The sequence below is a fragment of the Sodalis sp. C49 genome (genome assembly GCF_046352915.1).
Taxonomy (GTDB): domain Bacteria; phylum Pseudomonadota; class Gammaproteobacteria; order Enterobacterales; family Enterobacteriaceae; genus Acerihabitans.
In genome coordinates this window covers 5,011,221-5,124,200 of the sequence record NZ_CP163303.1, presented here as the reverse complement: position 1 = coordinate 5,124,200, position 112,980 = coordinate 5,011,221, and the positions used below count along the sequence as shown (strand labels likewise).

The following is a 112,980-nucleotide window of genomic DNA, read 5'->3' as shown; positions in this document are numbered from 1 at the left end:
CCGGGAAGGCTATGTCCGGGACGCTTTCCCGCTGCAGTTGCCGACCGTCCTGGGCATCGAACTCGCCGGCGTCGTCGAAGCGGCAGGCCCGGGCGTCACCCGGTTGCGCAAAGGCGATCGCGTCATGGGACCGCTCGGCGGGCTGGGCGCCTACGCCGACCTGGTGGCGGTGAGCGAAGCCAATCTCAGCCCGGTGCCGGACTCGCTGAGCTTCGTCGAAGCGGCGTCGCTTCCCGTCGCGTCGGTGGCGGCGTGGCAAAGCCTGAACTTCGCCGGCCCCATCGGTTCCGGGCAGCGCATCCTGATCCAGGGCGCGGCCGGGGGTCTGGGCGGCTTCGCGGTGCAATACGCACATCAAGCCGGCGCCGTGGTGTACGCCACCGCCTTGGGCAGCCACGCCGACTATGTCCGCGGCCTGGGCGCGAACCAGGTTATTGCCTACGATAAAGAGCAGTTCGAAGCCACGGCAAGCGATATCGACCTGGTGCTCGACTACATCGGAGGCGAGGTGCTGAACCGCTCGTGGTCCGTCCTCGCCGAAGATGGCGTCATCGTCAGCACCGCATCGCCGGCCATACTGGCGAGCACCCCGGCAGGGCGCCGCGGCCTTTGGTTCATGAACACGCCGGATGCCGCACGGCTGCAAGCGATCGCCGAAGATGTGGCGCGTGGACGCTTGCAGTCCAGGATTGGCGCCGTCGTGTCCTTCGGCGAACTGCCCGCGGCTATCGAGCGTAATCGGACGCAGCCACAGGTGGGCAAGACCGTGGTGGATTTCTCCCTGTGAATCCACTGCGCCACATTGAAATAAACCAACCAACCTAAACCATGGAGACATCATCATGACCATTCTCGTTACCGGCGCTACCGGCACTGTCGGCCGCCAAGTCGTCGAACAGCTCGTGAAGCGCGGCGCCGATGTCCGCGCGTTCGTGCGCGATCCCGCAAAAGCCAACTTCCCGGCCGGCGTCGGCATCGTCCAGGGCGACCTGCTCGACGTCGACGCGCTGCGCGCCGCGTTATCAGGCGTCTCGACGCTATTCCTGCTCAACGCCGTCGTTGCCGACGAATTCACGCAGGCGCTGATCGCGCTCAACCTCGCCCGCGACGCAGGCATCGAGCGGATCGTCTACCTTTCGGTGATCCACAGCGACCGCTACGCGAACGTGCCGCACTTTGCGGGCAAGTTCGCCGTCGAGCGGATGATCGAGCAGCTTGGCCTGACCGCGACCATCCTGCGCCCCGCCTACTTCATCAACAACGACGTCACCATCAAGGACGTGGTGACTAGCCACGGTATCTACCCGATGCCGATCGGCAGCAAGGGGCTCGCCATGATCGACGCGCGCGACGTCGGCGAGATCGCGGCCATCGAACTCTTGCGCCGCGAGAAGTCCGCCGCGGCGCTCCCGCTTGAGCGGATCAACCTGGTCGGCCCCGAGACGCTGACCGGCCCTGACGTCGCCGCCATCTGGACCGACGTCCTCGGGCGTCCGATCGCCTTCCCCGGCAACGACACCGCGGGGTTTGAGCACAGCCTGCGGCAATTCATGCCGGGCTGGATGGCCTACGACATGCGCCTGATGGGAGAGCGTTTCCTCACCGAAGGCATGCTCCCGGATGCCGGCGACGTCGAACGCCTCACCACGCTGTTGGGACGCCCGCTGCGCTCTTATCGCGCCTTTGCATCCGAGATCGCCGCCGCAGTTTGACAGCGCGCAATCCACCTGGCGCTTGGACGGGAAACGCATCGCCAGGTTGTGCAGCTTGCGCCGCACGCCTGGCAATGCGCCCGCATGAGGAAACCCAATGAATCCGGAACCGGGTTTCTCGTTCCCACCTCTTGGTTTAAAAAATAGAAAAATAGCTCACTAAAAGTGAGCCTTTTTAAGAAATAATAAACCAAAAACAGATAATTAAGGGGAACGCCCTGCGCTGATAGCGCGCTTGGCATCAAGCAGCTTTTCACAGGTTAAAGCAAGGAGTTAGTTGGCGATAGTTCCCGAGTCATCCCGGATGAGTCCCGCCGCGCCGCCGCGCCAGACAGAAACATGTCCACGGCGGCGTGGGTTATCTCAGTGACTCTGGCAGGGCTCAACGGCTCCGCATAGCGCTGAAATGTCCGCGCGGTGATCTCGGCGGTGACCAGCCCTAAAAACTGTGCCGCCAGCAGACGGGGGTCACCGGCGCGTAATTCTCCCCGCGCCGTCGCGTCGGTCATTATAACGGCCAATTTTTCCAGGCTCTCCCGCGGACCTGATTCATAAAACAGTGTCCCGATATCCGAATGCCCTGCCGCGCCGACCACCATGCGATATACCGACATCGCCTTATTATCACTGGTCAATACCGACAGCATCCGTTCGCCAAACCCCAGCAACTTTTGCGCCAGGGTCTGCGCCTGCTGCGCGAAAGTGGTTAACTCTTCGGCCGCTTCGGTCAAGTGCTGGGTGGCGTAGGCACGAACCACGGCGCTAAACAGCCCCTCTTTAGACGAAAAATAACTGTATAGGGTGGCCTTGGAGCCGCCTAGCCGCTTGGCCAGTTCATTCATCGATGCGCGTTCATAGCCCATCTCCTGAAACAGCCCGGCGGCAGTCTCTAAAATCGCGTCGCGGCGGGCCTGGGTACGCACTTTCATGGGGGCTCCTGCAATATAAATAAACTCAAGTGTACATTTTCTTGACAGAGAAATTATATTAATGCAAAACTGAACTGTACAGTATTGTTTTTGAGTAACAATTCTGTTCTGCAGCAATTAAGCCTGGCGCAGCAGTCTGTTACCTCCATAGCGTTTACCGGTCGCCCCAAACGGAATACCGCAGGTTGCGAGTATCAGCGTTTTTTTTATCACAATAGGGTTTTCACATGCACACGACTTTCAAGACCTTTCGACCCGCGGCTCTGATACTGGGTATCGCCTTGGCCGGATGCGCCGGCACGCCGCCCGCCCATTATAGCGGCATTGATTCATCGTCCCAGCTGCGGCCCAATACCGACGATCAGGCGTATCGCATCCCCTATCGCTATTCTGAGCCGGTTGACTGGAAGAAGTACACCAGCATTATTATCGACCCCGTGGTGATCTATCAGGGCGCCGACCAGCAGTTTGGCGATATGGCGCAGGATGACCGCAAGGCGCTGGCCACCTATATGCATAACCAATTCAGTGAAAAATTGCGTCCCCGCTTTCGCGAGGCCGCCACTCCGTCCCCAGACACACTGAGAGTCAAACTGACCCTGACCGGTGCGGAGACCACCATGCCGGTTATCGGCACGTTCACCAAATTCGATTTAGCGGGCGGCCCCTATAACATCGTGCAGTCCATTCGCGGCAAGGAGGGCCTGCTTAACGGCTCCGTAAGCTACGCCGTGGAAATCCGCGATGGCGCCACCAACCGCCTGCTGAACGCATATATCGCCAAGCAATATCCGAACGCCCTTAACGTGGGTGCCAGCATCGGCGCGCTGAGCGCCGCCGAGGTCGGGATTGACAAGGGCGCCGATGAACTGGCCGAGATGCTGAAATAGGCCAGGCCACACATGGCATCGGGCTTGCCCTGCGCGGCTGGCCCGCTGGCGGTGCTATCGCCGGATCGCCGGCCACCTCCGGTTACCTGAGGATGGCGGGTTCTTTCTTATCTAAAGTCGGTAAGCTTATGAAGACGTTTTCACACCTGATCGTGTGTCCCTACTGTGACAGCGTTTACCGGCGCCGGCGGCTGGCGGCCGGCGAGCAGGCGCGCTGCACCCGGTGCGCGGCCGTTCTGTACCGGAATCAACCGGTCAACGTTGATCGCTGGCTGGCCCTGACGTTTACCGCCGGCATCGCCGGGGTTATCGCCAACCTCTACCCTGTGCTGACCGTCAGTTTCCATGGGGTACAGAACGCGGCGACCCTGTGGCAGGCGGCCATGGCGCTGTCCCATGGCCCCACCTTACCCCTGGCGCTCGGGATCCTGATCGTGCTGATAGTGGCGCCGCTACTGCAGATTATCGCGTTCGGGTGGATCCTGTTGTTTATCCGCCGCGGGCAGCGCGCCCCCGGTTTCATTATCTGCATGAAGCTGCTGCTGCGGCTGCGGCCCTGGAGCATGGTCGAGGTCGGTATGCTGGGGCTGGTGATCGCCGGCATTAAGCTGGCCGGTTTCCTGGAGGTCGCACCGGGGCCGGGTTGCTGGGCCCTGGCGGTATTGATGCTGCTGCTGATTGGCATCAGCCAGCAGAATATCAACCTGCTGTGGACCTGCCCGGGCCGCGATCGCTCCCTTCAGGCGCAGGGCCATGACTAACCCCGTGCGCGCCGGGCAAATCAAGGTGGTGGGCTGCCCCCTGTGCGGGCTGGTATGCCAGCCGGCCATCACGGCGGGCCACGTGGCCCGCTGTCCGCGCTGCCACACCCGCCTGCATGCCCGGCATCCCGCCGGCATTTCACGCGCCTGGGCGCTGCTTATCGCCGCGCTGCTGTGCTATGTGCCCGCCAGCCTGCTACCGGTGATGTACAGCAGCCTGTTCGGTAATGGCAGCGAAAACACGATCATGGCCGGGGTGATCGCCTTCTGGCACGCGGGTTCCTATGGGATTGCGCTGTTGATTTTTATTGCCAGCGTAGTGATCCCCTGCGGCAAATTCCTGGCCCTCGGCCTGCTGCTGATCACCGCCCAGCGCCGCAGCGCCTGGGCCATGGCCGAGCGGACCACGCTCTACCGGCTGACGGAGCTTATCGGCTATTGGTCAATGCTGGATGTCATGGTGGTGGCCACGGTGTCGGCGCTGGTTAAATTTCAGTTGCTCAGTGATGTGGAGCCGCGCGTCGGCATCCTGTTTTTCGGCCTGGTGGTAATGTTCACGATATTGTCCGCCAGGCAATACGATCCACGCCTTATCTGGGATGGTGAAAAGAAATGACCCCCTTGCAACATCCGCCCGCCGTCCCCGGCGAACCGGCGCTCGGCCACCGGCGCCGCATGCCGTCGCCGATTTGGCTGATTCCCCTGATCGCCCTGCTCACCGGCGGCGCCATGCTGATAGAGACCGGCTTGTCTTCTGGCCCGGAGATCGCCATCGCTTTTCAGAGCGCGGCCGGACTTGAGGCGGGCAAAACGGCGGTTAAATATAAAGACGTCACGGTAGGCATCGTTAAATCGATTACCCTCAGCGAGGACAGCAGCCGCGTTCAGGTGACCGTGCTGCTCAACAAGAGCGCGGCCAATCTGGCGCGGGCCGATACCCGTTTTTGGGTCGTGCGCCCGCGCATCGGCATTGGGGGGGTGACCGGGATTGATACGCTGCTCTCCGGCGCGTTTATTGGCGTCGATAAAGGTGAATCCACTGAATGGAGCAGTACCTTTACCGGGCTGGAAGTTCCCCCTGCAATCATCAATGGGATGCCGGGCAGCCGTTTTGTGGTGCTCACCGACGACCTGGGCTCGCTGGATATCGGTTCACCCGTATACTACCGGCGCATTCAGGTCGGTCGGCTGGCCTCATACCAGTTAAATCATGACGGTCAAAGCGTCGGCCTGCAGGTATTTATCGATGCGCCGTACGATCGTTTCGTCAAACCGGACACTCGCTTCTGGAACGTCAGCGGCCTGGACCTGTCGGTCGGTGCCGATGGGTTTCGCATGCGCACGCAGTCGATCGTGGCGATGATGGCAGGCGGTATTGCTTTTGCCACTCCGACGCCAGATGCGACTAAACCGTCTCCGGCGCGGGTCAGGGAGTATTGGTTGTCCAGGGATCAGGACACTGCCATGGCTCCGCCGGATGGACCCGCGATTACGTTTAAACTGCGCTTTGAACGCTCACTACATGGGTTAACCGTCGGCGCACCGGTGGAGTTTTCCAGCGTCAAGGTGGGCCGGGTGGTTTCCGTTGAGCTGGATTATAACCAAACCGGCTATCGGTTTCCGTCCCTGGTAAGGATCGAGGTGTATCCCAGCCGGCTGGGGAACGTGCTGAACAAGCTGCCCAAAACCAACAAAGAATTTACCCAAGCCACGGCGGAGTTTGCCCGAGGACTGGTGGCGCAAGGGTTGCGGGCGCAGGCGGTCAGCAGCAGTCTACTGAGCGGACAGCTCTATATTTCGCTGGATTTTGTGCCGAACGCAGCAAAAGTCCCCTTTGATCTGTACGCCCGTCCACTCGTGTTGCCCACCTACAACGGCGGGTTCAACCAGTTGCAAGAGCAGGTCGCCAGTATAGTGAATAAAATCGATCACATGCCGCTGGAATCGATTGGTTATAACCTGAATGCCACGCTGGACAGCGCCAACCAAACGCTGCGCCAGGTCAATGGGCAGACCCTGCCCGATGTCCAACGATTGCTCAGGCAACTGCAGCAAACCGCGGGCACCGCGCAGGATCTGCTGTCTGAAGACTCCCCGCTGGTGATTACCCTGGGCCAGAGTCTGCAGGAACTGCTGCGTACCCTACGCGCGCTTCACTCGTTTACCGACCAGATCGATCGCCATCCGGAGTCCTTGTTGCAAGGCCGTCCTGCGGATCCGCGCCGCCCGAAAACCGGCAGCAAACACGCTTCAACCCAGGATGCATCGCGATGATCGCTACCGCAAAAGTTAGCTTGGTGATACTGATGGTGTCACTGACCGCCTGTTCCTCACCCGCGGTGCGTTACCACACCCTGGCGGCGCCAGCGTCGGAGGCGTTGTCCTATGGGCTGCCGGCGCCGTTTTTAATTAATGTACTGCCGGTCGGCGTTCCGCCACAGCTCGATCAGTCACAACTGGTGGTCCGCCAGGGCGCCAGTGACGCCATGGTGCTGGATAACGACCGCTGGTTAAGCTCGTTTGGTGATGAAATCCGTAGCGCGCTCTCCGCCGATCTCAGCACCCGCCTGGCCACCCGGGATGTGTCCGGGCTGGCCAACCGCACCGACGCCCTGCCGATACTTACCATCCACCTCCAAGTGCGCCGGTTCGACGTGTGGCCCGGACAGTTTGTTAAATTTGCCGCCGATTGGCGCCTGAGCCGGCTCAGCGGCGATCGGCGCATCGGGCTTACCTGCCACAGCCAATTCACTGAGCTTGCACTGGGCGAAGATGCGACTATGCTAGCGTCGCAACGCCAGGTGATAACGCGGCTGGCGGCGCAGATTGCCACCCAGGCCAGGAACTGGGTTCGTGACAATCGCGACGTTTGCGCCGCGCCATAACCCACGCCTGCGGGCCGCCGCGCAATGCGGCGCCCTGGGGTTATCTGATGATTAAACTGCATAGAGGCAGGAACCCACACTATGAAAAAAATACTATTGCCAGTTTACATCGCGCTGGCTTTTTTACTCAACGGCTGCCTGATGGTGGGCGGACACGACCGGCACCCGGACCGGCGCTATGACGATCGCTACAACCACCACCAAGGCCGGTTAAGCGACCGGGATCGTGAGCATATCCAGGGGCGTGATCGCGATCGCGACAATAGCCCGCGTTATAGATAAAACTTATCCGGCTACCATGGTCAACATTACATCCATATACACTGGTAATGACCAGATTATCTTGGTCAGCGTAGCGATGCGGGCGCCCTGACCGGGGTGATACCTGCACGACCAGCGGTTGGGAATCAGGGCGATCGGTGAAGGGAAGCCGGTGCCGCGGAGGCCCCGCCCAATCGATTGACCATTGCAACTCAATGACGGGGCTAACCTTATGGAAATGTACGTTTTTTATACCAACGACACAGCATTAAACGTTTACGAAAGTAAGCTGCTACACCACGCCGAGATAGCAAAAATCACCGCCGACGGGTTTTATAAACTGGACCAGGAAGTTGAAGCATCAACACAAATTGAGGCGATAAAAAAGTTGGCCGCGCGACGCAGGGAAGACGCGGAATCCCTGGGCGCATTCACCAAAAATATGTTATTTTCCTCGGTGATCGGATCATTAATCTGATAAAGCAATTGTCACGTTAGCCCCCTCCCGCCTATCCTTTGGTGCGTGCTGTGCCAGTGACATGCGGCTATTATTATAGTAGCCGCATTGCGGTTTTCCTCCCGCGGCTAACCCGACAATCAAAGTGTTCCGCCACGCCGCCGGACTGCGTTGCCGGCAGGCGTTGGTTACAGATGCGTGCCCAAGGAAATACAGCCGGATAACATCAACACTAATGGCGTACAGCTTAGCCAAATGATTCTTTTCATATTCACCCCCCGAGATCGCGATGCTCAATAAACTCGCGCCCGTCCATAGATTAAAATAACGAAACACAGCCGGTTAGGACGAATATCGACAGCATGCATAAAGGTAAAATCAGTCGGTTCATAAAGACTCCAAATGGGTAAACAACTGGGATTATTTAAGGTACGGCTGTAGGTCACGGCTTTTACTGCAAGGCGTTGAGCGGAAACCCTACTAAACCGTACCGTACTGTTTAGTTTTGCATGATCTTTATTTGCCTGTCAATAGAACGATGCGCTATTTTTAATCCACCGCTGCCTGTTTGCTCGTAAGCGTAAGCGATGAGATGATCTTCCCCCTTCTTCACGACAGCATCCATTTCCGCCATGATGGATAAACTTTAATCAGAAGAAAAAGTAAGAGGGATACCCTGTTTGAAATGAAAATTACCGGCATCGATCTGGCTAAAACGACCTTTTATCTCTTCAGTACCCATGCTTATGGAAAACCGGCTGGCAAGATAAAACTTCCGCGTAGCCGTTTACGCTCAGCAACCGCCTATGACTGTTGCTATGGAAGCTTGTGGAGCATCACATCACTGGGCAAGAGAGATACAAAAGCTCGGCCATAAAGCGATCTTGATTCCGGCCCAATATGGCAGGGCTTATCAGCGGCGCCAGAAAAATGTGTCTTGCCGTGTCGCAAAAATCCTAAAATCAGCGACCCAAATGTGGCTTCAACGCACGCCCACCCCATTCAAAAACAGGCTCACCAGATGCGCGATCCGTGCTTGCGGAGAGCTGTCTTTCTCGACAGCGAGTGAGATTGCCGTTGCGATGCACACCAAGTCGTCGAAAGTGACATCAGGCCGAATAGCTCCGCCTCTCTGCGCCAGGTCCAAAAGACGGACCCCTTCCCCACTGGTTGCCAGGCATCCCGGCGTTCCAACCTGGAGAACCGTTCCGAGCAAGGCCGCGAGGCCGCGATAGACCGTAGTGTATTGAACCAGCTCTTCGAGATAGGCCCGCAAGCCGCCCAGTGGGGCAAGCTCTGCGTTTCTGGCACGGCTGGTTTCTGCTAATGCCAGGAAACGAGCGCTGTAGGCCGCCGCCAATAGATCTTCGCGTGTCGGAAAGCGCCGATATAGCGTGCCGATTCCTACGCCCGCTCGTTTCGCAACGTCCTCTAATGAGGCGCTCGCGCCTTTCTCAAGAAACACTTCCTCGGCGGCGGCAAGAATACGCTCCCTGTTTCGCTGCGCATCGGCTCTCAATGTGGGTTCATCGGTCAAAGGAATAGTCTCGCTGCTACTTGTTAAGTGGAGGATACCTCCATATAATAAATGGAGCAATCCTCCACTTGATACGAAAGCGAGCTCACGACATGACGAAACGATTTGAAAATAAGGTTGTGGTGGTTACGGGCGGCACGGACGGCATCGGTTTGACCACGGCGGCGTCCTTCGCGGAACAGGGCGCTCATGTGTACATCACTGGCCGCCGCCAAGAGCGCCTAAATGAGGTTCTGAAGGAAATCGGGCACGGTGCCATTGGGGTGCAAGGCGATGTCAGCAATCTTGCCGACCTTGATCGTCTGTACGCACAGATCCAGCGAGAGAAAGGTCGCGTGGATGTGGTCTTCGCCAATGCTGGCGTATCGGAATCCGCACCCATCGGTGGCATTGAGGAAGACCATTTCGATCGCGTGTTCGGCATCAATGTGAAGGGCACGGTCTTCACGGTGCAAAAAGCCCTGCCGCTGATGTCTGCTGGCGGCGCGGTTGTGCTGGCTGGATCAGGAGCAGGCAGCAAGGGCTTTGCAAATCTATCTGTCTACAGCGCGACGAAGGCGGCGATCCGCTCGCTCGCCCGCACCTGGACGACCGACCTGAAAAATCAGGGCATTCGGGTGAATGTCGTTTCGCCGGGCATGGTACTGACCCCGGCAATGCAGACCTATCTGCAAAACAACGCCGGCGCTGAAGAATGGATGCAGCAAACCATCCCGTTCGGCAGGCTCGCCACGACTGAAGAAATCGCCAAAGCCGTGCTATTTCTGGCGTCGGACGAAAGCAGCTTCATCGGTGGTGAGGAACTGTTCGTTGATGGTGGCTTCGTGGCCGTCTGATATGCGGTGCGACCCTTCAGTTTTGCGGCCTGTGGTAAGGCCGTCTAGCCGACTGGCGACGACAGGTTAATTCGCTCTTCGGGGCGACAATAAGGCCACTGGGTCTACCGCGCATTTTCGCCAGTCCGAGGGGGGTGAAAAGAAAGATTCCCTTTTTATCTTTGTCATTTGTCGCCTAAGTCCAACGTTTTGCGACAACACCTCGCCGTCGGTTTTTCCTGGCGCTCAGACGTTGCAAAAGTCAGTCGCAAATTCCCTATAATATGCGGCAATATTTGCAACACAATGGGGGCGCCATGAGAGACAAACACAGCCCCTGTACGCTCGACCTGGAAAGCGGCCACCTGCGGATCGGTTACGCCAGGGTATTGACCGATGATCGGGGCTTGAGGGATCAGCGCGACGAATTGCATACGGCAGGCAGAAATGCAAACCTGAGCTTAGAAGGCTAAGCACCTTCAGACTTTCTAAAAAATGCCTCCAGTTCGGAGAAACCAATAGCCTTCTTTGAATAACCGAAAGTACCTTCAGCGCATATCTCGCGGGCTGCCTGAACAAAAGAACCGTATGCCAGTCTGGCCATTGATGCGCCAACGCTGATACGTTTCACTCCCGCTTCGGCCAGTTGCACAACACTGAACGTCTCACCCGGCAATCCCATAACAACGTTAACTGGCCTTGTCACTGATTCACAAACGGTCTTGATCATTGAAAGATCGTGAAGGCCGGGAGCATAAAGTACATCAGCTCCCGCCTTTTCAAAAGCTTGTAATCTCAGGATCGTATCATCCAAATCAGGACGTCCCCACATAAAATTCTCGGCGCGAGCCGTGATCACAAAATCATGATCCAGCGCTTCTCGTGCTTTTACTGCGGCTTCAATACGATCGACTGCGAGGCTTAAATCATAGACCGGGGCATCGGGCAGACCGGTATGATCTTCGAGGGAGCAACCTGCCAGACCAATATTGACCGCAATTTTTATGGTTTCCGCGGCACTGTCCGGATCATCACCAATTCCTTTTTCAAGATCCGCTGATACTGGCAGAGACGTTGATTTAACAATGGCCTGACAATGATCAATAGTCTGCTTCCACGAAACCCGCCCTTCAGGTACACCTAAGGAGAATGCAAGACCGGCGCTGGTCGTAGCAAGTGCCTTGAATCCCATACTTTCAAGTATTCTGGCCGTCCCAATGTCCCAGGGATTAGGAATAATAAAAGTATCCGGCATTTCATGAAGGAGCCGAAAAGCCTTGCTCTTATCTCCCATAAATGCCCCTTTGAGTGGTATTAATTTGTTTTAAATGGCTGGAAATCATTCGGAGCCATCCGTTGATTATCAAACTAAATACACAGCTGTTTTCGCCGTGGAGAGTTTCATCACCCTATATCAAAAAACTCATTCGAGGCAACCGACCTTATGCTGGAGTTCTATTCCATATAAAGCCAGATGGATCCCCATGGCCCACAAAAAAAATCGCCAATAAATCCTATGATTTCACTGGCGATTTGAGACGTTAGCGGAACTCAGTGGATGCTAAAAACTTATTCCCACTCAATCGTCGCCGGCGGTTTCCCCGATATATCGTAAACCACCCTTGAAATCCCATCGACTTCATTGATGATTCTGTTAGACACCCGGCCCAGGAACTCATAGGGCAAATGCGCCCAGTGAGCGGTCATAAAGTCGACGGTTTCCACCGCGCGCAGCGAGACCACCCAGTCGTATTTGCGGCCGTCGCCCATGACGCCCACCGAGCGTACCGGCAGGAATACGGTAAATGCCTGGCTGACCTTATGGTAGAGCTCGGCCCGGTGCAGTTCCTCGATAAAAATCGCGTCGGCGCGGCGCAGCAGGTCGCAATATTCTTTCTTCACTTCGCCCAGCACGCGCACGCCAAGACCCGGTCCCGGGAAGGGATGACGATAAAGCATATCGTAGGGCAGGCCCAGCTCCAGGCCGATTTTGCGCACTTCATCCTTGAACAGTTCTTTCAGCGGCTCCACCAGGCCCAGTTTCATCTCTTTCGGCAGGCCGCCGACGTTGTGATGGGACTTGATGACATGGGCCTTGCCGGTGGCGGAGGCGGCGGATTCGATCACATCCGGGTAGATGGTGCCCTGCGCCAGCCATTTGACCAGGGATTGTTTGCTGGCTTCCTGATCGAAAACCTCGACAAATACCCGGCCGATGATTTTGCGTTTGGCCTCCGGCTCGTCCACGCCGGCCAGCGCACTGAGAAAACGCTCTTCGGCGGCGACATGGACGATATTCAGGCCGTATTTCTGGCCGAACATTTCCAGCACCTGGTCGGCTTCGTGCAGGCGCAGCAGGCCGTTATCGACAAACACGCAGGTTAAACGCTTGCCGATGGCGCGGTGCAGCAGCATGGCGGTGACCGAGGAGTCCACCCCGCCCGACAGACCGAGGATCACGTGATCCTCGCCTATCTGCGCGCGCAGCCGGCTGACCGCGTCCTCGATGATCTTATCCGGCGTCCACAGGGCCTCGCACTGGCAGATATCAAGGACAAAGCGTTGCAGAATGCGCTGTCCCTGGCGGGTATGGGTCACTTCCGGGTGGAATTGCACGCCGTAAAAACGCCGTTCTTCGTCGGCCATAATGGCGAACCGGCAGCTTTCGGTGCTGGCGACGGTAACAAAACCCGCCGGAATGCCGGTGACCTTATCGCCGTGGCTCATCCACACATCAAGCAGCGGCCGGGTGTTGACGCTTAAGGAATCCTGGATATCGCGCACCAGCTGGCTGTCGGCCACCACCTCGACCTGGGCGTAGCCGAACTCACGCTGGCTGGAGCCTTCCACCCGGCCGCCCAGCTGCATGGCCATGGTCTGCATGCCGTAGCAAACGCCCAAGACCGGCACGCCGGCCCGGTACACATAGTCCGGGGCGATGGGGCTGTTCAGTTCGGTGGTGCTTTCCGGGCCGCCGGAAAGGATGATGCCGCTGGGGGCGAAGGCGCGGATCTGCGCCTCCGTCACGTCCCAGGCCCAGAGTTCGCAATAGACGCCGAGCTCACGGACGCGGCGGGCGATCAGCTGCGTATATTGCGAGCCGAAGTCCAGGATCAGGATGCGGTGTTGATGAATATTGTCTGTCATAGAAGGCATATTCCAGGAGCGGATAGCAAATAAAATACGTCCCGGCCGCGGCCGGGAAGAATAACAGCTGGGAGGGCCGTTACTCGGCCATCCGAAGCGTAATTAACTGCGGGCCGCCGACGCGGGTCAACGCCGCGCCGTGCGCAGCGCTTAGCCCATGCGGTAATTCGGGGATTCTTTGGTGATGGCGACGTCATGGACGTGGCTTTCCTGAATACCCGCGCCGCTGATACGCACAAATTCAGCCTTGGTGCGCAGCTCGTCGATAGTAGCACAGCCGGTCAGGCCCATACAGGAGCGCAGCCCGCCCATTTGCTGGTGGACGATTTCCTTCAGGCGGCCTTTATACGCCACCCGGCCTTCGATACCTTCCGGCACCAGCTTGTCGGCGGCGTTGTCGGTCTGGAAATAGCGATCGGAGGAGCCCTTGGACATGGCGCCGAGCGACCCCATACCGCGGTAGGATTTAAACGAACGGCCCTGGTAGAGCTCGATTTCACCGGGGGATTCCTCGGTGCCGGCCAGGAGCGACCCGACCATGACGCAGGAGGCGCCGGCGGCGATGGCCTTGGCGATATCGCCTGAGAAGCGGATACCGCCGTCGGCGATAACCGGGATGCCGGTGCCTTCCAGCGCTTCCACCGCATCGGAAATGGCTGTGATTTGCGGCACGCCCACGCCGGTGACGATACGGGTGGTGCAGATGGAGCCGGGACCGATGCCCACTTTAACCGCGCTGACGCCGGCCTCGACCAGCGCGATGGCGCCGGCGCCGGTGGCGATATTGCCGCCGATAATCTGCAGGTCGGGATATTTGGCGCGGGTGGCGCGGATACGTTCCAATACGCCCTCGGAATGGCCGTGGGAGGAATCGATCAGCAGTACGTCGACGCCGGCGGCGACCAGCGCGTCGATACGCTCTTCGTTACCGGCGCCGGCGCCTACCGCCGCGCCTACCCGCAGGCGGCCGTGCTCGTCCTTGCAGGCGTTGGGCTTGCGCTCCGCTTTCTGGAAATCCTTGACCGTAATCATGCCGAGCAGATGGAAATGCGCATCCACCACCAGCGCTTTTTCCACGCGCTTTTCATGCATTTTCTGCAGCACGACTTCGCGTGCCTCGCCTTCTTTTACCGTGACCAGGCGCTCTTTCGGCGTCATGACCGCGGTAACCGGCTGGGACAGGTCGGTAACAAAACGCACGTCGCGGCCGGTGATAATGCCCACCAACTCGTTGTCGTCGGTGACGACCGGGTAGCCGGCAAAACCGTTACGGGCGGTCAGTTCCTTTACCTGGGATAAGGTGGTGGCGGGGGTGACGGTCTTGGGATCGGTGACCACGCCGCTTTCGTGTTTTTTCACCCGGCTGACTTCTTCGGCCTGGCGTTCGATGGACATATTTTTATGGATAAAACCAATGCCGCCTTCCTGGGCCAGGGCGATAGCCAGGGGCGCTTCAGTCACGGTATCCATGGCGGCGGAGAGCAGCGGAATATTCAGGCGTATTTTTTTAGTCAGTTGCGTGCCGAGTTCGGCCGTGTTGGGTAACACCGTGGAATGTGCAGGTAACAGGAGGAGATCGTCGAACGTTAGAGCTTCTTTTGCGATACGTAACATAGCAATATCTCACCAGGATGAATGTATAAAATATTGCCGTGGCATTATACAGAACGTAACCGGTTGCCTCCAGAACTTTTTAAAAAAAATGCTTGATCTGCGCTGAGCGATAAGTAATATCAATCGATTAACCCTTATTTATAGAAGTTGATCTGGCTCACATGTCTTCACCGCCCACCGCCTTGATTTTTACCGTCTCCCGTCTTAACCAGACGGTGCGCGAACTGCTGGAAGGCGAAATGGGCCAGGTCTGGCTGACCGGCGAAATCTCCAACTTCTCGCAGCCCGCCTCCGGCCACTGGTATTTTACGCTGAAGGACGATCGCGCCCAGGTGCGTTGCGCGATGTTTCGCAACAGCAACCGGCGGGTAACCTTCCTGCCGCGCAACGGCCAGCAGGTGCTGGTGCGGGCGGCGCTGACGCTGTACGAACCGCGCGGCGAATACCAGTTGGTAACCGAAAGCATGCAGCCCGCCGGCGACGGCCTGCTGCAACAGCAATTCGAGCAGCTTAAGCAGCGCCTGTCCGCCGAAGGTCTTTTTGACAGCATCCATAAGCAGCCTTTGCCCAGCCCGGCCCGCCGGGTCGGCGTGATCACCTCCGCCAGCGGCGCGGCGCTGCATGATATCCTCAATATTCTGCGGCGCCGGGATCCCTCGTTGCCGGTGGTGATTTATCCCACCCAGGTGCAGGGCCAGGACGCGCCGGCGCAGATCGTGCGCGCCATCGAGGCCGCCAACCGGCGCGGCGAGTGCGACGTGCTGATCGTGGGCCGCGGCGGCGGTTCGCTTGAAGATCTCTGGGGCTTTAACGATGAGCGGGTGGCGCGGGCGATTTTTGCCAGCCGCCTGCCGGTGGTGAGCGCGGTCGGCCATGAAACCGATGTCACCATCGCCGATTTTGTCGCCGACCTGCGCGCCCCTACCCCTTCGGCGGCGGCGGAGCTGGTCAGCCGCAACCAGCTGGAGCTGGCGCGGCAATTACAATCCCAGCAGCAGCGCCTGGAAATGGCGATGGACTATTTTATGGCGCAGCGCCAGCAGGTCCTGACCCGGATGCAGCACCGCCTGCAGCAACAGCATCCGCACCTGCGCCTGGCGCGCCAGCAAACGGCGCTGATAAAACTGCGCCGCCGGCTGGACGACAGCCTGCAGGGGCAGCTGCGCCAGGCGCGCTTACGCCATGAGCGTTTGCTCCAGCGCCTGGGCCAGCGGGCGCCGCTGCCGCGCATTAATCACGCGCAGCAGCGCTTACAGTCTTTAGGCTACCGGCTACGGCAGGCGATCGGCGGCCGCTTGAACCAGCAGGGACAAATACAGGCGCTGCGCTACCGGCTGGCGCAGGGCATCACCCGGCAGTTAAGCGGGGAGCAGCGGACCTTCGGCATGCTGTGCTCCCAGCTGGAAGCGGTCAGTCCGCTGAAAACGCTGGCGCGCGGGTTCAGCGTTACCACCGATACCAAGGGGGCGCTGGTCAAACGGGCCCGGCAGGTGAAGGCGGGGGATATCCTGTCAACACGTCTGGAAGACGGGCGGGTGGAAAGCCAGGTGCTGAGCGTCACGCCCGCCGCGGCGAAACCCACGCGGCGCGCCAAAGACGCCGGATAACGCCCGGGGCCGGCGCCGGACGCCTGATTAATTCTGATTACCGCGCGCAGAGGCCAGGCGGGCAAAAGCGTTATAGCCCGCGCCAATCACCAGCAATGCGCAGGTGCCGAAAAACACCGGCCGCATACCAAAATGCCCGCCGATAACCCCGCCCAGCAGCGGTCCCGCCACCTGGCCGACATATTGCGCCGAGGTGGAATAACCCAGCATCCTGCCGGCAATCTTGTCCGGCACGTTATGGCGGATAACGCTGGCGATACAGGGCAGCAGCCCGCCCAGCGCCACGCCCATAAAAAAGCGCAATACCACCAGTTGCCAGCCGCGGGTGACCATCGCCTGCGGGATCAGCAATAACCCCGCGACCAGCAGGCAGCCGATTATCACCGTCCACGGCCCGTTGCGATCGGCCAGCCTGCCGAGCCAGGACGCGGAGACAATGCTGCCCAGCGCCGCGCTGGCCATCACCAGTCCGGCGACAAACGTGACCTGCGTGGACGCCACCAGTTGCGCCACGTACAGGGTGATAATCGGCTCGATGGACATATTGGCCACCATCAGCAGCGCGCCGGTAATCAGCATCGCCAGCACCGGCCGGGTAAACCCGGCGGCCTCCTCCGGCACGCTCTCTTTTTTGCGCCTGATGGTGGCGCCCGGTTCTTCCCGCAACAAAAACGTCGTCGCCAGGAAGGAGATAAAAATCGTCGCGCCGGCCACCATAAACGTGGCGCGGATGCCGATAAGCGGCGGCAGGGTGCCGCCTATCAGCGGACCGATGAAATTACCGGCCATGATGCCGGAAGACAGGACGCCCAGCGCCCAGCCGGTGCGCGCTTTGGGGGTTTGAGTCGCCACCAGGATCATGGACCCCGACGCATAGCCCCCCAGCAGACCGGCCAGCAGGCGCAGCGCCACCAGTTGCCAGACGCTGTGCGCCATGCCCAGCAGCGTCATGGCGACCGCCATGCCGAGGCTGGCGCGGATCAGCATCAGCTTGCGGCCATAGCGATCGCCCAGGCGTCCCCACAGCGGCGCGGTCAGCGCCGCGCTGAAAAAGGTGGCGCCATAGGCCAGGCCCGACCAGAGGCTGATGGCGGCGTGGGTCGTTGCGCCCAGCTGTTCTACATACAGGGGCAGGAACGGCAGCAGCAGGGTCATGGCGATAATGGTGGTGAACGAACCAAAGACGCAGACAAACAAATTTTGTTGCCAGTAGCGGCTGCCGTCAGCCGAATCCGTCGGGGTGCTTGTCATATCCTTCCTGAGATCTGTGATGGCCATGGATTGGCGGAAATAATTAACCGCGCGTCGCCGTAGTGCTCCCGAGTAGCAAAAATAATATCAATCCAGCCGCCATGAAAACAACTTCTGCGCTACGGAAAAAAAGGGTGAAATGACGAGCTGCTAATTATTCCCGTAATAAAGAGGATCCGGCTGCCTAATGGGTCAACCATCGCAGATTACACTTAAAATGCCTTTTTTGTCCTGATAAAAAGAGAGTAAGCATTTGTTAATGAATGGTAAAAATTAATCAGCACCTTTGGACAAACAGCTGTTTATCAACCATTTACAACCTATAAGCTTTATGTATCTTAACCAGGTGATAACATCACTTTTTAGTTTACTTAGCCGTTGACGGCTAATAGAATCAAAAACGCTAAGCAGACAGTATTGGGCTCAAAGCAACCTCAATAATATTGCCCTGCGGTATACTTAATTTTCTTAAATAGAGACACTGCGCATGAAAGAGCATTTCATCGCACCCCTTTGCATGAATTTGTTGGCATCGTCCCAACGGCAAACGGCTGCGAATAACGCCCCGGTGGATGTTGTCCTGATCGGCGGTGGAGTCATGAGCGCTACGCTTGGAACCTACCTTAAGGAACTTGAGCCAGACTGGACCATCAATATGTATGAGCGTCTGGATAAGACCGCGGAAGAGAGCTCCAATGGCTGGAATAACGCCGGCACCGGCCATGCGGCGTACTGCGAGTTAAATTACACCCCGGAAATGGCCGACGGCTCGATTGATATCACCAAAGCGGTGGCGGTCAACGAGGCGTATGAAATTTCCCGCCAATTCTGGGCCTATCTGGTAAAAAATAATATTCTCGGCGCCCCCAAATCCTTTATTAATAACGTTCCCCATATGAGTTTTGTCTGGGGGGAGGAAAACGTTAATTTCCTGCGCAAGCGTTATGCCGCGTTGCAGGGCAGCACGTTATTCCAGGGCATGGAATATACCGAGGACAGCCACGTCATCAGGCAGTGGGCGCCGATGATCATGGCGGGCCGCGACACGTTCCAAAAGGTGGCGGCCACGCGCATGGCCATGGGCACCGACGTCAACTTCGGCGAACTGACGCGGCAGATGCTCGCCGCGCTGGAACGGCGGCCGAACGTTAACCTGCACCTGCGCCACGACGTGCTGGATATCAGCCGCAACGACGACAGTACCTGGACGGTAAAAGTCGCCGACCTGAACAACAACGGCCGGCAAAGCTCGGTGCGCGCACGCCATATTTTTATCGGCGCCGGCGGCGCGTCGCTGACGCTGCTGCAGAAATCCGGCATTCCCGAAGCCCGGGGTTATGCCGGCTTTCCGGTGGGCGGCAAGTTCCTGGTGACCACCCGGCCCGAGGTGGTTAACGGCCATCTGGCGAAAGTTTACGGCAAGGCGTCGGTCGGCGCGCCGCCGATGTCGGTGCCGCATATCGATACCCGCATGCTGGACGGCGAACGCACCCTGCTGTTCGGCCCCTACGCCACGTTCAGCAGTAAATTCCTTAAACGCGGCTCCTGGTTTGATTTGTTCGGCTCGCTGACGTGGCAGAACCTGATGCCGATGATCCGTGTCGGCCTGGATAATTTCGGCCTGCTGGGATACCTGGTGAGTCAATCGTTTATGTCGGATAAAAAACGGCTGGCGGCGCTGAAGGAATATTATCCCGAGGCCAGGCTGGAGGATTGGGAACTGACCGACGCGGGCCAGCGGGTGCAAATCATTAAAAAAGACGCCAGGAAAGGCGGCATCCTGCAGTTCGGCACCGAGGTGGTCAGCTCGGCGGACGGCAGTCTGTCGGCGCTGCTTGGCGCGTCGCCCGGCGCCTCGACCGCCGCGCCGATTATGCTGCAACTGCTTGAGAGCATGTTCAAAGAGCAGGCGGCCTCCCCCGCCTGGCGCGCCAAGCTCCAGGAAATCATCCCCTCCTACGGCCGCCCGCTCGACGGCAGCGTTGAAATGACCAATAAGATACGCGCCTATACCAGCGGGATCCTGCAGCTGGCCTGCGTCGAGGCTACCCAGGGCAGCGCCGCCGGGTCCGCCGGCCTGTGGGATACCTTGCCCAAAGCCATCTAGCGCGCACAGCGGCCGGCTATGCGCCGGCCGCCCGCCGCGGCAAGCAAGCGCCCGGCGGTCATCGCGTTTTTTTCCCCCGCCAAGCCGCCTTGCCCCGGCGGCCGGGTGCACGGACCCTGAACGCCCCTGTCCGCCGTTTGGCGATGGCGTATACATTGGCATTTAACTGAAATACTATGTGAACAAAGTACATGCTTTCCCTGCCGGCCATGGCATCACCGCCAAAGACGCCCGGGCAATCATCACCCTAAAGAAGGTATGCCATGCCGCTATCCCCGACACAAGAAAACAGCCCGGCATCGTCGTTATCCTCGCTGGCGGCGGTGCTGGCGCGCGGGGATTGGCAAAATCCCGGCGCGACCCATTACCGCAGGCTGCCCGCCCATCCGCCCTTCCATAGCTGGCGCGACGAGGAGCTGGCGCGTCGGGACACCGAAAGCGAACAACGCCGTTCCCTGGACGGCGAATGGCGTTTCAGCTATTTCCCACGCCCCCAGGCGGTACCGGAAAGCTGGCTGGAGGACGATCTGCCCGGCGCGCAGGCCATGGCCGTGCCGTCAAACTGGCAAACCGCCGGTTATGACCGGCCCATTTATACCAATGTCAAATACCCTATCCCGGTCAATCCGCCCTATGTGCCGCAGGATAATCCCACCGGCTGCTATTCGCGGGATATTCTGCTGCCCGACGGCTGGGCCGGCCAGGGGCGGACGCGGATTATTTTCAACGGCGTTAATTCGGCGTTTTATTTGTGGTGCAACGGACACTGGGTGGGGTATTCGCAGGATAGCCGCCTGCCGGCGGAATTTGACCTGAGCGATTATGTGCATCAGGGCCGCAACCGGCTTTGTGTTTTAGTGTTGCGCTGGAGCGACGGCAGCTATCTGGAAGATCAGGATATGTGGCGCATGAGCGGCATTTTCCGCCCGGTGTCCCTGCTGCATAAGCCGCCGGTCGGTTTTACGGATATCCGTATCCACACCCGGCTGGATGCGCTGTTGCATGACGCCGTGCTGGACGTGGACATCGTGATTACCCCTCAGGCCGCCGGCGCCGCCTCGGACTATAGCGTCGAGGTCGCCCTCTGGCGGGGTGACCTGCGCGTGGCCGCTCAATGTTCTGCGCTCGGCAGCGCGATAATCGACGAGCGCGGCCGCTATCCGGAGCGGGTTACCCTGGCGCTGCCGGTGGCCGCGCCGCGCCTGTGGAGCGCCGAAACGCCGGATTTATACCGGGCGGTGGTGGCGCTGCGCGACGGCCGGGGCGCGCTGGTGGAAGCGGAGGCTTATGACGTAGGTTTTCGCCGGGTGGAGGTGCGCGACGGCCTGTTGCGCCTTAACGGCCAGCCGCTGCTGATCCGCGGCGTTAACCGTCACGAGCATCACCCGGCCCATGGCCAGGTCATGGACGAGGAAACGATGCGCCGGGATATCCTATTGCTGAAACAGAATAATTTCAACGCGGTGCGCTGTTCGCATTACCCCAACCATCCGCTGTGGTATCGGTTATGCGATCGGTATGGCCTGTATGTGGTGGATGAAGCCAATATCGAAACGCACGGCATGGAACCCATGAGCCGGCTGGCCGACGACCCGGCCTGGTTTGCGGCATTCAGCGAACGGGTTACGCGCATGGTGCAATGCAACGGCAATCATGCCAGCATCATCATCTGGTCGATGGGTAACGAGTCCGGCCACGGCGCCACCCATGACGCCTTGTATCAATGGGTGAAAGCCCATGATCCCAGCCGGCCGGTGCAGTATGAAGGGGGCGGCGCCGATACCCGCGCCACCGATATCCTCTGCCCGATGTATGCGCGCGTCGATGAAGATCAGCCGTTCCCGGCGGTGCCGAAATGGTCGATAAAAAAATGGATCGGCCTGCCCGATGAACAGCGTCCGCTGATTTTATGCGAGTATGCCCACGCCATGGGCAACAGCCTGGGCGGTTTTGCCGCGTATTGGCGCGCCTTCCGCCAGCATCCGCGCCTGCAGGGCGGCTTTATCTGGGACTGGGCGGATCAGGCGCTCGAGCGCCAGGACGGCGAAGGCCGGATGTTCTGGGCCTACGGCGGCGATTTCGGCGATACCCCAAACGATCGCCAGTTCTGCCTTAACGGCCTGGTGTTTCCCGACCGCACCCCTCATCCGGCCCTGGTGGAGGCAAAGCACCAGCAGCAGTTTTTCCAGTTCCGCCTGCTGGACACCCGGCCGCTGAAAATAGACGTCGCCAGCGAATATCTGTTTCGCGCCAGCGATAACGAGCTGCTGCGCTGGAGCATTGAATGCGACGGCGATCCGCTGTTAAGCGGCGCGACGCCGCTGCGGCTGGCGCCGGGACATCACGCCGCGCTGACGTTATGCGACCTACCGCCGCAGGCGGAAAAGGCGGGCGAATGGTATCTGCGCGTCAGCGTCGAGCAGCCTGCCGCCACCCCCTGGTCCCCCGCCGGACATCAGGCGGCCTGGGCGCAGTGGAAACTGGCCCGCGGATTTATGGCGCCCATCGTCCCCGGCCCCTCCCGCCCGACGGACGAAACGCCCAGTCTGACTGAGAATGCCGGCGAGTTTATCGTCCGCCATCACGATCAGCGCTGGGTGGTGGATAAACAGCGCGGCCAGTTAACCCAGTGGTATCGCGGCGACGCGCCGGGTCTGCTCAGTCCCTTGACCGATCAGTTTATCCGCGCGCCGCTGGATAACGATATCGGCATCAGCGAAGCGGACTGCGTCGACCCCAACGCCTGGGTGGAGCGCTGGCGCGCCGCCGGCCTGTATGACCTTGAGCACCGCTGCCTGCGGCTTCGCGCCGATCAATTGGCGGATCGGGTTGTGTTCGAGGCGGTACACGGCTATTTCCACCAGGATCGCCTGCTGCTGCAAAGCCACTGGCACACGACCATCGACCATACCGGCCAGATGGAAAACCGGGTCCGGGTGGTGGTGTCGCCGTCCCTGCCGCCCCTGGCGCGCGTCGGCGCGGCATGCCAGCTCGCCCCCGGCGCGCAGGAGGTGTCCTGGCTGGGGCTGGGGCCGCACGAAAACTATCCCGATCGCCTCGCCTCGGCGCAATTCTCCCGCTGGCGCCTGCCGCTGGATAAGATGTATACGCCTTATATTTTCCCGGTGGAAAACGGCCTGCGCTGTTTTACCCGTGAAGTGGCCTTCGGCGACTGGCGGATTGACGGCAATTTCCATTTTTCCCTTAGCCCCTACGGCACCGGGCAGCTCACCCGCGCCACCCACTGGCATTTGCTGCGACCGGAACCGGGCCTGTGGCTGCATCTGGACGCCCGCCATATGGGCGTGGGCGGCGATGACTCCTGGAGCCCGAGCGTGCATCAGGATTATCTGCTCTGTGAGCGGGAATATGATTACAGGTTGCGTTGGCGCCGGGTATCCCTTGACAGCGCGGCCATTTTATCGCCAACACCGGTATCAACCTCGACCATACCGGACCGGGGAGGTGCCCATGACTGATGATACCAGGATAGTTATCCGTCCCATGACGCTTGCAGATAAAGAGGAATGGAAACTCCTCTGGCGCCGTTATTTAAGTTTTTACTCCACCATCCGCGACGATGCGCTGTATGAGCATACCTTCGCGCGCCTGCTCGACCCGGCCTGCCCCGGCATGTTTGCCTATGTGGCGCTGTTGCAGGGGCATCTTATCGGCCTGGTCAATTGTATCGTGCACGATCACGGCTGGTATCATGAAAAAGTCGTGTACCTGCAGGACCTGTATGTGGAGGAATCGGCGCGCGGCAAAGGCGCGGGCCGGCAGCTGATCGAACGGGTTTACGCCCATGCGGACAGCCACGGCATGGCCAATGTGTACTGGACGACGCGCACCACGAACCATTCCGCCATGAAACTGTATGACAAGGTGGCCCATAAGACCGATTTTATCAAATACCAACGCTAGCCCCGCGGCGGGTGAGCCCGGTCTCTGGCGCGCCGCCCGCCACCGGCAACGACCTGCCGGCAGCCAAGGCTTAGCGATCCGCTTTGGTCGCGATGATAAAAACCCCTATACTTTAATAAAATGCTAATTATTGATAGGGGGTAAAATGGAAAACCTATACCGGCGGCACCTGAGCGTTATTCCACCCTATATACTGCGGCGCATTATCGAAAAAGGCAGCGAACACCAGCGCCAGTATGCCCGGCATACCCTGAACCATGTCTATAGCCTGATGGGACAGAACCCGGTGGCGGCCCGTTACCAGCCGACGGCGCAAGCCGGCACGGTGGAACGCGCCATTTATGACGCGCATAACACCACTAACCTGCCCGGCAAGGCGGTGCGGCGGGAAGGCCAGGCGGCGGGGAACGACGTTGCGGTCAATGAAGCCTACGATTACCTGGGCGTCACCTACGATTTTTATTGGCAGGTGTTCCAGCGCAACTCGCTGGACGCCAAAGGGTTGCCGCTGACCGGCACCGTGCATTACGGTACCGATTACCAAAATGCCTTCTGGAACGGTGAACAAATGATATTTGGCGATGGCGACGGTGAAATATTTAACCGATTTACCATCGCTATCGACGTGGTGGCCCATGAATTAACCCACGGCGTCACGGAATCCGAGGCGAATTTAATCTACTTTGAACAGGCGGGCGCGCTTAACGAGTCGCTGTCGGACGTCTTCGGTTCGCTGGTGAAACAATATCACCTGGGACAAACCGCCAAACAGGCCGACTGGATCATTGGCGCCGGTTTGCTGGCCGCCACCATCAAGGGCAAAGGGCTGCGCTCGATGGCCAAGCCCGGCAGCGCCTACGACGACCCGGTGCTCGGCAAGGATCCCCAGCCCGCCGACATGGCCGGTTTTGTGCACACCCGCGAGGACAATGGCGGCGTGCATCTCAACTCCGGCATTCCCAACCGGGCGTTTTACCTGGCGGCCATAGCCCTGGGCGGCCATGCCTGGGAAAAAGCGGGTGCTATCTGGTACGCCACGCTGTGCGATAGCCAGTTAAAACAAAACGCCGACTTCGCCGCTTTCGCCAGGCTGACTGTTAAACACGCCGGCGAGCGCTTTGCCGCTAAAGAGGCCAAGGCGGTGGAGCAGGCCTGGCACGAGGTGGGCGTATTGTCTTAAGGCCCGGGCCGTTCGCACCGGCAAGGGCCGGCATGCGGCCCGGAGTGGGTGTTGCGTTGGCATAATGCCGGGAGAGCCTGATGGACCTGTTATCTTTATTAAACGAGCATGCGGTAATTGAACTGTCGCGCGAGGGGGGCTTTGCCTATATTCCCAAGCTTGCCGCCCAGCAGCGTTTTGCCCTGTGCGACCTGTCGTCGGCGCAGCGGGAGCAATTGTGCCATCTGGTCAGCCGCGTGGCGCTGCTGGCCCAGCACAGCGGGCAGAACCGCGCGCCCGGCAGCGGCGATCAGCGGTTTTACCGCATCCTGATCGTCGGCCAACCGCCGGGAGAGGCGCAGCCGGCACAGGCCGAAATCGTGGTGCCGGAGAGCAGCGCGCCGCCGGAATTGGAAATTTTATGGCAAAAGGGGACGTTTTAAAGCGCGGCGTAATGCCAGTCCACCCTTTTCCTGGAAATCAGGCCGTCGCCGCGCGGACAGAAATAATCCACCGCGCCGCAGGCCTTAAGCACGTCCAAGGGCTGCCCGCAGTCGGGACAGATAGCCTGCGCCTGAAAGCGGCGACGGCAATGCTCGCAAACCTGGTCTTCGCCGTCGGCCTGCATCGGACCGGCGCATACCGGACACCGTGGCGTCATGATCGCCTCCCCCTTGCCCACGTGTAGCCGCACCCGGCCGCAATTCACCCGCTTAGCGCGGACCCGGTGGGCATCGCGTGCTTATTTACTTTTTTTAATGTGACTAATCAAACGCTTGCGTTTACGCATCTGGTTCGGCGTCAGCTTGTTATGCTTGCCGGCGAACGGGTTTTCCCCTTCATTGAACTGGATGCGGATCGGCGTGCCCATGATTTCCAGCGAGCGGCGGAAATAATTCATCAGGTAGCGTTTATAGGAGTCCGGCAGGTTTTTGACCTGGGTGCCGTGGATCACCACAATCGGCGGATTATAACCGCCGGCATGGGCATATTTCGGTTTTACCCGGCGCCCGCGCACCAACGGCGGCTGATGCTCTTCCACCGCCATTTGCATGATTTTGGTCAGCATCGCGGTGCTGATGCGCTTGGTGGAGCAACGATAGGCTTCATTCACCGATTCGAACAGGTTGCCCACGCCGCTGCCGTGCAGGGCGGAAATAAAGTGCACCCGGGCAAAGTCGATAAAGCCCAGACGCATATCCAGGGTTTCCTTGACCTCGTCCTTGATCTCCTGCGTCAGGCCGTCCCATTTGTTCACCGCGATCACCAGCGATCGCCCGCTGTTAAGGATAAAGCCCAGCAGCGACAGGTCCTGATCCGAAATCCCCTCGCGGGCATCGATAATCAGCAGCACCACGTTGGCGTCTTCGATGGCCTGCAGGGTCTTGATCACCGAGAATTTCTCCACCGTCTCGGTAATCTTGCCGCGCTTGCGCACCCCGGCGGTATCGATAAGGATATATTCCCGCTCGTCGCGCACCATGGGGATATAGATACTGTCGCGGGTTGTGCCCGGCATATCGTAGACCACAACGCGATCCTCGCCCAGGATACGGTTGGTCAGGGTGGATTTGCCGACATTGGGACGCCCGACGATGGCCAGCTTGATCGGCAGGGACTGCGGATCGAACGCTTCTTCCTCGTCCTGCGGGATTTCGTAATCGTCCTCGTCTTCTTCGGTCCAGGGTTCCATGCCGGGATACTCGATAGGCTCCTCGACCGCGCCGCCATCGCCTACCAGCGGTAGCAAGACTTCTTCCATCAGGGCATTAACGCCGCGGCCATGGGAGGCGGCAATGGCGAAGACTTCACCCAGCCCGAGGGAATAAAAATCGCCCACCGCGCTCTCGGCATCAATGCCGTCGGTTTTGTTGGCTACCACCACCGTGGTTTTCTGCCTGCTGCGCAGGTGTTTGGCAATGCCCTGATCCGCCGCCATCAGTCCGGCGCGGCCGTCGACCAGGAACAGCACGATATCCGCTTCCTCGATCGCCACCAGCGACTGCCCGGCCATACGGGTTTCGACACCATCCTCGGTGCCGTCGATACCGCCGGTGTCAACGACGATATACTCATGGCCTTCCCATTCTGCACGACCATACTTGCGGTCACGCGTCAGCCCCGGAAAATCCGCCACCAACGCATCGCGGGTATGCGTTAACCGATTAAACAGGGTGGATTTTCCTACATTCGGGCGCCCGACCAGCGCGACGACAGGTATCATTGTTACAACCTCATCAGGTAATTTTTCTGTTTCAGCACTTAATCAGGCTGATTATATAAGACAAAACGGCTCCTGAACATGTCAGGAGCCGTTAATGACCCGCGCGCCCAGACGTCAGCGGCGGATAAGCACAGGCATTAGCGGGTAAAGGCGTACACCTCGCCGCCGTTGGCCTGCAACAGCAGCTTGCCGCCGGCAACCACCGGATTGCTTTGCAAGCCGGAGCTGTCCACCTTAACCTGCGCGACAAAACGTCCGTCGTCGGTATTGATCCAGTGCATATAGCCCTCCGAGTCGCCAACGACGATATACCCGTCGAACAGCACCGGCGACGTCAGGTTGCGGTGCAGCAGCTCGCTTTGGCGCCACAGGGTAACGCCGCCCTGGGTATCCAGCGCAATCAGGCGATCGTCCTGATCGACCAGGTAAATGCGGCCGCCTTCGACGATAAGATCGTTGACCGAACCGATTTCACGGCGCCAGATAATTTGCCCGGAACGCAGATCCAGCGCCGCCAGGTTGCCGTTATAGGCCAACGCGTAGACCACGTTATTGACCACCACCGGCGTCATGTTGACATCACCGAGACGCGCGATTTCCGTCGCGCCGCTCGGCTGGGAAATACGCTGCTGCCAGATCAGCTGGCCCTGGGTCATCATCACCGCGCTGACCCGGCCGTTATCGCCGCCGACGATGGCCGCGCCAAACGCCGGCGTCGGCGCCGATTCGCCGCGCAGGGTCAGCGGCGGCATATCGAGGTTAACCGTCCACTTCACGGCGCCGTCGGTTTCGTTAAGACCCTGCAGCATGCCGTTGCTGGTATGGACCAGCACCAGGCCGTCGCTGACCACCGGCGTCGACAAGGCTTCGCCCGCCACCTTGGCCTGCCAGGCGATGGTGCCGTCCTCGGCGTTCAGCGCATAGACCTGGGCCTTTTCGCTGCCGACGAAAACATGCCCGTTGGCCACGGCCAGGCCGCCGGATAACAGCGCGGGAAGATTACGCGACAGGAAGCCGGTCTTTTCCGACAGGTCCACCGACCAGATTTCCTTGCCGGTATCAATATCCATCGCGGTTACGGTACCGCGGCGGTCCGCGGCGAACACGCGGTTATCCTGCCAGGCGGGACGCAGGTTGGAGTAAAACTCGCCGGTACCATTACCGACCGAGCGGCTCCATACCTGGGTAGGCTGAAACTGATTGTCCACTTTCGGCAGCGGGGACATGGTCACCACATCTTCTTCACCGCTAAACCAGGAACAGCCGCTGAGCAAGGCAACGGAAATCAGACCTACGAAAAATGTTTTACGCAATTGCATGGGGTCCCTCTTAGCTGGACAGGTTATTCAGTTTCATGCGCAACAAGGCTTGTAATGCCTGAGGCGGGTTCGCTTTAAGCGCTTTATCGTACGCTTCACGCGCCGCTTGATTATTGCCTTTGATGACCTGCGCGTCGCCACGGGCATCTTCCACTAATGCCGACCAGCCGGCATGCGTTTCTTTTTCCAGGGTCTTCAGCGCGCCGTCGACGTTTTTCGCCTCGATCTGGACACGCGCCAGACGAATGTTTATCAGCGCCTGCAGGTTTTCTTCATTGGTCTGGGTCAGCGCTTTTTGCAGCTGCTTTTCGGCGGCGGCGAAATTACCGTTATCCACATAAAAACGCGCCAGATCCATGGAGGTCAGGGCGCCATAATTATTGTTGTTGGCGTCGGCGAATTTCTGCGCTGCGTCGACGGCGGGCGGGGCGGCGTCGTGGGTCAGCGCCGTGTTCACCTGCTGCCATGACGCAGACGACGCCATCATGGCGTCATTTTGATGGTTATGCCAATAACGCCAGCCCACCAACGCGGCGATACCGATGACCACGCCGATAACCAGCGCTTTACCGTTATCCGCAAAGAACCGACTGAGCGCTTCGCGCTGTTCGTTTTCCGAGCTGTAGACTTCCACGTGGTCCTTCTCCTTAACCTAATATCGATGCCAGGCGCGCCGCGACATCGCTTTGCGCCAGCGTTTCCTGGTCGCCCGTGGCCAAATTCTTCATCACCACCTGTTGGGCGGCGACTTCGTCCTCACCGAGCACCAGGGCCAGGCGCGCGCCCCATTTGTCGGCCCGGCCGAACTGCTTCTTAAAATTACCGCCGCCGTAATTGGTCATTAACCGCAGGTCGGGCAAGGCGTCGCGGATTTGCTCCGCCAGCGCCATTGCCGCGCCCTGGGTCTCATTGCCGGAGGAAATGAGGTAGACATCCACCACCGCCCTGGGCTTGAACTGCGGGTTCGCTTCCCGCACCAGCAGCACCAGGCGCTCCAGCCCCATGGCAAACCCTACCGCCGGCGTGGCGCGCCCGCCCAGTTGCTCGACCAGCCCGTCGTAACGGCCGCCGGCGCAGACGGTGCCCTGCGCGCCAAGGCTGGTGGTGACCCATTCAAAAACGGTACGGTTATAATAATCCAGGCCGCGCACTAAACGCGGATTAACCGTATATGGGATACCGGCCCGCGCTAAAAGTTCACACAGGCCGTCAAAGTGTTCGCGCGACTCGTCGTCAAGGTAGTCGGTCAAGACCGGCGCATCGTTCAGCAAGGCCTGGATGCCGGCATTTTTGGAGTCAAGTACGCGCAGCGGATTGGTATGCATGCGCCGGCGGCAATCATCGTCCAGCGCCTCCTCATGCTGCTCGAGGAAAGCCACCAGCGCCTCGCGATACCGCGCGCGCGCGTCCAGCGAGCCGATGGAATTCAGTTCCAGCGCCACATGTCCGTCGATGCCCAGCGCCCGCCACCAGCGCGCGGTCAGCAAAATCAGCTCCGCATCGACATCCGGCCCCGCCAGGCCGAACACCTCGACGCCCAGCTGATGGAACTGGCGATAGCGGCCTTTTTGCGGGCGCTCATAGCGGAACATCGGGCCAATATACCACAACCGCTGTTCCTGGTTGTACAGCAAGCCGTGTTCAATCCCCGCGCGCACGCAGCCCGCCGTGCCTTCCGGGCGCAGCGTCAGGCTTTCGCCGTTGCGATCCTCGAAGGTGTACATCTCTTTTTCCACGACATCGGTTACCTCGCCGATGGCGCGCTTGAACAAGGGCGTCTGCTCAACGATGGGCAGGCGAATTTCGCTATAACCGTAACCGGCCAGGACGTTCTTAAGCGTGCCTTCAATGCGCTGCCAGACAGCCGTATCTTCCGGCAAATAGTCGTTCATGCCGCGAATGGCCTGGATGTTCTTTGCCATGTCGATTCTCTTCGGGTTTTGAGTTACTTATCAATCAAATTAACGGTAATGCGATTGCTTTCATCAAGCATTGCCGCCTTAGCGCGAATTTTAGCCTCGAGCTGATCTATCATCTGCTCGTTATCAAAACGATCCCGCTGGCGCACGCCGTCTTCATAGAAACCGCTTTTATTATGGCCGCCGGTAACGCCGATGGTCGAGACCAGGGCTTCGCCCGGACCGTTAACCACGCAGCCGATAATCGAGATGTCCATCGGCGTGACAATGTCCTCGAGGCGCTGTTCGAGGGCGTTGACGGTGCCGATGACATCAAACTCCTGCCGCGAGCAGGTCGGGCAGGCGATAAAATTGATGCCGCGCGCGCGGATGCGCAGGGACTTGAGGATATCGAATCCCACCTTCACTTCCTCAACCGGGTCGGCCGCCAGCGAGATACGCAGGGTGTCGCCGATGCCCTCGCTCAGCAGCATCCCCAGGCCGATGGCGGATTTCACCGAGCCGCTGCGCATGCCGCCCGCTTCGGTAATGCCCAGATGCAGGGGCTGCCCGATGCGCGCGGCCAGCAAGCGGTAGGACTGCACCGCCAGGAAAACGTCGGACGCCTTGACGCTGACCTTAAACTGGTCAAAATTCAGTTTTTCCAGGATATCCACATGGCGCATGGCCGATTCCAGCAGGGCCTCGGGCGTGGGTTCGCCATACTTTTCCTGGATATCCCGTTCCAGCGAGCCGGCGTTGACGCCGATGCGGATCGGGATGTTTTTATCGCGGGCGCAGTCCACCACTGCGCGGATGCGCGCCTCGCTGCCGATATTGCCGGGGTTGATGCGCAGGCAATCGACGCCGTACTCCGCCACTTTCAGCGCGATGCGGTAATCAAAATGGATATCGGCCACCAGGGGAACATTGACCTGCTGCTTGATAAGCCGGAAAGCCTCCGCCGCATCCATGGTGGGTACGGAAACGCGCACGATATCGACGCCCACGCGCTCAAGCGCCTGGATTTGTTTCACCGTCGCCGCCACGTCGGTGGTGCGGGTATTGGTCATCGACTGCACGGCAATAGGCGCGCCGTCGCCGATGGGCACGTTGCCTACGTTAATCCGGGTCGATTTGCGGCGGTTAATGGGTGCTTTATTATGCATTATGTTCTCTCCATAATTGCCGAACAGAAGCTTAGTTAGCCGCTATTGTAAATCGGGCAACCTGGTTTGACCTGACATAACGGCTAAGATCAACCGGCTTGCCCTGGAACTCAATCTGTACCGCGGCCGGCGCGCCGATTTTCAATTTATAGGGGGCCTGACCCGCCAGGTTAAGCTTGCCGCCGCTGCGCTGGGTGCCGCTGAACAGCTTCTTGCCGCTGGCATCCGAGACTTCGAGCCAGCAATCCGCGGTAAAATTCATCACCAGTCCGCCGCCGGCGGTGGTGTCGGACGGTGCCGGCGCGGGCTGTGATTCAGCCGGGGTGGGCGTGGGGGCGGAGCTTGCCGCGCTGTTGGGGGCCGGCACGGCCGCGCCCTGGGGCGTGGCGGGCTGGGGCGTTGCTGGCTGCGCCGCGGCGGGCGACTGGGCTAGCGGCACCGAATGCGCTTCGCTCTCCGCAGGCTGGTCGGCGGGGGGTTGCCCCACCTCGTCGGTGGACGTATTGTCGCCGCCGTTCTGGGCGGCGGCGGTATTATCGCTATCCGCCCCCGTCGCGAGCCGGTTGGAGGACTGATCGGCCATATCGGTAATATCCTGCTGCTGCGCCTGGTGATTTTGCCACCACCACGCACCGGTCAGGCCGATGACCACGAATAAAATCAGCCAGGTGAACCCCATCAGCCAGCCGTCCCGCTTTTTGCGGGTTTTCCCGAGGGAAAAACTCTGCATCGGAGCAACCTTCGAGGCCCGGATCGGCGCCTGTTTCGCCATCATCGGCAGGAGTTCTTCCTCAGAGACATGGACCAATCGGGCATAGGAGCGGATGTAGCCGCGTAAAAAGGTCGAAGCCAGGTTGGGGTTGGCTTTATCCTCTTCTATTTCCCTGACGGTAGTGACCTTCAGGCACAGGCGTTCCGCCACGGCCTGCTGGCTCAAACCCATTTGTTCACGGGCCTGACGCAGGCGTCCGCCTGTCGTCGTCGGTACTGCTTGATCTTGGAGGGCTTCAGTATTCATTAGCTAGGAACTGCTGGTACTGTTTAGATTGTGGAAAACTTCGCGCAAGCCGTGCGCCATAACGTTGTACGTCATTCTGGCGTCCCGCTAACGCAGCGAAACGAATCTGTAACCATAAACTTTCAGCGCTTGCCGGAAGAATATGCTGATAAACATCCAATAATAGTTGTGCTTTGTCGCCTTTCCCTTCACTGAATTGCCGGTCTGCTTCCGCCAGCAAAGGCACGCCTTTCTCCGGATCGTATTTTAGCGCGCGGCTGAGCAACGTCCGCGCCTCTTCTTTTTGGCCGGCCTTATAAAAGCAATAACCGGCGTTTTCCAGGCTGTCGGCAACCAGACCATAATCCGCCGCTTGCGCCGCGGCGGCAAACTGTTGTTGCGCCGGTACATACTGCCCTAAACTACATAAAAACGCACCGTAATTATTCAGAACAGTGGCGTTTTGCGGCGCCAGTTTCAGCGCCAGCCGGTAACGGCTGTCAGCGGCGTCGTTTTCACCGACCCGCTGCTCATAAAGCGCCATGCCCAGCTGCGTACGGTAATCGTCCGGCGCCGCTTTAACCGCCTTGGCGAGATTTTGCCGCGCCGCGTCAAGGTTATTGGCGGCCAGGTACTCCATGCCCAGCTGCAAACGCGTTTGCGCGGACTGGGCGGAAACATCGGTCGGCGGTTTTTCGCCGGCGCATCCATTCAATAAGGCAATAACCACTACTGCTGCTATCCCACTTAACCGCGTCAGCGTCATGCTTGTTCCCTTTATCCTGTTCTGTGAGCGTCCATGCCGTTAATCAAGGCGCGCGGACTCAATCCCGATGCCGTTTCCCGGCGTCAAACCGCCTTGACGTCGATCGGCTGGCCCGCCATACGCTTGCGCAGCGTTCTTTTGGTGCGATCGATGACGTCGCCGGCCAGTTGGCCGCAGGCGGCGTCTATATCGTCGCCCCGGGTCTTACGCACGATCGTGGTAAAACCATATTCCATTAATACTTTTGAAAACCGATCGATGCGGCTGTTGGAACTACGGCCGTAGGGCGCCCCGGGGAAGGGATTCCAGGGGATCAGGTTGATCTTGCACGGCGTGTCTTTCAGGCATTCCGCCAGCTGGTGGGCATGTTCAGTGCCGTCGTTGATATGATCCAGCATGACGTATTCCACCGTGACCCGTCCCTGGTTGGCATTGGATTTATCCAGGTAACGCCGCACCGAGCCGAGGAACGTTTCGATATTGTACTTTTTATTAATCGGCACGATTTCATCACGGATGGCATCGGTGGGCGCGTGCAGGGAAATAGCCAGCGCCACGTCAATCATTTCACCGAGCTTATCCAACGCCGGCACCACGCCCGAGGTCGACAGCGTCACCCGGCGCTTGGACAGGCCGAAGCCAAAATCGTCCATCATGATTTCCATCGCCGGCACCACATTGTTGAGGTTCAGCAGCGGTTCGCCCATGCCCATCATCACCACGTTGGTGATCGGACGCTGGCCGGTGACGCCGACGGCGCCGATAATCCTGGCGGCGCGCCATACCTGGCCGATAATTTCCGATACGCGCAGGTTGCGGTTGAACCCCTGCTGGCCCGTGGAGCAGAAAGTGCATTGCAGCGCGCAGCCCACCTGCGACGACACGCACAGGGTGGCGCGATCGTCTTCCGGGATATAGACCGTTTCCACCTGCTGGTCGCCGACCTTGATGGCCCATTTGATGGTGCCGTCGGTGGAGCGCTGCTCGGTCGCCACTTCGGGCGCGCGGATTTCGGTCAGCTCTTTTAACCTGGCGCGCAGATGTTTGTTGATGTCGGTCATCTGGTCGAAATCATCGCAGCAATAGTGATACATCCACTTCATCACCTGATCGGCGCGAAAGGGTTTTTCACCCAGGCCGGCGAAGAATTCCCGCATCTGCTGGCGGTTCATGTCCAGCAGGTTCAGTTTTTGATGGGCGGACGCGCCAGCCGGTGGCGCCGATGCGGGCGCGTCGGACAAGGCGTCCGAGACTGCCGCGGTGATAAGTTGTTCTGACATAATGTAGAAATGCCTCGTTATTACACGTTATGGCGTGGAAAAGATAAAAAAAGCCCCGGAGAGAGTGCGGACTAACTCCTCGTCAACTCCTGATCCGGGGCGCATTGGAAATAGATTTTAGCGCAGAGCCGCGCGGCTTAAAAGCATAAGCCCGGCTTTTTTATCGATAATGCGCGACGCTTAGCGTGTGCGCGGGCAGATTTCGTCATCACTGAAGAAATAAGCAATTTCCCGTGCGGCGGATTCCGCCGAGTCGGAACCATGCACCGCGTTTTCGGTAAAGCTGTCTGCGTAGTCGGCGCGCAGGGTGCCGGCCAGGGCGTTGGCCGGGTTGGTGGCGCCCATGATGTCGCGGTGGCGGTGCACGGCGTTTTCACTTTCCAGTACCTGGACCATAACCGGTCCGGAGATCATAAAACCCACCAGTCCATCAAAGAAGGGTTTGCCCTGGTGCTCGGCGTAAAAACCTTCAGCCTGTTCGCGGGTAAGGTGCAACATTTTTGCTGCAACCAGAGTAAAACCGGCGCTTTCATAACGGTTAAAAATCGCGCCAATGGCATTCTTTGCCACCGCATTGGGTTTTAAGATGGATAAAGTACGTTCTATCGACATTATGACCTCTATGTTACACAGCAATGGAAGACCGGGTTAATCAGTTGTTATGCCGGCCTGTTTAAGTGGCGCAGATTATAGGGATCGGACAGCCGCTTGCCTACCAGAAATGCAACATTCCATTAAAAAAAATGCAGCTTATTCCCTACTTTTCAAGGGGCTATTCTATTTTCCATAAATAAAAAATAAATTCTAGCGTAATTTTCATCCAACCGGCGAGATTGTCCCGCCGGGACGCCGCCGGGGGCTAAGTGCTTGAGGCCGACGCAATTTATGCGCAGGACGTTAACATTATCATCGGGACGAAAACGCGTCCTATCCGTCATTTTCCGCGTTTAGGCCGTGCAAAGCCGGTTTCGGCGCCGGCGTGCGGATAACGGCGGCGGCCAGCGCCGTCTTCCTCTTGTCCGGCGCGGAAAAATCGCTGACAATGCCGGTTATCTTACCGCTGCGCGGCGGGCGCCTCTGCGCCCGCCGGGCCGTTACCGGAGAGCCCGCATGAATTCATCCCTGTTTGTTGCCCCAGACTGGCTGGCCGAGCGCCTGGACGATCCCGAGGTAAGGGTTATCGATGCCCGTATGCTGCCGCCAGGCTACCAGGGGCCGCGCGACCTTTATCAGGAGTATCTCGACGGACATTTGCCGGGGGCGGTTTTTTTTGATGTGGAAGCCCTCTCGGACAACGCCAGCCCCCTGCCCCATATGCTGCCGCGCCCGGAGGATTTTGCCCGCGATATGGCGCAGTTGGGCATCAGCGATGACCAGCACCTGGTGATTTACGACGACGGCTCGCTGTTTTCCGCGCCCAGGGTATGGTGGATGCTGCGTATTGCCGGCGTCGGACAGGTGTCGTTGCTGGCGGGCGGACTGGCGGGGTGGCGGCAGGCCGGCCTGCCGCTGGCGCAGGGTCCGGTGCCCGCGGCGCCGGGCGTCTTTACGGGCCGGTTTGCCGCGGATAAAGTCCGGGATATCGCCCAGATGCGGCGCCTCATCGCCGGACGGTCGGCGCAGATTGTCGATGCCCGCCCCGCCGCCCGCTTCAGCGGACAGGCGCCTGAACCGCGTCCCGGCCTGCGCATGGGCCATATCCCCGGCAGCGTCAATGTGCCCTGGAGCACGCTGGTGGCGGACGGGCGGTTAAAATCCGCTGACGCGCTGCGGGCGCTGTTCGCCGATGCGGGGGTGGATTTGCGCCGGCCGCTGGTGGCCAGCTGCGGGTCCGGTGTTACCGCCGCGGTGGTGGTGCTGGCGCTGACGGCCCTGGGGGTGGAGGATGTGGCGCTGTACGACGGGTCCTGGAGCGAATGGGGCGGTCGGGACGATGTCCCCGTCGCCGGCTGAGTTGGCGTGACGTCCGAAACGGGCATGGCGGGCAGGGAGAATAACGCGTAGCGCGCCGGCAGTGTTTTGCCGTCACAGGCGGCGTCCCCGGCGCGGGGACGCGATGTCAATGTTTGCCGCTGTCGCGCACGGTACGCAGCCAACTGCCCCATTTGCGCTCGTAAAACGGCGTAATATGATGGATAAAGTAGTGGCTGATGCCCGGTTCATCCTGTCCGACCAGGCAGATATCCACCGGCTCCTCGTCCGGCGCGGTATCGGTGGCAACCCGTCCCACCGCCTGGATGGTCGCTTCCTCATCGCCCTCGCACTCCAGCCCAATCAGCCAGTGCGGCTTCTCCTGCGGGGAGTCCTGCACCTGGACGACAAACGCCCGGCGCACCTGCTTGATATCCGCGAATAGCCGGGTGAGCGAGTCGATCATCTGCGCGGGTTTTTCCGCCGGATCGCTTAGCGTAATACGCATTTCACCCTCCAGGATCTCCCGCTCGGTCAAGGCGTCGCCTTCATTCATCATCAGGGCGGTAATTTCATCCGGCCCGAAGGCTTTGCCGTACGGCAGCTTCGGGTTCAGGAACAGCTCCGCACCGGCGGTCATGGCAAATAGGGTGCGGGCGGGCAGCGCCAGGAACGGCTGGGTCTGGCTCACGGCCTGTTGCAGCGCGTCAAGTGAGGTAAAAAAAGGAATGGCGGTGGTGCCGTCCGGTTTTTCCCAGTGCTGCAAATTGACCGGCTGTTCCCCGTCGTGGCGGGCGGCGCCGGCAATCCAGCCGTCCCCCGCGTCGCCGAGGACATACACCGTGGATTCCAGCAACAGGCTGAAAAAGGCCGGACGATGGGCCGGCTCGTTGGCCGCCAGCGCCAGCGCCTGTTCCAGCGCATTATCGAGGGATGCTTTCATGACGTATTTCCTGCAATCACGTCCCGGCCGCCGGCAGGGTCACCGCACGGCGGCCAGGGAAAACCAAGGCGACAGCATAACCGGCCTCAGGGCCGCCGGTGTGCCGCCAAATGCCCTATTATTCCGCCGCCTGGGCCAGCAACAGGTTGGCCAGGGTGCGGACGCCCAGTCCGGTGGCGCCGGCCGACCACTGGTCCACGGCGCTCTTGCGATAGGTCGCGGAACAGTCGATATGCAGCCAGCCCTGACGGTAGTTTTCGACAAAGTGCGACAGGAACGCCGCGGCGGTGCTGGCGCCGGCGCTATGCGCCGCGCCCGCCACGTTGCTCAGGTCGGCGAAATTGGACGGCAGCTGCGCGCGATGGAACTCCGCCAGCGGCAGGCGCCAGAACGGTTCGTTTTCCGCCGCCGCGCTCTCCAGCAACGATTGGGCCAGGACATCGTCGAAGCTGAACAAGGCGTGGAAATCATTGCCCAGCGCGGTCTTGGCGGCGCCGGTCAGCGTGGCGCAGTCGATGATAATGCGCGGTTTTTTCGCCGACGCGTCGATCAGACCGTCCGCCAGCACCAGCCGCCCCTCGGCGTCGGTATTCATCACCTCGACGCTCTTACCGTTACGATAGCGGATGATATCGCCTAACTTGAAGGCGTTGCCGCTGACCATATTATCGGCGCAGCACAGATAAAGACGCACGCGCTGTTTCAGGCCGCGGGCGATGGCCAGCGCCAGCGCGCCGGTCACCGTGGCCGCCCCGCCCATATCGGACTTCATCGAATCCATAAAGCTGCTGCCTTTCAGGCTATAGCCGCCGGTATCGAAGGTAATGCCTTTCCCCACCATGCAGGCCAGCACCGGCGCGTCGGGATTGCCGCCCGGGTTATAGTCCAGCGACAGCAGCACCGGCTGGCGATCGGAACCGCGGCCGACGGTATGCAAGCCCATATAGTTTTTGTCGCGCAAATCCTCGGCCTTGGTGATCTTATAGCTGATGTCGTCGCAGGCGACGGAGCACATGATATCCACCGCGCGCTGCGCCAGTTGTTCCGGCCCCAGCTCTTCCGCCGGGGTATTAATGGTGTGGCGTACCCAGTCGATGATCTTCAGCCGGTTATCCAGCTCCAGCCTGGCCGCGGCGTCAAGCTCGGGCCAGGATACCTCGCGCAGTCCCTTCGGCCCGCGATAGCCTTGCCAAAAGGACCAGCAGCCCTCGAGGTCCCAGAGTTCGCCGTCGAGGCGCACATGCCTGACGCCCTGCCCGTCGATTTTGCGCGCCGCGCGCTGGATCGCCGCCAGACGGTTTTCGCCCGTCAGGTGGATGGTCATGCCGCGATCGTTCACGCTCAGCAGCGCTTTTTCGCCCCAGCGGGCGTCGGCGGGGGTGGTTGCCAGCATCACCGGCATCGCTTCGGTTGTCATAACCAGGCTCCTAGAGTTTTTATGTTTAATCCCATGCCGTGCGTATCCCGCGCGGTGACGGTTAATCGTGATTTGACAGGATATTACCTGAAAGGGCGGACGTTATCACCGGCCAGGATGACCAGCCGGGATGACAAGGAGATGACAGGAGCCGCTTAGCGGCGGACCCAGTCGGCGCCGCTGCGCTGCGCGCCCTGTTTGTACATGCCCCACTGCGGCGAAAGCTCACGCAGGCGGCCGATGGCCTGATGCACCACCTGGATGGCGTAGTCGATCTCTTCCGCGGTGGTATAACGCCCGAGTGAAAAACGAATGGAGCTGTGGGCCAGCTCGTCTTCCACGCCCAGGGCGCGTAGCACGTAGGACGGCTCCAGGCTGGCGGACGTGCAGGCGGACCCGGACGACACCGCCAGATCCTTTAACGCCATGATAAGCGATTCGCCATCCACGTAGTTAAAACCGACGTTAAGAATATTTGGCGCGCCCTGCGCCAGGTCGCCATTGAGATAGATTTCCTCGATATCCTTCAGCCCTTGCCACAGGTGGTCGCGCAGAGCCCGCAGGCGAGGCGTTTCGGTAGCCATTTCTTCTTTGGCGATGCGGTAGGCCTCGCCCATGCCGACAATCTGGTGCACCGGCAACGTGCCGGAACGCATGCCGCGCTCATGGCCGCCGCCATGCATCTGGGCGTCAATGCGTACCCGCGGCTTACGGCAAACATACAGCGCGCCGATGCCTTTCGGCCCATAAATTTTATGGCCGGAAAAAGACATCAGATCAACGTGCAGTTGGCTGAGATCGATAGGCAGCTTGCCGACGCTCTGGGTGGCGTCCACATGCAGCAGTATGCCGCGGCTGCGGCACAGCTCGCCGAGCGCGGCGATATCCTGTATCACGCCGATTTCGTTGTTGACGTGCATGATGGACACCAGGATGGTGTCGGCGCGCATGGCGTCCTGCACCTGTTGCAGCAGAATAATACCGTTGCGCTGCGGCGCCAGGTAAGTGACCTCGAAACCCTCGCGCTCAAGCTCGGCGCAGGTATCAAGCACGGCTTTGTGTTCGGTTTGACTGGTGATGATATGGCGGCCTTTCCCTTGGTGAAAGGTGGCCGCGCCTTTGATCGCCAGGTTATCGGATTCTGTCGCGCCGGAGGTAAACACGATTTCGCGCGGGTCGGCGCCCACCAGCTCGGCTATCTGGTTGCGCGCAATGTCCACCGCTTCTTCGGCCTGCCAGCCAAAACGGTGCGAGCGGGAAGCGGGATTGCCGAAAGTACCGTCCATGGTGAGATACTGCATCATTTTTTCAGCCACACGCGGATCGGCTGGCGTGGTGGCGGAATAATCCAGGTAGATCGGTAGTTTCATTGCTCATATGCCCCTGAAACACTGCGTATATCGCAGCCGTCGTATTTCTGCTTATGCGCGCAGATTAACGTTAATGGTTTCCTGTATACGTCCGTTGGCGGTAGCGGTGCGGCGGATATCGTTGTTTTGCCGATCGGCCACGTCCAGGACTTCTTCGTTGTTGACCAGTTCGGCCAGAGAGATATTATTGAGGAAATCACTGATGCGCACGCTGAGATCGCGCCACAGGGTGTGGGTCAGGCAGCGTTCGCCGTTTTGACAGGCTTCTTTTCCCTGGCAACGGGTGGCGTCGACGGATTCATCGACCGCGGTGATAATGGCGCCGACGGCAATCTGATCCGCCGCCTTGCCCAACAGATAACCGCCGCCCGGTCCGCGCACGCTGGCCACCAGCTCATGCTTGCGCAAGCGGGAAAACAGCTGTTCGAGATAAGAGAGGGAAATGCCCTGGCGTTCGGAAATTTCAGCGAGGGGAACTGGCCCCTCGTTGGAATGCAGCGCAACGTCGAGCATGGCGGTAACCGCATAACGGCCTTTGGATGTCAGTCTCATAATGGTGGTCCCGGTGGGTGAAATATCGTAAAAGTCTGCCATTCCTGACTAATTTAGTCAACTATTTAACCAACCGTTTTACTCAAGTATTCCCGTCCGATATCACAGTGTCCCGTCATGAGACCTATGCTGTTGCTCGATGGAGGTCAGGATGCCGCGCAGTATATGCAGCTCCTGGCTTTCCGGCCGGGCGCGGGCAAACAGGCGGCGCAGCTTGTTCATCACCTGCCCCGGATGCGCCTTGCGGATAAAACCGGTCTGGTCCAGCACCTGCTCCAGATGCTGGTAAAACCGTTCCAGCTCATCCACCAGCGGGTAAGGCGACGGTTCGTGGTTTTCCGGCACGCCGGCCTGCTGGCGCTCGAGAAAGGCAATGCGCACCTCATAGGCCAGGATCTGCACCGCCATCGCCAGGTTTAAGGAACTGTACTCCGGATTGGCCGGGATCTGCACATGAAAATGGCATTTTTGCAGTTCGTCGTTGGTCAGGCCGACGCGTTCGCGGCCAAACAGCAGCGCCACGGGCGCATGCTCGCCTTCCTGCACGCATTTCACGCCGCATTCGCGCGGCTCCAGCATCGGCCAGGGCAAGGTGCGCGAGCGGGCGCTGGTGCCGACTACCAGGCTGCAGCCGGCCAGGGCCTCGTCCAGGGTATCGACGAGGGTGGCGTTGCCGATGATGTCGCTGGCGCCGGCCGACAGGGCAATGGCCTGCGAATCGGGTTTCGTCAGCGGATTGACCAGATACAGGTTGCTTAATCCCATGGTTTTCATGGCCCGGGCGGCGGAACCGATATTGCCGGTGTGGGAAGTTTCAACCAGGACGACGCGGATATTGTGCAGCATAGACTTTCAAGGCAAAGGAATTATGGTCAATAGTTTATCACAGCCGTAGGCATATTGCTGGCGCTCTGCTATAATCTGCGCCGTTTTAGTTCTTTAACATCTTAGTGGACGATATCCATGCATCCGATGCTCAACATCGCCATTCGCGCTGCGCGAAAGGCGGGTAATTTAATTGCCAAACATTATGAAACCCCCGATGCCGTCGAAGCCAGCCAGAAAGGCGATAATGACTTCGTGACCAACGTCGATCGCGAGGCGGAACGTTTAATCATCGAAGTTATCCGCAAATCTTATCCCCAGCACACCATCATCAGTGAAGAATGCGGCGAACTGGCAGGCGAAGACCCCGATGTACAATGGATTATCGACCCACTGGATGGCACCACCAATTTCATCAAGCACCTCCCGCATTTCGCCGTGTCCATCGCCGTGCGCATTAAAGGCCGCACCGAAGTGGCCGTGGTCTACGATCCCATGCGCAACGAACTGTTCACCTCCACCCGCGGCCAGGGCACCCAGCTGAACGGCTATCGCCTGCGTGGCAGCACCTCCCGCGATTTGGAAGGGGCGATCATCGCCACCGGTTTCCCGTTTAAGCTAAAACAGCACTCCGCCACCTATATGAACCTTGTCGGCAAGCTGTTCAAGCAATGCGCCGATTTCCGTCGCAGCGGTTCCGCCGCGCTGGATCTGGCCTATGTGGCGGCCGGCCGGGTAGACGGTTTTTTTGAAATCGGCCTGAAACCCTGGGACTACGCCGGCGGCGAGCTGCTGGTGCGTGAAGCCGGCGGCCTGGTCACCGATTTTGTCGGCGGCCATAACCATCTGGTCTCCGGTAACCTGGTGGCGGGCAACCCGCGCGTGGTCAAGGCCATGCTGGGCGCGATGCGCGAAGAACTGAGCGATGCGTTAAGGCATTAAGCGCCATCAGCTTCACTGGCTGAAAGGCCGGATGCCGATCGTTGGCGCATAGTGCGCGCCGGCGAAGAGTACCGCGCCGGCAACGATCAGCGCCATGCCGCCGGCGAGGGATAATGCCGCCCAGGCGGCAGCGCGCGCAGCGCCGCCTGCGTGCCTGCGAGTCAGGTGTTCGGCATAACGGCGCCCGAAAAATACCAGCAGCGATACCAGCAACAACGTCAGCGACGTCCCCGCCGCCATCACCAGCGCCGACAGCACACCCCACAGATACACCCCCAGCACCTTGGCAAACAGCAGCACCATTACCGCCCCGGAACAGGGACGCACGCCCATGGCCAGCACCACCGCCAGCCGGGTACGCCAGCCCTCCGCAGAGACCAGCTCCTCATCGCCGGGCAGATGGCGGTGGCAGCAGCCGCCATGATGGTGATGATCGCCCGGCCCGCCGCCCCCGGAGGGCAAATAAGTCAGCCGGGGATAATACGCCAGCGGCAGGGCCCGCCCGCGGGTAGCGTAGCGCCGGCTCAGCGTCCGCCATAGCCGCAGGCCCGCCCGGCGGCACAGCATTACGCCCGCAAGGATCATCAGCAGATAACCGGCCCGCTCCAGCCACGCTTCGCTCAGATGCAGAACCCCGGAGGAGAGCCGCAGCGCCACCAGCACCAGCGTCACCAGCGCAATCGCCATGGCGCCCTGCAGCAGCGAGGCCGCAAGCGTCATCGTCAGGCTGAGTTTTAAGCGCGCGGGATGGGTGGAAAGATACGTGGTGATAACCACCTTGCCATGTCCCGGGCCGACCGCGTGCAGTATGCCGTAGGTTAGGCTGAACAGCAGCAGGGCGCCGCCGTATCGCCCGGGATCACGCTGCACCTGCTGCATCAGCTGGGCCAGCTGCTGATGCAACTGACGCTGCCACTCGATGCTTAGCGTCATGATGTTGGCCCAGTGCAACGATATCCAGCCCAGCGCGCCCAGCAACGCCAGCAAAAACAACCAGAACGGCCACAGACCGAACCAGGGATTGGGCTCCGGCGCTTGGCCGGTTCGCATCCTTAATGACATTGCAGCGTCACCCGCTGGGCAAACTGTTTGCCCAGCGCCATATCGACGTCCGGCGCCGCCGCTTTATCCAGCGACAGCGCATAGCGCTGCAGCGCCGCGTTGGGGGCGGGGGTCATCAGGTCGATGGCGCACCGCGCGGCCAAGTCCGGCGGCAGGCTGACGGCCTGTTTATCCGCATAGGTCATATCGACAAAATAGGTAGGATCAAAGGTGGAAAACACGATGGGCGCCCCTTTCAGCTCCGGCGGATGCGCCAGCGGCAGCACAAATACCAGCCGCGCCTTGAGTCCATTGCGCTCCAGATGATATTCCGTGGGCAGATTTTCAAATTTCACCGCCTTGCCGTCCCGGTACACTTCCGTGAAATAGTGCTGGCCCAGCACATTGGCCATAATCTGCGCCGCCAGCTTTTTCCAGATCACCGAATCCGGTTTGGCGTCGCCGGCGTCATAAAATACATCGGCTGAGGTGATCTCATCCATGGTCCAGGTCATCTTCAGCCCGGTAAGCCGCTCGTCTTGCGCCAGGATGTCTGTTTTCATATCGATAAAACTATGTGGATGAGCATATACCGGCCGGCAAAAACCACCGGCGACGGCCAGAAACAATCCGAGGGGCAACCGCCGGCATGGCGTATTACCCCTGTCTTTACCCATGTTGCCACATAACATTTTGCCGTCCTGTTATTCCCCGGGAAGATGCTAGCGGAAATCCGGAACGCGCCGCAAGACATTTTCGGTCAACTTTGCATAACCGGCGGAACGATTAGGAAGGCTAAAGTGTGACCGGGCTTAAAGCCCGCAAACAAAATAGGCTGTAATCTCACTTAGGGAAATTGTTTCGCTATTATTAGCTGTATTCCTTAACGTAAGGGCATCACATCTATGAGCCTGAACACCCCAGAGGTGCCAGCGCTTTCAGGTCCACAACGCCGTAGCCATTTGCTTTTGATGCTTTTTGCGCCCGTGCCGTCATTGTCATTGGCCGCCCTGGCCCGTTATAACGGCGAGGATTTGCCCACGACACGGCGCGATCTGGCTCATATAGAGAGCGAGATCCGACGCATATACCATCTTCAGCTGATTGCGCATCATGACGGCAGCTACCGGATCGAAGGCACAATCCTGAACCAGCGCCTATGCCTGATAGAAGGCATGCGCCGGGCCTTACGCCTGTGCGCGGACAAAGTAACCCGCTATTTCCTGCCGTTGCAGGAACAGCTCTGGTCCCAGGCTCCCGCCGCTTTTCAGGCAAGCGCGCTACAAATAGACGAACTGGTTGAGCGGTTCACGGTGCTTATCGATCGCCCCGCCGCCCCGTATGACCGGGCTTTTCTCGCGATTTATCTGCGCTATATCCTTTGTCAGTGCCCGTTGGCCGATCATCCTGAATTCAACCAGCATCAGCAGCAGTGGCTGCGGCAAAAAGCCGAGTATGCCGCCGTGACGGACATGTTCCGCCATTGGCCGGTCCCTCCCGCCGAACTATTGTGCCTGACGCTCCTGTCGCGGATGCTGAAAACCCCGCACCGCGCCCGTTCGCCTTCCGGCGAGGACCGGCAGTTACTGCACGAGGTGGAGGAACTGGTCAAACGCTTCGAGCAACTGGCCGGCATGAGTTTCAATGAGCCGGAAATGCTGGCCGGCCAGCTGTTTTCACATCTCAGCGCGGCCCTGGAGCGCTGTCATTTTCACGTGGGCATCGACAACAGCCTGCAAATGGAGGTGGAGGAGAAATACCCGCGGCTGCTGCGCACCGCCAAGACGGCGGTTATGCCGTTTGAGGCCGCCTATCGCATTCGTTTTTCGCGTGAAGAGATGGGATTGATTGCGGTCATTTTTGGCGCCTGGCTGATGCAGGACAATGATTTGCAGGAAAAACAGGTGGTGATCCTGACCAAAAGCGGCGGCGAGCAGGAGAAGTTGCTGGAGCTGCAGATCCGCGAGTTAACCCTGCTGCCCCTGAATATCAAATTCCAGGCCCTGGCGGAATTCCAGGCGCAAGGCGCGCCCAAAAACACCGTTCTGGTGGTGACCTCGTTCGCCATGCCGCTGCCGCTGTTTTCCCCGCCGTTGATGCTGGTGCGCCTGCCGCTGGCGCAAAGCCAGCAAGAGCGCATCCGCCAGCTTTTGGAAACCCCGGGCACGGCCGGCAACTGCTGAGACAGATTCACACCGAACGCAAAGCAGACGCGTTAAGAGGCGAATTGGGCGTGGTTTTCCGCACGACGGGGTAACCGTCTTGCAGGTCCAGGGGTCTGTCCGGTTATGCTCCCATTATTATTGTCAAATGGCTGGTGCGTACGCAGCACGCCCTAACAGAGATAGACGCACTTTTTCTACCGCATTTAAATGTAAAGCGGCCAGCCTTGGCGGGGATTTCGCCGGCGGCTTGCGAGGGTTTATGTCGCCTCGGCGAAGGTATCGCTTGCCATGGGTTAGCTTGCGGCAGGGCATATGTCGTCACGGGGGAGGTTTCGCTTGCCTGGCCTGGCGTTAGCTTGCGGCAAGGCTTATGCCGTCACGGGGGAGGTTTCACTTGCCGTGCGTGCGGTGGTTATATATAACGCCGGATGCCGGCATCAGGTCAACACCATCGCCTGAAAGCAATAAGGCGTTTTGGGGTTCTTAGTGCTATGTACTTACCGGGAAGAATATCGGTATTAATTTTGGGCTAATTTGGATAAGGCTCGCAGCCTGCTATCTGTTACTCACTGCCGCACATTTATGCCAGACGCCTGTCTACATGGTTGTATGGTTATATGACTATAATTGCCGGCGGCATGACTACTCGCTGTATGACTCCATGACGGCTGAATGCGTGAATGCTGGCTGCATTGCATTAGCGTATGACTGCTAATTGCTGACTGCATGTATGACTGACCTGTCGCAGTGCCTTTTACATTTACCAATGATTACCCGCTTCTCTGTCTAACTATACCTTTCCCTTACCTTCCACTGAGCCCACAGCGGCGCTGGTGTACTATAAATCACATCGCTGACCGCGACATAGGTCCCGGCATAAAGCGCGCTGACGACGGCAGTGCCCCCGGCATGAGCCGCCGGGAGCGGCGAAAGGCCCGTTGCGCCGGGAGCGCATAACGGGCCGGTGCATCACGGGGGCATGGGCGGCGGAAGGCATCGCGCAGCGACGCGCGACCTGCCGGGCGCGCGGAGGTCAAGGAGGCCGTCGCGCTACGGCCTCTTTGTCGCTTGCCGGCACCCGGCTCCATATAACCACCGCACGCACGGCAAGCGAAACCCACGCCGGGGCGACATAAGCCCTGGCACATGCTAACGCACGGCAAGCGAAATCCACGCGGGGCGACATAAGCCCTGGCACACGCTAATGCACGGCGAGCGAAACCCACGCCGCAGCGACATAACCGTGGCGACATTCACCTTAACGGGTAGCCAATATTGCATACCCTTCTTGCAAATGGCGCGTTAAAGGGAGAGCGTGCCAACACCGAACTCAAAGCAGACATTTTCAAGGGAGAGCGTGCCAATAGGGCCGAATCGGGCGTGGTTTTCACGCCCGCCCGGGCGCCCCATGGCACGATAGGCCCGCCAACACGATATTCAAACCAGACGTATCAACGTGAGCGCGGGCCTGGGGGGCTATCAGGCATAAACCGGATAGCGCGCGCAGATATCCAGCACTTTCTTTTTAGTGCGCTCGATAACCGCTTCGTCATGGATGCTGTCCAGAATATCGCAAATCCAGCCGGCCAGCTCGCGCACCTCCTGCTCGCCGAAACCGCGCCGGGTGACCGCCGGCGTGCCGATACGGATACCGGAGGTGACAAACGGACTCTTAGGATCGTTTGGCACGGCGTTCTTGTTCACGGTGATATTCGCCCTTCCGAGCGCGGCATCGGCTTCTTTACCGGTCAGGTTTTTGTCCACCAGGTCCAGCAGGAACAGATGGTTATCGGTACCGCCGGAAACAATGTTGTAGCCGCGTTCCAGGAACACCGCCACCATGGCCTTGGCGTTCCTGGCCACCTGCTGCTGGTAAATACGGAACGCCGGCTCCATCGCTTCTTTCAGCGCCACCGCCTTGCCGGCGATCACATGCATCAACGGCCCGCCCTGCCCGCCCGGGAAAACGGCGGAATTGAGCTTCTTATACAGTTCTTCGCTGCCGCCCTTGGCCAGGATCAGGCCGCCGCGCGGACCGGCCAGGGTTTTATGGGTCGTGGTGGTCACCACATGCGCGTGAGGCACCGGGTTCGGATAGACATCGGCGGCGACCAGGCCGGCCACATGGGCCATGTCGACAAACAGGTAAGCGCCCACTTTATCGGCGATTTCACGCATCTTAGCCCAATCGACAATACCGGAATAGGCGGAAAAACCGCCGATAATCATCTTCGGCTTATGCGTTTCGGCCAATTGCGCCAGCTCCGCGTAATCGATATGGCCGCTCTCATCAATGCCGTAAGGAATGATGTTATACAGTTTGCCGGAAAAGTTAACCGGCGAACCATGGGTCAGGTGACCGCCGTGGGCCAGGTTCATGCCCAGCACCGTATCGCCGGGCTGCAACAGCGCGGTATAGACGGCAAAGTTGGCCTGCGACCCGGAATGCGGCTGCACGTTGGCATAATCGGCGCCGAACAGCTCCTTGGCGCGATCGATGGCCAGCTGCTCGACGATATCGACAAATTCGCAGCCGCCGTAATAACGCTTGCCCGGATAACCTTCGGCATATTTATTGGTCAACTGGGAGCCTTGAGCCTGCATGACGCGCGGACTGGTGTAGTTTTCCGAGGCAATCAGTTCAATGTGCTCTTCCTGGCGCACCACTTCCTGCTCCATTGCCTGCCATAATTCGGCATCATAATCTGCAATGTTCATATCACGCTTTAACATCCGCTTCTCCTGGCTCAGCTGGCATCGCTGTGGGGTGAAAAAAAAGATTGTAAGAATCCGTTGACGCTATGGCGATAGTGTAAACTTTTTTGCCCCTGCTCCGATAGGGCCCGCGCCGGTTTTTAAGCAAACGATTCCGTCGCCGCGCGCCCATAAGGGCGGGCACGCGCGGGTCGCAAGGGGATTGGGATTTTTTTTCATGCCGGCGGGGAATTTTTTCATGACCACGGGACTCCCCGCCCAGCGGTATATGCCGCGGGCGCGGGAATAACGGCGGGCGTCAGATCGCTTCTTCGTCCTGCTCGCCGGTGCGGATACGCACAACGCGCGCAACGTCGAAAACAAAGATTTTACCGTCGCCGATTTTACCGGTCTGGGCGGTATGCATGATGGTATCGACGCAGCTGTCGACGATATCATCGGCCACCACCAGCTCGATTTTTACCTTGGGCAAAAAATCCACCATATATTCCGCGCCGCGATAAAGCTCGGTATGGCCTTTCTGGCGCCCGAAGCCTTTCACCTCGGTGACGGTCATGCCGGTGATGCCGACTTCCGCCAACGCCTCGCGCACATCGTCCAGTTTGAACGGTTTGATAATTGCATCGATTTTTTTCATCGTAAAACCTTTTTCAGGCAGCCCGGCGACGCCGGCCGCGCAGCATGGGTAAAAAGAGAGCCAACTTAGGCTTTAAAGTCGTTAGCGTCCAGCTCGTGACGAGACAAAAGCTTATAAAATTCAGTGCGGTTACGTCCGGCCATACGCGCCGCCTGGGTAACGTTACCTTTGGTGATCTGCAATAATTTACGCAGATAATGTAATTCAAATTGCAATCTGGCCTCAACAAACGTCGGCAAGACGGTATTTTCCCCCTCCAGCGCCTGCTCCACCAGCGCTTCGCTGATGACCGGGGCCGACGTCAGGGCCACACACTGTTCTATCACGTTAACCAGCTGACGTACATTGCCAGGCCAACTGGCCGCCATCAACCGTTTCATGGCATCGGTGGAAAAGCTGCGTACAAACGGCTTATGGCGCAGCGCCGCCGCCCGCAGCAAATGATTGGCCAGCACCGGGATATCCTCGGCACGCTCATGCAGCGCCGGCAATTTCAGGCTGACCACATTCAGGCGGTAATACAAATCTTCGCGAAACCCGCCTGCGGCCATCACCTTGGGCAGATCGCGGTGGGTGGCGGAAATGATCCTGACGTCGATATCCACATCCCAATTGCTGCCCAGCGGGCGCACTTTGCGCTCCTGCAGGACGCGCAACAGCTTGACCTGCAAGGATAGCGGCATATCGCCAATCTCGTCCAGGAACAGCGTCCCGCCCGCGGCCGCCTGGAACAAACCCTCCCGGCTGCTCACCGCGCCGGTAAACGCCCCTTTGGCATGCCCGAACAGCTCCGACTCCAGCAACTGCTCCGGCAACGCGCCGCAGTTAATGGCGATAAAAGGATGTTTGGCGCGGGGGCTGGCGGCATGGATCGCCTGCGCCAGGATCTCCTTGCCGGTGCCGCTCTGGCCGTTAATCAGCACGCTGACATCCGACTGCGCCACCATTTTAGCCTGCTCCAGCAGCCGCAGCATGAGGGGACTGCGGGTGACGATTGACTCGCGCCAGCTGTCGTCGCCCGCCGGCATCGACAGTTGCAGGGCATGATCGATAGCCTGGTATAAGGCATCCCTGTCGACGGGTTTGGTCAGGAAACTGAACACGCCTTTTTGCGTGGCGGCTACCGCATCGGGTATGGAACCATGGGCGGTCAGGATGATCACCGGCATGCCGGGCTGATGGCGCTGGATCTCGCCGAACAGCGCCAGCCCGTCCATTTCGTCCATGCGCAGATCGCTTATCACCAGATCGATTTTTTCCCGCGCCAGCACGCGCAGGGCGTCCTGGCCGCTTTCGGCGGTGGTGACGGTAAATCCTTCGCTGGTCAGGCGCATGCCCAGCAGTTTCAGCAGGCTGGTATCATCGTCGACCAATAATAAATGGGCGGTTTGATGTTGGCTCATTATTTACCGGTTCCCTGTTGTGGTCCGGCGGCGCCACGGCCCGCGGCGGCGTCCGGCGCGTCGTTATCGTCGTTGTCGGGCATATCCGGCGACAGCTGCTTGCGGGAGGATAACCGCTGCTCGATTTCCGTCAGGTTCTGCAGTTTGCGGGTGGTCACGTCCAGCTTACGCTGCAGCTCCATCTGCTGGATGCGCAGCATGTCTATCTGGCTGGCGCTGGTTTCCTGCTGCCGCTGGCTGCGGCTGCGCTCCTCCGCCAGCATCAGGCGCAGCGCCTGTTGTTGGCGCCACATTTTAAACAGCGGATAGATCGTCGCGGGAAATTGGGAACGGAATTCCAACAGGTGCTGATAAGACTCGCGCCGTTCAATCACGCTGATGCCGGCTGAATTGAGCAAAATACTCTGCCTGAAGGCGTCATGCCAGGTCTCGCCCGACTGATGCCCGGCTTCGGCGCGCGCCTGGGTGGGCGTTATGCGTTCGGCGCACTGCATGGCGCGCAGCCAGTACCCGGGGTCGGCCAGGGTGGATTCTGCGTCGGTTTGCCAGAGTTCGTTGCATTCGGCGGCGAAACGGTTCGGCGGCGAGACCTGCTGCACCTGGGCCGTGGAAGAGCCGGCCACATCGCGGTGAGCGGGATAACCATGGCATCCCGCCAGCAGCACGGGCAGCAGGCATACCGGCCTGAACAGCCCGCGTATTGATGCCGGCGGCAAGGAAAAGCGAATCAGGCGATTAAAGCTTAGCGTCAACCTGCCCATCGCCGGTGCGGTACGTAACATCATTATTATTCATTCTCGGCGGTTAAGGGTAATTCTATCCGAAAGCAGACCCCGGCATACTCCACCGTCACCAGATTAAGCTCGCCGTTCATCCTGCGGATACAATCACGCGCGATGCTTAATCCCAGGCCGCTGCCTTTAACCGCGCCCTTGCGTTGAACGCGGCCCTGGTAAAACGGCTCGAAAATCATGGTTTGCTCCGCCGGCATGATCGGCTCTCCGCTGTTGGCGATGTCCAGGATAAGGCGACCGGACGAAGTGCGGCTGCGGATCCAAATGTTACCGGATTCCGGGCCATAGTGCACCGCATTGGAGTAGAGATTGTCCAGCACGCGCATTAACAGCACCGGCTGCGCCCTGACGCGTTCGCACTCCAGCGCCACCAGGGTATGGATGTCCTTGGCGCGGGCCGGCAGGCTATGGGCGGTAATAACCCGCTCGATCATGGCGCCGAGAGCGATATCTTCATAGTCCGCCGGACTGTCGGCCAGTTTGCGATTGTAGTCGAGCAGCTGTTCGATCAGTAGTTGCAAGTGACGGCTGCTGCTGTCCAGGATGGCCACCACGTCCTGCTGATCCGGCGTCAGCGGACCGGCCACCTCGTCCGCCAGCAGCGCCGTGCCCTCGCGCAGGCTGGCCAGGGGCGTTTTCAGTTCATGGGAGATATGGCGTAAAAACTCATGGCGCTGGGATTCCAGCCAGGACAATCGTTCGTTAAGCCATAAAATGCGCTGCGCCAGCGACTGGATTTCACGCGGGCCGGTAAAAGAGACCCAATCGTCCAGGGGCCGTCCCTGCCCAAGCCGGTTAATCATTTTTTCGACCCTTTTCACCGGACCGATAATCATGCGGGTAAAGAGGATCACCAGCACCAGGCTAAACATAAACAGCAGCAGCGCCTGCCAGCCGAAAAAACGGCCGCGCTCGGCGATGGCCCGCTGCAATTGCTGGCCGCGGGTAAAAATATCATTGCGCGTGGCCTGCACCATATCATTGTTGGCATGGGAAAAATCCCTCAGCAAGGCGGACGCCTGCGCATTCGGTCCGCTGTTTTCGCATTGAATGGCGGCGAGCTGGTCCAGTAGCTGGGTCAGCCGCTGATAATAGCGTTGATCGGGCAGCATGCCGGCGCGGACGTTGAGGATTTGGGTATATTGCCGTCGCTGGTTTTGGTAAAGGGTGACCAGGGTTTCATCGTCGAGCACGCAATACTGGCGATAGCTGCGCTCCATTTCCAGCGCCACGCTGCCCATGGACTCGATGCGCCGGGCGTCCGACAGCGTGGTACGGTTGATATCCGCCGCCTGCTCGCTAAGATTATCCAGGCTTTGCCAGGCCTGGTAAGCCAGTAACAGCAGGGGCAGCAGCACCAGCGTAAAGGCCAGGATCACCAGTTGCCGCAGAGATCGGGGAAAGGGACGCCACGTCTTCAAAAAAATCATCCTGTGATTGCCGACAAAGTCTTTGCCGATGCTATCCGGTTCGGTGGCTTGAAGAAAGCATAAAAAAAGCACTTGGCCCGCGGGCAAGTGCTTTTTTATCGGAATAGGGGGTGCCTCACTCAACGTGTCGTCCTGTGGGTGATAAAGCCGTAAGGCAATTATCGGTATGTTGGACGATAGGCACCGTTCTTTGGCGTCATTCGGTAGTTATGAAGCAAAAGCCGTTGGTTAAGCGTAAACGGCGCTGTCATATCGGGGTGAATGAGCAACTGGGCTATAGTATGCAGTATTCATGCCATAAATAAAATAATTTTATAATACGTTGAAAATAAATAACATTTTCTGGTACCGACCCCTATACCGCATTGTACTGCCCGGGCCGGCGCCGCCGTTTGTCTCCCGAAAGAGACATAAATCGCAGTAAAATAAAATATCATTAAAAAACAATTAATTAAGTGTCTCTAAAAAGAGACAGAATTATCTTAAGAAATGAATTAAAGCGACACTTTGCTTTCGGCTGCCCCACCGGCGGAGTACGTGAAAAAAAAGCGCCGGCAACGAGCCGACAGCCGCTGATTAGCCTCTGACGGGACGGCGCCACGGCACGCACAGGATGCCGCCGCGCGCGCCGTGAGCGCCACGGCCGGCTTAGCCCAGCTGTTTGCGCGCGTTGCGGAACATGCGCATCCAGGGACCGTCTTCGCCCCACTCGCCGGGATGCCAGGAATTGCTCACCGTCCTGAATACCCGCTCAGGATGCGGCATGGTCAGAGTGACCCGCCCGTTGGCGCTGGTCACGGCGGTGATGCCGTTCGGGGACCCGTTCGGATTGGCCGGATAGGTTTCGGTAACCTTGCCGGTGTTATCCACGAACCGCAACGCCACCAGGCCCGCATGTTCCAGCGCCGCCAGATGCGCGGCATCGCGCACCTCCACCAGCCCTTCGCCGTGGGATACGGCGATGGGCAGGCGGGAACCGACCATGCCCTGCAACAATAACGAGGGGCTTTGCGTCACCTCCACCAGGCTGAAGCGGGCTTCAAAGCGTTCCGACTTGTTGCGCACGAAGCGCGGCCACAGTTCGGCCCCCGGGATAAGCTCGCGCAGGTTGGACATCATCTGGCAACCGTTGCACACCCCCAGCGCCAGGGTTTGCGGGCGGTTGAAAAACGCCTCGAACTCGTCGCGCACGCGCGGATTGAATAGGATGGATTTGGCCCAGCCCTCCCCCGCGCCCAGCACATCGCCGTAGGAGAAGCCGCCGCAGGCCACCAGCGCCTGGAACTCCTGCAAATCACGGCGCCCGGACAGCAGGTCGCTCATATGCACGTCGATGGCGTCAAAGCCGGCGCGATGGAACGCCGCGCCCATCTCCACATGGGAATTCACCCCCTGCTCGCGCAGGATAGCCACCCGGGGCTTCGCCTGCCTGGCGATATAAGGCGCGGCGATATCCTCGGCCGGGTCAAAGCTCAGCGCGACATTCAGGCCCGGATCGCTATCATCCTGCTTGGCGGCGTGCTCCTCGTCGGCGCAGTCGGGGTTATCACGCAGACGCTGCATCTGCCAGGTGGTTTCCGCCCACCAGGTGCGCAGCAGGGTGCGGCTTTCGCTATAGACCGCGCGGTCGGCGCGGCGGATAACCACCCGGTCGCCCGCTTCGGCCCGGCCGAGATAACGCAGGCAATCCGCCAGGCCATGGTCGGCGAACAGTTGTTCGACGCGATCCCGATCGCCGGCGGCGATCTGGATCACCGCGCCAAGCTCTTCATTAAATAACGCCGCCAGCGTATCCTCGCCAAGGGCCGCGATATCGATATCCAGGCCGCAATGGCCGGCAAAGGCCATTTCCAATAGCGTCACCAGCAGGCCGCCGTCGGAACGGTCGTGGTACGCCAGCAGAACGCGGTCCGCCACCAGTTGCTGCAGCGCGCGATAAAAGCCGCCCAGCTGCGCCACGTCGCGCACGTCCGCCGTATCGTCGCCCAGCTGGCGATAGACCTGCGCCAGGGCGGTGGCGCCCAGCGCCTGATGCCCGGCGCCCAGATCGATAAGCAACAGGGCGTTATCCTGCCCGGCGCGCAGCTGCGGGGTTACCGTGCCGCGCACGTCTTCCACCCGGGCGAAGGCGGTAATCACCAGCGACATGGGCGACGTCATTTCACGCTGCTCAGCACCCTGCGGCCAGCGGGTTTTCATCGACATCGAATCCTTGCCCACCGGAATGGTCAGGCCCAGCGCCGGGCAAAGCTCCTCGCCCACCGCCCTGACCGCGTCATACAGGCCGGCATCCTCGCCGGGATGGCCGGCGGCGGCCATCCAGTTGGCGGAAAGCTTGATGCGTTTAATATCGCCAATCTGGGTCGCCGCCAGATTGGTAAGCGCTTCGCCCACCGCCAGCCGGGCCGAGGCGGCAAAATTCAGCAGCGCCACCGGCGCGCGTTCGCCAATGGCCATCGCTTCGCCGTAATAGCTGTCCAGGCTGGCGGTGGTAACCGCGCAGTCCGCCACCGGCACCTGCCACGGCCCGACCATTTGATCGCGCGCCACCATGCCGGTGACCGTGCGATCGCCGATGGCAATCAGGAAGGTTTTTTCCGCCACCACCGGCAGATGCAGCACCCGTTTTACCGCCTCGGCCATCTCGATGCCGCCGCGGTTAAGCGGCGTGCCCGCCACCGGCAGCCGGACAACGTCGCGCGTCATTTTCGGGGTTTTGCCGAGCAGCACGTCCAGCGGCAAATCGATGGGACGGTTGTTGAAATGGCTGTCGTCCAGGCTGAGATGCAGTTCTTCCGTCGCCTCACCAATCACCGCGAAGGGCGCGCGCTCGCGGCGGCAGATGGCCTCGAAGGCCGCCAGCTGTTCAGGCGCCACCGCCATCACATAACGTTCCTGCGATTCATTGCACCAGACTTCCAGCGGGCTCATGCCGGGCTCGTCGTTGGGAATATCCCGCAGTTGGAAACGCCCGCCGCGATTGCCGTCGCTGACCAGCTCCGGCATGGCGTTGGACAGCCCGCCGGCGCCGACGTCATGGATAAACAAAATAGGATTGTCGTCGCCCATCTGCCAGCAGCGGTCGATCACCTCCTGGCAGCGGCGCTCCATTTCCGGGTTGTCGCGCTGCACCGAGGCGAAGTCGAGATCGGCGTCCGACTGGCCGGACGCCATCGAGGACGCCGCGCCGCCGCCGAGACCGATATTCATCGCCGGGCCGCCCAGCACGATAAGCTTGGCGCCGGGGGTGATTTCCCCTTTCTGCACATGGCCGTCGCGAATATTGCCGAGGCCGCCCGCCAGCATAATGGGCTTATGGTAGCCGCGCAGCTCAATGCCGTTATGGCTGTTGACCCGCTCCTCATAAGTGCGGAAATACCCGGTCAGCGCGGGACGGCCGAACTCATTGTTAAACGCCGCGCCGCCCAGCGGACCGTCGGTCATGATATCCAGCGCGCTGACAATGCGATCCGGCTTGCCGAAATCCTCTTCCCACGGCTGGCCGAAACCGGGAATGCGCAGGTTGGAGACGGAAAAGCCCACCAGGCCGGCCTTGGGCTTGGACCCGCGGCCGGTGGCGCCCTCATCGCGTATCTCGCCGCCGGAGCCGGTGGCGGCGCCGGGCCAGGGTGAAATAGCCGTGGGATGATTATGGGTTTCCACCTTCATCAGGATATGCGCCGCTTCCTGGTGATAATCGTAACGGGCGCTGCCGGGTGCGGCGAAGAAACGTCCCACCGCCGGTCCCTCCATGACCGCGGCATTGTCCTTATAGGCGGACAGGACAAACTCCGGCGTCTGTTCAAAGGTGTTCTTGATCATTTTAAACAGCGACTTCGGCTGTTCCTGGCCGTCGATAATCCAGTCGGCGTTGAAGATTTTATGGCGACAATGCTCGGAGTTGGCCTGGGCGAACATATACAGCTCAACGTCGGTGGGATCGCGGCCCAGGCGGGTAAACGCCTCGAGCAGGTAGTCGATTTCATCCGGCGCCAGCGCCAGCCCCAGCGTCTGGTTGGCCTGCTCCAGGGCGTCGCGGCCGTCCGCGAGCATAGCCACGGTGCGCACCGGCGCGGGCTCGTGATGGGCAAACAGCGCCTGCGCCTGCTCCAGTTCGCCGAAGACGGTTTCCATCATCCGGTCATGCAGCAACGTCCCCAGTTGCCGCCACTGGTCACCGGTCATCGACGCGCCCTGGAAATAAAACGCCAGCCCGCGTTCCAGGCGCTTAACCTGCGCCAGGCCGCAGTTATGGGCGATATCGGTGGCCTTCGACGACCAGGGGGATAATGTGCCGGGACGCGGCGTAACCAGCAGCAGCCGGCCCTGGGGCGCATGTTCGGCGAGAGAGGGGCCATACTTCAGCAGCCGTTGGAGCCGGGCAAGCTCGTCGGCGGAAAGCGGCGCGCTCAGGTCGGCAAAGTGGACATATTCAGCATAGACATCGCTGACCGGAAGCCGGGCATCCTGGCAGCGGGACAATAGCTTGTTGATACGAAATGCCGACAGAGCGGGCGAACCACGCAGTATTTCCATAATAAAAGATCTCTCGTCTTTGAACCGGCGACCAAAGGTGCTCGGGTACGGCTTGCCATGGGGCGCATCTTTAGCGCAGCTTCAGGGGGGAAACGCGCGCCATTATAGAGAATCCCGGCGGCGGACGAAACCGTTTGCGCGGTTATTGTTGCGATTCTTCTTGTTAAAACGTCCCCGCGGCGGGAATGCAATAAATTTGCACCTTGGCGTTTTGTTAAGCAAAATGCTCCGACCCCAGGGAAAAAAAGATAATAACACCGCGATCACAGACCGCGATAAAATCGCCCCGGCGAGAGATAACTATTTGAAGCGTTTTAAATTAAATTATGTCGTGACCGGCGTTATCGCCGTCATGCTGACCTGGGCGTTGTGGTTAAACGTCCCCTGGCACAGCATGCAGGACGATAAACTCAGCCAGATAAAAGCCAGGGGAACGCTGCGCGTCAGCACCATCGACGCTCCGCTGAGCTTTTATACCGCCAACAACCAGCAAACCGGTTTCGATTACGAACTGGCGAAGCGTTTCGCCGATTATCTGGGGGTCAGGCTGGTCATCCGCCAGCGCCATACCCTCAATGAACTGTTCGACGATCTGGACAACGACGATGCCGATCTGCTCGCCGCCGGATTGCTCTACAATAACGACCGTCTGCAGCGTTTTACCACCGGCCCCGCCTATTATTACGTTTCCCAGCAACTGGTGTACCGCCTGGGCCAGCCGCGGCCGAAAAACCTCGGCGCCCTGCAGGGCCGGCTGGCCGTCTCCTCCGGGTCGGCGCATATCTCGCTGCTGCGCGGCCTGAAGGAAACAAAATATCCGCAATTGCAATGGGAGGTATCCTCCGATCTCAGCAGCAAGGCGCTGCTGGAGCAGGTGGCCGAAGGCAAGCTCGACTATACGCTGGTGGATTCGGCGACCGTCGGCCTGCTGCAACGGGTGCATCCGCAGCTGGCCGTGGCCTTCGACGTCAGCGACGAGGAGCCGGTCACCTGGTATCTGCCGCGGCGCAATAGCGACAACCTTTCCGCCGCCCTGCTGGATTTTTTCAGCGGCCAGGAAGCGGACGGCACCATGGCGCGGCTGGAGGAAAAATATCTCGGCCACGTGGGCAGTTTTGATTACGTGGACACCAAGACCTTTTTGACCTCCATCGACGCCACGCTGCCGACGCTGCAAGGGCTGTTCCAGCAATATGCCAAGGAAATCGACTGGAAACTGCTGGCGGCCATCTCCTATCAGGAATCCCATTGGAATCCCCAGGCCGTCTCCCCCACCGGCGTGCGCGGCCTGATGATGTTGACCCGCGCCACCGCCGATAGCCTGGGCATTACCGATCGGCTGGACATTGAACAAAGCATCCGGGGCGGGGCGCTGTATCTGGAACGCATGATGCAAAAAGTGCCCGATACCATTCCCGAGGATGAAAAAATCTGGTTTGCGCTGACCGCCTATAATATGGGTTATGCGCATATGCTGGACGCGCGCGCCCTGACGGCAAAGCAGCAGGGCAATCCCGACAGCTGGGTGGACGTCAAGCTGCGCCTGCCGATGCTCAGCCAGCCGCGCTACTATCAGCAAACCACTTACGGCTATGCGCGCGGCCAGCAAGCCTACAATTACGTGGAAAATATCCGGCGCTACGAAATGAGCCTGAACGGCTACCTGGAAGAGAAAGAGAAAAAGGCGGCGCAGCTGGCGGCGACCGAGGCTGAACCGCTGGCCCCGTCCCCGGCCGCGACGCCCGGCCCGGCGCCGGCGAAAATCCCGCCGCAGATCACCGGACTGTTCCCGCCCAATGCGACCGGCGCCGTGGCCGCGCCGCCCTGGATCCGGCCCGGCGGCGTTATTCCGTAATCGTCGGGTCCTGGGACTTCAGCGCCAGGCGGCGCGCTTTATGCGCCTCGCGGCGGGCACGGAAAAACGCGCTCAGCTGGGCGGAGCACGCCCCGGCCAGTACGCCCTCGGTAATAGCCACGCAATGATTAATGCCCGGCTGGCGCAGCACATCGCACAACGAACCCGCCGCGCCGGTTTTCTCATCCCTGGCGCCGAAGACCAGCCGGCCGACGCGCGCATGGATAATCGCGCCGGCGCACATTACGCAGGGTTCAAGCGTGACGTATAGCGTGGTATTCACCAACCGGTAGTTGCCAAGCACCGCCCCGCCCTGGCGCAGCGCCATGATTTCCGCATGGGCGGTGGGATCGTGACGCCCGATGGAACGATTCCAGCCTTCGCCGATGACCCGGCCGTCCAGCACCAGCACCGCGCCCACCGGCACCTCGCCCTCGCCTTCGGCCCGGCCGGCCAGGGAGAGGGCATGGCGCATCCAGCTTTCGTCGCCCTGTTCGCCGTGCATATCTGTTCTCCCGGATGATTCGCAGCCGGTGATTATACAGGGATAAAGGGATTTTTTAATCCAGTTGTTTTAACTCGCCCTCGCGGGTGACGCGCCAGCGATGTTCGCAAAAATAGAGCAGCGGGCTGTCGTGCTGGCTATCGCTATAGCCGCTGAACAGCTTAAGCGGCGTGCCCAGTTCGCGCTCGAGCTGGGCCACTTTTTCATGCCCCAGGCAGCGCAGGGTCAATACCCAGCCGCCGTGCCGGCGGGTCATCCTGCTGCCGATAAGCTTAACCCGCGGCAAAAACAGCGCGTCGGCGTACACTCCTTGCACCAAGGGTTCCGGCGAGCCGGTGATCAGCCACACCTGCGCATCCTGGCTGGCCAAATAGTCGTTCAGGCGCTGCAGCACGATGGGAAAGCCGGTGACCCGCTGGCGGAACCAGACGACAAAACGTTGCTGCAACTTGATAAGCCGGGCTTCGCTGTGGCCGAAGGTAATTGCCCATAACAACAGGCTCATCGGCCAACGCGCCGAGCGCCCCTTCACCAATAGCCCGATGCCGACGACCGGCAATACCGGCAGGACCAGGATGGCGTTCAGCGGCAGGTGGCGCAGCAGATAACGCAGAAAACAACCGAACATATCCTGTTGATGCAGCGTGCCGTCCAAATCGAAAAAAACTATGCGCGAGGCTGCTGTGCGACTCAAAACAACTCCTCCGGTTAAAATATCTTATGATCCCGGGCGTCCGTCCCCGTCGCCAGGGTAACGATCATGCCGGCCCACGGAAAACATGTCCGGCGCCGGAAGGGGAAAAATACGCGCATGCGCATACGGTTGTTATCAGTGTAGACAGTACTGGTGGATGTAGCCTATTTACCGCGCCCTGAAAACGGTGTTTTATTTCCCGGCATCAAGGGCATGGCGCAAATAGCCCCGGTGCTCCGACAGCAGGCGCGCCGCCTCGTCGGCGTCAGCGCCGGTGAGGATCATCAAAATCGCCGGTTTCACCGCATAGCCGGTCAACGCGAGGATTTCACCGGCCCGCGCCGTATCGCAGCCGGTCGCCTCGGCCACAATACGGCAGGCGCGATCCGCCAGTTTAATGTTGGTGGCCTTCACATCCACCATCAGATTTTGATAGACCTTACCGAGTTTCACCATGGCGCCGGTGGAAATCATATTCAGCACCAGCTTTTGCGCGGTGCCGGACTTCATCCGGGTGGAGCCGGTCAGCACCTCGGGGCCCACCACGGGCGAAATGGCGATACGCGCCTCACGGGCCAGCGGCGAACCGGGATTGCAGGAAATGGCCGCCGTGGGACACCCCAGCCCCGCAGCATAGCGCAAACCGCCGATCGCGTACGGGGTACGGCCCGATGCCGCCAGCCCGACCACCATATCCACGGCGCGCAGTCCGATGGCCTGCAAATCATCCCGGGCCAGGGTCAGGCTATCCTCGGCCCCCTCCACCGCTTTCAGCAAGGCGCCCGGCCCGCCGGCGATCAGCCCCACCACCATGCCTTCGGGCACGCCGAAGGTGGGCGGACATTCAGCCGCGTCCAGCACGCCCAGCCGGCCGCTGGTGCCGGCGCCCAGATAGATCAGGCGACCGCCGGCGGCAAGCGCCGCCGCCGCCAGATCCACCGCCCCGGCGATGGCGGGTAATTCGCGGCCGATGGCCTCCGGCACCAGGCGATCCTGTTGATTAAACAACGTCACCATCTGCAGGGTGGAGAGCATATCCAGGTTCATCGAGGCCGGATTACGGGTCTCCGATACCAACGCGCCCAGGGTTGCCACATCATTGTTCATCTCGTCACCATTGAATTTTTTATTCATTTAATTGAATCTATTATTGAATATTAAATTCCGGCAGGCGAGAAAATTCTGTACTCTGTCGTCTCCGGAGCGGAATGGCCATGGCAGGGTTCGACATGCATATTCACCCTGGGCGCTTTATTTATAATCCCTTGTTAATGGGCCGTTGTTTTATGAGTTTTTCGTTATGAGTCTTTTGTTATGAGCAGTGTGCTTCGTATTCGTCAGCTATATCGCTCGCTATCGCTCAACGACCGCAAGCTGGCCGATTATCTTTTAACGCAAACCGACCAGGCAAGGCATCTCAGCTCGCAAAAAGTCGCCGAACAGGCAGGCGTCAGCCAGTCAAGCGTGGTGAAGTTCGCGCAAAAGCTGGGTTACAAAGGCTTTACGGCGTTAAAACTGGCGCTCAGCGAAACCTTGGCCGGCGCCTATGAGCTGCCGTCCATCAGGGTGCATAACCATATCTTAAGCGACGATCCGCTGAAAGCGGTGGGCGAAAAGCTGCTGACGGAAAAAGTGGCCGCGCTGCGGGCGACGCTTGATATCAATAGCGAGGAAAAACTCCGCCAGGCGGCGGCCATGTTGCAGGAGGCCCGCCGGGTGATTATCGTCGGCATCGGCGCATCCGGCCTGGTGGCCAAGGATTTCTCCTATAAGCTGATGAAAATCGGCATGTCGGCGGTGGCGGAAACCGACATGCACGTACTGTTGGCCACCATCCAGGCGGTCAGCCCCCATGACCTGCTGCTGGCCATCTCCTTTAGCGGCGCGCGCCGCGAGATTAACCTGGCGGCGCAGGAGGCGCACCGGGTAGGGGCGCGGGTGATGGCAATCACTCACTTCTCGCCTAATGCGCTGCAACAGCACGCCGATATCGCCCTCTACACGGTGGCGGAAGAACAGGCGCAGCGCAGCGGCGCCATTTCCTCCACCATCGCTCAGCAATCGCTGACCGATCTGCTGTTTATGGCGCTGGTGCAGCGCGACCTGGAAAATGCGCCGCAGCGCATCCGCCATAGCGAAGAACTGCTCAAAAAATTAGTCTAATCCCCATCCTGACGAGAGATGCGCCGGCGCGGCCCCGGCCGCATCCCCAGCCGGTTTCAGCATTCAATGCGCCCGTGCCAAAGGCGTAGCCCCGTCGCGGTCAGCGCGGGTTCGGCTTGCCGTCAGGGGACGCCGGCAGGCGGGTTTTCTGATTAAAGATAAAAAACCGGGCGGTGGAATAGTTAAATACCATCCCGGTCAGGCTACCCGCCGCCACCCCCAAAATCGGGTACTGCTGTACCAAGGCATAACAGGACACCAGAAACCAATAGGTCAGGTAATTGACCGCCCCGCCGCTAAGCATACATATACCGTACCTGATGGCCTCGGACAGGGCCGAGCGACCACTGCGGCTTTGGCGAAAGGTAATCATTTTATTCAGGATCCACGTGGTCAGCACCGCGCAGACAAAAGACACCCCGCGTCCGGCATACAGGCCTAACGCATCCTTTAATAGATACAGCACTCCCGAGTCGACGATAAAACCGACACCACCAATCATACCGAAGAAGAACAGTTCTTTAATTTTTTGCATATTTTCCACTCAACGTGTGCTGCTGCCCATAAGGCATCAGGGCCGGCCATGTTGATTTTTTGTCTGGGCGCCGCGAAGCGCAGGAGCATTGCCGATACTGTATCTCAAATTCACGCCAGCGGCCTCCTTTCCTGAGCGTAAAACCGTTTTGCCAAAAGCCGCGTCAATAAATGATAACCACGTTTGGCCCGTGAGATAAAGCACCGCCGGAAGTGTGCAACCCCCGGGCGCCGCCGCCAGGCGGATAATGCTGATGTAAACGTCAAGCGCACCGCCAGAGGTCATAATAAGAAAGGGAGTTAATGCAAGGGGACATTGATAAAAATCGTCGCAATATTGATTATAAAAACGTCACTTTATCCTGATAAGCGTTATAGGACATTCATTTCACATCATTATTTTACTTATAAAATTTCATATGCATTTAAATTTCACTCACTTTTCATCCCCTCTTTATTGAATATCACTGGGCTCACATGCAAACTGACGCCGTTATATTTTTTAACAGAAAAGCATCAAAGTTTAAAAAATAAAATAACCATTTTGCGACCAGGAACCCTTTCCAGGGTTTCGGGTAGAACAAACATACCCAGGAATAAATAACAATGAATAAATCTATTTTTTTAATACCCTTGTCTTTTTTAATCCTTATGTCTTCAGGATGCAGCTATTTAAGCGGGACGCCGGGAGAACAGCCTTCCAACGTTTCACCAAAAATCGTCACGGCCGCCGGTCAAAAACAATTTTGGAACGATCCGGGATTATTCGGAGCCGTACCAAAGAACCAGCAGCAGGAAGGTGATAACGCCTGTGCCCGCGATGGCAACGGTAAAGCCATCGGCTACCACCCGCATCCGAAGAAATACGATGGCACCTATTTCCCAGGCGGCGGCTATTTATGCCGGATGATATAAAAAAGGCCGCCTGTGCGTGAAAACGGCAGGTATGCTATTAAAAATCTATTGTAGCGTTAAGCAAAGTACCTTGAAGCCATGGCCGGATAATGAGATACGGGGGGGTGCTCTTTTCGTCCTTGGGCCACAGGTACTTATTCAGCGCGGGGGCAAAAATGATTTTTAGCCGCCGCAACACCGGCTTCACCGCGCGCCTGCGTCAGGCGGTTTACCGCCGTGCCTGAACGCGGTTGCGGCTAAAAATCCCGTATTATTGGCCTTTAACGTACTTTGTGGTACTGTGCCCGTCATTAAAAATCCTTTGCTGCTTTGGTTTTTAATGTGATTTGAACTGTATTAATACACATGCTTTTCACAATGGCGTGCTGATAAGCAACCCGTCCTCTTGATGATTTATAATAAGATATTACCTAAGTTATTGATATGGCTTTATTCATTACCAAGAAGTGCATTAATTGCGATATGTGCGAGCCGGAATGCCCGAACCAGGCCATTACCATGGGCGCGCAGATATACGAGATCGACCCCAACCGCTGCACCGAGTGCGTCGGCCATTACGACACGCCCACCTGTCAGAAAGTGTGCCCGATCGATAATACCATCCTGCCGGATCCCGCGCGTAGCGAGAGCAGCGAACAGCTATGGGAAAAATTTGTCGTCATGTACCACGGCGATCGACTCTGACGGCCACGCGCCAGACGTTCTCTGCCAGACAGCTAAAGCGCCATCCCCTGCAACCCGTCATTGCCGCCCGCGCGTCGATAATCGCCCTGATGCCGGCCTGGGTTATCCCCTGCCGTGCCGGTTCCCTATCGCCCTGATTTCAGCCCTGGCCCTCGATAATCACCGTCGCGCAGGCGTAGCGCCGTTCGTCGGCAAGCGTAACGTGGACGCTGGTGACCCCGAGACTAATCGCCAGCGCGGCGGCCTGTAAATAGAGTTTCAGGCCGGGTTTACCCAGTACATCATTGACCACCTCAAATTGCGCAAACGCCAGCCCGTTGCGGATGCCGGTGCCGAAAGCCTTGGCCGCCGCCTCTTTTACCGCAAAACGTTTCGCCAGGAAGCGTATCGGCTGCCGATGGGCCTGGTACTGCGCCCACTCCGCGTCGCTGAGAATGCGGCGCGCGAAGCGGTCGCCGCTGCGCTCCACCACGGCTTCGATCCGCTCAATCTCAACGATATCGGTGCCGATGCCGAGGATAGCCATCAGGCGCGCGCCGCGAGCATCAGCCGTTTCATTTCCGCCACCGCGCCGGCCAGGCCGCTCATGACCGCGCGGCCGATAATGGCATGGCCGATATTAAGCTCATGCATCTGCGGCAGCGCCGCGATCGGCTGGACATTATGATAGGTCAGGCCATGGCCGGCATTGACTTTTAAGCCCAGGCCGGCGGCATAGACCGCGGCCTGCCGGATACGTTCGTATTCAACCTGGCGCGCGTGGTCATTCGCGGCGTCGGCATAGGCGCCGGTATGGATTTCAATATACGGAGCGCCAACGGCGGCGGCGGCGGCGATTTGTCCCTCGTCGGCGTCGATAAATAATGAAACCTGGATGCCGGCCGCCGCAAGGCGCGCCACGGCATCGGCCATTTTCGCCCGCTGTCCGGCCACGTCCAGCCCGCCTTCGGTGGTGACTTCCTGGCGTTTTTCCGGCACCAGGCAGCAGAAGTCGGGACGCGTGGCGCAGGCGATGGCGACCATCTCGTCCGTTACCGCCATTTCCAGGTTCATGCGGGTATGCAGCGTTTCACGCAACAGGCGCACGTCACGATCGGTGATATGGCGGCGATCTTCGCGCAAATGCACGGTGATGCCGTCGGCCCCGGCCTGCTCGGCGATAAACGCCGCCTGCACCGGATCGGGATAAGCCGTGCCGCGCGCGTTGCGCAGGGTGGCGATATGATCGATATTGACGCCTAACAACAGTGCTGACATACCATCCTCGGTTACTGTGACGCGTGGATCCAAAGATCTCAGTTTAACTGGAGGGGCCGCCGTTGGGCAACGTTTTCAGCGGGGGTTTCCGGGCCATGAACTGACGAAACAGCTCGGCGCTTTTCAGCGGCTTGCCGCCCAGGTAGGGTTTGAGGGCCATGCGGGTAAAGCGTTTGGCGGCGCGCAGGGTGGCGATATCGGCGAATTCACGCGCGGCCAGCGAGCGCAGCTCGCGGCCGGTAAAGCTGTAATGATCGATGATAACGCTGGCGATAAACCCTTTTTCCTCGCGGTAGCGATAGGTCATCTCATCGCTGACCGGTTCGCCGCTGCCGGCGCAGTGCAGGAAATCCACGCCGTAGCCGAGGTGCCCGAGCAGGGCCAGCTCAAAGCGCCGGAGCGCGGGTTCAGGCGAGCCGCTGGCGCCGGCCAGGGTTTGCAGGCAGTGCAGGTAATCAAAAAACAGCGAGGAATAATCGGTTTCGTGCGCCAGCACGCGGGAAAGCAGTTCGTTGGTGTAAAGGCCGCTGTAGAGCATCAGACCGGTAAGAGGCAGTCCCATGGAGACCGGTTCGGCGCTGCGCAGGGTTTTCACCTCGCCGCGTCCGCTCCAGCGGATCAGCAACGGCGTAAACGGCTGCAGCACGCCTTTAAGGGCGGAACGCCGGGAGCGCGCCCCTTTGGCCAGGATACGCACCCGTCCGTCGTTTTCGGTAAAAAAATCCAACAGCAGGCTGGTTTCGCTATAGTGGCGTCCATGCAGGACGAATGCGCGCTGCCAGCCTTCCATCGGCGGGTTCCTCAGACGTCGTCGCCGTAACCCAGGCTTTTCAAGGCGCGTTCATCATCGGCCCAGCCGGATTTAACCTTGACCCACAGTTCAAGATGCACCTTGTTCTCGAACATGGTTTCCATATCCTGACGGGCTTCGATACCGATGGTCTTGATCTTGGCGCCGCCGTTGCCGATAACCATTTTCTTCTGGCCTTCGCGCTCCACCAGAATCAGGCCGTGGATATCATAACCGCCGCGCTCGTTGGTGATAAAACGCTCAATCTCGACCGTCACCGAATACGGCAGCTCTTCGCCCAGGAAACGCATCAGCTTTTCGCGAATGATTTCCGAGGCCATAAACCGCTGCGAGCGGTCGGTGACATATTCTTCCGGGAACTGATGTTCGCCCTCGGGCATATGCTTACGCACTATGCCCGCGAGAGTATCGACATTCATCCCGGTTTCGGCGCAAATAGGCACCACATCAAGAAAATCCATCTGCTGGCTGAGGAACGTGATATGCGGCAGCAGCTTGCTTTTGTCGGTGACGTTGTCCACTTTATTGATGGCCAGCACCACCGGGCAGTTTACGCCGCGCAGCTTGTTGACCACCATTTCATCGTCCGGCGTCCAATGGGTGCCTTCCACGACAAAAATCACCAGTTCCACGTCGCCCATGGAGCTGCTGGCGGCGCGGTTCATTAACCGGTTAATGGCGCGTTTTTCTTCAATATGCAGCCCGGGGGTGTCGACGTAGACGGCCTGGTAAGGCCCCTCGGTATGAATGCCCATAATGCGGTGGCGCGTGGTTTGCGGCTTGCGCGAGGTAATGGAGATCTTCTGCCCCAGGAACTGGTTCAGCAGGGTGGACTTGCCCACGTTAGGCCGTCCGACAATCGCCACGAATCCACAATAGGTTTTATCTTCGTTCATTCAAGCTCCAGCTCTTTCAGCGCCTGCTCGGCGGCTGACTGTTCGGCTTTACGGCGGCTTGAGCCATTGCCCACGACGGGTTCCGGCAAGCCACTGACATGGCAGTGAATAGTAAATTCCTGGTCATGCGCCTCGCCACGCACCTGAACCACCAGATAAGTCGGTAACGGCAAATGGCGCCCCTGCAAATATTCCTGCAGCCGGGTCTTCGGATCCTTTTGTTTGTCGCCGGGGCTGATTTCGTCCAGGCGGCTTTGATACCAATTGAGGATCAGGCGTTCGATATTTTCAATATCGCTATCAAGAAAAATACCGCCAATAAGCGCTTCCACCGTATCGGCTAGAATGGATTCGCGGCGAAATCCGCCGCTTTTCAATTCGCCCGGCCCCAGGCGCAGGCACTCGCCGAGTTCAAACTCGCGCGCCATCTCGGCCAGGGTATTGCCACGCACCAGCGTAGCGCGCATCCGGCTCATATCGCCTTCGTCCACCCGCGGAAAACGCAGGTACAGCGCATTGGCGATAACAAAACTCAATATGGAATCCCCCAGGAATTCCAGCCGTTCGTTATGTTTGCTGCTGGCGCTTCGGTGTGTCAGGGCCTGTAACAAAAGCTCATGCTGTTGAAAAGTGTAGCCCAGTTTTTTCTGGAGCCTGTTTATTAAGATGGGATTCATGCGTTACCAATAACTCAACCATGCGTCAAATAACTACAGCAGACGGAACAGGCCTGTCGGGACAATACCGGATCAAAGCTGTTTCGTGTGCAGTGGCCCCCGAATCGGGGGCCAGTCTTTATTGCCAGAAGGGGGTATTCTACAACGGGAAGCATAATAATGCTTCGCTTAAAAAACGTATTTGATTAATGTATTGCACCAATCCGCCGTAAACGCACGCCGGTGGGCCATTGACCTTCTTGTTTTTCAAAACTCATCCAAATCGCGGTCGCTTTGCCAACCAGGTTTTTTTCCGGAACAAATCCCCAGAAACGGCTGTCGGCGCTGTCGTCGCGATTATCGCCCATCATAAAATACTGCCCGTCCGGTACCGACCATTCCGCCAGTTGCTGATTGCGCTGGTGGTAATACATTCCCACCTGATCCTGCTGGCCCGGCACCGTCAGGATATGGTGCGTCACGTTGCCCAGGGTCTCGGTGCGCTCCGCCAGGCGGATGCCGCCGTCCACCTGCTGATCGGGCGGGACCTGCAGGAAGCCGGTGGCGGACTCGCCGCTGCCGGTGGAATCAAAGGTCTGGACAAAATCGCTCGGCGCCATGTCGCTATAAGTCACCGCTAATGCGCTGGAACAGGACGAATTATTGGCGCAGCCCGGCTGTACCGTCACGCTTTTGTTCAGGGGATCGTAAATAATCCGATCGCCCGGTAAACCAATCACCCGTTTAATATAATCCAGCTTGGGATCGGGCGGATATTTAAATACCACGATGTCCCCGCGCTGCGGATGACCGGTCGGTATCAGCGTCGTCTGGGTAATGGGATTCTTGATGCCATAGGCAAATTTTTCCACCAGGATAAAATCCCCCACCAGCAGCGTCGGCATCATGGAACCGGAAGGAATTTGAAACGGCTCGTAAATAAATGATCGTACAATAAATACCACCAATAATACCGGGAATATGGAACCGCAGGTTTCAACCCAGCCCGGCTGTTTGGCCTTTTTCAGCAAGGCCTTGTTCTGCGCCGCGTCACCTTCCGCGGCCGTGCTTAACTGCGCCTGCCTGATGCGGCGCGCCGGTGCCAGTTTAAATCGATCCACGCACCAGATAATGCCGGTTATCAAGGTGGCTATTGCCAGGATCAGGGCAAACATATTTGCCATGCCAACTCCTTTGGGTTATTTACTGTCTTTGCCAACATGCAGGATCGCCAGGAACGCTTCCTGCGGGAGCTCGACGTTCCCCACCTGCTTCATGCGCTTCTTGCCTTCTTTCTGTTTTTGCAGCAATTTCTTTTTACGGCTGACATCGCCGCCGTAACATTTCGCCAGGACATTCTTACGTAATTGCTTAATGGTGGAACGGGCAATAATGTGATTGCCGATGGCGGCCTGAATGGCGATATCGAACTGTTGGCGCGGGATCAGCTCCTGCATCTTTTCCACGATATCGCGGCCGCGGCGCTGGGAATTGTCGCGGTGGGTGATCAGGGCCAGGGCATCCACCCGTTCGCCGTTGATCAGAATATCCACCCGCACCATGTCCGAGGTCTGGAACCGCTTAAAACCGTAGTCCAGCGAGGCGTAGCCGCGCGAAGTGGATTTCAGCCGGTCGAAGAAGTCCAGCACCACCTCCGACATGGGAATGTCATAGGTCAACGCCACCTGGTTGCCGTGATAGACCATATTGGTCTGCATACCGCGTTTCTCGATGCACAAGGTGATCACATTGCCCAGGAACTCCTGCGGCAACAGCATGTGGCATTCGGCGATAGGCTCGCGCAGCTCGAGGATATTATTCAGCGGCGGCAGCTTGGACGGGCTGTCGACGTAAATGGTCTGGTTATCGGTGGTCACGACTTCGTAGATTACCGTGGGCGCGGTGGTGATAAGCTCCAGGTCGTATTCGCGTTCCAGCCGTTCCTGGATGATCTCCATATGCAGCAAGCCGAGGAAGCCGCAGCGAAAACCAAAACCCAGGGCGGTGGAGCTTTCCGGCTCGTAGAATAACGAGGCATCGTTGAGGCTGAGTTTGCCCAGCGCGTCGCGGAACGCCTCATAGTCGTCGGAGCTGATGGTGAACATGCCCGCATACACCTGCGGTTTGACCTTTTTAAAGCCCGGCAGCGCCTTATCGGCGGGCTGGCGGGCCAGGGTCAGGGTATCGCCCACCGGCGCGCCCAGGATATCCTTGATGGCGCACACCAGCCAGCCCACCTCGCCGCACCTGAGAATATCGCGATCGATGCGTTTGGGGGTGAATATGCCCACCCGGTCGGCGTTATAAGTCAGGCCGGTGCTCATCACCTTGATTTTGTCGCCCTTGCGCAGGGTGCCGTTTTTCACCCGCACCAGCGACACCACGCCCAGATAGTTATCAAACCAGGAATCGATAATCAGCGCCTGCAGGGGCGCTTCCGCGTCGCCCTGCGGAGGCGGGATATCGCGCACCAGCCGCTCCAGCAGTTCGGGGATGCCCACGCCGGTCTTGGCCGAACAGCGCACCGCGTCGGTGGCGTCGATGCCGACGATATCCTCGATTTCCTGCGCCACCCGGTCGGGATCGGCGGCGGGTAAATCGATTTTGTTCAGAACCGGCACCACTTCCAGATTCATTTCCATGGCGGTATAGCAGTTGGCCAGGGTCTGCGCTTCCACGCCCTGCCCCGCGTCCACCACCAGCAGCGCGCCTTCGCAGGCGGCCAGGGAACGGGAAACCTCATAGGAAAAATCCACATGGCCCGGCGTGTCGATAAAATTAAGATGATAAATCTGGCCGTCGTTGGCTTTGTAGTCGAGCGTTACGCTCTGGGCCTTGATGGTAATGCCGCGTTCACGCTCCAGGTCCATGGAATCCAGGACCTGGGCTTCCATTTCACGTTCCGCCAGGCCGCCGCAGGTCTGGATCAGCCGGTCGGATAGGGTCGACTTACCATGGTCGATATGGGCAATAATGGAGAAATTACGAATGTTCTTCATTTATAAGGAATTTTCTCGGGTATTTTTGATAAAAAATAGGACAATGGGCACGGACGTGGGCACAAGTACAAACCACCCGTGAAAATATGGAGGCATCTTACACTGAAAGGACAAATCATTAAAGGTGGGCGCTGTTAGCATCGATGACAGCCCCCTTTCCGCATCGCCGAGCCATGCCCGCGATCCCTAGCGCTACTCAAGATTGCCATCGGCGAAGATCATCAGGCGCAATGACGTCGGCTTTAATCATGGTATGGAGTGGCATAAGTAGTAATGGGGGCCGCAAGGCCAGACGGCCTTAGTCCCTGGATGGGGTGTCACGGCGGAGATAAAACGAGGACGGCGGCAGCGCGACTTGCAAAATCACCGGCTGGTATTCGCGGTCGTTGCCGATGCGCCGGGCAAAAAACCGCGCCAGCATAAACCCGCCGACACCGCCCATAAGCCCGCCGCAGGCCGCGGCGAGGTCGGTATTAAACCAGCCTTGCATAATGGCCGCGCAGCCGATCAGGCCCACCAGCGGCAGCATATAGACCAGCAGCGCCGAACGGATCAGGCTGGCCTCGGTGATGCCGACTTCCACCCGCTGCCCCGGCACCAGCGGATGCTTGCTTTCCACCTTTAGCTGATGCGCTGAGTCAGCCCCCATTTTATTGAGGATGCTGGTGCCGCAACTGCTGCTGGCGTGGCAGCTGCCGCAGCCGGAACGCTGTTCGCAGCGCAGTTGCGCCACACCCTGCTGCCAGGAGATAACCGTCGCCCATTCTTTGATCATGGTTGCGCCTTAAATAAAACGCCGTCGGCAATGCGTTTGGCGGTAGCCGGAGGCAATTCGCCGACAACGGTAATGTCTTTATTGTCGCGGACCTCGGTGTGTATGGTGCGCCGGCCGGTGCGGATAAACCGCTCCGCGTCGCCCTGCTGCGCCTGCGAGACATTTACCGAGAAACTGAACAATCCGTCGGTAAACAGCCTGGTCTCGATAGGCACGTTAATGCCGGGCAATGTACGGCGGCTGCGCGAGACTTCACTCACGCCCGCCGGCAGCCAGTTGGTCGTCCAGTCAAACTCCGCTTTCTCCGAGGCGGGCATAGCCAGCAGCGGCGGCAGGTTGACCGTTTCCAGACCCTGCATCAGGGACTGCACCTGCGGATCCACGATAAACGAGATCACGCGAAACTGTTCAAGCGCCTCGCCGTCGCGATCGAGCAGATCGGCGCGCAGCGGCAATTTGGTGGCGGCGTCAATCCACAGCACATAACCAAATCGCGTGCCGTCCCGCGCCACAACCCGTACCACGTCGCACAGACGATCGGTAACCCGGGTGCGGCCGACAGGAATAAAATCGTAGAATTGGGCCAGGCGTTCAAAATCAGCGTAAACGATAGAAGGGAGAGAATCAACGATATGATCGCCGGCCAGCGTAAAAGGCTCCAGACCAGGCTCGAAAAAGCTGATCTCGTTATCACGCTGTAAGATTTCGCGGCGGGGACCGTCCATTTGCAGCAGCTGGGCCAGGCGATGTTTTTGATACACCGCGTGACGAAAGCGTAAGGAGTCGACACCCTGCTTGCTGACGCTGACAAAAGCAAACTCATAATTCAATGACTGGCTGGCCTGGCTCATCTGCTGCAACAACGCCCCGGGCGCCATGGCCGGCGTATCGGCGGCGGTCGCGCTGGAGGAAAAGAGCAGGCTGCCTGTCATTAAACACACAGCACACCAAAATGGCTTCATTACTGCGGTTGCATTCCTAAAGACTGGGTACCAGGCACCTGTACCGCGGCCTGCTGGGTTTCATGCTGGTCGAATTGCAGCTGCGTGGAGTGAACCCGACGCTGCAGTTCATAATCCTGCAATATGGCGTTGATACGCTTGCGCTGTTCCTGCACCTGCTGCTGGGAACCGTTATCAGCGGTGTTGGTCGCCGAAGGCACGCCCAGGCTGACCGGAGACGCCTGGCCCATCATCGGCAGCGTATTGAACACCGGCGCTTCCGGCTGGGTATCGTTGTTGACCGGCTGGTTATAGTGTTGCACGCCCACAATCACCGCCAGCGACACGCACGCGGCCAGGCCGATTTGCGTAATCTGCGCGGCCCAGGGACGGGCTTTATGCCAGAACGGCAGCTTGTGCCAGGTCTCGGGCTGCGGCTGCGATTCCTTGACCGCATCGGGCACCAGGCGGACCGGCTCACGGGCGATAGCCTGAGCGACGCGGTCGGCGATATCGAGATGTAGCGTCGCGCCGATGTCCCCGCGCAGGGTATCGCGAATCAGATGATACCGTTGCCAGCTTTGTTGTAACTTATCATCCCTGGATAATTCGTTGAGCAGTTCGTTATCGAACGACTCCCCATCCATAAGAGCGGAAAGCTTTTCGTTATGCATGCGTGGGTACCTTCTCCTGCCGCCATCGTTATCGCTGAATCAGCGGTTGAATTTTGTTGTCAATAGCTTCGCGCGCACGGAAGATTCGCGATCTTACCGTTCCCACCGGGCAATCCATGATGGACGCTATCTCTTCATAGCTCAGGCCATCCAGTTCCCGAAGCGTGATTGCCATACGCAAATCTTCGGGAAGCCCTTCGATAGTGCGAAACACTATCTGTCGCAACTCTTCAGACAACATTAAATTCTCAGGGTTCGATATTTCTTTCAACGCGCCGGCACTTTCATAATTTTCGGCGTCGTTGGCGTCCACATCGCTTGACGGTGGGCGCCGGCCCTGAGCAACCAGATAATTTTTAGCCGTGTTAACAGCGATACGATACAACCATGTATAAAAAGCGCTATCCCCCCGAAATGACTCGAGGGCGCGATAAGCTTTGATAAACGATTCCTGGGCCACATCCGGCACATCCCCCTGGGGAACATATCGGGATACCAGGCTCGCCACTTTGTGCTGGTAACGAACGACCAGTAAATTGAACGCTTTTTGGTCGCCTTTTTGTACCCGTTCAACCAGCACCTGATCCGTTAACTGCTCGCTCATCCGAGGTAAATTCTCCTCAAATTTATCTCCACGCGAAAAATAGTACCGCCAGCCTCTAAACCCATAACACGAGCAAGCTCCCGTTTGGAGTTTACGCTATACATAAAGTTCCGTCCCGCCTGTCTTTTTTGTTAAATGTAATCGGGGACGGATCTCGGCGCGCCAGCACGTTGGCCGGGAAGCAGTCAGACTATCATGAAATAAAGTTTTATAGTGTCAGAATCCTGAAATCACTCTGCCGAAGCGGCACGTTTACGCCCGGCACCCTATTGAAAGCGCAGGGTACCGTGAAATCCTCCGGATGTCAGTAAACATGCGTAAATACCCCCACGGGTAAAATATCAGCAATTAGCGGTTCAGCCCTAAATCATACAGTGCTAACATCGGAAAACTATTATTTCTGGCAGGGTAACCACCCCATTATGCAACCTTTAACTGAACATGTAACCGACGTGCTGGTCATTGGCAGCGGCGCCGCCGGTCTTTCACTGGCGCTGCGTCTCGCGGGACATTGTAAGGTCATGGTTTTAAGCAAGGGTCCGCTTAACGAAGGATCAACCTATTATGCCCAGGGCGGGATCGCGGCGGTGTTCGATGAAACCGATACTATCGCCTCCCACGTCGAGGATACGCTGATCGCCGGCGCCGGCCTGTGCGATCGCGAGGCGGTGGAATTCATCGCCGGCAACGCCCGTCATTGCGTACAGTGGCTGATAGACCAGGGCGTGTTGTTCGATACGGAATCCGGCACTGGCACCGGCGGCGTGGAAACGGAACACCATGCCGGCACGTCTCCCGATGAGCGCTATCACCTGACCCGCGAGGGCGGCCATAGCCACCGGCGCATCCTGCACGCCGCGGACGCCACCGGCAAAGAGGTGGAAACCACCCTGGTTTCCCAGGCGGCCAATCATCCCAATATCCATATTATGGAACGCTGCAACGCGGTGGATGTGATCAGTTCCAATAAAATCGGCCTGCCCGGCACCCGGCGCGTGGTCGGCGCCTATATCTGGAACCGCGAAAAGGAACGCGTGGAAACCTGCCGGGCCAAAGCCGTGGTGCTGGCTACCGGCGGCACCTCGAAGGTTTATCAGTACACCACCAATCCCGATATTTCGTCTGGCGACGGCATCGCCATGGCCTGGCGCGCCGGTTGCCGGGTGGCCAATCTGGAATTCAACCAATTCCACCCCACCTGCCTGTTCCATCCCCAGGCGCGTAATTTCCTGCTTACCGAGGCGCTGCGCGGCGAGGGCGCCTACCTGAAACGTCCGGACGGCTCGCGCTTTATGCCCGATTTCGACGAGCGCGCCGAGCTGGCGCCGCGCGATATCGTGGCCCGCGCCATCGACCATGAAATGAAGCGCCTGGGCGCCGACTGCATGTACCTGGATATCAGCCATAAGCCCGCGGACTTTATCCGCCAGCATTTCCCGATGATTTACCAAAAATTGCTGACGCTGGATATCGATCTGACCAAAGAGCCGATTCCCATCGTGCCGGCGGCACACTATACCTGCGGCGGCGTAATGGTGGATCAGCACGGGCGCACCGATCTCGACGGGCTCTACGCCATCGGCGAAGTGAGTTATACCGGCCTGCACGGCGCCAATCGCCTGGCGTCCAATTCCTTGCTGGAATGCCTGGTCTACGGCTGGTCGGCCTCGGAGGATATCCGCACGCGCCTGCCGGCCATCAAGCTGGCCAAACAGCTGCCGGCCTGGGATGAGAGCCGGGTGGACAACTCCGACGAGGAGGTGGTGCTACAGCATAACTGGCACGAGCTGCGGCTGTTTATGTGGGATTACGTGGGCATCGTGCGCACCACCAAACGCCTGGAGCGCGCCCTGCATCGCATTAACCTGCTGCAGCGGGAAATCGACGAGTACTATTCCAACTTTCGTATCTCGAATAACCTGCTGGAAGTGCGCAACCTGACCCAGGTGGCCGAGCTTATCGTCAAGAGCGCCATGCTGCGTAAAGAAAGCCGGGGCCTGCATTACACCCTGGATTATCCGGAAATGGCCGCCAACCCGCAGCCGACCATCCTGCATCCCTGATCCATGGCAAACCGGCGGCCCGGCCGCCGGTCCTACCCTGCCGGCCGGGATAAATAAAACCCGTCGGTCAGTGCGCGATAGGCGGCGGAATAAGCGCCGTCGCCAGCGCGCAGCGCCAATGTCGTATACGTCAGTTCTCCCGCCTGCGGCGAAAAGCCCAGCAGCACCCGATGACAGGGTTTTCCCGTGCGATCGGCCACGTCGGTGCGATAACGCAAATGCCAGCCCCCGCGCTGCGCCATGGCGATGACCTCTTCGCCGGTAGCGGTCGGCAATACCAGCGTCAACAGGCCGTCGCGGGCCACCAGCCGCCGCGCGGCATCCAGCAGGCGCCGGTGGGTCAGGGTCGCCGTGTAACGCGCCTTATCGCGCTCAGCGCTTCTGGTGGCCAAACCGACCGGGAAATAAGGCGGATTGCTGACGATCAGCCCATATTCCGCCCCGGGATCCTCTTTCCCGCCGCGTTGCGCGGCCCCCCCCGGCGTCGCCTGCGGCGCATAGTCCAGTATATCGCCGTTAAAAATGCGCAAGCGGGACGACCACGGGCTGGCGGCGAAATTTTCCCCCGCCTGTCCGGCGGCGGCGGGGTCCAGCTCGACGGCGTCAATGCGCACGTCAGGGGCCGCGCGCTGCGCCACCATCAGAGCGATCAGGCCGCAGCCGGCGCCGATATCCAGCACCCGCCGCGCCGTGCCCAGGGGCGTCCAGGCCCCCAGCAGCACGCCGTCGGTCCCCACTTTCATTGCGCAACGGTCGTGGGCGACAAAAAATTGCCTGAAGGTAAAACCGTCCCGGCGCAGCGGCATAGTCTGTTTTAACGATTCGATCATTATTAGGCTCTTTGGGACATATCGGGGTACTTTATGGCAAACCGGCCGCGGATGAAATCATCCGTTTGCGCGGAAACAGATGAAGATTATCCGCGATCCGTCTATAATCTGCGCCCCAACCAGAGGTAGACCATGACTGTAACCCAATTTTCCGAACTCGACCTGCATGAAAGCCTGATCGCCGCACTGCGCGATAAAGGTTACGAGCGCCCCACCGCCATTCAGTCCGAAGCGATCCCGCCGGCGATGGACGGGCGCGACGTATTGGGTTCGGCGCCTACCGGTACCGGCAAGACCGCCGCCTATCTGTTACCGGTATTGCAGCACCTGCTTGATTTCCCCCGCCGGAAATCCGGCCCGCCGCGGGTACTGATTATCACCCCTACCCGCGAGCTGGCCATGCAGGTGGCGGAACAGGCCAAGGAACTCGCCGCGCATACGCACCTGGACATCGCCACCATCACCGGCGGCGTGGCGTTTATGAATCATGCCATCGTGTTCAGCGACAACCAGGATATCGTGGTGGCCACCACCGGCCGGCTGCTGCAATATATCAAGGAAGAAAATTTTGACTGCCGCGCGGTGGAAACGCTGATCCTGGATGAAGCGGATCGCATGCTGGAAATGGGTTTTGCACAGGATGTGGAGCTGATCGCCGCCGAAACCCGCTGGCGCAAGCAGACCCTGTTGTTTTCCGCCACCCTGGAGGGCAACGCGGTCAAGGATTTCGCCGAGCGGCTGCTAAACGATCCGGTGGAAATCGACGCATCGCCCTCACGGCGCGAGCGTAAAAAGATCACCCAATGGTATTATCGCGCCGACGATATCAAACATAAAACCGCCCTGCTGGCCCATCTGCTCAAACTGCCGGACGTGACCAAGGCTATCGTTTTCGTACGCAAACGCGAGCGGGTGCATGAACTGGTCGGCTGGCTGCACGCGGCCGGCATCGCCACATGCTATCTGGAAGGCGAAATGGTGCAGGCCAAACGCAATGAAGCCATCAACCGCATGACCGACGGGCGGATGAACGTGCTGGTGGCGACGGACGTGGCGGCGCGCGGCCTGGATATCGACGATATCAGCCATGTCATCAACTTCGATTTGCCGACCACCGCCGACGTCTACCTGCACCGTATCGGCCGTACCGCCCGCGCCGGACGCAAAGGCTCGGCCATTTCTCTGGTGGAGGCGCACGATCATCTGCTGTTGGGTAAAATCAGCCGCTACCTGAACGAGCCGCTGAAAGCGCGGGTGGTGGATGAACTGCGTCCCGTCACCCGTGCGCCGACCGAAAAAACCACCGGTAAACCTTCGAAAAAAGTGCTGGCCAAACGCAAAGAGAAAAAAGAGCTGAGCCAGATGAAGGACAAGGTTAAGGTCAAGGTGCGTTTACGCGATAAGCGCAATATCGGCAAACGCCGGGCGCCAAAATCGGCCGCGGAGGATGCGGCGGCGGCCGTTACGCCAAAACCGCATGATGAATAAACCATCACGCGCCCTGAAAAGCCGCCCGCACGGGCGGCTTTTTTGTCGCCTTAGGGGTAAGTTTCAACGCCTTAAGCCATTTTTCGCCTAAATCAGCTAATTTCCGGCTGAAAGCTGCGCGCGCCACAAACAAGCGCGGCGTAAATGAATGAAAAAAACAATTTATTTCATTAGGTTAAAGATAGTTTTGCCATAAAATGGCATTGGTCAAAATAGGCGCAGGGGGTGAATATTCATATTTTGATCCAGACGGGAATTCAGCATTTCTAAACGCAACATATTGATTTTAATACAGGGTTTTTGCCGTGCGGAAATAGCGGAAATCAAAAAGGGAGCCTAGGCTCCCTTTTATACACCGCGACGCCGTTAAAGGGCGGCGGTAAAGGTACGGGTAATGACATCGCGCTGCTGTTCAGGCGTCAGCGAGTTAAAACGCACGGCATAGCCCGAGACACGGATGGTCAGCTGCGGATATTTGTCCGGGTTGGCTACGGCGTCTTCCAGGGTTTCACGGGTTAGCACGTTGACATTCAGATGCTGGCCGCCTTCCACGCGTACGGTTTCCTTGGCTTCTAGCGGAATTTGACGGTATTCGATATTGCCCAGTTCGCTTAAGGCAACGACCTGATCGTCGGCGTAGCCGGCAACGGCACACAGGCAACGGGCCTGTTCAATGCTGTTATCCAGCAGCCAGAAAGAGTTAACCAATGCTTTGTTGTCGGCCTTGGTGATTTGAGTTCCGATAATCATAGAATGTCTCCATGGTGTGGCTACAAAATCTGCCCGTCGTCGTCCGGTAGGCTACCGGCTGCTTGGGTATTTGGTAAAACCAATTTGTCTAACTGACTGTATACCAGCCAATCGGCATCGTTTCCTTGATTTAAATCAATTTATCCGTAGTAAAGAAACGCATCAAAAAGTCATGTTTTTGTTTTATATCAATTTTTGAGTTATTTATCACTTTCATTAATTTAACTTTTTTTTAAGCTTTATTTATTTTGTTGGCGTGCCTCTGGCGGCGGAAAAGATTCCGCCTGCGGACATAAGCCGGTAAGCTAACGCCAGTCGCCAATCCACATGGAGCGTACCATGACACAAAGTCCAACCTGGCGGGATGCGCTCGCCGAAGAGAAGACCAAGCCCTATTTCCAGCAAACGCTGAACTTCGTCGCCAGCGAGCGGGCGGCGGGCAAGATTATCTATCCCCCGCAAAAAGACGTATTCAACGCGTTCCGCTTCACCGAACTTGCCGCGGTAAAGGTGGTGATACTGGGGCAAGATCCCTACCACGGCCCCAACCAGGCGCACGGCCTGTCCTTTTCCGTCCGGCCGGGCGTGCCCGCCCCGCCCTCGCTGGTCAATATCTACAAAGAGCTGGCCAATGATATTCCGGGTTTTACCAAACCGGAGCACGGCTGCCTGCAAAGCTGGGCCGGGCAAGGCGTGATGCTGCTCAATACCGTGCTTACCGTCGAGGCGGGCAAGGCCCATTCCCACGCCAGCCTGGGCTGGGAAACCTTTACCGATAAAGTGATTGCCGTGCTGAACGAGCAGCGCGAGGGGATCGTCTTTATGCTGTGGGGATCGCACGCGCAAAAAAAAGGCACGATTATCGACCCGCAACGCCATCATATTCTGAAAGCGCCGCATCCGTCGCCGCTGTCGGCGCACCGGGGTTTCTTAGGCTGCGGGCATTTCTCCAGGGCCAACGCCCTGTTGGCACAGCAGGGAAAACCGGAGATTGACTGGCAACCGCGGTTGCCGTCGGAATAACTGGGGGAACAGGGAATGGGCCGGTTATCGGGCTCGACGACCGGCTCGCGGGCGCGGAAATCCTACGCCTTGGCTTTCGATACCGCCACCATGGCGGGACGCAGCAGGCGGCCGTTCAGGGTGTAGCCTTTTTGCATAATCATCATGACATGGTTTGGCTCGTGCTCATCGGATTCCAGCATGGTCATGGCCTGGTGCACCGCGGGATCGAACGGCACATGGGTCTGGTCGACCACGGCGATGCCGTACTTGCGCACCACGTCCAGCAGCGACTTCAGGGTCAGTTCGATGCCTTCGATAAGCGGGGTCAGCTCGCTATTGTTTTTATCGGCCATATCCAGGCCGCGTTCCAGATTGTCAATCACCGGCAGCAGTTCGCCGGCAAATTTTTCCAGGGCGAATTTATGGGCTTTTTCCACATCCAGCTCGGTGCGGCGACGAAGATTTTCCATTTCCGCCTTGGCGCGCAGCAGGCTGTCGCGCTCGCGCTGCTGCAATTCTTCCAGCTTGGCTTCCAGACTGGCGATACGCTCATCGCGCGGATCCACGACGTTCTCCGTCTCGGGCGCCGCGTCCATCCGCTGCCCGGCATCCATCTCATCCGTGGTAATATCTTGTGAGACTTGCTCGTCAGGTATCTTCTGTTCTTTACTACTCATCATGAGTTCTCCGCGTTTTAGCCTTTTAGTCTTGCTACTCCGCTTATTATGGGGATGAATAGCAGGTATTCAAGGGATGTCGCATAATGTAGTCAGCAAAACACGGCGAGGAAAAGCAAATACATGAACACCCCTTTCAAAAGCATCGGCATTGTCGGCCATCCGCGTCATCCCAACGCCCTGGCCACGCACGAGATGTTGTACCACTGGCTGATCGGGCAGGGACATGAGGTGATCATGGAGCAGCACATCGCCCGCGACCTTGATCTTTCCGGCGCGATTACCGGCAGCCTGGCGGATATCGGCCAGCGGGCCGATCTGGCGGTGGTGGTGGGCGGCGACGGCAATATGCTGGGCTCGGCGCGCATCCTGGCGCGGTACGATATTAAAGTCATCGGCATCAACCGCGGCAATCTGGGCTTTCTTACCGATCTCGATCCCGATTCCGCGCTGCAGCAGCTTACGGACGTGCTGGCGGGCAATTACCGCTGCGAACAGCGTTTTTTACTGGAGGCCCAGGTCTGCCGGGGCAATGAATGCGGACGGCTCAGCACCGCCATCAACGAAGTGGTGCTCCATCCTGGAAAGGTGGCGCATATGATTGAATTTGAAGTGTATATCGACGATAGCTTCGCCTTTTCGCAGCGTTCCGACGGCCTGATCATCGCCACGCCGACCGGTTCCACCGCCTATTCCCTCTCCGCCGGCGGCCCGATCCTGACCCCGCCCCTAGACGCCATCGTCCTGGTGCCGATGTTTCCGCATACCCTGTCCTCCCGGCCGCTGGTTATCAACGGCAGCAGCACCATCCGGCTGAAATTTTCCCAGGCCAGCAGCGAACTGGAGATCAGCTGCGACAGCCAGATCGCGCTGCCGATACAGGAGGGCGAGGAAATTTTTATCCGGCGCAGCGAATATCACCTGGATCTGGTCCATCCCCATGATTACAACTATTTCAATACGCTCAGCACCAAGCTCGGCTGGTCGAAAAAATTATTCTGAAAATCAGCATTCGTTTCTTTACTGTATATAAAACCAGTTTATACTGTGTTTAACCACAGCTGTGTTTTTATATACAGGAAACGTATCATGCTGGCTCAACTGACCATTGCTAACTTTGCGATCGTGCGCGAGTTGACGATTGATTTTCAATCGGGAATGAGCGTTATCACCGGCGAAACCGGGGCGGGCAAATCCATTGCCATCGATGCCCTCGGTTTGTGCCTCGGCAGCCGTTCCGACGCAGGCATGGTGCGCCCCGGCGCCCCCAGGGCGGATATCTGCGCGCGTTTCGCCCTCGGCGACGCCCCGCTGGCAGCGCGGTGGCTGGCGGACAATGAGCTGGATAACGGCAATGAATGCCTGCTGCGGCGCGTGGTCGGCCATGACGGGCGCTCGCGGGGGTTTATCAACGGCATGCCGGCGCCCTTATCGCAGTTGCGCGAGCTGGGCCATCACCTGATCCAGATCCACGGCCAGCATGCCCACCAGTTGCTGCTGCGTCCCGACTATCAAAAACAGCTGCTCGACGCCTATGCGGATGAACAAGCGCTGCGGCAATCCATGGCCGGCGCTTATCGGCAATGGCACCAGAGCTGCCTGGATCTGGCCGCGTTCCGCCAGCACGCCTCGGAGCGCGAGGCCAGGCGCGAATTATTGCAGTACCAGTTAAAGGAGCTGAACGATTTTATCCCGGCGGACGGCGAATTCGAGCAAATCGATCAGGAATACAAGCGGCTGGCCAACAGCGGCCAGTTGATCACCACCACCCGCCAGGCGCTTGAGATGCTCAGCGAGGGCGAGGACCAGACCCTGCTTGGCCAGCTGTACGCCGTCCAGCAGCGGGTAGGCGAACTGGTGGGCATGGACGGCGCGCTTTCCCCGGTAATGGATCTGCTGGAAGAAGCCTCAATCCAGCTAACCGAGGCCGCGGAGGAGCTGCGCCATTACGGCGATCGGCTCGACCTGGACCCGGCGCGGTTGTATGAGCTGGAACAGCGGCTGTCCCGCCAGATCTCCCTGGCGCGCAAGCATCATGTGAAACCGGAAGACCTGCCGCTGTTTTATCAGCAGTTGCTGCAAGAACAACAGTTGCTGGAGCAGCACGACACCGACGCCCAGGCGCTGGTCGAGACCGTGGCGCAGCACCACCTCCAGGCGGTGCAAACCGCGCGGCGGCTGCATGAAAAACGCGTGCATCATGCCACTGAACTTTCCGCCCTGATTACCCGCAGTATCCGCGAGCTGTCCCTGCCGCACGGCAGGTTGGAAATCACAACGCATTTCGATGCCGAACAGCTGAGCGCCGAAGGGGCGGATCGTATCGAATTCCTGGTCACCACCAACCCCGGCCAGCCCTTGCAGCCGTTGGCGAAAGTGGCCTCCGGCGGCGAATTATCGCGCATCGGCCTGGCGATACAGGTGATTACCGCCCGCAAGATGGATACCCCGGCGCTGATTTTTGATGAAGTGGATGTGGGCATTAGTGGCCCCACCGCCGCAATTGTGGGTAAAATGCTGCGTCGGCTGGGCGAATCCACCCAGGTGATGTGCGTAACCCACTTGCCCCAGGTTGCGGGCTCCGGTCACCATCACTTTTTTGTCAGCAAAAATACCGACGGTAACGAGACCGAAACCCAAATGATCGCCCTGGACAAAAAAGCCCGCCTGCAAGAGCTGGCGCGCCTGTTGGGCGGGAGCGAGGTCACCAAAAATACGCTGGCAAACGCTAAAGAACTGCTCGCAGCTTAGAAAAGGCTAACTTTTTTACGTTCCCGTGGTCATAGATGGGCCTTGTAGAGGTTCCCAATGTCGGCAAGGTCTATTATCATCGGCATCCTATGCCTAAAAGGAATGTGATTATTATGAGCTGTAAGACGTTGACCGCTGCTGCCGTCGTTCTCCTGATGTTAACCGCCGGTTGCTCCACGCTTGAAAGATTGGTCTATCGCCCGGACATTAACCAGGGAAACTATCTGACAGCAACTGACGTAGCTAAAATTCATACCGGCATGACCAAGCAGCAGGTGGCGTATATCCTGGGCACGCCAATGATGCAGGATCCGTTCGGCAGCAGTACCTGGTTTTATGTGTTCCGCCGCCAGCCCGGTCATCAGCCTGTCACGCAACAAACGCTTACCCTGACCTTTAACAACACCGGCACCCTGACCAATATCGATAACCGGCCGTCATTGGATACCCCGCGCGGGTAAATCAGCGGTAAAAAGCCGAACTGAAGCGAAGCGGCAACGCCTGGCGAAGTAACCCTGACGCAGGCGGCACAGCGGTAAAACGGGGGCAAGGCGAAGAACACGCTTGAGAGGGCAACGGGCCAGACGCCTGGGGTATATGACCTACCCTGCCGGCCCCCGGCGTCCCGCGCACTCGTCTACTTTTTCGTGCGTTCCGCGCGCTGGCGGCGCAACTCCTTGGGATCAATCAGCAGCGGGCGGTAAATTTCCACGCGATCGCCGTCATTGAGCCGATCGCTTAATTTGGCCGGGCGACTAAAGATACCGACCTTATTCTTGTCCAGATCGATATCGTGCCGTATTGCCAGAAGGCCCGAGGCCTGTATCGCCTGCTCAAGCGTACTGCCCGCAGCCAGCACCAACTGCCGCAGGTATTGCCGCTCAGGCAGCGCATACACCACTTCCACGCGGATATCCGCAGTCTCAGGCGGCACGGTAAACCTCTTTTGCCCGCTGGGTGAATGCCTGGACCATGTTATTCGCCATCTCTTTAAAAATTGGCCCGAACGCCAGCTCGATTAGCCGGTTCTTAAACTCAAAGCTCATTTCGAATTCGACCTTGCACGCTTCTGGACTCAGCGTGGTAAAACGCCAGTCCCCGGCAAACGAGCGGAATGGCCCTTCCACCAGGCGCATTACGATACTTTCGTTATCGGTGATGACATTACGTGTCCTGAATGTTTTGCTGATGCCCGCTTTGGAAACATCCATCTCGGCGGTCAGTTCGTTTCCTTCCTTGGCCAGCACGCGGCTACCGGTGCATCCGGGAATAAACTGCGGATAAGCGCGAATATCATTGACCAAGGCAAACATTTGCTCCGCGCTATAGGGCACTAACGCGGAACGACTGATATGAGGCATAAGGGTTCCTGTCTTGACGATCATTGCTTAATATTATCATTTATCTGTCTTGAGACAAAAAGTGTTGGCGCCCGTTTGTCTTAAAAAGCATCAATACCGCAAGGTAACGTAAGGAAAGCATTTTATTCCCGCCCATAAAACTGTATAATATTTAGTATCATGACAAAGAAAAAAGCTTACAAACCCGGTTCAGCCACCATTGCGCAAAACAAGCGCGCCCGACATGAATATTTCATCGAGGAAGAGTTCGAAGCCGGACTCGCGTTGCAGGGATGGGAAGTCAAATCGCTCCGTGCCGGCAAGGCCAACATCAGCGATAGCTATGTGCTGCTTAAAGATGGCGAAGCCTTCTTATTTGGCGCCACCTTCCAGCCGCTTATGGCCGCCTCGTCGCATGTGGTATGCGACCCTATGCGCACGCGTAAACTTCTGCTCAACAAGCGTGAGTTAAGCTCGCTGTTCGGCCGGGTGAACCGCGAGGGCTACACCGTGGTCGCCCTGTCGCTGTACTGGAAAAACGCCTGGACCAAGGTCAAGATTGGCGTCGCCAAGGGTAAAAAAGATTTCGATAAGCGTGAGGATGTCAAATCACGCGAATGGCAAGTCGATAAAGCACGCATTATGAAGAACGCCAACCGTTAAGATTTGCCGCGCTATTGAATTTTTGCTATAATGAAATTAACAACTTGGGGCTGATTCTGGATTCGACGGGATTTGTGAAACCCAAGGTGCATGCCGAGGTGAGGTAGGCCTCGTTAAACAGCCTCAAAAAAAATAATTGCAAACGACTCGCAATACGAACCCGCTGCTTTAGCAGCTTAATCAGTCTAAACCACTGATGGTTCCCTCTCTCCCTAGCCTCCGCTCTTAGGACGGGGATCAAGAGAGGTCAAACCCAAAAGAGCTCGCGTAGAGATCCTGCCTGGGGTCAAAGCGTCAAATCTAATCAGGCTAGTTTGTTAGTAGCGTGTCCATCCGCAGCTAACTGGCGAATGTAATGATTGGACTAAGCATGTAGTACCGAGGATGTAATAATTCCGGACGGGGGTTCAAATCCCCCCAGCTCCACCAATAAAACAAAGGGTTGCGCGCAAGCGCGACCCTTTCTCTTTTGGATTGGCGGCAAAATGGCGACAGGCTTGTAACGGATGTAAAGCAAACCAGCTGATAAGGCCACACCTTGGCATGCAGCCAATCTTGTTCCGGCAGAGATGCCCCTTACCATTGCCCGGTTGCCCCATAGAGGGACAATTTCTTGCCGTGTAATCACCCGCAAGAAACAATAAAACCCAAAGTTTTAGTTATTCCTATTCATGATTCACACCCGTTGTGTGACCCATGCCAGGGCTATTTTATTTCGTCGTTTTGTGGCTTTCTCATGAGCATCAAATATTTTTTGAACGGTTTAGCATCACCTTTCAGATAGGCCTCCCCGCCCACAAATATATCCATCACCCCTGATTACTTAACACTATGTTATATATTAATAAAAAATGAAAAGACTGAACAGTATTACGTCAATTTTTCCGCGTGGGACCCACGTAACACTGTTGCTACCCTTTTAACTTAGTGCTAAATTTAGTATCAAATATCATACTAAAAAGGACTCGTTATGTCGGTACAACCTATCCTTGCCAATGTGTCGGTGAGTATCAGCGATTTTAAAAAGTCACCCAATGGCGCCCTGAAAGAGGCCCACGGCCAACCGGTGGCGGTGTTGACCAACGGCCATATCTCCGGTTACTACATTTCACCGGAAACATGGGAAGCCATGGTGGATTATCAGGAAGATATCGAGCTTGGCAAGATCGCCCGTTCACGGATGAAAGGTAAGCGCGTTAAGGTCAAGCTGGATGAGCTATGAGTTGGAGTTTGAAGAGCATGCCCTTAAGGAGTTTAAAAAACTGGGCGCGCCGTTACGGGAGCAGTTCAAAAAGAAGTTAAAAGAGATTTTGGTCAATCCCCATATTCCCGCCAATCGGCTCAGCGCCATGCCTGATTGTTATAAAATCAAGCTCAGGTCTGCCGGGTATCGGTTGGTTTACCAGGCGATCGATGAACAGGTGATTGTGCTGGCGCTGGCCGTGGGCAAACGCGACCGCTCGGAAGTTTATAACGCCGCTAAAGCCCGCCTATAACCGGGTGGCATGTGCGGGAACAACGTTTCAAAATCTGACCACATAATCCCATCACTTTTCCGCATTGGTATACGTTTAGGTATATCTTAAAATCTGCATTTTAACTTAATCCATATATACCAATGCATTACGTTGAAAATGCAGATTCCCCCGGCGCTGAAGCCAGATTGAAAGAGATAACATATGAACGCTAAACGCCTGCCGCCAACCAAAACCCATGACGAAATGGTCACTGAGTGGATGGGGCAACCGGAATTCAAGGCTGAATACGAAAAACCGGATCGGGAATGCGCCCTACTTGATGAGCGGTTGGCCGCACGCAAAAAAGCCGGCCTCGCCCAAGCGCAAATCGCTGAGCGAATGTGAACCAAAACAACGGCTATTACACGGTTGGAACGCGGTTTAGCCTCCGGTACCCAATTGCCGCGTTTGCCCCGGAAGACGAAGACATGGCCGGACAACGAATCTTCCCGGAGGGCGGATACGACTTTGGCGGCGAGGCCCTGGAAGCCCTTTCTCATATCAGTGTGGCCGGCAACCAGCCAGATACTGTAAGTATCCCTGCCAAACGGACCATTCACCTTTAGAGAGCTTCCGGCATACTGATTATGTCCCGATAGGAGATCGCCATGCGTAAAGCCCGATTCACCGAACACCAGATCATCGCCGTTCTGAAGTCAGTCGAAGCCAGACGCAGCGTTAAAGATGTCTGCCGCGAAGCCGGTATCGCTGAAGCCAGCTACTACAATTGGAAAGCGAAGTTTGGCGGCATGGAAGCCTCTGATATCAAAAAGATGAAAGATCTTGAGGATGAAAACCGTAGCCTGAAACAGATGTTTGCCGATCTCAGTCTGGAAAACCGGGCGTTAAAAGATGTCATCGAAAAAATGTATGGTTCGCCCCCGTTTTGCAAGCATACGATGATAAAAGCTGTTTGCGTTAATGTATCCGGCCTCTCGCAAGTCAGCTGCTTTTGGCAGCAAGGCCATGATGGGATAAGCGCGTCGTTAGAGTGCTGGATCGGATAGTGGCAAATCGCGGATATCCGCTGAAACTGCGGATGGATAACGGTCCGGAACTGATATCGCTGGCGCAATGGGCGGAAGAACATGGCGTGATACTGGAATTTATCAGGCCGGGCAAGCGGACACAGAATGCGTTTATCGAACGGTCGAACCGGACGTACCGGACAGAAATACTGGATTTTTATCTGTTCAGGACACTGAATGAAGTACGGGAAATCACAGAGTGCTGACTGACTGAATATAACAGCGAGCGGCCTCATGAATCGCTGAATAACCTGACGCCGGAAGAGTACCGGCTGATGGCTGAAAATCCGGAAATCTCAAAAAGTGTGTGGGACTAAAACCGGTGTGCTTACAGTTTCAGCCCTATCTCAGAAATGAGCCGCAATCGCCTAACCACCTGACTGACCCTGATCCCGGATTAGTGACCCAAACCCCAGAAGAAATTTCAAGCCACAATATTGTCGAGGTAGGTGCGGGACTATGGTGGCTGATTGTTAGATTTAACAGATAGTCCAACAAGGAATGGCCACCCGGAGGCAGTATTGTTAAAAGTGGTTATTATACCCACTATCATATTGACTCATATTTTTTCTGTGGGTACTATACCCACAGAGGGACAAAATGGAGTCAGGATGGAAAGCGCTAAGTTAATCAAGCTATTGATAAATGATGGATGGATAGCAAGGAAACAAAAAGCAAGCAGTCATATCACGCTTGAAAAGGAGGGAGTAAGGGAAATCATCACCCTTCCCCACCCAAGGAAAGAAATCTCAAAAGGAGTTCTAAGACAAGTAAAGAAGATTTCGGGGCTAAAGGTCATTTAACAGAAAGGACGGCGCAAGCTGCCTTTAATAGCGCTTTCACCCTTAGTATAGTAAGTCATGCGAGGTACTTAATGATCTATCCAGTTTTCATTTTCGGAACTAAAAGCGGTGAATATGACGGTTATTTCCCCGATATTCCCGGTTGTTTTTTTGCCGGAGATACATTGGAAGAAGCCGTTCGCGACGCAGAAAAAGCATTCGGTATACATGCTGAAGCCCTAACAGAGCGCGGCGAGCACGTTCCCGCCCCTACTGATCCCTCAGCCTATATTCACGATGATCGCCTGTCAGAGGATGACGGCTTCCTAGGCTTTGTTGAGCTCGATCCGACAAAGTACGAAACCAAAGCCGTTAAATTTAATCTCACTATGCCCGGCAATCTCATTACGGCCATCGACCGTTATATTGAGACAAACGGGCATTACAAAAACCGTTCGGCGTTTCTTGCGGAGTTGGCCCGCAAGGAAATTGCGAGGAATTGATTGATATGGCCTCTAGCGGGGCCAATCTTGTTTACACCTACAGAGATTTTCGCTGAAGCCCCCTTATTCCCATGAAAGCACGTTTAACCGGGAACGGACGACGTTGACGTCGCCTTTGGCCTTGTTCCTTCGCGCCGTCGCACAGCATTAGACAATCATGTAAGTTCGGCCATAACCTGCCCCAGAACCGAAGGCTCAAGGTAAAAATAACCGGAAATAATGAGCATTTTACTTTTCTTATCCTGCAGTCCAGCCGGCCTCAACACATGGCGAAGTGGGATAAGATAATCAAAAGTGTGTAAGCACAATTTTGCCCTGGATACTGCCTGATAAAGCACGCTTATGTGCAGCTGAAGCCATTTGTAAAGGGTAGGTGCTATCAATGACGACCCTGATAATTCCCGTTTCCAGAAGGCTACCCGCCGCTGAGAGTTGCGCGCCACTGGAACGCACTTGCGTTGTTGACACCGTAATTCCTCTTTCGGCGGCCTCCTTCTGCCCGGAAAAATGCAAAGGATTAACAAGAAACATTGCCCCGCCTTGCTTGATGCTGCTCAAAAAGCGCTCAACGCGCGTTCCACCTGAAGTATCAATGACAAGATCGGCATTTTTTACTACGGTCTCGGGAGCTATTTTGGTGTAGTCGATAAACTCATCCGCACCGAGATCGCGTAAAAGCGCCTCATTGCGGGAAGAAGCGACTGCAATCACTCGCGCGCCTTTCCACTTGGCAATCTGCACCGCAAGGTGTCCTACGCCTCCTCCGGCGCCGTTGACCACTACTGTCCGGCCTTTTAGAGGAACAGGTGTATGTTTGAATGATTGAAACGGATTAGGCGCGTCATGCCCCAGTTCGACAAGGAACTGCCAGGCCGTGAGCAGTGACATCGGCGCACCCGCGGCCTGGACATGTTCGATGCTCTGAGGTTTTAACGCCAGCTCCGATGCGGGAACGCTCACGTAGTCGGCATAGGCACCGCTGCCTTCCATGGCTCTTTCAGGAAAACGCACCATGGAATAGACTTCATCGCCGATGCTGAATCCGGAAACATTTTTGCCGACCGCTACGACTACACCGGATATATCCGTGCCCAGGATGAGCGGAAAGTGGGGATGGGGCCACCATTCAGGCGGCAGCGCCCGATAACCGTCACGCAGATACCAGTCTGGCGGGTTGAGACTGACCGCATACACCCGAACAAGCACTTCCGTACATCCCATCGTTGGCCGGGGTGCATCTTCATATTTAAGGTTCTCTGGACCACCAAACGCGTGCAGTCGTACTGCTTTCATCATTTCAGTCATCACAAGCTCACTCTAATGGGGATTCAGTTGCCAGATAATATGACTAATAATGATGATTGATAATGGGGCTGGATTTCGCTTTAATGTTGCCATGAAGGAACAAATAGGTTTTGAAAGACTCACCGGTCTCATCGCATTCGCTCGCGCGGGAGCGCTTGGCAGCTATACCGCCGCTGCCCGCTCGCTATCCGTTTCACCTTCAGCGATAAGTAAGAGCATCCAGCGACTGGAACAGCGTCTTGGCGTCACTTTATTCACCCGCACCACACGCTCGCTGGTTTTGACTGCTGAAGGCCGCGAACTGCACGAGAGGGCTTTACGGTTGTTGCGCGATGCCGAGGAGCTCGAGCAGGTAGCCATGCGTACGCGGGCAGAGCCCGCGGGAACATTACGCATTGCGGCATCGTTGCCGATAGGCCTCCATATGATCGCCCCTGCGCTTGCGCCATTCTGCGCCCTGCATCCAAAAGTGACGATTGACTTACGGTTAAGCGATCGCGTGATCAGTATCGTTGACGAAAGTATTGATATTGCCATCCGGCTCGGCGACCTCGCGGATTCAAATCTCCTGTCGCGTCGCCTTTCGCCCTATCAGATGGGTTGTTATGCTTCGCCTGATTATTTGGCCAAATGCGCCCCGCCAAAACACCCTAATGATCTTATAGGGCATAAAACGGTCAATCTGCGCTACCAAAATACGGGGCGGATTTTTCGCTGGCCGTTCCGGGTTGGCGAGCGGGAGATCGAAATCGTGCCGTCATCTGCTGTCATCGTCGATGCAAGCGAAGCCGTTATAGCGGCAGTCGCTGCCGGTGCCGGAATAGGAATGGCGACAAGTTTTATGGCGGCTTCTTTGGTAAGGCGCCGGGAGTTAATTCCCGTTCTGACGGATTTTTCTGTAGAACGGCATAATATTTCGGCAGTCTGGCATGAAAGTCGTCGTTCAAACCCTGCCGTACGTGCGTTTCTGGAATTTATGCTGGCACAGTTTTAAATTCTCTTAACTGGCCGCCCGCAAAACGGCGGACATGTCCCGTCACCACGCGGCAACAGGTGACAGCCGGTAGCAGCGCACAACCGGAGGAAAGCGCGTCGGGTATAGAATGCATTGCCCCCTCCTGCCACAGTGATCCTGAAAACCCGCGGCATAGCAGCGCAGCCGGAATACGCGCTATGGCCGTTTATTTCAGACATCTGGATTTCAGTGAACAAGCATCCGGGCATGAAATGCGTTATACCTGATGACCCCCTAATTAAACAGCAGGAGCCCGTAATGGATTTGGATCTCAAAGACAAAGTGGCGCTGGTGACAGGCGCCAGCACCGGTATCGGTTTCAGCATTTGTGAAGAGCTGGCGGCAAACGGTGTGCATCTGGTGATGGTGGCCAGGACCCAGTCGCGGCTGGACGACGCCGCCGACAGGCTGGCGCGGCGTTATGGCGTCTCCACGCTGCCGCTGGCGGGCGACGTGACCGATGCCGCGTTTCCCCGTGAGGCAGTCCGCCTGGCGGAGCAGCAATTTGCCGGCATTGATTTACTGGTCAATAATGCGGGCCGGGCCCATGCCGGCACGCTGCTGACCACCACGGAGGAAGACTGGGAGGCGATGACCGCCACCAAATTTACCGCCATGCGCCGTTTTTGCCGCGAGGTGATCCCGGGTATGCAACGGCGGCGGTGGGGGCGTATCGTGAATATCTCCTCCATCGGAGGGCTGTATCCCAACCCGCCGCTAACCGTTTCCCACGCCCTGAGTGCGGCCATTAATAATTTGACCCGCAGTTTGGCGCTGGATATCGCGCCGATGGGTATTCTGGTCAATGCCATTGGCGTTGGCGCGGTCGCGACGGAAAACTGGGCAAACAACATGCTGCCCAACGTTCGCGAGCGCCGTCCGGAACTGGCCGGTAAAACCGATGGGGACATCATGGACATTCTCGGTAAGGAAAGAACCCCCGTCGGGCGTTTCGGACGCCCGGAGGATATCGCCGTTATCGCCGCGTTTTTGCTTTCAGCACGCAATCAGTTCGTTACCGGGCACACCGTGGAAGCGTCCGGCGGCGCGGACCGGTTTATGTAATGCTGATCACACCCGCTGCTATGGCCAGGTATACAGCGGGTTGACATGGGTAAGGAGGCGCCGCCGCATTTTCTCCCCAGACAAATTGTCCCTTTCAGGATAGCGGCCTGCGTGCCGCTTCGCGGCACAGGCATCAGAAGAAACGCAACCCGGGTTGCATCCTTCGGGATCAGCGCGAGCCGCTAAATCGTCTGGATATGTTGTGAAGCGTTTTCTCTTCTGCCGCCAATGGCATAGGTCTTTCCCTCCCGCGGCAGGAGATGGAAATGTTCCGGGGGTAAAGGCGGCGGTACGGACACACGCCAGGCGTTATCCGCCGGCTCGTCGAGGCATGGGGTCGGTCCGAATTGTTTCAAACCTTGAGCAGTTTTACCGTGGCATCCACGTCTATCTCATCTTCCGAGAAAATTAACGTCGTTCCCTGAAAGGTGGTGATCGCCAGTTTTTTCAGCGAACGCATTTCGCCAGGCTTCGTGGCTGATTTCGGCCGGATGCTACTCATCAGCACCCCTACGGACAGCACCGCATTTTCTTTATCAATGCGGGTATCGGCAGGCACTTCCTCGCTGTAAACCAGGTAAGACTTGATCGACGTAAGCTTAAGACGCTCGCCTGCGATATAGATGTATTTGCTTTCCGGTGCGACTTTCACGGCATAAGCCGACAACCCCTTGTTATTCGTGGTGGGTTCGAAGGTCACCGCCGCATCTTTCTTAATCAGCTCAGGATTGGCGACCTTAATCACATGAAAATAACGGTTATCGCCGTTTTCATCTTTGATAAATCCAAAACCTTTATCTTTAAACCAGGTTGTGATCGTTCCATTCATCGCCGTTACCGCCTGCTTAATCGTTTATCTAATCAGTTTTTGCAGCGCGCAGTGTAAAACACAATGCCTGCGCAGACTACGTCTTTGGTTTAAGTCTGGACGATAAATGTTGGGTATGCGAGCGGGACGGCCAGGTAAAGGCGTCAGCGACGCAGAGTGAAACGCGGCGGCCGGACATGGCGGAAGAGTTGACGTGGCGGCGGCAGCATCAGGTCTGGCTATTTTTTGCGCAAAAAAAAACAGCCGCTGCCGTCAGAACGCCTATCAGGGGCATGGCTCCGGCGCCGGCTATGAAGTTATGCTGATCTATTCGTTTTTCCCGGCGGATATCAGCAAAGCGGGCGAGCGCGTGATTTTCATCAGTGGCGCTGACCTCTTCAAATTGTTTTTTATAACCCTGATCGGTCAGCCGAGAGGCCAGGTCCGTGTCTGATCTTTCCAGCACGACGGTTTGCTTCCCCTTTTTGAAAAAAAGGTATTCCGGCATTGGGTGCTCCACCTGGAAGAGGATATGATATAAACAATATATCCGGTCTCACTTCATGTTGTATACATCTGCCGGTATATTCGCCGCCGCCAGATCAATCACGCGTATTTTATTTGCTCATTTCCAGTAAGGAATGTTTTTGGCCCTATTCATCTGCCACTCCCGGGCTAATATGGTCTGGATGATTGTTCAGTGTCAGCGCAAGCAGCCTCTGCTGAAGGCTGAGCAGGCTTTCCCTGTTTCCCGGCGTTCCGCCTTTAAGCAGACTCGTGAACCAGATGCCGTCTGCCGCAAGTCTGGCAATCTCCAGATCCGGTGCACTGTCAGTCTCCTGATGCTGTTTCAGGCGCTGAGCGAGCCAGCTTTCCCAGCGTGTTATCAGTTCAGGTTCAGCACAGAGAGAAAACGTCAGAGCTGACATCTTTTCCGTGCAGGCGACAATTGTCGTCCTGATATAAGCCCGTGTAAAGCGACCGTAGCCGCCGGGGTCACGCGCCATGAAGTCCTCAAGGAGTACATTGAACTGCTCCAGCTCATCATCAAATACCGCAGTGATAAGATCCTGCTTGCTGGAAAAATGGTGAAATAGGCCGCCTTTGGTCACACCCGCGTCAGAGGCGATGTCGCTGACGCTGACACCGGCAAAGCCACGGGCCGCCATCAGACTTGCCGTACTATTGAGCAAACGGCGGCGCACATTGACAGGGTCTTTTTTTGGTCTGCCGGACGCTGTCATCATCAGTGGGCGCTCATCTTGGAAAAGCCGTTAATCACCACCACGCCGACAACAATCAGCGCGATACCCGCGATGGCCGCCGCATCAGGTTTTTGCCTGAAAACGACCACGCCGATAAGGGTCGTCAGAATAATGCCCAGCCCTCCCCAGGAGGCATAAGCAATCCCTAGCGGAAGCGTACGCAGCACCTGAGCCAGCAGATAAAAGGAACAGGCATAAAGAACAGCGCAAATCAGCGAGGGCATAAGGCGGGTAAAATGTTCAGACTTGCCCAGAAACAGGGTGCCCACCACTTCCAGAACGATGGCGAGTGCGAGTGCTGCGTAAGCGAGTAGTGAAGACATGGTTTTCTCCTGAAATAAAAACCAATACTAGATACCTACCGGCCGGTATGCAAGTTAAGCGTCAGCGGTTTTTTTCTGCTGCGTAACCTTGGATTAACATAAGACGTGCTGTGACAGGCGGGCCCCCCCCGCGGCCATCCTCATGGCACCACGTTGCCGGTCACGCCCGTTGGGGCCCATAACAGCAAAAGGGACTAGCCCTATCCTGGATACGATAAAAAGCGGGAACGCCAAAAGACGTCATCCCGTCGGGCCGGCAGCGCGGGCGTTGGCGACTGTCGAGAATAACCCTGCGTTTTCCGGTACTGGCTGAACATCCGATGTTAATGAAAAGCCCGGAAGGACTTTTCATACATCAGCATCCGCAAGGCGTTGATTACCACATCAAATCATCCGGCACTTTAAAATCGGCATACGGATCTTCTTCATCTTGCTCTTCCTGACTTAGCGCACTATTTAATACAATACTGTTCGCATCTCGCTGCGCAATTTTATCGGCTACGCTCGCCGGGATAATAGCGTATTTACTCACGCCGCTGTTATCATCAACCAACCGGGCAATGGCGAGACGGCCACTGATCAGCTGAGATTGAGTCAGCTTGTCCACAGCTATCTTTTTAATGAGATTATTATCTGTGAAGTTAAAATCAATATCGCCTCTGGCAATATTGATTCGATTCATTTCAATTAACTGCTTCACCTGGGCTTTATATTCTTTCGATAAAGCAGCTTGTTTTTGTTGCTCGCTGAGCTGTTTATCACGTTCAAGCTGGGCTTTTTTATTTTCTTCCACGGCCTCCCTTGCCTCACGGGCCTGCGCTCGTGATTTTTTAGCCGTTTTTTGGACTTTGGCTATTTTTTTGCTGGTTACTAATCCAGCTTTTAGCATCTGCTCTTGTAAGGTGAGTTTTGTCATCTTCATTTCTCAAACAGTCGAATAATTTGTGTGATTATACCCGTAATGTATGAGGCTGTACCAGATTGAGCACCTGATCACCGTGCGGCATGAGTTTGGCGGGTCTATCAGAGGCTGGCGTGACCTGCCCTTAGGATTTCAGCCCGGCCCCTCGCTCCCTGCCGCCAGCAATGGCACCAGCACGTCGCTGATGGGCGTGGGAATACCCTGTGAGCGACCATAACGCTGTATCACACCGTTGCGGATATCCCATTCCAGTGGGCGGTTGGCCTGACGATCGGCGAGAATGGAGGTGCCCAGATCCGCAGGCGCATGATGAAAGCCGTTAACGATCTCCTGAGGAACGTTATCATCCAGTACGGCGCCTTCCGCTCGCGCAACCGTCAGACATTCACGCAGATAAGCCAGTGCCAGTTCAGTGATATCCTCGCGTGAGAACATTCCTGCACGGCGATTCGCCAGTACCATCAGACCCGCGACCGCATTCTGCAGCAGTTTGCGCCAGGCGATGGAGATAAAATCGGCTGACTGCTCAACCGCGCAGCGTGTGCCGCTGAGCGCATCCGCGACCCGTTTTGCCGGCGCCACATCCGGCAGCGTCAGGCGCGGTTTGGCGCGCAGCCAGACGGAGGCATCCGGCTCGCGCTGTGCCGGGAACCACACTACCGAAGGCAGCACCGTTGCGCCGTTGACCAAGGGTTCCAGTTGGGTTTTCTGCTCAACGCCATTTTGCAGTGCGCATACCACAGTGTTTTCATCGCACAGCGCGGCCAGCCAGTGGGCGCTGTCAGCCACCTGGGTGGTTTTCACCGCGATAAACACCAGATCGAACGGGTGGCTGATAGCCGCCGGACGAGTCAATACCGGACCGGGCACCACAATTTCACCCTCATCGTGACGCAGAATTAACCGCGGATGCGCGGTGCGCCCGCAAAGGACCGGCGTGCGGTCAACTTCATGCAGTACAGCGGCGATGGTGGTACCGATAGCACCCGGACCAATAAGAGCAATTGTGGGATGATCAGACATCTTGTGTTCTCCTGATGTGAATACCGCCGCGTAATAAGGCGTTCCAGCTGGCATGTTGCAGGGCGGCGAATAACGTAAGCAAAATAATGTGTCCAGGCATAGGCTGATGCTAAACAGCGCGCGCCCGGATGAAAAGTGAAGTGTCGTCATCGAGGCATGAGTAAATACTCATGTAGTAATGGTAACTGAGCTGCGCCTGTTGTGATTCTGCCAGTAACCAGCGACGGAATTTCATGATGGTTCCGATGACGCTTAGCAGTCCGGTCCTCATTTTGGCAGGGACGGTTGGCATACACCAGCCCACACTATGTCACCCCAATTCTGTCATGTCCCGCCAATAATTTCAGCCAGTAGCCAGTGTTCAAAATCCTGCAGTGCAGGTTCATTTATTCCTGTTTCCACCGGTTTTACCAAACAGAATTTTTTGCTCAGGTTTTCTGATTCTGGCCAGGGTGCGACAAGCGCTCCGCTACGCAGTTCTTTTTCGACGTACATACGCGGCACCATTGCCACGCCTTGTCCCGCCAAAGCGGCAGCTATTGCCATTTCATGAAGGTCATACCGGACACCTTGCGCCGGATTATCAAAGATTATTCCGTTTTCCTGGGCATAGTGATGCCATGCTTCCGGATTCTGTCGCCGGTGAATACGCGGTAGTTCGTTCAACCTCTCATAGACGTTATTGTCCGTTAACAGTGCAGGATGGCATACAGGCACCAGTTTTTCCTGAAAGAGAAAATGCAAACGCATCCCTGCCCATGCGGCATGTTCAAAATGAACTGCGGCGTCAAAGCCACTCCCGGTGAGAATGAATGGGTCGGTTCTGGCCGCAATATGTAATGTGATATCCGGATGCATAGATCTAAAGCCGATCAGGCGGGGAATCAGCCATCGACTGGAAAACGTCGGCAGGACGGCAATTTCCAGACTTTTGCTTCCTTCAGGCATCCCCATTATGTATTGAGTATCCCTGTCGAGCCGTTCGAGCGTTTCGCGTATGTGATGTGCATAGCGCGCACCTACAGGATTAAGCTTGACGCGGTTTCCCGCACGGTCAAACAGTTTGCAGTTCAGCAAAGATTCAAGGCGCGCAATCTGCCGGCTGATGGCGCCTTCCGTCAGCGATAACTCCTCTGCGGCCCGGGCAAAATTACCGTGCCTTGCGGCAGCCTCAAAAGCCTGCAGGGAAGTGCTGCTGGGAATTTTTCTGCGCATAAAACCGCCCCTGTTGTGTGTATAGGGTGACCCATCAGTGACTGAATATCACTAAACCATGAAATAATATCGATTTATAGCCAAAAAAACAGCATGTAGCATGATGAAAAATCATTAAACGGGCTCATTAGATTCCTGCCGTTTATTCATGCAGAGGTTAGTCAATGTTGTATATCGTGGAATGCACCTATGCCAATCCCGGAAGCGAGGAAGACTGGAATGAATTTTACAGCCGGGAAAAACTGCCGGCGCTGGTCTCCGTCACCGGATTCAGCACTTCCCAGCGCTTCCGGGCCCTGAAACCTGGCTGCCCTGTTTATCTCGCCCTTCATACAATTAAGGATGCGGATGTGATCTCCAGTGACGAATACCGGCTGAAAGGCGGCGGTAATTTCTCGCGCTGGCAGGAGCACATCACTGACTGGCACCGTAATCTGTATGAGTGTGAAGGCCCGGCTCCGGCCGTATCCTCGGATGAACTGCTGCTGCTCAGCACCCGGCCGATCGGCTTTATCGAGACCGGGCTGGGATACCGGGCACTGGCAATGCAGGCGTCAGGGCTGGATAAATCCCCTGAGCGGCGCGTTGCATACGTTCTTGCACGTGAAAATGCCGCGCAGTTAGCAGAAGTTCCCGGAGCCTACCTCTACGAAACGCTTACACCGCAATTGCAGAACCCGGCTAAGGGTCACCAGAGAGGAAAACAATAAAATCATGCCAAATCTGACTTTTTACATTTCTGAAGATCAGTCTGACAGGTTCACCGCTCTCCCCGCTTTCACCCATATCTGCCGCGCACTGTGCAGTGAGATTCTCGGCGCAGAAGCAGAAAAAGTTCACATCATATATGTCGATGTCAGGCCGGGATGCGGGCATCCGGTGTATGCCGAACTCTGTTATCGCCTGACAAAATCGCGTGTGCCGGACGTGATGGAAAAGTTTATGCGTGAACTGGATCTGGCCATTCGGCAGGCCTCGGGGCTAATGGCGCGTATCCGCTGTTTTGGCTCGAGCGCACCACAAATATTCGCTCGAAACTGACCATGAGGAATTTATGAACCATCCGCCTTTCACATCCCGTCAGATTGGGGATTTTCTGGTTACCGCCCTGAGTGATGGCAATATGTCAGCCAGCCTGGATTTACTTTCAGGCATTGAGACGGCGGATGCTGGGTTAATTCAGCGCAGCGCCGGGATCGCTGAACCCGGTAATATCCATATCAACTGTTATCTGATCCGCGGTCAGGGACGCACCATTCTGGTTGACGCCGGCGCGGGAGGCCTGAACAACGTCGGAGGGCTGCTCAAAAGAAACCTCGGTGCAGCGGGGGTAGGCCCCGCTGACGTGGACACCGTCTTATTGACGCACGGCCATCCTGACCATATTGGCGGCCTGCTGGATGCTGAAGGAAGGCCAGTCTATAAACATGCTGAACTCTATCTTCATCCTCTTGAAGCGGAATACTGGCGGGATGATGAAAGATTAAAAATGGCCAGCGAGCGTGGGCAGCGTAATTTTAAGCTGGTCCGCCGAACGTTAGAAGCGTATGCGCAGAACTTGCGCTTTCTGGACGGGAAGGAGATAACCGGGGGCATTCTCCCGGTATGGCTGCCGGGTCACACGCCAGGCCATACCGGATTCCGCATCGATTCAGGTGATAAATGCTTATTGATATGGGGAGACATCGTCCACTTCCCGCATATCCAGTCAGCACACCCGGCCGTTTCCATTGTATTTGACTGCAATCCCGCTCAGGCCGAAGACACACGGAAAAAACTCCTGGAACAGGCAGTCAGGGAAAAACTGCTCGTTGCAGGCATGCACTTAGAGCGTCGGGGGTTTGCCCGCGTTCTCATGGCTGATGGCGGATATCGAATTTCCTACCCGGAAGAATGAATGGATATTCGCATCTCATGAAATACCTGTTCGCAAATCACTTAACCGCTTCCAAAAAACCAGAAGTGGTGGAGGAGTAAGCTAGGAGAGGGCGATCTGCTCTCCATTGATTAACGCGCCGCGATGTTAGTAGTGTTTGCTAGTGGCGCAGGGCTGACTGTCAGATCAAATGTAATTACCCAAACTAAGTTGTTTGGTGCGCACTGTAAGGTCGTCGCTCACCCCACCCTTTAAGCGTCTCATCGTAGTTTATTGGAACTATTCCGTAAGCCGCTTGCCAGTTGAGTAAACACCTCAATAATTTTTGGCAGCGCCCGCTGAGGATCGTCGCTCGCAGCAATCCAAAGTGCGGAATTCAGCGCGGCACTGTTTAACAGATGTGCAGCGGCATCCGCGTCAACCGATTTAAGTACGCCGCGTTCGATCAGCTTTATAACGGTCTGGCGGGTGGATTCGAGGCAGCTATTCTGGCTGGGCCATTGTGCAGGATCCCCAAGGAAAGCCGGACCATCAAGCAGAACGATGCGCCTTACTTCTGTGTCCAGCGCCATCTTAATGTAGGCAATCCCTTCAGCCAGCAGCCTTTCCCAGTCGTCACCGGCAGTCGCGGCGGCGGCTTTGGCTCGTTGTGCCATTTCACCATCTACTTGAGCAATAACAGCGGCAAGCAGCCCCTTTTTATCACCAAAGTTGTGGTATAGCGCCCCACGTGTCAGGCCAACGCTGGCGGTTAATTCATCCATTGATACGGCAGCAAAACCTCTTTCGGCAAAGGATTTCCGCGCTGCCGTAATCAATTTGGCGCGGTTCTCTTCCATTGTTTCAGCGCGGCATTTGGCGGCCATACGATCTCCTTTTTGACATACGTAACGGATGTTATTTGACATACGCGGCGTATGTGTGATTAATTCAACATACGCCGCGTATATTAAATCAATTTTACATACCGCGCATCCCGCATCACACATTGACTCAAGAAAGGACATGCCATGATCCAGCGTGAACCTATTTTTCCTGCTAACCGCCATGCTCTCTATGAAGAACACGGTTATTCCGCCGCGATCCGCTCTGGCGATATGTTATTCGTTTCCGGCCAGGTTGGCAGCCGCGCCGACGGTACGCCGGAGCCGGATTTTGCCGCGCAGGTGCAACTTGCGTTTGATAACCTGGCAGCGACTCTTGCAGCAGCTGGTTGTACGTTTGACGACCTGCTTGATGTCACCACCTTTCATACTGACCCGGAAAATCAGTTTCCGACGATTATGCAGGTGAAACAGTCAATTTTCCCGCAGCCCCCTTACCCGAACTGGACAGCCGTTGGAGTGACCTGGCTTGCGGGATTCGATTTTGAAATTAAGGTCATTGCCCGAATTCCAGCTTCAACCTCCGCAGGTTGACAGACCGTAATGTTAGTAACGTCTTCATCAATGGGATGAGGACGTCACCACGAAAAGCGTTGTTTCAGAACCGACATAACGTCCACTCTTGGCACGAAGCAGGCATGCTGATGTGAATAGTCCGATATGAGCGATCTGCGGACATTTCTAACAGCATTCTTTGTGAATCAACAGGGAGCAGGTCAGGGGGAGTCTACGAAACACATTTAGATCAAATCATTGCGTAAGAATTGGTGTTAAACTGATTATGGTTAATGATTCAGGATGTGAGGGCTTATATGTACCTTCTGTGAATGATTGTTTTGTCGACAATTGGATTGTAATATGAATATTTAACCCTTGTCATAAATTAAATTTTTAAAATATGTTAATTAAGATTTTGTTTTCTCGCATTTATTTAAACCAAGATGATTTTAGACAAAAGGAGTTTCAACTTGATAAAGTTTATTGTTACAGATAAGAAAAGAAATTACAGTTCGGAAAAAGAACCAAATTCAGTATACCTTACTTTTTCAAGTTGGAATGACTATTCTTACAGAACTCTCTTTAATATGGAATACGTGGATGCGGAAGGGTATAGTCATTCTATTGGTCAGATAAAAATAGGTTTTATAGGTCAGGACATTGAAACCACAACCTTTGATAAAATTAAAAAGGATTTTCACAAGTTAGATGATGTGTTTTTCAGTCTTGCTGAAAGCGCAGAATTTTACCAGAAGCTTTATTCATTTGGTAAACACTTGAGTCGAGACATCCTTAATAGGCTCAACTGTGTTGTTGTTAGTGAAAATGCAATTAAAGCTGCAAAAAAAGAGAGTGTTTTCAAATCATCCCTATTAAGAGATGTTAATATAAATACTATACATGGACAGTTCTTGAGGATAATGAACGGTGACAGTCTTTTAACAGAATTCGATTTTCAGTTTGTAAGAAAAAATCATAAATTTGCTGACATAAATCTCGATTTTAGTGTGGAACCATATTCTTTACCACCAAGCAACATCCATGCAATAATAGGCAGGAACGGGTTAGGTAAAACAACACTGCTAAATGAAATGGTTAGTTCTATAGTTGGAGATAAAAAACCTAAAAAAGCTTTTTTTGAAGAAGCTTTTACAGATAAAAGAATTACAGATGATTATTTCAGTACGGTAATATCTGTTTCATTTAGCGCATTCGATCCGTTTAACCCATTTAGCGAGCAAAGCGATCCGCTTTCGGGTACGTGTTATTACTATATAGGATTAAAGAAAACTATAAATAAAGAAGAGGATAACCCTATTGAGGATATTCGTCAACTTCGTCAAAAGTGTGCTCAATCCATTTATAACTGTTGCTCCGATGATTCAAAAAGAGAAGCTTGGGTAGAAGCTATAACTAATTTAGATTCAGATACTAATTTTAAGGATCTGAATTTAAGAGATATTGTTAATTTCCCAACAAACGAATTACAAAGTGAATGCTTAACACGAATGGAAAAAATGAGCTCGGGCCATGCTATTGTATTTATGACAATAAGTAGCTTAGTCGAAAAGGTTCAGGATAAAACTCTTGTTTTATTCGATGAACCGGAAAGTCATTTACATCCGCCACTCCTGTCAGCCTTTATTCGCGCTTTGAGCAATTTACTATCTCGCAGAAACGGAATTGCAATTATCGCAACTCATTCTCCTGTGGTGGTTCAGGAAGTACCTAAAAGTTGCTGCTGGGTATTAACCCGCTTCGGGGAAGAAATGACTTATGATAGACCAGCGATTGAAACTTTCGCTGAAAATGTTGGAACTTTAACCAAAGAGGTTTTTAAATTAGAAATGGAGCAATCAGGCTTCCATAAACTTCTCAAAGAAAGTGTTGATGAAGGGTTGACTTTCGAAGACATTCTAAAAAAATTCAAGAAGAAGATCGGTTTTGAAGGAAAGGCAATATTAATGAGCATGATTATGCTTAGAGATAAGAACGAAAAAAACAAAAATCTTGATGGGGACGAAGATGAATAAAATTACTTATCCCAACATCAATTGTGATAATTTATTTTCTACATGTTTATTATCCGTGAATAATGATAATCAGGATTACAAAAACAGACTGGGAAATATCGCCGAAAACATTTCTACTCAATGGAGATGTTTCGATGATCGTATAACTCCTAAAAGTCTCCATGAATTTTTACCTTGCCTGCCACGAAGAGTTGATCAAATAATTGATGGTGAAGTAACGAAGAAAGATTTGAAAAATCTCTATACCGTTTACATGTTAAAAATAAATAGTGAAGCCAGGAAGGTTTATGACAAACTAAGAGCATCCTCTAAAGGTGGTCTCTGCCCATTATGTGGAATTTACGGTGTGGAAACGCTGGACCATTACTTACCTAAAGCTCGTTATCCACTTTTTTCTGTTCACCCTAGAAATCTTATTCCTGCCTGTGAGCACTGTAATGGTGCAAAGTCAGATAATATTTTAAAAGTGGCTTCAGATCAGACGCTTTATCCATATAACGATGACATTAAGTTTTATAGTACAGATTGGATTAAAGCTTCAATTACAGCACAGTATGGTATTTTAGTGTTCGATTTCCACGCTGCACCTCCTTTACAATGGTTGGAAGTCGAGCGTAAACGCGTAATAAATCATTTTACTATATTTGAACTTCGACAAAAATATGTCCGAAATTCATCTCAATTTGTCTCGACAATCACGGCAGATATTAGAAGGATGCTTTTAGATGGTGATTATATTGCGGTAAAAAATCATTACGCAGGGTTAGTTACGGCAGTTAAATTCAATTCAACTTTGAGAGCTATGTATCATGCACTCTCAATAAACGATGATATCTGTAGTGGGAGATTTTGAACCTATTCCCTATGTTAATTAATCGACCCACCAGCATGGTAATGGTGGGTCATTTGGAAGCTGTAGACATAGTTACGTATTTGGCAAAAGCAGTCAGTTCATCTCGACTCCAGCTTTCAGGATTATCCGTATTGGGCGTGGATTCGTTCATCATACCTGGCAATGCTGACCAGTAAGTGAAACCATCAACCGACTAATTGCAGGATGTAGCCAAGCTGGCCTGACACCTTTGATTAATGCCACTCGATGTTAGCAACGTCCGCTCCTGGCACGAAGTGGACAGAATGAGTGGCCGTCAGGTCTGCTTTGAGCGAGAAGCGGAAGTTCGGAATGCATACTTGAATCAAGGTGTCTTGAGTTATAGGGAGAAGATCACTTTAACTGGCTCTAAGGTTAGTCACGATTTAATTTCTCACATACATTTTGCAAAAATATAGATTTAATTCAATAAATTATGAAGCGCGTTAGGCTATTTTAGCTTTACCTATCTTTTTTGTTGTATCTCCTATCTTCGATTTGTACAGTCATGCAGACAAACTAAGGAGAATTGCCATGATTTACAATGAACGCCTTGAATTGATTCATAAAAGTGGGGACGTGCTTTACCCTATAAAGGTAACCAAAAAATCAACGGGAAAAACTGCATTTCACCTTGTACCATTTGGCCTGGATAAAACTGACGACCTCGTGGAGGTGGAAGATCCTTCAGAAGCAATTCGGCTGGTGATTGATGAACGTCATTCCATTCGCTGTAGCACAAATACAGCCACTATTACGGACAAAAAGGGCAAGCGAATTAAGCGAACAGGAATATACAACATTAAGGGAATTAGCATAAAAGAATACAACGTCAGGTAATGGCACACAGCAGACAAAAACGTGACGCTGAAGGCCTGCTGAGAGCGAAGAGCGGACGTTAATCCCACTCGGGCATAATCAGTTTATCGGAAGCTCTCTAAATGTGGACGATTCGAATTACACGAACACTTAGATTTCAAGTGCAGCAAGAATTACGGTTTCCATTTTCTCTGGGGTGGTGAACGGTGCAAAACGCTTGACCGGTTTGCCGTCGCGTCCGATCAGGAACTTAGTGAAGTTCCACTTGATCCGCCCACCCAGCACACCGGGCAATTCGTCTTTCAGGTAACGAAACACCGGGTGCGTAGCAGCGCCGTTGACCTCCACTTTTTCGAATATCGGGAAGCTCACACCATAGTTGATGTGGCAGGTCTGCGCGATTTCATCGGCACCGCCGGGTTCCTGATTACCGAACTGGTTACAGGGGAAACCAAGCACCACCAGACCCTGGGCGGCGAACTTCTTGTAGAGCGATTCAAGACCTGCGTATTGTGGCGTGAAGCCACAATGGCTGGCGGTATTAACCACCAGAACCAGCTTACCCGCATAGTCGGCCATAGAGATGAGCTGGCCACCCAGACTGGTGGCGGTGAGTTGATGAAAGGTGATCATGTCGGGCTCCTCAGAGAAGATTTGCAAAGTCGAACGAAAAGAACAACAAACAGACGTGCTAAAGGCCTCGTGTCGCTATGAGTAAGATAGAGTCAGTAGCAGCGCCGATTCAATGAGTATTCACGACCGTGGCTGGCAGCCAGCCCGGTAAATCATAACAAGACTGAAAATACTGAGTGGTTTCGATTCTGTAGACGCAACACAAATCTGAGGGTCACACTGGGGTGGAGGGTGACGGAATAGGTTGCTGTAATTACTGGCGACATGCGGCAGAAGCCCTGCCCGCAAAACCGATGCCTATAGGGCATCCAAGCACTCTGTAGATCTCAGAAATAACCTGCATCGTTGCGTCTTCGATGATTCCTTCATTACGGCATAAAACCCAGCCGTGATCTGCAACTTCTCGCTCAAACGCCTTGGTACAGGCTACATGCTCTTCCAGCTTATGAATTACCGTACTACTTAGCCCACGCGTTCTGGCCGCGGCCCTTGTCCATGAAATGTCAGGCGCAGTAACAACCCCGACATGCAGGTCTGGCGTTCGCACGTTTCGTTCAATGTTGAGCTGTAAGATCTCTGCAAATGGAACCATCCGGCGAAACGCGGCTTCCGACGGGTACCAACGATCCATTAAGATAATGCTGCCCGGTGGCTGTTTAGTCAGCACATGCTCGGAAATCCAGGCACGGCTATCGGCAAAGCGTTCACAAACTTCCAATTCCAAATCCAGGGTGGGATTTCTAGCGAGCCTGTTCACGAGGGCCATTGTTTCCCTCCTGTAGGGATCGCTTTTTTTCTCGCAAAGTCGGATCACCGTCTTGTTATCTGCCCTGAGTACTTTCGTAATGGCCTCCAACAGTGTGGTTTTGCCGACTCCCTTGGGCCCATCCAGAGAAATAAACAGCGGACGACTCATTCTTGAAATGACGATTGACATAGGGTTTGCTTAAAACTCAAATCTGGCAAAAGCATCTTATTACCTTCTTATTAACAGCTGACCACCCTTTCGTTCGTAGCAGCTGCCTATAGCGTCAGCGTGAACCCAATACCCAAAACAGGCAAATGAATAGATTACCAAATCATATAGTAAGATAATGATCTAAATTGGGTTTCACATTAATAGTGAACCAGCCCGCCGTCCACAGCATACTGGCTTCCGGTTACGTAGGACGCATCATCTGAAAGCAGAAAAAGTGCGACGGCGGCAGCTTCATCAGCTGTACCGGCTCGCCTGAGAGGCACCTGGCTTACCACAAAATCTTCAAACTTTTGCCGCGACTCCCCGGACATGAAGTGTCTAAAATTAGTCTCGATAGGTCCTGGCACCAGCGTGTTGGCGCGAATATTGCGCGCGGCCAGTGAGGCGGCCCAGCTTTTTACCATGGCGACAACGGCGCCTTTTGTTGCACCATATAAGCTCGTCATGGGCGCACCTTCATAGACTGAAGACGATGCGGTGACCAACACTGATGCACCTGGGTTCAACGTGTTGGAAAGTGATGCAAGCTGCAGCATGGGCCCGCGAACATTGGCATTCATCATGCGATTAAAGGCGTCGGCCGTAACGGATTCCGGTGCGCCAATTTCTGCGTAACCCGCATTCAGCCACAATCCGTCGAGGTGCCCCCAGCCGCTGACTGCCGTTGCGAGCGCATCAATATCAGCCTCACTTGCAGCATCACTTTTCAGGATCAGTGCAGTTTCCGGCAACAGTTTGCGGGTTTGGGCCAGACGTTCTTCACTCAGCCCCGTGATGGCAACGTGTCCTCCCTCTTTCACAATTCGCAGCGCGCCTGCCAGCCCAATGCCGCTGGTGCCACCCGTTATAAGTACACGTTTACCGTGAAATCTTCCCATAATTACGCCCTTTTGATCCTTATAATCGCCATTTACCTTACGAAAGATAAACATAGTCGTCATCTGTTTAATTGTGTAGAAGTGGCATGAATGGATGACCTATCCAGAGCAGATTCACTTTTGGTTCGTCATTTCGTTGTCAGGCGTTTTTAGAATTGTTTCAAAGTCTGCTCTGGCACAAAGCAGACAATACTTTGATAGCAAGGGCATTCCCGGCAGTTCCCTTGGCCAGGAGCGTTATGGATAAGCCTGTTGAATTGAGCGGTTGCCTTGGCCAACATCTCAAACCGACCCGCTACCCTATATTCTTGTCCAGGAACGCACGAATCACAGGAATGATTTGCCTGGCGTGGGTTTCAAGCGCGAAGTGCCCGGTGTCATAGAAGCGAATATCCGCCCTGGGCAGATCGCGTTTCCAGGCTTCGGCCCCGTCCGGAAGGAAAAACGGATCGTTCTTTCCCCAAACCGCCAGCAATGGTGGCTGGTACTTGCGGAAGTACGCCTGGAAGGCAGGATACATTGCTACGTTCGAGGCGTAATCCAAAAGCAGGTCGAGCTGAATGTCCACATTGCCAGGCCGCGATATCTGGAGCCCTTCCAACGTATAGCCATCTGGCGAAACCGAATCCTTGTCGGTAACCCCTTCCAGGTATTGCCACTTAATCGAGGCCGGTGTCGGAAAGTCATGCAGGGCGTTCCGGTTCTGCTGCGTCGGTTCGCGCCAGTACTTTTGAATAGGTGCCCAGCTATCGCCCAATCCTTCCTCATAGGCGTTGCCGTTCTGAGAAATAATGGCGGTCACCCGCTCAGGATGGGCGACAGCCAGGCGCCATCCCACCGGGGCGCCGTAGTCGTGAACCATAAGCGCGTATGTAGCGAGCTTAAGCTGTTCGGTAAACTGGCCGATGGTCTGCGCCAGCTGGCTGAAGGTGTAGGCGTACTCGCCCCGCGCCGGGGCCGCGGTAAAACCAAAGGCCGGTAAATCCGGCGCGATCACATGATAGCGTTCGGCCAGTTCGGGAATAAGGTCGCGAAACATAAACGATGAGGCTGCGAAGCCGTGAAGCAGCAGTAGCGTGGGTGCGCTGGGGTTGCCTGCCTCGCGGTAGAAAACCTTCACATCACCCACCTGCTCGTAGCGGTAACGAATGGGGCCGATAGCATTGGCGGAATGCGCACCGTCAACAAGCAGAGAAGTCGCGGGTCCGGTAGCTGCAATCGATTTGGAAGAGGTCATGATAATTCCTTTTGTAACCGTTAAATTTGTCATTTGAAGGTTACGTGGTTTTTTGGTAACCTGTCAAATATATTTTATTAGTTACAGGTCACTATGAATCCGACCAGCACGTCTTCCGGCCCGCTCTTTCTGGCGGACAATCTTGCCCTCGATTTCATTAACAGTGAGTACGGTGTGGGCGACCAACGTCATGACTGCCTAACCGACGATCAAAGCGTCGCGAGCTGGCTGAAACTGGCGGGCCTTTGGCCCGATGGCGCTAACCAGCCGATCCCCTGTGGCCTGCTGGCTGAAGCGCGCGGGCTTCGCGACTGTGCGCGGGCAGTGGTGAACGCGGCAATGAAAGGCGTTCCAGCCGATTTCACCGCCATCAATCAGGTGCTTGCGGCGGGTTGTCCGGTGAAGAGGCTGGAATGGGATGGCGAAGCGCAGGAATTGCGCATCGGTGTTCACCACCGGGATAGCAGCCCGGCAAGCCTGCTTTGGCCTGTGGCCGATGCTTTGGTAGGTCTGGTTACGGGCGATAAATTCGAATTCGTACGCCAATGCGAAGCCCATGACTGCATTCTGCTCTTCCATGACCTGAGCAAATCGCACCGCCGCCGCTGGTGCAGCATGGCCACTTGCGGCAATAGGATGAAAGTGGCGGCGTTTCGTTCCAGGAAAACATCCCAATTGCGTTCCGCCGCCATACGCAATCCGCGGTGATGTCCGGCACGATAGCCGGCCGGCATAGACAATCTGTTTCGCCCGGGCCGGCGAAGCTGCCGCCATCGCTGCGCTGACGAGGCAGGCCTGACGCCCCGGGGCGCTCCCTGCCCCGCGTCTCCTTTTATACGGCGATATTGGATCAGTCCTCTGCGACCCATACCCGCATCTCCCCTTCGCCGCGGTTGGCCCAGCAAAAATAGGGAATAAACAGCAGCGATTGCTGCCGGCGCCGCGGAGGTTCTCCGTCATAATCATAAAGCGGCTGTTGCGAAACATCCGCAGGCGACAGGCCCTCCCCCGGCGCCTGGATCAGGGTTTTCCCCGCCAGCACGCCTTCACCTGGCACTAAGCGAAAATCACTTCCGGCGGACAAACGCAGCTGATGCAAATTATCGCCGTTATCGGCCTGTTCAAGGCAATACACCAGCGGTCCACGCTGCAAAGCAACCTTTCCCAGGTTTTGGCGCACCAGCGGATTGCTGCGGACCCGGCGCACCGGCATCGGCAAAGTCAGTTGAATACTGTCGCCTTCAGACCAGGTACGCGTGAAATAGGCATATCCCCGCCGGGGCGCCATAGCCACCGGTTCGCCGTTCAGCATCGCCTGCGGCGACGGACACCAGCCCGGCAAACGCAGCGCCAGCGTAAAGGATGTCGGCGCCGCACAGGTGACGGTGAGAGTAACGGTTTCGTCCCAAGGATAATTACCGCTTTGCCGCACCGTCAGGGCACGATCGCCCGCCGGCAGGGTCACCTCGCTGCCGATATAGAGGTTTACAAACAGGGTCTCGTCGTTGCGGGTGTAAATATAATTGCCGAGCGAGCCCAGCAACCGGGCGATATTGGGCGGACAGCAGGCGCAGCCGAACCATTGCTGACGCACCGGTTTAACGTGATCGTAAATATGGTTGCATTTAATGGCGCCAGGATGGACTTCCAGCGGATTGACGTAGAAAAAATGTTTTCCGTCAAGAGCCATGCCCGCCAGCACGGTATTATACAGCGCTCGCTCCATCACGTCGGCATACTGCCCGTCGGCCTCCATTTGCAGCATGCGCCTGGCAAACATCATCAGGCCGATGGACGCGCAGCTTTCCGTATAAGCGGTGTCGTTGGGCAGATCGTAACCGGAAGTAAACGCCTCGCCATGGCTTTGGGCGCCGATTCCGCCGGTAATGTACATCTGGCGCCGGGTCATGTCGTCCCATAAGCGACGGCAGGCGCGGCGCTTCTCATCATCGCCGCTGACACGCGCCAGATGGGCGACGCCCGCCAGCAGATAAACGAACCTGACCGCATGGCCTACCGCCGTTTCCTGCAGCGCAATGGGTTTATGCGCCTGGCTATACGCCTTGTCTTTCACCATCCAGGCCGTGCCGTAGTTGTGCCAGTGGGAAGTGCGGCCGCGGCGCTCGTATTCAAGGTCATAGAAATGAGGTTCGGTACCGCGCTGCTCAACAAAATAGCGCGCCAGGGCGAGATAGCGCTGATTGGCCGTGACGCTATACAATTCCATCAACGCCAGCTCGATTTCCGGGTGGCCCGGATACCCATGCAACTGCCGGGGACCCGGGCCGAAAACCCCGTCAATATGATCGGCCAGGGCGCACACGACCTCGAGCAGGCGGGTTTTGCCGGTGGCGCGGTAGTAAGCCACGCCGGCTTCAATCATATGTCCGGCGCAATACAGCTCATGGCATTCCGCCAGGTTGGTCCAGCGTTTTTCCGGCGCCTTCACGGTAAAATAGGTATTCAGGTAGCCGTCCGGCTGCTGGGCGGCGGCGATCAGCTCAATGGTTTCATCGGCGGTACGCTCCAGCTGCGGATCCGGTTGCCGGCACAGCATCCAGGCCACCGCCTCCAGCCATTTCGCGACATCGCTGTCCTGGAATACCATTCCGTAAAATTCTCCCTGGCTGCGTCCGGCCGCGAGGCGGAAATTTTCTATGGCATGACTGGGTTCCGCGTCGGCGATACGATCGTTTAGCGCCTCCCACTGGTACGGCAAGACCACATCCCTGACCAGTCGCTGATAATCCAGCCAGAAGGAATCGGTCAGCTTGATATGATGCAGGTCGATTTCGGATGTTTTTTCCATTTTTGATTACCTAATCAATGTTTAATCAATGTTTATGCCAACCGGCGGTCCTGAAGATCGCGGGATATACGGGCCATACTGGTATTGTCCAGCCGGCAAAAACGCAACGCCACAGCCAGCAATAAATGGAATATCGTCGGTATCAGGGTTTCCATCATCTGGATACCGTGGAGCGACGCGGGGGTTTGGCGATCGATGCCGGGAGCATAGGCCACCAGAACGAACACCAGGCTGATAATACCGGCGCTGGATGCCCAGGCCAGTTTGATAAAAAACAGATTAAAGGCAAAGCTCATGCCGGATGAGCGGATACGCGTTTTCCAGAAGCCATAATCATCGGCAAACGCCATGAGGGAGAAATGCAGCGTCAGGGTAAAACCGAGGATAATGCTGTTGATGAAAATCAGCGCCAGCCATAGGGTGCGGTACGCCTCGCCAATGGGGATAAACCACATCAGGATGCCCAGGACCGCCAGGGTAATATTGGTGTAATAATAGAGTTTTACCGTATCGATGCGCCGTGACAGGCCATTGACGATCATGGCGCCAAGAATGGACGCCACGGTGACGGCGGTAAAAAATAGCGAAGCGTAGCCGGCGCTGCCGTGCAGCGCATAGGTAATAAAATACATATAGCCGCCGCCGCGAATATTAAAGACATTTATCAGCAAAAATGACATCAGCAACATCAGCAGCAACTGATCGTTTTGCCGCAGACCCCGCAAATGGTCCCGTAGCGAAAACTTACCCATCACCGCCAGGGGCACCCGTT

The 112,980-nt window shown here is 56.9% G+C and carries 110 protein-coding genes, 1 other RNA gene and 2 pseudogenes (2 of these 113 running past the window's edge); 47 read left to right on the top strand and 66 right to left on the bottom strand.

Annotated features, from left to right (window positions below; translation table 11 throughout):
* Together ABUK12_RS23210 and ABUK12_RS23205 are read left to right on the top strand one after the other, a co-directional pair.
* Positions 1-787 carry the 3' portion of an NADP-dependent oxidoreductase gene (locus ABUK12_RS23210; protein ID WP_410014036.1) on the top strand. It extends 146 nt beyond the left edge of the window, so only the last 787 of its 933 coding nucleotides appear in the window; its start codon lies off the left edge, out of view; its stop codon occupies positions 785-787.
* 55 nt (positions 788-842) lie between these two features.
* Positions 843-1,712 carry an SDR family oxidoreductase gene (locus tag ABUK12_RS23205; RefSeq protein WP_410014035.1) on the top strand — a complete coding sequence of 290 codons (870 nt, stop codon included), beginning with the start codon at positions 843-845 and terminating at the stop codon, positions 1,710-1,712.
* 260 nt (positions 1,713-1,972) lie between these two features.
* On the opposite strand, the gene ABUK12_RS23200 is transcribed toward ABUK12_RS23205, so the two are convergent.
* Positions 1,973-2,641: a TetR/AcrR family transcriptional regulator gene (locus tag ABUK12_RS23200; RefSeq protein WP_410014034.1), complete on the bottom strand. Its 669-nt coding sequence runs from the start codon at positions 2,639-2,641 to the stop codon at positions 1,973-1,975.
* A 227-nt stretch (positions 2,642-2,868) separates the two neighbouring features.
* On the opposite strand from ABUK12_RS23200, the gene ABUK12_RS23195 reads away from it, so the two are divergent.
* The 7 genes from ABUK12_RS23195 (at position 2,869) to ABUK12_RS23165 (ending at position 7,916) form a co-directional block, all read left to right on the top strand.
* A complete protein-coding gene (locus ABUK12_RS23195) occupies positions 2,869-3,531 on the top strand; it encodes a DUF3313 family protein (RefSeq protein WP_410014033.1) in 663 nt (220 codons plus the stop codon).
* A 128-nt stretch (positions 3,532-3,659) separates the two neighbouring features.
* On the top strand, positions 3,660-4,292 hold the full coding sequence (locus tag ABUK12_RS23190; RefSeq protein ID WP_410014032.1) for a paraquat-inducible protein A: 633 nt from the start codon (positions 3,660-3,662) through the stop codon (positions 4,290-4,292).
* Positions 4,285-4,908, top strand: a complete 624-nt coding sequence (locus ABUK12_RS23185) for a paraquat-inducible protein A (protein WP_410014031.1) — start codon at positions 4,285-4,287, stop codon at positions 4,906-4,908. The genes ABUK12_RS23190 and ABUK12_RS23185 overlap by 8 nt, the downstream gene beginning before the upstream one ends.
* A complete protein-coding gene (locus ABUK12_RS23180; RefSeq protein WP_410014030.1) occupies positions 4,905-6,566 on the top strand; it encodes an intermembrane transport protein PqiB in 1,662 nt (553 codons plus the stop codon). Before ABUK12_RS23185 ends, ABUK12_RS23180 begins: the two co-directional genes overlap by 4 nt.
* 32 nt (positions 6,567-6,598) lie before the next feature.
* Positions 6,599-7,177, top strand: a complete 579-nt coding sequence (locus ABUK12_RS23175; protein ID WP_410014029.1) for a membrane integrity-associated transporter subunit PqiC — start codon at positions 6,599-6,601, stop codon at positions 7,175-7,177.
* A gap of 81 nt (positions 7,178-7,258) precedes the next feature.
* Complete coding sequence (locus ABUK12_RS23170; protein ID WP_410014028.1) at positions 7,259-7,459, top strand: hypothetical protein; 201 nt, start codon at positions 7,259-7,261, stop codon at positions 7,457-7,459.
* A gap of 211 nt (positions 7,460-7,670) precedes the next feature.
* Positions 7,671-7,916, top strand: coding sequence for a hypothetical protein (locus ABUK12_RS23165; protein WP_410014027.1), 246 nt, complete (start codon positions 7,671-7,673; stop codon positions 7,914-7,916).
* 478 nt (positions 7,917-8,394) lie between these two features.
* Here the strand turns inward: ABUK12_RS23165 and ABUK12_RS23160 are convergent, their stop codons facing one another.
* Positions 8,395-8,529 carry a hypothetical protein gene (locus tag ABUK12_RS23160; RefSeq protein ID WP_410014026.1) on the bottom strand — a complete coding sequence of 45 codons (135 nt, stop codon included), beginning with the start codon at positions 8,527-8,529 and terminating at the stop codon, positions 8,395-8,397.
* Between the two features lie 348 nt (positions 8,530-8,877).
* Complete coding sequence (locus ABUK12_RS23155) at positions 8,878-9,432, bottom strand: TetR/AcrR family transcriptional regulator (protein WP_410014025.1); 555 nt, start codon at positions 9,430-9,432, stop codon at positions 8,878-8,880.
* Between the two features lie 92 nt (positions 9,433-9,524).
* On the opposite strand from ABUK12_RS23155, the gene ABUK12_RS23150 reads away from it, so the two are divergent.
* Complete coding sequence (locus tag ABUK12_RS23150) at positions 9,525-10,268, top strand: SDR family NAD(P)-dependent oxidoreductase (RefSeq protein WP_410014024.1); 744 nt, start codon at positions 9,525-9,527, stop codon at positions 10,266-10,268.
* Between the two features lie 448 nt (positions 10,269-10,716).
* Here ABUK12_RS23150 and ABUK12_RS23145 read toward each other — a convergent pair whose 3' ends face one another.
* The 3 genes from ABUK12_RS23145 to guaB all read right to left on the bottom strand — a co-directional run bounded on the left by ABUK12_RS23145 (position 10,717) and on the right by guaB (position 15,008).
* The gene (locus ABUK12_RS23145) at positions 10,717-11,541 is read right to left on the bottom strand and encodes an oxaloacetate decarboxylase (RefSeq protein ID WP_410014023.1); all 825 of its coding nucleotides are present in this window, start codon (positions 11,539-11,541) and stop codon (positions 10,717-10,719) included.
* 275 nt (positions 11,542-11,816) lie between these two features.
* A complete protein-coding gene (gene guaA, locus ABUK12_RS23140; RefSeq protein ID WP_410014022.1) occupies positions 11,817-13,394 on the bottom strand; it encodes a glutamine-hydrolyzing GMP synthase in 1,578 nt (525 codons plus the stop codon).
* Between the two features lie 150 nt (positions 13,395-13,544).
* Entirely contained in the window at positions 13,545-15,008 is a 1,464-nt protein-coding gene (guaB, locus tag ABUK12_RS23135; RefSeq protein WP_410014021.1) for an IMP dehydrogenase, read from the bottom strand.
* A gap of 161 nt (positions 15,009-15,169) precedes the next feature.
* Between guaB and xseA the strand changes: the two genes are divergently transcribed.
* On the top strand, positions 15,170-16,615 hold the full coding sequence (gene xseA, locus ABUK12_RS23130) for an exodeoxyribonuclease VII large subunit (protein ID WP_410014020.1): 1,446 nt from the start codon (positions 15,170-15,172) through the stop codon (positions 16,613-16,615).
* Positions 16,616-16,642: 27 nt separating this feature from the next.
* Here the strand turns inward: xseA and ABUK12_RS23125 are convergent, their stop codons facing one another.
* Positions 16,643-17,866 (bottom strand): MFS transporter, encoded by a 1,224-nt coding sequence (locus tag ABUK12_RS23125; protein WP_410014019.1) that lies wholly within the window; start codon positions 17,864-17,866, stop codon positions 16,643-16,645.
* A 487-nt stretch (positions 17,867-18,353) separates the two neighbouring features.
* Here ABUK12_RS23125 and mqo point away from each other — a divergent pair, with 487 nt between their 5' ends.
* The 5 genes from mqo to ABUK12_RS23100 all read left to right on the top strand — a co-directional run bounded on the left by mqo (position 18,354) and on the right by ABUK12_RS23100 (position 25,499).
* A complete protein-coding gene (mqo, locus tag ABUK12_RS23120) occupies positions 18,354-19,973 on the top strand; it encodes a malate dehydrogenase (quinone) (RefSeq protein WP_410014018.1) in 1,620 nt (539 codons plus the stop codon).
* A gap of 263 nt (positions 19,974-20,236) precedes the next feature.
* Positions 20,237-23,452 (top strand): beta-galactosidase, encoded by a 3,216-nt coding sequence (locus ABUK12_RS23115; RefSeq protein WP_410014017.1) that lies wholly within the window; start codon positions 20,237-20,239, stop codon positions 23,450-23,452.
* A complete protein-coding gene (locus tag ABUK12_RS23110; RefSeq protein ID WP_410014016.1) occupies positions 23,445-23,897 on the top strand; it encodes an N-acetyltransferase family protein in 453 nt (150 codons plus the stop codon). Before ABUK12_RS23115 ends, ABUK12_RS23110 begins: the two co-directional genes overlap by 8 nt.
* Before the next feature lie 145 nt (positions 23,898-24,042).
* Positions 24,043-25,077 (top strand): M4 family metallopeptidase, encoded by a 1,035-nt coding sequence (locus ABUK12_RS23105; protein ID WP_410014015.1) that lies wholly within the window; start codon positions 24,043-24,045, stop codon positions 25,075-25,077.
* An 80-nt stretch (positions 25,078-25,157) separates the two neighbouring features.
* Positions 25,158-25,499 (top strand): protealysin inhibitor emfourin, encoded by a 342-nt coding sequence (locus tag ABUK12_RS23100; RefSeq protein WP_410014014.1) that lies wholly within the window; start codon positions 25,158-25,160, stop codon positions 25,497-25,499.
* Here the strand turns inward: ABUK12_RS23100 and ABUK12_RS23095 are convergent.
* The 10 genes from ABUK12_RS23095 to ndk all read right to left on the bottom strand — a co-directional run bounded on the left by ABUK12_RS23095 (position 25,496) and on the right by ndk (position 35,321).
* On the bottom strand, positions 25,496-25,717 hold the full coding sequence (locus tag ABUK12_RS23095) for a zinc ribbon domain-containing protein (protein ID WP_410014013.1): 222 nt from the start codon (positions 25,715-25,717) through the stop codon (positions 25,496-25,498). The two genes, ABUK12_RS23100 and ABUK12_RS23095, sit on opposite strands and share 4 nt — an antisense overlap.
* Positions 25,718-25,798: 81 nt before the next feature.
* The gene (gene der / locus ABUK12_RS23090; protein ID WP_410014012.1) at positions 25,799-27,280 is read right to left on the bottom strand and encodes a ribosome biogenesis GTPase Der; all 1,482 of its coding nucleotides are present in this window, start codon (positions 27,278-27,280) and stop codon (positions 25,799-25,801) included.
* A 137-nt stretch (positions 27,281-27,417) separates the two neighbouring features.
* A complete protein-coding gene (gene bamB, locus ABUK12_RS23085; RefSeq protein ID WP_410014011.1) occupies positions 27,418-28,599 on the bottom strand; it encodes an outer membrane protein assembly factor BamB in 1,182 nt (393 codons plus the stop codon).
* 10 nt (positions 28,600-28,609) lie between these two features.
* Positions 28,610-29,233 carry a YfgM family protein gene (locus tag ABUK12_RS23080; RefSeq protein WP_410014010.1) on the bottom strand — a complete coding sequence of 208 codons (624 nt, stop codon included), beginning with the start codon at positions 29,231-29,233 and terminating at the stop codon, positions 28,610-28,612.
* A gap of 13 nt (positions 29,234-29,246) precedes the next feature.
* Entirely contained in the window at positions 29,247-30,521 is a 1,275-nt protein-coding gene (hisS, locus tag ABUK12_RS23075; protein WP_410014009.1) for a histidine--tRNA ligase, read from the bottom strand.
* Positions 30,522-30,544: 23 nt separating this feature from the next.
* Positions 30,545-31,666 (bottom strand): flavodoxin-dependent (E)-4-hydroxy-3-methylbut-2-enyl-diphosphate synthase, encoded by a 1,122-nt coding sequence (gene ispG / locus ABUK12_RS23070; RefSeq protein ID WP_410014008.1) that lies wholly within the window; start codon positions 31,664-31,666, stop codon positions 30,545-30,547.
* Between the two features lie 31 nt (positions 31,667-31,697).
* The gene (rodZ, locus tag ABUK12_RS23065; protein WP_410014007.1) at positions 31,698-32,684 is read right to left on the bottom strand and encodes a cytoskeleton protein RodZ; all 987 of its coding nucleotides are present in this window, start codon (positions 32,682-32,684) and stop codon (positions 31,698-31,700) included.
* Complete coding sequence (gene pilW / locus ABUK12_RS23060; protein ID WP_410014006.1) at positions 32,674-33,429, bottom strand: type IV pilus biogenesis/stability protein PilW; 756 nt, start codon at positions 33,427-33,429, stop codon at positions 32,674-32,676. Before pilW ends, rodZ begins: the two co-directional genes overlap by 11 nt.
* Before the next feature lie 83 nt (positions 33,430-33,512).
* A complete protein-coding gene (locus ABUK12_RS23055) occupies positions 33,513-34,709 on the bottom strand; it encodes a bifunctional tRNA (adenosine(37)-C2)-methyltransferase TrmG/ribosomal RNA large subunit methyltransferase RlmN (RefSeq protein ID WP_410014005.1) in 1,197 nt (398 codons plus the stop codon).
* A gap of 180 nt (positions 34,710-34,889) precedes the next feature.
* Complete coding sequence (gene ndk / locus ABUK12_RS23050) at positions 34,890-35,321, bottom strand: nucleoside-diphosphate kinase (RefSeq protein ID WP_331122459.1); 432 nt, start codon at positions 35,319-35,321, stop codon at positions 34,890-34,892.
* 498 nt (positions 35,322-35,819) lie between these two features.
* Between ndk and sseA the strand changes: the two genes are divergently transcribed.
* Positions 35,820-36,662: a 3-mercaptopyruvate sulfurtransferase gene (gene sseA, locus ABUK12_RS23045; RefSeq protein WP_410014004.1), complete on the top strand. Its 843-nt coding sequence runs from the start codon at positions 35,820-35,822 to the stop codon at positions 36,660-36,662.
* Between the two features lie 106 nt (positions 36,663-36,768).
* On the opposite strand, the gene sseB is transcribed toward sseA, so the two are convergent.
* The 5 genes from sseB to trmJ form a co-directional block, all read right to left on the bottom strand.
* Positions 36,769-37,563 carry an enhanced serine sensitivity protein SseB gene (gene sseB / locus ABUK12_RS23040; RefSeq protein ID WP_410014003.1) on the bottom strand — a complete coding sequence of 265 codons (795 nt, stop codon included), beginning with the start codon at positions 37,561-37,563 and terminating at the stop codon, positions 36,769-36,771.
* 118 nt (positions 37,564-37,681) lie between these two features.
* Positions 37,682-38,980 carry an aminopeptidase PepB gene (gene pepB / locus ABUK12_RS23035; protein WP_410014002.1) on the bottom strand — a complete coding sequence of 433 codons (1,299 nt, stop codon included), beginning with the start codon at positions 38,978-38,980 and terminating at the stop codon, positions 37,682-37,684.
* Positions 38,981-39,135: 155 nt separating this feature from the next.
* A complete protein-coding gene (locus tag ABUK12_RS23030; RefSeq protein ID WP_410014001.1) occupies positions 39,136-40,350 on the bottom strand; it encodes an IscS subfamily cysteine desulfurase in 1,215 nt (404 codons plus the stop codon).
* 51 nt (positions 40,351-40,401) lie between these two features.
* Positions 40,402-40,902 carry a Fe-S cluster assembly transcriptional regulator IscR gene (iscR, locus tag ABUK12_RS23025; RefSeq protein WP_410014000.1) on the bottom strand — a complete coding sequence of 167 codons (501 nt, stop codon included), beginning with the start codon at positions 40,900-40,902 and terminating at the stop codon, positions 40,402-40,404.
* Between the two features lie 102 nt (positions 40,903-41,004).
* Entirely contained in the window at positions 41,005-41,748 is a 744-nt protein-coding gene (gene trmJ / locus ABUK12_RS23020) for a tRNA (cytosine(32)/uridine(32)-2'-O)-methyltransferase TrmJ (protein WP_410013999.1), read from the bottom strand.
* 117 nt (positions 41,749-41,865) lie between these two features.
* Here trmJ and suhB point away from each other — a divergent pair, with 117 nt between their 5' ends.
* Entirely contained in the window at positions 41,866-42,669 is an 804-nt protein-coding gene (gene suhB, locus ABUK12_RS23015) for an inositol-1-monophosphatase (protein ID WP_410013998.1), read from the top strand.
* Positions 42,670-42,681: 12 nt separating this feature from the next.
* Here suhB and ABUK12_RS23010 read toward each other — a convergent pair whose 3' ends face one another.
* Together ABUK12_RS23010 and ABUK12_RS23005 are read right to left on the bottom strand one after the other, a co-directional pair.
* Positions 42,682-43,719 carry a nickel/cobalt transporter gene (locus ABUK12_RS23010; RefSeq protein WP_410013997.1) on the bottom strand — a complete coding sequence of 346 codons (1,038 nt, stop codon included), beginning with the start codon at positions 43,717-43,719 and terminating at the stop codon, positions 42,682-42,684.
* A gap of 2 nt (positions 43,720-43,721) precedes the next feature.
* Positions 43,722-44,387, bottom strand: coding sequence for a DUF1007 family protein (locus ABUK12_RS23005; RefSeq protein WP_410013996.1), 666 nt, complete (start codon positions 44,385-44,387; stop codon positions 43,722-43,724).
* Between the two features lie 228 nt (positions 44,388-44,615).
* Between ABUK12_RS23005 and csiE the strand changes: the two genes are divergently transcribed.
* The gene (csiE, locus tag ABUK12_RS23000) at positions 44,616-45,893 is read left to right on the top strand and encodes a stationary phase inducible protein CsiE (protein ID WP_410013995.1); all 1,278 of its coding nucleotides are present in this window, start codon (positions 44,616-44,618) and stop codon (positions 45,891-45,893) included.
* A gap of 1,461 nt (positions 45,894-47,354) precedes the next feature.
* Here csiE and glyA read toward each other — a convergent pair.
* The 6 genes from glyA to purL form a co-directional block, all read right to left on the bottom strand.
* Positions 47,355-48,608 (bottom strand): serine hydroxymethyltransferase, encoded by a 1,254-nt coding sequence (glyA, locus tag ABUK12_RS22995; protein WP_410013994.1) that lies wholly within the window; start codon positions 48,606-48,608, stop codon positions 47,355-47,357.
* Between the two features lie 280 nt (positions 48,609-48,888).
* Positions 48,889-49,227, bottom strand: a complete 339-nt coding sequence (glnB, locus tag ABUK12_RS22990) for a nitrogen regulatory protein P-II (protein WP_331122444.1) — start codon at positions 49,225-49,227, stop codon at positions 48,889-48,891.
* 65 nt (positions 49,228-49,292) lie between these two features.
* Entirely contained in the window at positions 49,293-50,630 is a 1,338-nt protein-coding gene (gene glrR, locus ABUK12_RS22985; RefSeq protein ID WP_410013993.1) for a two-component system response regulator GlrR, read from the bottom strand.
* Positions 50,630-51,415 (bottom strand): two-component system QseEF-associated lipoprotein QseG, encoded by a 786-nt coding sequence (locus ABUK12_RS22980; RefSeq protein ID WP_410013992.1) that lies wholly within the window; start codon positions 51,413-51,415, stop codon positions 50,630-50,632. Before ABUK12_RS22980 ends, glrR begins: the two co-directional genes overlap by 1 nt.
* Positions 51,416-51,417: 2 nt before the next feature.
* Positions 51,418-52,854, bottom strand: coding sequence for a sensor histidine kinase (locus tag ABUK12_RS22975; protein WP_410013991.1), 1,437 nt, complete (start codon positions 52,852-52,854; stop codon positions 51,418-51,420).
* A 648-nt stretch (positions 52,855-53,502) separates the two neighbouring features.
* The gene (purL, locus tag ABUK12_RS22970) at positions 53,503-57,390 is read right to left on the bottom strand and encodes a phosphoribosylformylglycinamidine synthase (protein WP_410013990.1); all 3,888 of its coding nucleotides are present in this window, start codon (positions 57,388-57,390) and stop codon (positions 53,503-53,505) included.
* Positions 57,391-57,613: 223 nt separating this feature from the next.
* Between purL and mltF the strand changes: the two genes are divergently transcribed.
* The gene (mltF, locus tag ABUK12_RS22965) at positions 57,614-59,245 is read left to right on the top strand and encodes a membrane-bound lytic murein transglycosylase MltF (protein WP_410013989.1); all 1,632 of its coding nucleotides are present in this window, start codon (positions 57,614-57,616) and stop codon (positions 59,243-59,245) included.
* On the opposite strand, the gene tadA is transcribed toward mltF, so the two are convergent.
* The 3 genes from tadA to murQ form a co-directional block, all read right to left on the bottom strand.
* Positions 59,235-59,750, bottom strand: coding sequence for a tRNA adenosine(34) deaminase TadA (tadA, locus tag ABUK12_RS22960; protein WP_410013988.1), 516 nt, complete (start codon positions 59,748-59,750; stop codon positions 59,235-59,237). The two genes, mltF and tadA, sit on opposite strands and share 11 nt — an antisense overlap.
* A 55-nt stretch (positions 59,751-59,805) precedes the next feature.
* Positions 59,806-60,444: a phosphatidylglycerophosphatase C gene (yfhb, locus tag ABUK12_RS22955; RefSeq protein ID WP_410013987.1), complete on the bottom strand. Its 639-nt coding sequence runs from the start codon at positions 60,442-60,444 to the stop codon at positions 59,806-59,808.
* A gap of 192 nt (positions 60,445-60,636) precedes the next feature.
* On the bottom strand, positions 60,637-61,578 hold the full coding sequence (murQ, locus tag ABUK12_RS22950; RefSeq protein ID WP_410013986.1) for an N-acetylmuramic acid 6-phosphate etherase: 942 nt from the start codon (positions 61,576-61,578) through the stop codon (positions 60,637-60,639).
* A gap of 180 nt (positions 61,579-61,758) precedes the next feature.
* Here murQ and ABUK12_RS22945 point away from each other — a divergent pair, with 180 nt between their 5' ends.
* Positions 61,759-62,607 (top strand): MurR/RpiR family transcriptional regulator, encoded by an 849-nt coding sequence (locus ABUK12_RS22945; protein ID WP_410013985.1) that lies wholly within the window; start codon positions 61,759-61,761, stop codon positions 62,605-62,607.
* Positions 62,608-62,707: 100 nt separating this feature from the next.
* On the opposite strand, the gene ABUK12_RS22940 is transcribed toward ABUK12_RS22945, so the two are convergent.
* Positions 62,708-63,142: a GtrA family protein gene (locus ABUK12_RS22940; protein ID WP_410013984.1), complete on the bottom strand. Its 435-nt coding sequence runs from the start codon at positions 63,140-63,142 to the stop codon at positions 62,708-62,710.
* A gap of 605 nt (positions 63,143-63,747) precedes the next feature.
* Between ABUK12_RS22940 and ABUK12_RS22935 the strand changes: the two genes are divergently transcribed.
* Both ABUK12_RS22935 and ABUK12_RS22930 read left to right on the top strand, forming a co-directional pair.
* Complete coding sequence (locus ABUK12_RS22935) at positions 63,748-64,056, top strand: hypothetical protein (protein ID WP_410013983.1); 309 nt, start codon at positions 63,748-63,750, stop codon at positions 64,054-64,056.
* Between the two features lie 423 nt (positions 64,057-64,479).
* A complete protein-coding gene (locus tag ABUK12_RS22930) occupies positions 64,480-64,740 on the top strand; it encodes a YfhL family 4Fe-4S dicluster ferredoxin (RefSeq protein ID WP_410013982.1) in 261 nt (86 codons plus the stop codon).
* 139 nt (positions 64,741-64,879) lie between these two features.
* Here the strand turns inward: ABUK12_RS22930 and acpS are convergent, their stop codons facing one another.
* The 11 genes from acpS to rpoE all read right to left on the bottom strand — a co-directional run bounded on the left by acpS (position 64,880) and on the right by rpoE (position 74,353).
* Positions 64,880-65,266 carry a holo-ACP synthase gene (acpS, locus tag ABUK12_RS22925; RefSeq protein ID WP_410013981.1) on the bottom strand — a complete coding sequence of 129 codons (387 nt, stop codon included), beginning with the start codon at positions 65,264-65,266 and terminating at the stop codon, positions 64,880-64,882.
* Complete coding sequence (gene pdxJ / locus ABUK12_RS22920) at positions 65,266-65,997, bottom strand: pyridoxine 5'-phosphate synthase (RefSeq protein WP_410013980.1); 732 nt, start codon at positions 65,995-65,997, stop codon at positions 65,266-65,268. Before pdxJ ends, acpS begins: the two co-directional genes overlap by 1 nt.
* A 43-nt stretch (positions 65,998-66,040) precedes the next feature.
* Positions 66,041-66,787, bottom strand: a complete 747-nt coding sequence (gene recO, locus ABUK12_RS22915; RefSeq protein ID WP_410013979.1) for a DNA repair protein RecO — start codon at positions 66,785-66,787, stop codon at positions 66,041-66,043.
* Between the two features lie 11 nt (positions 66,788-66,798).
* Positions 66,799-67,704, bottom strand: a complete 906-nt coding sequence (gene era, locus ABUK12_RS22910) for a GTPase Era (RefSeq protein ID WP_410013978.1) — start codon at positions 67,702-67,704, stop codon at positions 66,799-66,801.
* Positions 67,701-68,381, bottom strand: a complete 681-nt coding sequence (rnc, locus tag ABUK12_RS22905; RefSeq protein WP_162368421.1) for a ribonuclease III — start codon at positions 68,379-68,381, stop codon at positions 67,701-67,703. The genes era and rnc overlap by 4 nt, the downstream gene beginning before the upstream one ends.
* Before the next feature lie 185 nt (positions 68,382-68,566).
* Complete coding sequence (gene lepB / locus ABUK12_RS22900; RefSeq protein ID WP_410013977.1) at positions 68,567-69,544, bottom strand: signal peptidase I; 978 nt, start codon at positions 69,542-69,544, stop codon at positions 68,567-68,569.
* 15 nt (positions 69,545-69,559) lie between these two features.
* Positions 69,560-71,359, bottom strand: coding sequence for a translation elongation factor 4 (gene lepA / locus ABUK12_RS22895; protein WP_410013976.1), 1,800 nt, complete (start codon positions 71,357-71,359; stop codon positions 69,560-69,562).
* A gap of 298 nt (positions 71,360-71,657) precedes the next feature.
* Positions 71,658-72,134 (bottom strand): SoxR-reducing system protein RseC, encoded by a 477-nt coding sequence (rseC, locus tag ABUK12_RS22890; protein WP_410013975.1) that lies wholly within the window; start codon positions 72,132-72,134, stop codon positions 71,658-71,660.
* The gene (rseB, locus tag ABUK12_RS22885) at positions 72,131-73,096 is read right to left on the bottom strand and encodes a sigma-E factor regulatory protein RseB (protein ID WP_410013974.1); all 966 of its coding nucleotides are present in this window, start codon (positions 73,094-73,096) and stop codon (positions 72,131-72,133) included. The genes rseC and rseB overlap by 4 nt, the downstream gene beginning before the upstream one ends.
* A complete protein-coding gene (gene rseA / locus ABUK12_RS22880) occupies positions 73,096-73,749 on the bottom strand; it encodes an anti-sigma-E factor RseA (RefSeq protein ID WP_410013973.1) in 654 nt (217 codons plus the stop codon). The genes rseB and rseA overlap by 1 nt, the downstream gene beginning before the upstream one ends.
* 28 nt (positions 73,750-73,777) lie before the next feature.
* Entirely contained in the window at positions 73,778-74,353 is a 576-nt protein-coding gene (gene rpoE / locus ABUK12_RS22875; protein ID WP_162368415.1) for an RNA polymerase sigma factor RpoE, read from the bottom strand.
* 422 nt (positions 74,354-74,775) lie between these two features.
* Between rpoE and nadB the strand changes: the two genes are divergently transcribed.
* On the top strand, positions 74,776-76,416 hold the full coding sequence (gene nadB / locus ABUK12_RS22870) for an L-aspartate oxidase (protein ID WP_410013972.1): 1,641 nt from the start codon (positions 74,776-74,778) through the stop codon (positions 76,414-76,416).
* Positions 76,417-76,448: 32 nt separating this feature from the next.
* Here nadB and ABUK12_RS22865 read toward each other — a convergent pair whose 3' ends face one another.
* On the bottom strand, positions 76,449-77,246 hold the full coding sequence (locus tag ABUK12_RS22865; RefSeq protein ID WP_410013971.1) for a tRNA1(Val) (adenine(37)-N6)-methyltransferase: 798 nt from the start codon (positions 77,244-77,246) through the stop codon (positions 76,449-76,451).
* Positions 77,247-77,378: 132 nt separating this feature from the next.
* Between ABUK12_RS22865 and srmB the strand changes: the two genes are divergently transcribed.
* Positions 77,379-78,734, top strand: a complete 1,356-nt coding sequence (gene srmB / locus ABUK12_RS22860) for an ATP-dependent RNA helicase SrmB (RefSeq protein ID WP_410013970.1) — start codon at positions 77,379-77,381, stop codon at positions 78,732-78,734.
* A 366-nt stretch (positions 78,735-79,100) separates the two neighbouring features.
* On the opposite strand, the gene grcA is transcribed toward srmB, so the two are convergent.
* Positions 79,101-79,484, bottom strand: coding sequence for an autonomous glycyl radical cofactor GrcA (grcA, locus tag ABUK12_RS22855; RefSeq protein WP_410013969.1), 384 nt, complete (start codon positions 79,482-79,484; stop codon positions 79,101-79,103).
* Positions 79,485-79,823: 339 nt separating this feature from the next.
* Between grcA and ung the strand changes: the two genes are divergently transcribed.
* Positions 79,824-80,507 carry a uracil-DNA glycosylase gene (gene ung, locus ABUK12_RS22850; protein WP_410013968.1) on the top strand — a complete coding sequence of 228 codons (684 nt, stop codon included), beginning with the start codon at positions 79,824-79,826 and terminating at the stop codon, positions 80,505-80,507.
* Positions 80,508-80,569: 62 nt separating this feature from the next.
* Here ung and grpE read toward each other — a convergent pair whose 3' ends face one another.
* Entirely contained in the window at positions 80,570-81,166 is a 597-nt protein-coding gene (gene grpE, locus ABUK12_RS22845; protein ID WP_410016750.1) for a nucleotide exchange factor GrpE, read from the bottom strand.
* A gap of 123 nt (positions 81,167-81,289) precedes the next feature.
* Here grpE and nadK point away from each other — a divergent pair, with 123 nt between their 5' ends.
* From nadK to bamE, 3 genes are all read left to right on the top strand, one after another.
* Positions 81,290-82,168, top strand: a complete 879-nt coding sequence (nadK, locus tag ABUK12_RS22840; protein ID WP_410013967.1) for an NAD(+) kinase — start codon at positions 81,290-81,292, stop codon at positions 82,166-82,168.
* 87 nt (positions 82,169-82,255) lie between these two features.
* Positions 82,256-83,917, top strand: coding sequence for a DNA repair protein RecN (recN, locus tag ABUK12_RS22835; protein ID WP_410013966.1), 1,662 nt, complete (start codon positions 82,256-82,258; stop codon positions 83,915-83,917).
* A 113-nt stretch (positions 83,918-84,030) separates the two neighbouring features.
* A complete protein-coding gene (bamE, locus tag ABUK12_RS22830) occupies positions 84,031-84,378 on the top strand; it encodes an outer membrane protein assembly factor BamE (RefSeq protein ID WP_410013965.1) in 348 nt (115 codons plus the stop codon).
* A gap of 176 nt (positions 84,379-84,554) precedes the next feature.
* On the opposite strand, the gene ABUK12_RS22825 is transcribed toward bamE, so the two are convergent.
* Positions 84,555-84,851, bottom strand: a complete 297-nt coding sequence (locus tag ABUK12_RS22825; RefSeq protein WP_410013964.1) for an RnfH family protein — start codon at positions 84,849-84,851, stop codon at positions 84,555-84,557.
* Positions 84,841-85,278 carry an SRPBCC family protein gene (locus tag ABUK12_RS22820; protein ID WP_410016749.1) on the bottom strand — a complete coding sequence of 146 codons (438 nt, stop codon included), beginning with the start codon at positions 85,276-85,278 and terminating at the stop codon, positions 84,841-84,843. The genes ABUK12_RS22825 and ABUK12_RS22820 overlap by 11 nt, the downstream gene beginning before the upstream one ends.
* A gap of 159 nt (positions 85,279-85,437) precedes the next feature.
* Between ABUK12_RS22820 and smpB the strand changes: the two genes are divergently transcribed.
* From smpB to ABUK12_RS22795, 5 genes are all read left to right on the top strand, one after another.
* Positions 85,438-85,920, top strand: coding sequence for an SsrA-binding protein SmpB (gene smpB, locus ABUK12_RS22815; protein WP_410013963.1), 483 nt, complete (start codon positions 85,438-85,440; stop codon positions 85,918-85,920).
* 46 nt (positions 85,921-85,966) lie between these two features.
* Positions 85,967-86,349: a transfer-messenger RNA gene (gene ssrA / locus ABUK12_RS22810) on the top strand.
* A gap of 541 nt (positions 86,350-86,890) precedes the next feature.
* Positions 86,891-87,142 carry a prevent-host-death protein gene (locus ABUK12_RS22805; protein WP_410013962.1) on the top strand — a complete coding sequence of 84 codons (252 nt, stop codon included), beginning with the start codon at positions 86,891-86,893 and terminating at the stop codon, positions 87,140-87,142.
* The gene (locus ABUK12_RS22800; RefSeq protein WP_410013961.1) at positions 87,132-87,416 is read left to right on the top strand and encodes a type II toxin-antitoxin system RelE family toxin; all 285 of its coding nucleotides are present in this window, start codon (positions 87,132-87,134) and stop codon (positions 87,414-87,416) included. Before ABUK12_RS22805 ends, ABUK12_RS22800 begins: the two co-directional genes overlap by 11 nt.
* Before the next feature lie 183 nt (positions 87,417-87,599).
* On the top strand, positions 87,600-87,782 hold the full coding sequence (locus ABUK12_RS22795) for a hypothetical protein (protein ID WP_410016824.1): 183 nt from the start codon (positions 87,600-87,602) through the stop codon (positions 87,780-87,782).
* Between the two features lie 47 nt (positions 87,783-87,829).
* On the opposite strand, the pseudogene tnpB reads toward ABUK12_RS22795, so the two are convergent.
* Positions 87,830-87,937, bottom strand: a pseudogene (gene tnpB / locus ABUK12_RS22790) (IS66 family insertion sequence element accessory protein TnpB); the annotation flags it as partial.
* Positions 87,938-88,045: 108 nt separating this feature from the next.
* Here tnpB and ABUK12_RS22785 point away from each other — a divergent pair.
* The 3 genes and pseudogenes from ABUK12_RS22785 to ABUK12_RS22775 all read left to right on the top strand — a co-directional run bounded on the left by ABUK12_RS22785 (position 88,046) and on the right by ABUK12_RS22775 (position 89,750).
* Positions 88,046-88,782, top strand: a pseudogene (locus ABUK12_RS22785) (transposase).
* 153 nt (positions 88,783-88,935) lie between these two features.
* Positions 88,936-89,268, top strand: a complete 333-nt coding sequence (locus ABUK12_RS22780; RefSeq protein WP_410013960.1) for a type II toxin-antitoxin system HicA family toxin — start codon at positions 88,936-88,938, stop codon at positions 89,266-89,268.
* A 71-nt stretch (positions 89,269-89,339) separates the two neighbouring features.
* The gene (locus ABUK12_RS22775; RefSeq protein WP_410013959.1) at positions 89,340-89,750 is read left to right on the top strand and encodes a type II toxin-antitoxin system HicB family antitoxin; all 411 of its coding nucleotides are present in this window, start codon (positions 89,340-89,342) and stop codon (positions 89,748-89,750) included.
* Between the two features lie 288 nt (positions 89,751-90,038).
* Here ABUK12_RS22775 and ABUK12_RS22770 read toward each other — a convergent pair whose 3' ends face one another.
* A complete protein-coding gene (locus ABUK12_RS22770) occupies positions 90,039-91,055 on the bottom strand; it encodes an NADP-dependent oxidoreductase (RefSeq protein WP_410013958.1) in 1,017 nt (338 codons plus the stop codon).
* Positions 91,056-91,146: 91 nt separating this feature from the next.
* Between ABUK12_RS22770 and ABUK12_RS22765 the strand changes: the two genes are divergently transcribed.
* Positions 91,147-92,049, top strand: a complete 903-nt coding sequence (locus ABUK12_RS22765) for a LysR family transcriptional regulator (RefSeq protein WP_410016748.1) — start codon at positions 91,147-91,149, stop codon at positions 92,047-92,049.
* Between the two features lie 279 nt (positions 92,050-92,328).
* The gene (locus ABUK12_RS22760; protein ID WP_410013957.1) at positions 92,329-93,135 is read left to right on the top strand and encodes an SDR family NAD(P)-dependent oxidoreductase; all 807 of its coding nucleotides are present in this window, start codon (positions 92,329-92,331) and stop codon (positions 93,133-93,135) included.
* Positions 93,136-93,487: 352 nt separating this feature from the next.
* On the opposite strand, the gene ABUK12_RS22755 is transcribed toward ABUK12_RS22760, so the two are convergent.
* From ABUK12_RS22755 to ABUK12_RS22725, 7 genes are all read right to left on the bottom strand, one after another.
* Positions 93,488-93,964 carry a cold-shock protein gene (locus ABUK12_RS22755; protein ID WP_410013956.1) on the bottom strand — a complete coding sequence of 159 codons (477 nt, stop codon included), beginning with the start codon at positions 93,962-93,964 and terminating at the stop codon, positions 93,488-93,490.
* A 208-nt stretch (positions 93,965-94,172) separates the two neighbouring features.
* The gene (locus ABUK12_RS22750) at positions 94,173-94,451 is read right to left on the bottom strand and encodes a hypothetical protein (protein WP_410013955.1); all 279 of its coding nucleotides are present in this window, start codon (positions 94,449-94,451) and stop codon (positions 94,173-94,175) included.
* 145 nt (positions 94,452-94,596) lie between these two features.
* The gene (locus tag ABUK12_RS22745; protein WP_410013954.1) at positions 94,597-95,190 is read right to left on the bottom strand and encodes a TetR/AcrR family transcriptional regulator; all 594 of its coding nucleotides are present in this window, start codon (positions 95,188-95,190) and stop codon (positions 94,597-94,599) included.
* Complete coding sequence (locus ABUK12_RS22740) at positions 95,190-95,531, bottom strand: DMT family transporter (RefSeq protein WP_410013953.1); 342 nt, start codon at positions 95,529-95,531, stop codon at positions 95,190-95,192. Before ABUK12_RS22740 ends, ABUK12_RS22745 begins: the two co-directional genes overlap by 1 nt.
* A gap of 376 nt (positions 95,532-95,907) precedes the next feature.
* Entirely contained in the window at positions 95,908-96,447 is a 540-nt protein-coding gene (locus tag ABUK12_RS22735) for a DUF2058 domain-containing protein (protein WP_410013952.1), read from the bottom strand.
* Between the two features lie 138 nt (positions 96,448-96,585).
* Entirely contained in the window at positions 96,586-97,476 is an 891-nt protein-coding gene (locus tag ABUK12_RS22730; RefSeq protein ID WP_410013951.1) for an oxidoreductase, read from the bottom strand.
* A gap of 324 nt (positions 97,477-97,800) precedes the next feature.
* Positions 97,801-98,691 (bottom strand): LysR substrate-binding domain-containing protein, encoded by an 891-nt coding sequence (locus ABUK12_RS22725; protein ID WP_410013950.1) that lies wholly within the window; start codon positions 98,689-98,691, stop codon positions 97,801-97,803.
* 164 nt (positions 98,692-98,855) lie between these two features.
* Between ABUK12_RS22725 and ABUK12_RS22720 the strand changes: the two genes are divergently transcribed.
* Genes ABUK12_RS22720 through ABUK12_RS22710 form a run of 3 tightly spaced genes read left to right on the top strand, consistent with a single transcriptional unit; the run spans position 98,856 to position 100,588 of the window.
* Positions 98,856-99,401: a sugar ABC transporter gene (locus ABUK12_RS22720; protein WP_410013949.1), complete on the top strand. Its 546-nt coding sequence runs from the start codon at positions 98,856-98,858 to the stop codon at positions 99,399-99,401.
* Between the two features lie 4 nt (positions 99,402-99,405).
* Positions 99,406-99,732 carry a hypothetical protein gene (locus ABUK12_RS22715; protein ID WP_410013948.1) on the top strand — a complete coding sequence of 109 codons (327 nt, stop codon included), beginning with the start codon at positions 99,406-99,408 and terminating at the stop codon, positions 99,730-99,732.
* 13 nt (positions 99,733-99,745) lie between these two features.
* Positions 99,746-100,588, top strand: coding sequence for an MBL fold metallo-hydrolase (locus tag ABUK12_RS22710; protein ID WP_410013947.1), 843 nt, complete (start codon positions 99,746-99,748; stop codon positions 100,586-100,588).
* Positions 100,589-100,827: 239 nt separating this feature from the next.
* Here ABUK12_RS22710 and ABUK12_RS22705 read toward each other — a convergent pair whose 3' ends face one another.
* Positions 100,828-101,433, bottom strand: a complete 606-nt coding sequence (locus ABUK12_RS22705; protein ID WP_410016747.1) for a TetR/AcrR family transcriptional regulator — start codon at positions 101,431-101,433, stop codon at positions 100,828-100,830.
* 144 nt (positions 101,434-101,577) lie between these two features.
* Between ABUK12_RS22705 and ABUK12_RS22700 the strand changes: the two genes are divergently transcribed.
* The 4 genes from ABUK12_RS22700 (at position 101,578) to ABUK12_RS22685 (ending at position 105,693) form a co-directional block, all read left to right on the top strand.
* On the top strand, positions 101,578-101,985 hold the full coding sequence (locus tag ABUK12_RS22700; RefSeq protein ID WP_261106733.1) for a RidA family protein: 408 nt from the start codon (positions 101,578-101,580) through the stop codon (positions 101,983-101,985).
* Positions 101,986-102,419: 434 nt separating this feature from the next.
* The gene (locus tag ABUK12_RS22695) at positions 102,420-103,982 is read left to right on the top strand and encodes an AAA family ATPase (RefSeq protein WP_410013946.1); all 1,563 of its coding nucleotides are present in this window, start codon (positions 102,420-102,422) and stop codon (positions 103,980-103,982) included.
* Positions 103,975-104,835, top strand: coding sequence for an HNH endonuclease (locus tag ABUK12_RS22690; RefSeq protein WP_410013945.1), 861 nt, complete (start codon positions 103,975-103,977; stop codon positions 104,833-104,835). Before ABUK12_RS22695 ends, ABUK12_RS22690 begins: the two co-directional genes overlap by 8 nt.
* A 552-nt stretch (positions 104,836-105,387) precedes the next feature.
* Complete coding sequence (locus ABUK12_RS22685) at positions 105,388-105,693, top strand: transposase (protein ID WP_410013944.1); 306 nt, start codon at positions 105,388-105,390, stop codon at positions 105,691-105,693.
* A gap of 129 nt (positions 105,694-105,822) precedes the next feature.
* Here ABUK12_RS22685 and ABUK12_RS22680 read toward each other — a convergent pair whose 3' ends face one another.
* The 4 genes from ABUK12_RS22680 to ABUK12_RS22665 all read right to left on the bottom strand — a co-directional run bounded on the left by ABUK12_RS22680 (position 105,823) and on the right by ABUK12_RS22665 (position 109,399).
* Positions 105,823-106,305 carry a glutathione peroxidase gene (locus tag ABUK12_RS22680; protein WP_410013943.1) on the bottom strand — a complete coding sequence of 161 codons (483 nt, stop codon included), beginning with the start codon at positions 106,303-106,305 and terminating at the stop codon, positions 105,823-105,825.
* 253 nt (positions 106,306-106,558) lie between these two features.
* Positions 106,559-107,221 carry a dTMP kinase gene (locus ABUK12_RS22675; RefSeq protein WP_410016746.1) on the bottom strand — a complete coding sequence of 221 codons (663 nt, stop codon included), beginning with the start codon at positions 107,219-107,221 and terminating at the stop codon, positions 106,559-106,561.
* A gap of 200 nt (positions 107,222-107,421) precedes the next feature.
* Complete coding sequence (locus tag ABUK12_RS22670) at positions 107,422-108,162, bottom strand: SDR family oxidoreductase (protein WP_410016745.1); 741 nt, start codon at positions 108,160-108,162, stop codon at positions 107,422-107,424.
* A 295-nt stretch (positions 108,163-108,457) separates the two neighbouring features.
* Positions 108,458-109,399, bottom strand: a complete 942-nt coding sequence (locus ABUK12_RS22665; protein ID WP_410013942.1) for an alpha/beta fold hydrolase — start codon at positions 109,397-109,399, stop codon at positions 108,458-108,460.
* 93 nt (positions 109,400-109,492) lie between these two features.
* Here ABUK12_RS22665 and ABUK12_RS22660 point away from each other — a divergent pair, with 93 nt between their 5' ends.
* Complete coding sequence (locus ABUK12_RS22660; protein ID WP_410013941.1) at positions 109,493-110,107, top strand: CGNR zinc finger domain-containing protein; 615 nt, start codon at positions 109,493-109,495, stop codon at positions 110,105-110,107.
* 142 nt (positions 110,108-110,249) lie between these two features.
* Here the strand turns inward: ABUK12_RS22660 and ABUK12_RS22655 are convergent, their stop codons facing one another.
* The gene (locus tag ABUK12_RS22655) at positions 110,250-112,208 is read right to left on the bottom strand and encodes a glycoside hydrolase family 127 protein (protein WP_410013940.1); all 1,959 of its coding nucleotides are present in this window, start codon (positions 112,206-112,208) and stop codon (positions 110,250-110,252) included.
* A gap of 32 nt (positions 112,209-112,240) precedes the next feature.
* Positions 112,241-112,980, bottom strand: partial view of an MFS transporter gene (locus ABUK12_RS22650; RefSeq protein WP_410013939.1) — the 3' portion only. Its footprint extends 658 nt past the window's final position; only the last 740 of its 1,398 coding nucleotides appear in the window; its start codon lies beyond the right edge, outside the window; the stop codon is at positions 112,241-112,243.

What these genes read in the sequence shown, in the direction of transcription:
- ABUK12_RS23205 (WP_410014035.1), top strand. Translation starts at nt 843, where the DNA reads ATGACCATTCTCGTTACCGGCGCTACCGGCACTGTCGGCCGCCAAGTC.
- ABUK12_RS23200 (WP_410014034.1), bottom strand. Translation starts at nt 2,641, where the DNA reads ATGAAAGTGCGTACCCAGGCCCGCCGCGACGCGATTTTAGAGACTGCC.
- ABUK12_RS23195 (WP_410014033.1), top strand. Translation starts at nt 2,869, where the DNA reads ATGCACACGACTTTCAAGACCTTTCGACCCGCGGCTCTGATACTGGGT.
- ABUK12_RS23190 (WP_410014032.1), top strand. Translation starts at nt 3,660, where the DNA reads ATGAAGACGTTTTCACACCTGATCGTGTGTCCCTACTGTGACAGCGTT.
- ABUK12_RS23185 (WP_410014031.1), top strand. Translation starts at nt 4,285, where the DNA reads ATGACTAACCCCGTGCGCGCCGGGCAAATCAAGGTGGTGGGCTGCCCC.
- ABUK12_RS23180 (WP_410014030.1), top strand. Translation starts at nt 4,905, where the DNA reads ATGACCCCCTTGCAACATCCGCCCGCCGTCCCCGGCGAACCGGCGCTC.
- ABUK12_RS23175 (WP_410014029.1), top strand. Translation starts at nt 6,599, where the DNA reads ATGGTGTCACTGACCGCCTGTTCCTCACCCGCGGTGCGTTACCACACC.
- ABUK12_RS23170 (WP_410014028.1), top strand. Translation starts at nt 7,259, where the DNA reads ATGAAAAAAATACTATTGCCAGTTTACATCGCGCTGGCTTTTTTACTC.
- ABUK12_RS23165 (WP_410014027.1), top strand. Translation starts at nt 7,671, where the DNA reads ATGGAAATGTACGTTTTTTATACCAACGACACAGCATTAAACGTTTAC.
- ABUK12_RS23160 (WP_410014026.1), bottom strand. Translation starts at nt 8,529, where the DNA reads ATGGCGGAAATGGATGCTGTCGTGAAGAAGGGGGAAGATCATCTCATC.
- ABUK12_RS23150 (WP_410014024.1), top strand. Translation starts at nt 9,525, where the DNA reads ATGACGAAACGATTTGAAAATAAGGTTGTGGTGGTTACGGGCGGCACG.
- ABUK12_RS23145 (WP_410014023.1), bottom strand. Translation starts at nt 11,541, where the DNA reads ATGGGAGATAAGAGCAAGGCTTTTCGGCTCCTTCATGAAATGCCGGAT.
- guaA (WP_410014022.1), bottom strand. Translation starts at nt 13,394, where the DNA reads ATGACAGACAATATTCATCAACACCGCATCCTGATCCTGGACTTCGGC.
- guaB (WP_410014021.1), bottom strand. Translation starts at nt 15,008, where the DNA reads ATGTTACGTATCGCAAAAGAAGCTCTAACGTTCGACGATCTCCTCCTG.
- xseA (WP_410014020.1), top strand. Translation starts at nt 15,170, where the DNA reads ATGTCTTCACCGCCCACCGCCTTGATTTTTACCGTCTCCCGTCTTAAC.
- ABUK12_RS23125 (WP_410014019.1), bottom strand. Translation starts at nt 17,866, where the DNA reads ATGACAAGCACCCCGACGGATTCGGCTGACGGCAGCCGCTACTGGCAA.
- mqo (WP_410014018.1), top strand. Translation starts at nt 18,354, where the DNA reads ATGAAAGAGCATTTCATCGCACCCCTTTGCATGAATTTGTTGGCATCG.
- ABUK12_RS23115 (WP_410014017.1), top strand. Translation starts at nt 20,237, where the DNA reads ATGCCGCTATCCCCGACACAAGAAAACAGCCCGGCATCGTCGTTATCC.
- ABUK12_RS23110 (WP_410014016.1), top strand. Translation starts at nt 23,445, where the DNA reads ATGACTGATGATACCAGGATAGTTATCCGTCCCATGACGCTTGCAGAT.
- ABUK12_RS23105 (WP_410014015.1), top strand. Translation starts at nt 24,043, where the DNA reads ATGGAAAACCTATACCGGCGGCACCTGAGCGTTATTCCACCCTATATA.
- ABUK12_RS23100 (WP_410014014.1), top strand. Translation starts at nt 25,158, where the DNA reads ATGGACCTGTTATCTTTATTAAACGAGCATGCGGTAATTGAACTGTCG.
- ABUK12_RS23095 (WP_410014013.1), bottom strand. Translation starts at nt 25,717, where the DNA reads ATGACGCCACGGTGTCCGGTATGCGCCGGTCCGATGCAGGCCGACGGC.
- der (WP_410014012.1), bottom strand. Translation starts at nt 27,280, where the DNA reads ATGATACCTGTCGTCGCGCTGGTCGGGCGCCCGAATGTAGGAAAATCC.
- bamB (WP_410014011.1), bottom strand. Translation starts at nt 28,599, where the DNA reads ATGCAATTGCGTAAAACATTTTTCGTAGGTCTGATTTCCGTTGCCTTG.
- hisS (WP_410014009.1), bottom strand. Translation starts at nt 30,521, where the DNA reads ATGGCAAAGAACATCCAGGCCATTCGCGGCATGAACGACTATTTGCCG.
- ispG (WP_410014008.1), bottom strand. Translation starts at nt 31,666, where the DNA reads ATGCATAATAAAGCACCCATTAACCGCCGCAAATCGACCCGGATTAAC.
- rodZ (WP_410014007.1), bottom strand. Translation starts at nt 32,684, where the DNA reads ATGAATACTGAAGCCCTCCAAGATCAAGCAGTACCGACGACGACAGGC.
- pilW (WP_410014006.1), bottom strand. Translation starts at nt 33,429, where the DNA reads ATGACGCTGACGCGGTTAAGTGGGATAGCAGCAGTAGTGGTTATTGCC.
- ABUK12_RS23055 (WP_410014005.1), bottom strand. Translation starts at nt 34,709, where the DNA reads ATGTCAGAACAACTTATCACCGCGGCAGTCTCGGACGCCTTGTCCGAC.
- ndk (WP_331122459.1), bottom strand. Translation starts at nt 35,321, where the DNA reads ATGTCGATAGAACGTACTTTATCCATCTTAAAACCCAATGCGGTGGCA.
- sseA (WP_410014004.1), top strand. Translation starts at nt 35,820, where the DNA reads ATGAATTCATCCCTGTTTGTTGCCCCAGACTGGCTGGCCGAGCGCCTG.
- sseB (WP_410014003.1), bottom strand. Translation starts at nt 37,563, where the DNA reads ATGAAAGCATCCCTCGATAATGCGCTGGAACAGGCGCTGGCGCTGGCG.
- pepB (WP_410014002.1), bottom strand. Translation starts at nt 38,980, where the DNA reads ATGACAACCGAAGCGATGCCGGTGATGCTGGCAACCACCCCCGCCGAC.
- ABUK12_RS23030 (WP_410014001.1), bottom strand. Translation starts at nt 40,350, where the DNA reads ATGAAACTACCGATCTACCTGGATTATTCCGCCACCACGCCAGCCGAT.
- iscR (WP_410014000.1), bottom strand. Translation starts at nt 40,902, where the DNA reads ATGAGACTGACATCCAAAGGCCGTTATGCGGTTACCGCCATGCTCGAC.
- trmJ (WP_410013999.1), bottom strand. Translation starts at nt 41,748, where the DNA reads ATGCTGCACAATATCCGCGTCGTCCTGGTTGAAACTTCCCACACCGGC.
- suhB (WP_410013998.1), top strand. Translation starts at nt 41,866, where the DNA reads ATGCATCCGATGCTCAACATCGCCATTCGCGCTGCGCGAAAGGCGGGT.
- ABUK12_RS23010 (WP_410013997.1), bottom strand. Translation starts at nt 43,719, where the DNA reads ATGCGAACCGGCCAAGCGCCGGAGCCCAATCCCTGGTTCGGTCTGTGG.
- ABUK12_RS23005 (WP_410013996.1), bottom strand. Translation starts at nt 44,387, where the DNA reads ATGGGTAAAGACAGGGGTAATACGCCATGCCGGCGGTTGCCCCTCGGA.
- csiE (WP_410013995.1), top strand. Translation starts at nt 44,616, where the DNA reads ATGAGCCTGAACACCCCAGAGGTGCCAGCGCTTTCAGGTCCACAACGC.
- glyA (WP_410013994.1), bottom strand. Translation starts at nt 48,608, where the DNA reads ATGTTAAAGCGTGATATGAACATTGCAGATTATGATGCCGAATTATGG.
- glnB (WP_331122444.1), bottom strand. Translation starts at nt 49,227, where the DNA reads ATGAAAAAAATCGATGCAATTATCAAACCGTTCAAACTGGACGATGTG.
- glrR (WP_410013993.1), bottom strand. Translation starts at nt 50,630, where the DNA reads ATGAGCCAACATCAAACCGCCCATTTATTATTGGTCGACGATGATACC.
- ABUK12_RS22980 (WP_410013992.1), bottom strand. Translation starts at nt 51,415, where the DNA reads ATGATGTTACGTACCGCACCGGCGATGGGCAGGTTGACGCTAAGCTTT.
- ABUK12_RS22975 (WP_410013991.1), bottom strand. Translation starts at nt 52,854, where the DNA reads ATGATTTTTTTGAAGACGTGGCGTCCCTTTCCCCGATCTCTGCGGCAA.
- purL (WP_410013990.1), bottom strand. Translation starts at nt 57,390, where the DNA reads ATGGAAATACTGCGTGGTTCGCCCGCTCTGTCGGCATTTCGTATCAAC.
- mltF (WP_410013989.1), top strand. Translation starts at nt 57,614, where the DNA reads ATGCTCCGACCCCAGGGAAAAAAAGATAATAACACCGCGATCACAGAC.
- tadA (WP_410013988.1), bottom strand. Translation starts at nt 59,750, where the DNA reads ATGCACGGCGAACAGGGCGACGAAAGCTGGATGCGCCATGCCCTCTCC.
- murQ (WP_410013986.1), bottom strand. Translation starts at nt 61,578, where the DNA reads ATGAATAAAAAATTCAATGGTGACGAGATGAACAATGATGTGGCAACC.
- ABUK12_RS22945 (WP_410013985.1), top strand. Translation starts at nt 61,759, where the DNA reads ATGAGCAGTGTGCTTCGTATTCGTCAGCTATATCGCTCGCTATCGCTC.
- ABUK12_RS22940 (WP_410013984.1), bottom strand. Translation starts at nt 63,142, where the DNA reads ATGCAAAAAATTAAAGAACTGTTCTTCTTCGGTATGATTGGTGGTGTC.
- ABUK12_RS22935 (WP_410013983.1), top strand. Translation starts at nt 63,748, where the DNA reads ATGAATAAATCTATTTTTTTAATACCCTTGTCTTTTTTAATCCTTATG.
- ABUK12_RS22930 (WP_410013982.1), top strand. Translation starts at nt 64,480, where the DNA reads ATGGCTTTATTCATTACCAAGAAGTGCATTAATTGCGATATGTGCGAG.
- acpS (WP_410013981.1), bottom strand. Translation starts at nt 65,266, where the DNA reads ATGGCTATCCTCGGCATCGGCACCGATATCGTTGAGATTGAGCGGATC.
- pdxJ (WP_410013980.1), bottom strand. Translation starts at nt 65,997, where the DNA reads ATGTCAGCACTGTTGTTAGGCGTCAATATCGATCATATCGCCACCCTG.
- recO (WP_410013979.1), bottom strand. Translation starts at nt 66,787, where the DNA reads ATGGAAGGCTGGCAGCGCGCATTCGTCCTGCATGGACGCCACTATAGC.
- era (WP_410013978.1), bottom strand. Translation starts at nt 67,704, where the DNA reads ATGAACGAAGATAAAACCTATTGTGGATTCGTGGCGATTGTCGGACGG.
- rnc (WP_162368421.1), bottom strand. Translation starts at nt 68,381, where the DNA reads ATGAATCCCATCTTAATAAACAGGCTCCAGAAAAAACTGGGCTACACT.
- lepB (WP_410013977.1), bottom strand. Translation starts at nt 69,544, where the DNA reads ATGGCAAATATGTTTGCCCTGATCCTGGCAATAGCCACCTTGATAACC.
- lepA (WP_410013976.1), bottom strand. Translation starts at nt 71,359, where the DNA reads ATGAAGAACATTCGTAATTTCTCCATTATTGCCCATATCGACCATGGT.
- rseC (WP_410013975.1), bottom strand. Translation starts at nt 72,134, where the DNA reads ATGATCAAAGAATGGGCGACGGTTATCTCCTGGCAGCAGGGTGTGGCG.
- rseB (WP_410013974.1), bottom strand. Translation starts at nt 73,096, where the DNA reads ATGAAGCCATTTTGGTGTGCTGTGTGTTTAATGACAGGCAGCCTGCTC.
- rseA (WP_410013973.1), bottom strand. Translation starts at nt 73,749, where the DNA reads ATGCATAACGAAAAGCTTTCCGCTCTTATGGATGGGGAGTCGTTCGAT.
- rpoE (WP_162368415.1), bottom strand. Translation starts at nt 74,353, where the DNA reads ATGAGCGAGCAGTTAACGGATCAGGTGCTGGTTGAACGGGTACAAAAA.
- nadB (WP_410013972.1), top strand. Translation starts at nt 74,776, where the DNA reads ATGCAACCTTTAACTGAACATGTAACCGACGTGCTGGTCATTGGCAGC.
- ABUK12_RS22865 (WP_410013971.1), bottom strand. Translation starts at nt 77,246, where the DNA reads ATGATCGAATCGTTAAAACAGACTATGCCGCTGCGCCGGGACGGTTTT.
- srmB (WP_410013970.1), top strand. Translation starts at nt 77,379, where the DNA reads ATGACTGTAACCCAATTTTCCGAACTCGACCTGCATGAAAGCCTGATC.
- grcA (WP_410013969.1), bottom strand. Translation starts at nt 79,484, where the DNA reads ATGATTATCGGAACTCAAATCACCAAGGCCGACAACAAAGCATTGGTT.
- ung (WP_410013968.1), top strand. Translation starts at nt 79,824, where the DNA reads ATGACACAAAGTCCAACCTGGCGGGATGCGCTCGCCGAAGAGAAGACC.
- grpE (WP_410016750.1), bottom strand. Translation starts at nt 81,166, where the DNA reads ATGAGTAGTAAAGAACAGAAGATACCTGACGAGCAAGTCTCACAAGAT.
- nadK (WP_410013967.1), top strand. Translation starts at nt 81,290, where the DNA reads ATGAACACCCCTTTCAAAAGCATCGGCATTGTCGGCCATCCGCGTCAT.
- recN (WP_410013966.1), top strand. Translation starts at nt 82,256, where the DNA reads ATGCTGGCTCAACTGACCATTGCTAACTTTGCGATCGTGCGCGAGTTG.
- bamE (WP_410013965.1), top strand. Translation starts at nt 84,031, where the DNA reads ATGAGCTGTAAGACGTTGACCGCTGCTGCCGTCGTTCTCCTGATGTTA.
- ABUK12_RS22820 (WP_410016749.1), bottom strand. Translation starts at nt 85,278, where the DNA reads ATGCCTCATATCAGTCGTTCCGCGTTAGTGCCCTATAGCGCGGAGCAA.
- smpB (WP_410013963.1), top strand. Translation starts at nt 85,438, where the DNA reads ATGACAAAGAAAAAAGCTTACAAACCCGGTTCAGCCACCATTGCGCAA.
- ABUK12_RS22805 (WP_410013962.1), top strand. Translation starts at nt 86,891, where the DNA reads ATGTCGGTACAACCTATCCTTGCCAATGTGTCGGTGAGTATCAGCGAT.
- ABUK12_RS22800 (WP_410013961.1), top strand. Translation starts at nt 87,132, where the DNA reads ATGAGCTATGAGTTGGAGTTTGAAGAGCATGCCCTTAAGGAGTTTAAA.
- ABUK12_RS22795 (WP_410016824.1), top strand. Translation starts at nt 87,600, where the DNA reads ATGAACGCTAAACGCCTGCCGCCAACCAAAACCCATGACGAAATGGTC.
- ABUK12_RS22775 (WP_410013959.1), top strand. Translation starts at nt 89,340, where the DNA reads ATGATCTATCCAGTTTTCATTTTCGGAACTAAAAGCGGTGAATATGAC.
- ABUK12_RS22770 (WP_410013958.1), bottom strand. Translation starts at nt 91,055, where the DNA reads ATGACTGAAATGATGAAAGCAGTACGACTGCACGCGTTTGGTGGTCCA.
- ABUK12_RS22765 (WP_410016748.1), top strand. Translation starts at nt 91,147, where the DNA reads ATGAAGGAACAAATAGGTTTTGAAAGACTCACCGGTCTCATCGCATTC.
- ABUK12_RS22760 (WP_410013957.1), top strand. Translation starts at nt 92,329, where the DNA reads ATGGATTTGGATCTCAAAGACAAAGTGGCGCTGGTGACAGGCGCCAGC.
- ABUK12_RS22755 (WP_410013956.1), bottom strand. Translation starts at nt 93,964, where the DNA reads ATGAATGGAACGATCACAACCTGGTTTAAAGATAAAGGTTTTGGATTT.
- ABUK12_RS22750 (WP_410013955.1), bottom strand. Translation starts at nt 94,451, where the DNA reads ATGCCGGAATACCTTTTTTTCAAAAAGGGGAAGCAAACCGTCGTGCTG.
- ABUK12_RS22745 (WP_410013954.1), bottom strand. Translation starts at nt 95,190, where the DNA reads ATGATGACAGCGTCCGGCAGACCAAAAAAAGACCCTGTCAATGTGCGC.
- ABUK12_RS22740 (WP_410013953.1), bottom strand. Translation starts at nt 95,531, where the DNA reads ATGTCTTCACTACTCGCTTACGCAGCACTCGCACTCGCCATCGTTCTG.
- ABUK12_RS22735 (WP_410013952.1), bottom strand. Translation starts at nt 96,447, where the DNA reads ATGACAAAACTCACCTTACAAGAGCAGATGCTAAAAGCTGGATTAGTA.
- ABUK12_RS22730 (WP_410013951.1), bottom strand. Translation starts at nt 97,476, where the DNA reads ATGTCTGATCATCCCACAATTGCTCTTATTGGTCCGGGTGCTATCGGT.
- ABUK12_RS22725 (WP_410013950.1), bottom strand. Translation starts at nt 98,691, where the DNA reads ATGCGCAGAAAAATTCCCAGCAGCACTTCCCTGCAGGCTTTTGAGGCT.
- ABUK12_RS22720 (WP_410013949.1), top strand. Translation starts at nt 98,856, where the DNA reads ATGTTGTATATCGTGGAATGCACCTATGCCAATCCCGGAAGCGAGGAA.
- ABUK12_RS22715 (WP_410013948.1), top strand. Translation starts at nt 99,406, where the DNA reads ATGCCAAATCTGACTTTTTACATTTCTGAAGATCAGTCTGACAGGTTC.
- ABUK12_RS22710 (WP_410013947.1), top strand. Translation starts at nt 99,746, where the DNA reads ATGAACCATCCGCCTTTCACATCCCGTCAGATTGGGGATTTTCTGGTT.
- ABUK12_RS22705 (WP_410016747.1), bottom strand. Translation starts at nt 101,433, where the DNA reads ATGGCCGCCAAATGCCGCGCTGAAACAATGGAAGAGAACCGCGCCAAA.
- ABUK12_RS22700 (WP_261106733.1), top strand. Translation starts at nt 101,578, where the DNA reads ATGATCCAGCGTGAACCTATTTTTCCTGCTAACCGCCATGCTCTCTAT.
- ABUK12_RS22690 (WP_410013945.1), top strand. Translation starts at nt 103,975, where the DNA reads ATGAATAAAATTACTTATCCCAACATCAATTGTGATAATTTATTTTCT.
- ABUK12_RS22685 (WP_410013944.1), top strand. Translation starts at nt 105,388, where the DNA reads ATGATTTACAATGAACGCCTTGAATTGATTCATAAAAGTGGGGACGTG.
- ABUK12_RS22680 (WP_410013943.1), bottom strand. Translation starts at nt 106,305, where the DNA reads ATGATCACCTTTCATCAACTCACCGCCACCAGTCTGGGTGGCCAGCTC.
- ABUK12_RS22675 (WP_410016746.1), bottom strand. Translation starts at nt 107,221, where the DNA reads ATGAGTCGTCCGCTGTTTATTTCTCTGGATGGGCCCAAGGGAGTCGGC.
- ABUK12_RS22670 (WP_410016745.1), bottom strand. Translation starts at nt 108,162, where the DNA reads ATGGGAAGATTTCACGGTAAACGTGTACTTATAACGGGTGGCACCAGC.
- ABUK12_RS22665 (WP_410013942.1), bottom strand. Translation starts at nt 109,399, where the DNA reads ATGACCTCTTCCAAATCGATTGCAGCTACCGGACCCGCGACTTCTCTG.
- ABUK12_RS22660 (WP_410013941.1), top strand. Translation starts at nt 109,493, where the DNA reads ATGAATCCGACCAGCACGTCTTCCGGCCCGCTCTTTCTGGCGGACAAT.
- ABUK12_RS22655 (WP_410013940.1), bottom strand. Translation starts at nt 112,208, where the DNA reads ATGGAAAAAACATCCGAAATCGACCTGCATCATATCAAGCTGACCGAT.